Below are 113,527 nucleotides of genomic sequence, written 5' to 3' on the forward strand. Positions count from 1 at the left end.
TACAACACCGAACGCATCCAACAACGACTCAAGGGCCTGACCCCGATGCAATATCGAAATCAGACCCTTGCAGCCCTAACCGCCTAGAATTAAACCAGTCCAACTTTCGGGGGCCAGTTCAGTGGGATTCGGGGACTATTTGATCGAAATGCGAAAAGTGGGGCGCACCGCGACAGGCAGGGCGCACCGCGACAGGAAGGCGCCCGGTGCGGTTCGAATTAAAGGATCTCGCCCGGGGTATAGGCCGCGGCCTTGGGGTGCTCGCCTACCAATGCGTTGATGCGGTTGAGCACCTGGCTGACCTGGGACTCGGCGGCGCCGATGAAGGCATGCTTATCGGCTAGGGCGGCCTCGAGGTCGGACTCGTCCATGGGCAGGCGGTCATCGGCAGCAAGGCGCTGGACCAGGTCCTGCTCGCCGCCGTTTTCGCGCATATTGAGCGCGACGGCCACGGCGTTTTCCTTGATGACCTCGTGGGCGGTCTCGCGGCCCACGCCGGCGCGCACGGCCGCCATGAGGATGCGGGTGGTGGCCAGGAAGGGCAGGTAGCGCTCCAGCTCGCGGTCGATCATGGCCGGGAAGGCACCGAACTCGTCGAGGACGGTGAGGAAGGTTTCGAATTGGCCGTCGAGGGCAAAGAAGGCGTCGGGAAGCGCGACGCGGCGGACGACGGAGCAGAAAACATCGCCCTCGTTCCACTGCTGGCCAGCGAGGTCTGCGGCCATGGTGAGGTAGCCGCGGAGGATGACCTGCAGGCCGCCGACGCGCTCGCAGGAACGGGCGTTCATCTTGTGCGGCATGGCGGAGGAGCCGACCTGGCCTTCCTTGAAGCCCTCGGTGACCGTCTCGTTGCCGGCCATCAAGCGGATGGTGGTAGCCAGCGAGGACGGGGCGGCGCCGAGCTCCACCAGGGCGGAGATGGCGTCGAAGTCGAGGGAGCGCGGGTAGACCTGGCCCACAGAGTTGAAGATGCGGTGGAAGCCCAGGTAATCCGCGATGGCCGTCTCCAGGGAGGCGAGCTTGTCCTCGGAGCCACCCATGAGATCGAGCATGTCTTGGGAGGTGCCCATCGGGCCCTTGATGCCGCGCAGCGGGTAGCGTGCCAAAAGATCTTCGACGCGCTCAATGGCCAGCAGCATCTCGTCGCCGGCCGTTGCGAAGCGCTTGCCCAGGGTGGTGGCCTGCGCGGCCACGTTGTGGGAGCGGCCGGCCATGACCAGGGACTGGTACTCGGCGGCGTGGCGGCCGATGCGGGAGACCACGGCGATGGCCTTATCGCGGATGATCTCCAGCGAGGTATGGATCTGCAGCTGCTCCACGTTCTCGGTGAGATCGCGGCTGGTCATGCCCTTGTGAATGTGCTCGTAGCCGGCCAGAGCATTGAATTCTTCGATGCGGGCCTTCACATCGTGGCGGGTGACGCGCTCGCGCTCCGCGATGGACTCAAGGTTCACGTCCTCTACCACGGCCTCGTAGGCATCGATGGCCTTGGCGGGGATGTCTACGCCCAGATCCTTCTGGGCGCGCATGACCGCAATCCAGAGCTTGCGCTCCAAGATGATTTTATGCTCCGGGCTCCAGATATTGGACAGCTCCGCGGAGGCATAGCGGGAGGACAGGACGTTGGAAATCTTCTTCTTTTCAGCCACGTGGCTATTATTCCATGCCTGCCCCGCCGCGGGGTGAAGGGTTAGAGAGAAATCTCACCGTCTTCTGCTCGCTTGCCGATGTCCCGGCGCACAAAGCCACCCGCAAACTCGATGCCGTCGACGGTGGCGTAGGCGTCTGCGCGGGCGTCGGCAAGCGTGGCACCCTTGCCCAGCACGCTGAGCACGCGGCCGCCCGCGGTGCGGTAGGCGCCGTCGGTATGCACGGTGCCGGCGTGGAGGACGCGCTGCGGATCGTCCAGGGCGGCGCCGGTGATGGCATCGCCCTTGCGTGGGGAGGCCGGGTAGCCCTCGGCCGCCATGACGATGATGACGGCGAAGCCATCCTCCCACTCCAGTGGCGGGAGCTCGGAGAGGGTGCCGGTGGCCGTGGCGTGGAGGGCCTCAGCCAGCGGGGACTTGAGCAGGGAGAGCACTGCCTGGGTCTCCGGGTCGCCGAAGCGGCAGTTGAACTCGACGACGGCCGGGCCTTCTTCGCCCCAGGCCAGGCCGGCGTAGAGCAGACCGGAATAAGGGGTGCCGCGGCGCGCCATCTCCTTGGCCACAGGGGTGCAGACCTCGTCCACGATGCGCTGCACGCCGTCCTGCGGCAGCCACGGCAGCGGGGTGTAGGCGCCCATGCCACCGGTATTGGGGCCCTCGTCGTTGTCATAGGCGCGCTTGTGATCCTGAGCCGGCAGCAGCGGGACGACGGTCTCGCCATCGACTAAGCAGAAGAGAGAGACTTCGGGGCCATCGAGGAAGGATTCCAGCAGCACCGGGTTGCCGGCCGCGAGGACGGCATCGACGTGGGCGCGGGCGGCGGCGCGGTCTGGGGTGACCACGACACCCTTGCCGCCGGCCAGGCCATCGTCTTTGACCACGAACTGCGGGCCGAAGCGGTCGAGGGCGGCTTCAATGTCGTCCTCGGTGGCGCCCGGGCGCAGCTGCTCCGCGCGGGCGGTCTTGACGCCGGCGGATTCCATGACGTCCTTGGCAAAGGCCTTGGATCCCTCGATCTGGGCTGCCTCCTTGCTAGGTCCGAAGACAGCGATGCCGGCCGCGCGCAGGGCATCGGCCACGCCGGCGACGAGGGGAACCTCAGGGCCGATGACAACAAGGTCCGCGGCGATGCTCTGGGCGAGCTCTACCATGCGATCAGCGTCATCTACCTGGGAGTAATCCGGGTGGACGGTAGCGAGGGCGGACATGGCCGCGCTGCCTGGCGCGGCGTGGATTTCGGTGCTCTTAGGGTCGGCGGACAGGCCCTTGACTAGGGCGTGTTCACGGCCGCCCGAACCAATTACGAGAATGCGCATGCCCACCATCATAACTAGCGGGTAGCCTGGCACACATGGCTTCTGTATTTACAAAGATCATTAATGGTGAACTACCCGCTCGCTTTGTCTACCGCGATGAGACCTGCGTGGCTTTCCTCTCCATCGAGCCGCTGCGCTACGGCCACACCCTGGTCGTGCCCATCGAGGAAGTAGATAAGTGGACCGACCTGGATCCCCAGACCTGGGCCCACCTCAACGAGGTCGCCCTGGAAATCGGCGGCGCTATCAAGACCGCGTTTGATACCCCGCGCACCGGCTACATCATCGCCGGATTCGATGTCCCGCACACCCATATCCACCTCTTCCCCACCGAGAAGATGGAAGAGTATGACTTTGCCAAGGCCTTCGACGCTGAGAACACCGACGATGCCGCGATGGATGAGGCGGCCGCCCGCATCCGTCAGCACCTCGGCTGCAACGAGGAAGGCATTCGGGAGGACTAGGTCTCAGAGGGGGCGTCGGCAAGCGCGGGTAGGCGCACCGTAAAGGTGGTGCCGCGGCCGAGCTCGGAGTCGACGCTAATGCTGCCATCGTGCTGCTCCACCAGAGAGTGGACGATGGCCAGGCCCAGGCCGGAGCCACCCGTATCGCGGGTGCGCGAGGTATCCGCGCGGTAGAAGCGCTCGAAGATGTGCGCCGCATCTTCCTGGGACATGCCCTTGCCGTCATCGCTGACATCGACCAGCACATCATTGTCCTCGCGGCGCAGGCGCAGCGTCACCGTGGCCTCATCGCCGCCGTGGCGGATGCCGTTGGTCACCAGGTTGAGCAGCACCTGGTGCAGGCGGCTGGCATCGCCATTAACCACCGGGATGGACTTGGCGTCATTGGCCACCTTAATCTCGCGGCCGGGGAAGGCCGCACGCGCGGAAGAGCCCACGGACAGGGCCAGCTCCAGCAGGTCTACGGGGTGCAGGTCTAGGCGCGTGCCCTCGGCGCGGGTAAGGGCCAACAGGTCCTCTACCAGCAGGGACATGCGCTTGGACTCATCATCGATCTTGGAAAAGACCAGATCCACGTCCTTGGTGGCGCCGGAGCGATAGAGCTCGGTATAGCCACGCAGGCTGGTCAGCGGCGTGCGCAGCTCATGCGAGGCATCGCCGACGAAGCGACGCATCTGTTCCTCTTTCTCTTGCGCGCGCACGACGGAGCGCTGCAGCTGCCCCAGCATGATATTGAGTGCGGCGGCCAGCTGGCCCACCTCGGTGTGCAGCGGCCATTTGGGAACACGCTTGTCTAGGTCGCCTGCCGCGATTTCCGACGCCGTCTTTTCCACCACCCGCAGCGGCCGCAACGCCCTGCGGATAAACCAGAACCCCACGGCCGCAATGGCGGCCAGGGCGATGGCGGCAATGGTCACTTGGACCATGGCTAGGCCGTGCAGGATTTCCTTCTCGTGGGTCATGTCCTTAGCGATGACCGTGATGACACCATTGGAGTCCGCGAAGGCGAGCGCGCGCCACTTGGTGTTGTTCTCGATGGAACCCACGGTGGTGGGATACCCACCGAGCGGGATATTTTCCGCATTCGGGGTGGTCGAGGATGGCCCCGAGTAGCGGATGGTGCCATCGGGCAGGTAGTTCAGCACCACGTATTCGGTAGGCGGGCGCTTGGTGTGATCGCCGATGAAAAAGTCATTGCTGATATCGCGCGCCCATGTGGTCGACGCGGCGCGCAGCTCATCATCGACGTTGTTGAAGAGGACGTTGCGCATGATGGAATTCACCGCAAAGGACGAGCCCGTAATGCCGAGCCCGGAGACCACGACGAGGAGGATGACCAGCCACGTCCGCAGCGGCATGGCCTGCGGAATCTGGGAAAACATCCGCCGCTTGGAGGACTTTTTCTCCCCTTCGCCTTGCCCCAGGCCCTCATGCCACATGGACTGCGGGCGCGCCGCTGCCGGTGCAGGTGCCTGGTCCTGGGTCTCCTGTGAATCTTCCATCACTTAAGCACTTTAGGAGCGCGGGGTGCGCAGTACATAACCCACGCCGCGCACGGTGTGGATCAGCTGCGTCTCGCCGGTATCGATCTTGCGGCGCAGGTAAGAGATATAGGACTCGACCACGTTGCCATCGCCGCCGAAATCGTAGTGCCACACATTGTCCAAAATCTTGGACTTGGATAGCACCACTTCCTTGTTTTGCATGAGGTACCGCAGGAGGTTGAACTCGGTGGGCGAAAGCTCGATGAGCTCGCCGGCCTTGGTGACCTCATGGGTGTCATCATTGAGCGTCAGATCTGCATAGCTCATGGTGGCATCGTTGGTGGATTCTTCCGCTGCGCCGCCGCGGCGCATGATGACGCGCAGGCGGGTGATAACTTCTTCCAGGCTAAAGGGCTTCGTCACGTAATCATCCGCACCGATGGTCAAGCCGTGGATGCGCTGGTCCACACCGTCCTTAGCGGTGAGGTAGAGCACCGGGCCGTCCAGGCCTTCTTGGCGCAGCTTGCCCAGCAGCTCGAAGCCGTCCATGCCCGGCATCATGACGTCCAGGATGTAGGCATCTGGGTTTACCTCGCGGGCAATGCGCAGCGCCTCGTTGCCGGAATTGGCGCTAAATACCTCGAAGTTCTGGAACTTCAGTGATACGGTAAGCAGCTCCACAATATTGGGTTCGTCATCGACGACAAGAACCTTGGCGAGTTTAGTGTCTTCCATGTTCTCCTCAGACTCCCTTAAAGGTTGTGATTTTCTAACACGTCATCATGGCACGCTTGCTTTCCAGCCTACTGAAGAGTTTCTGTCTGAATCCTGTGAACGTGGATGCTCGGCCTGCTCGGCGCAAAAGAAAACCACGCCCCTCCCCAGGTGAGGAAGGGCGTGGCAGCTAGCGCAGTGCGCTATTTAGAAGTCCTGCGGGCGCGGGATATTGCGCAGGTTGGACTTTGCCATGGTGATCATCTGCCCAACGCCACCGTCCAAAACGGTGCGGGTGGCAGCCTTGGAGAAGCCCATGAGCTGCTCGATGGTCAGCGTCGGTGGCAGGGAGAGGGCGTTGGGGTCAGTAACGACGTCGATAAGAGCCGGGCCGTTATAAGCCAGCGCCTTCTTGATCTGCTCCGGTGCGTCCTTCGGATCCTCGATGCGGAAGTGCTTGATGCCGGAAGCCTCTGCAATCTTGGCAAAGTTGACGGAATCGTGGTCGGTCTCGTGCTCCGGCAGACCCTGCACCAGCATCTCCAGCTTGACCATGCCCAGGGAAGAGTTGTTGAACACGAACATCTTGATAGGCAGGTTGTGCAGCTTCACGGTGAGCAGCTCACCCATCAGCATGGACAGTCCGCCGTCACCGGAGAAGGTGATGACCTGGCGGCCCGGGTTAGCGGCCTGTGCACCCAGTGCCTGCGGCAGGGCGTTGGCCATGGTGCCGTGGCGGAAGGAGCCGATCTGCTCGCGCTTGCCGTTGGCGGTGATGTAGCGAGCGCCCCATACGTTGCACATGCCGGTATCGACGGTGAAGATGGCATCCTCATCGGCATTCTTGTCAATGAGGTCAGCAACGTACTCCGGGTGGATCGGGGTGTGCTTGTCCACGTTGGAGGTATAAGCCTCAACGACGTGCTCCAGCTTGCCGTAGTGCTTCTTGAGCATCTTGTCCAAGAAGGAGCGATCCTTCTTCTCATCCACGTGCGGCAAGATGTTCTCGATGGTGGCGGCTACGTCACCGGTGACCGGGTAGGAAATCTTGGTGCGGCGGCCGATGTGGGAGCCGTTGATGTCCACCTGTGCCACGTTGGCATCCGGCAGGAAGTCGTTGTACGGGAAGTCGGTACCCAGCAGGATGAGCAGGTCAGCCTCGTGGGTGGCCTCGTGTGCCGCACCGTAGCCCAGCAGGCCGTTCATGCCTACGTCGAACGGGTTCTCGTACTGGATGTACATCTTGCCACCCAGGGCGTGGCCGATGGGAGCCTTGATCTTCTCGGCCAGCTTGAGCACCTGCTCGCGGGCATCCTTGACGCCGGCGCCAACGAAGAGGGTGACGGACTTAGCCTCGTTGATGGCCTGGGTCAGGGCAGCAGCCTCGGCCGGATCCGGGAAGACGACCGGGCGGCCAGCAGAGATCTTGGACTCGACGAAGGAGTCATCCTCAGCGTCCTGCATGGAAACGTCACCCGGGATAACGAGGACGGATACGCCATTGCCGGCCATGCTGGACTGGATGGCGTGGTGCAGGACAACGCCGCCCTGCTCAGCGGAGTTGACCATCTCGCAGTAGCCAGAGCACTCCTGGAAGATTGCCTCTGGGTGGGTCTCCTGGAAGAACTTGGAGCCGATCTGGCGAGATGGGATGTGGGAAGCCAGTGCCAGCACCTTGGCGCCGTTGCGGTGGGCGTCGTACAGGCCCTGAATCAGGTGGGTATTGCCCGGGCCGCAGGATGCAGCACATACAGCCAGCTTGCCGGTGGTCAGGGAGTCTGCCTCGGCAGCGAAGGCTGCTGCTTCCTCGTTGCGGACGTGAATCCACTCGATGGAGGAGCGACGAACGGCATCCACGATCGGGTTCAGGGAGTCACCGACGAGGCCATAAATGCGCTCGACACCCTGCTTTTCCAGGGTGTCGACTAGCTGTTCTGCATAGTTACGTGCCATTAAAAATCATCCTTAACTCTTAATTGGTGTTAATACCACTGTGCTACTTAGACCGCAGGAAAGTCCACTCATCTCCTATACACTCACACACTGCACCTAGCTGTGAGGAAGGCAATACTAACCTATCTTCGGCTGCAAACTGTAACGACCGTTCGGTACTGTTTACTGCGCTATGAGTATCCACCCGCCCCGCGCACAAGACCACGCCGCTGCGGCCTCCACGGCCGCCCAGCGGTGGTCTTTCTGCGCCGTCATCTCTCTGGGGTTACTCATGGTTGGGCTGGATAATTCCATCCTCTACACCGCATTGCCGCAGCTATCGCAGCAATTGCACACCACCGATACCCAGCAACTCTGGATTATCAACGCCTACGCGTTGGTGCTCTCCGGCCTCCTTCTTGGCGCCGGCACGCTGGGCGATCGCACCGGCCACCGGCGGATGTTCCTCATCGGCTTGGCCGTCTTCGGCGGCGCTTCCCTGCTCGCCGCTTATTCCCCCAGCGCCTGGACGCTGGTTGTAGGCCGCGCCTTCCTGGGCTGCGGCGCCGCCATCATGATGCCGTCGAGCCTAGCGCTAATCCGCCTGACCTTTCCCGATGAGGTGGAGCGCAACACGGCCATTGGCATCTGGGGTTCTGTCGCCGTCATCGGCGCGGCGGCTGGCCCCACCGTGGGCGGCTTCTTTTTGGAGCATTTCTGGTGGGGCTCGGTCTTTTTGCTCAATGTCCCGGTTGTGGTCGTGGCCATTGTGCTGACCTGGCTCCTTGCCCCGCCAAACGCTCCGAACCCCCTAAAACACTGGGACTTCCCTTCGTCCCTGTATTCCCTTATCACTCTCGCCAGCCTAGTGCTGGCCATCAAATCCCTGGCACATAATTGGCCGGTGAGCGCCGCCGCAGGCATCGTCTTCATCTGCGGCGCGCTCGCCTTCGGCCGCCGCCAGGCTCGCTTGTCAGATCCCCTGCTGACCTTCGACATCTTTGGCTCCCGTATCTTCAGCGGCGGGGCCCTAACGGCCGGGGGTGCCATGTTCGGCCTCGCCGGCCTGGAGCTGCTGAGTACCCAAAAGCTGCAGCTTGTCGACGCCCTCTCACCCCTTCACGCCGGCCTCATCATCTCCGCCATGGCACTGTCTGCCATCCCTACCTCCATCCTGGGTGGTGCCACCTTGCATCGCGTGGGGTTCCTCCCACTCATTAGCGGCGGATTCTTGCTCATGGCCGCCGGCATGGCCCTGGTGGTGGTGAGCCGGGGCGAGACGCTTCCCCTACTCGTCTCCGCCCTAGTGCTCACCGGCCTCGGCGCGGGCCTTGCCATGTCCGTGTCCTCCACCGCCATCATCAATGCCGCTCCCCTTCATCGCACCGGCATGGCCTCGGGCGTAGAAGCGGTTTCCTATGAATTCGGCACCCTGATCTCCATTGCACTGACCGGCACCCTCGTCCCTCTCCTCATGGCCCGCGAATTGCCGCCCCACCTTGCGGAACTGGGTACCGACGCGCTGTATCACCCTGCTTCCCACGCGGCCGCCGCGAGCGCCTACAATGCCGGATATCTTTCCACCATCGGCGGCCTAGCTTGCTTCGCCTTGCTCCTAGCCGCGATAACCGCCTGGTGTTTCCGCGATAACCCGAAATCAGGAGATCCCTATGCCGCGACTCAACAAAAAGACCGCAGCCCTTGAAGCTGCGCTCGACATCATCGCTGCCGAGGACGTCTCTGGCTTGACCTACGAATCCCTGGCGCAGGCGACCGGCATGTCCAAGTCCGGACTCATTTATCACTTCCCTACCCGCCATGATCTGCTCGTAGACTGCCATGGATTTTGCGCCGCACGCTGGGAAGCAGAACTCGAGAAGCTGGCCGGCGGCCACCCGGCAAGCGAGCTCAGCTGGGCCGAGCGCTCCCGTGCGCTCGTATTGTCAATGGGCAAAAATGATCCGCTCATCAAGCTTTTGATGTGCGTTCATTCCCAGACCCACCCGGATTTTTCCGCCCAGTGGGCCGAGGTGGATGCGCGCTGGATGGTCGATCCTTCCGCCGCCGAGACGGACGAGGATAATCTGCTGATCATGCTTCTTAGTACCGGCCTGTGGGTGCACGATCACCTCAACCAGCGCAAGCTATCCCCCGCTAACCGCCAGCGCATGGTCGACCGGCTTTTTCGACTTATCGACGCCCCCTCAAAAACCACCGAAGGCTAGGCCCACACCGGGGCCCAGCCTCCTTTTGAGCTGGAGACGAGACTTGAACTCGCAACCTACGCTATACAAGTGGCAAGTTTGTGCTAATAATTCAGGGAATGTAGCAACCCGCATTTTATGGCGCTTTATTCCCTCTACCTGCATTTACCGTACTGCATGGAACAGTTTGGAAAAGGGAACACTTTTTCAAAATAGCCAATAGATAGCCACCTCTCCGGGCTTAAATCAGAGCGCGGGTACGTCCGATTCAACTAGCCAATGACGGCCCCATTTATTGACCACTTCCACGCCCCGGCCATGCAACCTTGTCAGCATCTCCGAAACGGTAAGGCCGTACATCTCCGAAAGGTATTCGACGTTCACTACCTCAGCCACGGGTACACAAAGTTCCTCAGCGGCCTTAGCACGTGATTTCGCCTCACGTTCTTGAACTAGAGGAGACTCATAGCCGAATGCCCCAAGATTGACGTGTAAGTTCGCCGTCCTGCAGTAGGGGGATCTGTCCATCCTCCAGAGCGCTCCGCGCCTAGTAGCTCTGCCTCGCGTCTTTTCCGGGGTGAAGCCGAGCCACTTTGCCGCGTCTTTCAAGGGAACGATGTAGTCAACGGGTACGCCCTTTTCAGCGGCCATCTCTTTGCGCTTGCGGTCGATGTATTGGCGACGCTTCAGACGGGCTTCCCGCCCGTGGTGGTGGCGTTTCCGGTCAATCTCTTTCATTAGGCCGCGCCTTGCCCGGCGCTCCTCTTCAGGCAAGGAATCCAGATACGCTTGTAGCGCCGTCCTGCAGTCCACACAGAATTGACGGCTGTAATGCATGACCATGCCGGGCGGAATATCCTCCGGGGTACGTGTCCAGCTGTGTAAGGTTCGCCCGCAATTCAGGCATGGTTTGCCGGTCACATTCCCCTGTCTTTGAGCGCGGCCCTCATAGACCGGGGCGGCTACACCGGCAATCATCTCTAACTCAGCAACCGTGCTTTTGCCGCGTGTGACCACCCCGGCCATGATTACCCCGTCCGCTGGTAGTTTCTCCTCCGTCAAGATGCTGCCAGCCTGCAGGGCAAGGCGTGCACATTCTTTGCGCATTGGGCAGTGCTCGCACATACGGATAGCGGCGTTAATCGACCGCTGGGGAACATTGTCCGGGTCGATGAAAGCGCGGTTTCGGGTGTTAATGCAAGGCGCGTTAGTCAGTGTTGGGGCTGTCACCCCAATGTTGTATTAAAAATGCCGTGGCGGTTAGTTAGTGCAGGTCAAGACGTTTAAGTCACTGTTACTTTTGGCATGAAAAAGCCCGCCATTTCGGAAAGCAACCAAGCGAAACGACGGGCCTTTAGGGTCACGTGAGCTAGATCCGGTCTAGTGGGCGACCATACCAACCGGGTGTGATGGAACCCTTTTGCATCACGTTGCCATTGTGCATGTAGAACGGGGCGCGGTCTGTCACAATGTTGCCGTCCTCATCGCATTCTGGTTCGTCTAGCTGCCTTACAAGGTCGCGTAAGTTGCGATATGCTTCCACCTCCACGGCGCGGGCCTCACGGTAGGCAGGCAGGCCCTTAATCGCCTCAGCATGAGCCTCAGCGGCCTTAGCGGTGGCCTCCTCTAGTACGGCGTATGCCTCCTCCACCGCTTCCATCACAGCGGCCTGTTGGTCGGCATGGCGCTTATCGGCCTCAGCCTTAGACTTATCTACCGCTGCCTTTTCCTTACGGCGTGCTTCCAGCTCGGCGGTGTACTTATCTAGCTCACGGCGGGCTAGTGCCTCTTTCCAATCAGGAACCTCAGCGCCGCTGTTCCTATCGTCCTGCAGCTCAGCAAGCTGCTCACGGAGGGCTTTAAGGATGGCTTCTAACTGTTCGATGGTGCGCATAGTCTCTTGTCTCCTATTCCGTTGGGGCAGGGGTATTGAAAGCAGGTGCCGGGCGTAGCTTTTCAAAGCTGATATGGCTGTCCGTCTCCATATCGTCGCTGAAGTAATTGACAAGATAGTTCTTAATCTGGTCTAGCTTCATAGTGTCGCCTGCAGTGCTCAAGCGCGGGTTCTGCAGGGAGGTTTCCAGATCATCCAGTTGCTCATTTACAAGGCGGGCGGTGGTTTCAGCGGCGTTAGCGGTGTGCTGTGCGCTCCTCAGCGCCGGATTCTCCTCAGCTTCACACCCTCGCATTAACTCCGCATTGGCAATCCCACGGGCCTGCATCTCCTCGAACAACATGGTTCGGGCTGGAGACGGCCCCATCTCCTTAAACACCGATTTAAGGGCCTCAAGGTTGTTGTTGTCGCCGTCCGTCTTAGTAAGGTCTTCACGCTGCAGGTAACGCTGTGTTGCCATCTCTGCAGCCAAGGCCTCAGTCGAATCTTTGGCCCGTGGGTATACCTTGGCGTACTCCCCGGCCTGTTCCTTGGCTACGGCTTCTGGGAGGGCGGCGGCAGCCTTTCGTAGCTTGCTGATTGCGGCGGTGTAGCCGTGCTGGTCAGCTACTCGCTTCAGATGGTTGCGCTTGCCCTCGTCTGAGTAGTCAGGGTTCTTGGCGAACCACGTGATTGCCTTGTCCATCTCAGCGCTCAGGAACGTGAGCTGAGGCGCTAAGTTGTTGAAATTGAATGTGCTCATTGGTTTGGGTCTCCTATAGGTAGGCGTTCAGCGGGTCGAGCGCGTCCAGGGCCTTGTCCAGGGCCTTGTCCTGTTCTCGTTGTTGTGGGGTGCGGTCTCTGTGTTCGCCGTGCTCAGCGACATGCGCGGCAATCTCTAAATCACGTTGAATTGCGATAGCAGCCGCTGTGACGTGTTGACGAACGTCCGCATCTTCCCCCTCAGTACTCAGTGCCTTATCCAGCTCACGATGCGCTAGTGCTCGGAGCTTTGCGGCAACCTCATTGCGCTCATTAGCAGCCCGGCAGGAACGTACTCGCACGGCCATAGCAGGCACGCTTCCCTCCCACGTGATTCCTAGCTCTTGGCAGGCTCGGTCTACTTGGTAGGTGGTTACGCCTAGTTCTTTGGCGATTGCGTTTCGGCCCCGGCCTTGGTCATACAATTCACGGACTGCTCGGTAGTCAATACTGCTCACGTTTATCTAGCTCCCTTTTTTGTGATCTGTCAGCAGATTTCTTAGTTGTATCGACTCTTTTAGCGCGGTCTGAAGCGCATCTAAGCCGATTTAGCTGACGCTTGGCAGGTTGGGCAGGGCTTCACGAATTGATGGCCCCATTCGTCCTTGTGACCGGGTATGTACCTAGTTCCGTTGCAGGTGGGGCACTGGTACTGCTCCGGGTGATATTCACTCTGCGGGGCGAAGCGAGGAGGCAGATCGTATTCATCTTCCCAACGTTCACCCTCCAGCCATGAGGTTGGCTGTGGTACCCAATATTCACTCGCTTCGTTGTAGAACCGTTCTTCGTTAAAATCCTTTACACCTTGAATGATGGTTTCCGCGTCTACTTCCTCTAGACAGGCCTCGAATAGCTGGCGAGACTCTTTCTTTTTCTGGTGACGTGGGTACTCATCCCAGAACTCTGTAAAGGCCTCTTCAACGCTTTCGTAGCTCCCCAAGGCAGCTGCAATCTTTGGGTCAACCTCTGGTTGACCAATAAATTCTCCATAGTTTTCTAACTTGGTGTTTTTACTTGGTTTTCTTAAGCGACCCACTTCACCGGTACCCGGTAAACTGGGTTCCGGTGTTGAGCTGGGGGAATAGGAGGTTTCCGCTGGTGACTCCGCAACCCAATTATTGTGTTCCGGTGTTGTACTGGCGTTTTGCCCTGTATCCGCTGGTCGCCCCGCAACCCAATTTTTGGGTTCCGGTTGCGCAAAGATGGTGTAGATGAATTGCCCTCGCTTTCCTTTTTCTCCGGGTAGCTGGTCACGCCTGATAAGGCCCTTGTCTTCTAGTTCTTTGAGTGCCTTAGCGACGGTGTTTACAGAAACGCCGGTATCGTCGGATATTTGTTTCTTGTCGATTCGCCATCTCTCCCTATGTGATTTCAGAACTAGATAGACCGTTTTCGCTGTTGGAGTAATGCCCGGATTGCGGGCTATATCATTGGCGACGGTCAAGAACTCAGCGTTCAGTTCCGGCCCGTGTCTTATCGTTGCCATGCTTGTGTGGTCTCTTTTTCGTAGTGGACTTATCCCTGATTGCGGTTATGCCGCTGTATCGTCCGCCAGTGGTGTGAAGATGCGGTCTAGTTCTTGGCGGCGGTAGAGAATGCGGCGTGTGTCTGCAATGGACTTGTAGCGGGTGAGCCGCCCATCTTTGACCAACCGGCGTAGGTGGCGGGTGGTGGTGTGATAGGCGGCTTCTGCCTCTTGTGGGCTTATGTACTCGTGGTTTCGCATGTGGGCACTATGCCCAACCTTTAGCGGCGGTCAACGGCGCTAGGCGGCGCTTGGTGGCAAATCGTCCACGGGGTAAAGGCGGATAGGCGCATTTTCCTCTGCGATGCGGCGAGCTTCCTCCAGCCTTTCTATGAACTGGTCAATCTCTTGAACAGAAAAGTCCACCGGCCCCGCCCAGTCAGCAAAGGTAGGCAGGAGACGAATCACTGGTTCCCCGTCCCTTAGGTCGCGTTCTACGTCGATATTGAACAGTCCAAAGGGGGCGTTCGCTTCCACTTGGATAGGGGTTTCGCTAGTATTGGGGTGAATTTGGTGCATGGTGATTGTTCCATTTCTTCCCCCTTGTAGTTGCAGCTACTTGGGGGCTTTTCGTGTTTCGGGTGGGTTTACGCGGCTGCGATTTCGTTTTCCAGCCATTCTTGAACGTCCGTCTTGAGGTAGCGAATGCGCCCGGCGATGCGGATGTATTTCGGCCCCTTTTTGCGGCTACGCCATGAATTCAAAGTAGAGGCAGCTACACCAATCTGCTTAGCCGTTGCGGCGGTATCCAGTGTGTCGTTCTCAATGTTGAGCATGGTTACCTTTCTGATACATGCTTGCAATCGTATGTCAGTCGAGGCAATAAGCTTGCCCCAACAGTTGACCACAATACAGAATGTGACATATGCTTGCAAACGTGTCTCACCGAGACATAGTTGACTAACTAAATAGCGCGGGTGAAACTGGCTAGGTGAAATGGAAGCTAGATACCGGTTTGGATGAACCCCAAGGCGACTACAAAATTCAAGTAGACGCGGGTCGGGGAACAACACACATTGAGGGTGAGGGGGTAGCCCAATTCACTCACAATGAACCGGCCGGGGCATGTGCCACTTTTTCCATAGATGCGTCTGGAATTAGAATCACAAATCTGGAGTTTGAAGCTAATGAAGTAACCGTCCAATTGCTAAGGGACTTCAGTATCAGTGAGGCTAAACAGGCCATAGCAGAGGCGTTGGACAAGCGCTTTCCAGTGGAAAAAGATTCAGCCCTACGAGGCTCCTCATTGGCACAGCTAAGGGAAGAATGGCCCAATGGAAGCAACCTTGAAAAGCTGTTGATGATGGTTCGGGTTTCGTATAATCGTGCTGTCCAGCGCAATCTTCCCCCCACTAAGCATGTCGCTTCAGCGTTCGATGTGTCTAGGTCTACGGCCTCCCGCATGATTGCCAAAGCTAGGGAGGAGGGAGAACCACTAGCCGCACCCGTGCCTTATCCAGGAAAAAGGAAAAAGGCCAATGCCAAGAAAGAAACTACCCGTAGGGCAAATAGGGACGATTAGGTTTGAGGAAGTAGGCTACCGCCGCTGGAGAGCATTAGCCTACGTCCGCACCTTTGCCGATAAGCGCATCCGCGTCACTGGCACCGGGCGCACAAAAAGCGACGCTGAAGCCACCCTAAAAGCCAACGCCAACGATCGCGTCTTTGAGAATGCAGGGGCCATTATCGACGGCAACACCACCCTGCAAGGACTCCTAGAACTAACCGTAAAAGCTATGCGCGCTGGCACTATCGGCAATAAGAAACTACGCATCCAATCGGTTAACACCTATGAGCGCCAACTATCCCTTTTCGAGGGGGCGCGGGGCGAACGGGCGATTGGTAATCTTCGCCTCTGCGAGTGCGACAAGTCCATAATCGCCAACTGGTTAGTGAAACTATCTGAGCGCACCCCCGCTAACGCTAAGCTCGCCAAGATTCTATTATCCCGCGCCTATGACCTAACCGTTGTCCACGGCGTGAATGTGTGGCCTATCAACCCAACGCACGGGGTAAAGCTCCGGGCCAATGACAGTGCAGAATCTGAGCCGGTTGCTTTGTCCCTCGCTGAGATTCAACAGATTTGGGAGAATGTTCAGTCTTGGCAGACACCCTATAAACACACTGATTTGGTAGGAATAGTGGGCGCGCTTATCGCCACGGGATTCCGCCCGTCTGAGGTGCTGGCACTCCAGTGGTCTGATTTCCAGCTAGACGCTAAGCCAAAAGCTAAGGCGACGCTCTCCGGTGCGATTGTTAGGCAGGACGGGAAGCTAGTCCGCCAAGGCTATACAAAGACCAATAGCGGCTTTCGTACGGTTACCCTCCCTGATTGGTTCAGGGACATGCTCATTGAACGTTTGGTGAATGCCGATAACGTTCTTGTCTTTCCGAATAACCGGGGCGGGTTCCTAGACATTGTGAATGTTCGTAGACAATTTCGGGAAGCGCGGGGTGAGGTATTTTCTCACGTGAAGTTTAAGTCTTTCCGCTCCTCGGTTGCTACGGCCATTGAGAATGTGGACGGTGTGGAGGAGGCCGCTAGGCAGTTGGGTCACGCTTCCCCGGCGATTACGGGTCGCTATTACGTGAAGCGGGCGGCTGATGCCGGTGACCATACGGCGGTGTTGGAAATGTTTGCGCCTGCGCAAAGTAGCCAATAAATAGCCACTCTTACTACTTGTAAACGTTTACCCCCAAACTGTTTGTGCAGCTAGGGGGTTATCTTTTGAGCTGGAGACGAGACTTGAACTCGCAACCTACGCATTACAAGTGCGTTGCGCTACCAATTGCGCCACTCCAGCACCGCGGGAGAAATCCCGCTCGTTGCATAGTACCCGAGCACCGCCGCCGAGGGGAAAGCCGGTCCCCCATCTATGCATTGACAGGGTGCAGGGGCTAAAGTTCAGGCAGAATCAATCCCACATTCCCAGCGCTTTTCGAGGGTTATTTCCGTGTCATTTTTGTCCGCTATGCGGGAGCGCCTGCGCGCTTCCTCGGGCCAGGTAGCCATCATCGACGCGGCTAAAGCCGCACCGCCGCCATCCCCACTCGCCCCGGTCAATCTCCATGACGCCGCCCAGGTCACCGGCGTCATGGAGATCGCCGCCCGCATTGGTGAAATCCTCATCGGCGCCGGCACCGCCAACTCGGATGCCCGCGCCCAGGTGCACCTGGCAGCGTCGTCGTATGGCTTGCACTACTGCCACGTGGATATCTTGATGAATACCATCACCATCCACACCACCATCGGCACCGGCGAGCAGCGCAAGAACCTGCACGTCTTCCGCGTGGTGCCGAGCATTGGCGTGGATTTTTCCAAGCTCGCGGCCGTCGATAAGCTCATTCGCTCCATCCACTCCGGCCAGATGCCGCCGGCCATGGCGGAGCAGCGCCTAGACGAGATCGACCGCATGCCAGCGCCCTATAAGCCGTCCACGGTGATGCTCGGCTGGGGCGCGATGGGTGGCCTGATTTCCATGATGCTTGGCGGCGACCTGCTCGTCGGCGTGGTGGCGTTTGTGGTCTCCGCGTTCATCATGGGCTTGAACGCCTGGTTGGCCAATTACCGCCTGCCGCCCTTTTATCAGAATGCGGTCGGCGGCTTTTTCGCCGTCTTCCCGGCCGCCATTTTGTACAACGTCGCAGCCTCCTTCGGCATTAATTTCTCGCCCACGCAGATCATTGCCTCCGGCATCATCGTGCTGGTGGCGGGGCTGACGTTGGTGCAATCGCTTGTCGACGGCATCACGCGCGCCCCCGTTACCTCCTCCGCCCGCTTCTTTGAGGCGCTGCTATCTACCGGCGCCATCATCGCCGGCGTCGGTGTGGGCATCCAGCTGGCCGATTCGCTGGGCTTTAACCTGCCGCCGCTGGCCACGCTGGCCCCACCGGTCTACCACGAAATTCCACTGCTAGTGCTGCTCGGCGGCACGGGTTCTGCTGCCTTTGCGCTGGCCTGCGGCGCAGCCTGGATTGAGATCACCATGTCTGGCCTTACGGCCGCAGCCGGCATGATTTTCTATTACTTCGTGGTGGTGCCCTTCGGCGTCGGCCCGGTGATTGCCTCTGGTCTTTCCGCGGTGGTCGTTGGCCTCGCCGGCGGTTTGATGTCGCGCCGCTGGGGAATTCCGCCGCTTATCACCATGATCGTGGGTTATACGCCGATGCTGCCCGGCCTCATGCTCTACCGCGGCATGTACGCCTCTCTCAATGAGCAGATGATTACCGGCTTTACCAATATGGCGATGGCGCTGGCCATCTCCGGCGCCCTGGCCGCCGGCGTAGTACTGGGCGAGCGTGTGGCTCGCCGCCTGCGCCGCCCGCAGTACTTCCGCCCGTACACCACCTTCAAGCGCATCGGCCGCTTCTCCTTCCATAAGGCCACGCACTTGGCCCGCAAGGCCCCGCGCATCCCGCGCGTGCCGATGTCCCCGTTTGCCCCGCGCGTCAATCGCCCGGAGTTACCACCCAAGCTCGGGCCGAAGCCGCCGCAGCAGCACCCGCGCCACGAGGCCCAAAACCATGCGCCGCATACCCGCTCGGCCGCGGACCTGTGGCCGGAAGATTCCCAGTGGCCGGCGCAGCCGCAGCAGCGCGAGAAGACCACCTATACCGTGCCCGGCACCGAAACCTTTCGTGCCCAGAAACCGGAGCAACCGGGCACCGAATCCGGACCCGAGCGGCCCTAAACGCCGCCGGTAGCGTACAATATTTGCTCTGATAGCTTTTCTTGCAAGCGCTTAAGTAGTTTCCACAACGTTCAGGAGGACACGTCGTGCCACCCAAGGTCCAAGACACCCACCCACAGGCTGACCAGAATCACGCCCTTGAGGAGGAGACCTCCCGCGCAGCCCGCCGCATCGTGGCCACCTATGCGCAGGACTTCCTCGACGGCGTGACCCTGATGTCCATGCTGGGCGTGGAGCCAAAGGGCCTGGTGCACAAGAAGGTGCTGGCGGAGCAAGCCGATGCCGCTCCCAAGAAGTCGACCAAGAAATCCAGCAAAAAGTCCACGAAGAAGTCGACTAAGAAGTCCACCAAGAAATCGACGAAGAAGTCGACCAAGAAGGCTACAAAGAAGGCCACCAAAAAGGCGACGAAGAAGGCCTCCAAGAAGGCAACGAAAAAGTCCACTAAGAAGTCTTAAGTTATTCTTGCACCATGAGTGAGCGTGGCAATGACTTCGTGGTGGTGGCCAACCGCCTGCCGGTAGATCTGGAGACCCGGCCTGATGGCAGCCATACCTGGACGCCCTCGCCGGGCGGTCTGGTCACCGCATTGTCTCCAGTCCTCGAGTCCTACCAGGGATGCTGGGTGGGCTGGCCCGGTGTGGCCGATGCCGCACCAGAGCCCTTCCGCACCGATGCCGGCGTGCTGCTGCACCCGGTCAAGCTCACCGAGTCCGATTTCGAGGGCTTTTATGAGGGTTTTTCTAATGCCACCCTGTGGCCGCTCTACCACGATCTCATCGTCACCCCTACCTATGACCGCGATTGGTGGCACGCCTATCGCGAGGTCAACCTGCGTTTCGCAGATGAAGTAGCCGAAGTCGCCGCCGAGGGCGCCACCGTGTGGGTACAGGACTACCAGCTGCAGCTTTTGCCCGGCATCCTGCGCCAGAAGCGCCCGGATCTCACCATCGGATTCTTCCTGCACATCCCCTTCCCTTCTGCCGATCTCTTCCGCCAGCTGCCCTGGCGCGAGGAGCTCGTGCGCGGGCTACTTGGCGCGGATCTCATTGGCTTCCACTTGGAGGCCAATGCCCGCAACTTCTTGGAGCTTGCCCGCCGCCAGGGGCTCAACGTGGAAGGCGAGGCCAGCACCCGCGAGGTCACCGCGCATATTCGCCTGCCGCAGGGGCGCACCATCGGCGTGGGCGCCTTCCCCATTTCCATCGCCGCGAAAGACTTTGCCGCGTTCACTGGGGAGGAGAAGGGGGACGTCGCCAAGCTGCGCGAAGAGTTAGGCTCGCCCCAGCGCATTATTTTGGGCGTGGATCGCCTCGATTACACCAAGGGCATCCTGCAGCGGCTGACCGCCTTCGAGGAACTGCTGGACACCGGCGCGCTCGACCCGGAGGAGGTGACGCTGGTGCAGCTCGCCACGCCGTCGCGCGAGCGCCTCGACCATTACAAGGCCACCCGCTCCAAGGTGGAAGAAGCAGTCGGCCGCATTAACGGCCGCTTTGCCCGCGTGGGTCACCCGGTGGTGCACTACCAGCACCGCGGCGTGGCCAAGAGCCTCCTGCGCTGCTACTACCGCATGGCCGATGTCATGCTGGTCACCCCCTTCAAGGACGGCATGAACCTGGTGGCCAAGGAATACGTGGCCTGCCACGACGATGGCTCGGGCGCGCTGGTGCTCTCCGAGTTCGCCGGCGCGGCCGATGAGCTCAGCCAGGCCTACCTGTGCAATCCCTTCGATATCGAGTCCGTCAAGGCCGCCTTGCTCAATGCACTCAAGGCGCTTGACGACGCCCCCTCCACCATGACCCAGCGCATGCTCACCATGCACCAGCAGGTCACCGAGCACGACGTGCAGCTATGGTCCCAGTCCTTCCTGGGCTGCCTGCGCCAAGCCGAAAAACAGGAAGCGGGCGCATGATGTCTCGCTTTCCCCGCCTGGCCGCAGCGCCCATTGCCGCGACCTGCGCCGCCGCACTTCTGGCCGGCTGTGGTTCCGGCGACGAGGAGCCCAAAGCCCCTGGCGATGAGCAGATCTTGGATAAGCAGTGGCAGGTAGTCTCCATCAACACCACCCCGGATGCCGCCTCCACCATCCCGGAATCCATCCCGCAGGCGCCCACGTTGAGCTTTGGCGAATCCACGATGGTGGGCACCACCGGGTGCGCCCAAATGGTGGGCAAGGTGACCTATTCCGCCGATGATGAGCGCCAAAACATCCGCGAAGGCAACCGTCTCCACTTTGATGAGGTGGAGTTTGACGAGACCGCCGAGGATTGCCACGGCGCGTCCGTGTGGGCCGATAACCTGCTGCGCAACCTGATTTCCGCGGACCACGATTTCCACTACACCGTCAATTCCAATAACCAGCTGGTCTTGGAACTGGTTACCGATGAGGTGGACTCGCCGTCTATCAAGTTGGTTTCTCTAGGCGGTTAATTGCGTAGGCTGGAGGCCATGACGCTTTCAACTGCCATCAAGGCCCTTGCCGCCGCCGAACACCTCGCGGTGGTCTCGGATTTCGACGGCACGCTCTCCCCCTTCGCCACGTCCATCTATGAGGTCGAAATGAACCAGGAATCACTGCGTGCCCTGGATAAACTGGCCCACCTGCCACACACCACGGCGGCCGTGCTCTCCGGCCGCCACCTCGAAGGTCTCAAGCGCGTATGCCCGCTGCGCGAGCCCGTTCTCTTCGGCGGTTCCCACGGCGCCGAGTCCTCGTGGGAGGAAACGAAACTGACCCCCGCGATGCGCGAGCACCTCGCCACCAAGGAAGCTGAGATCCGCGCGATCATGGAGCGCTTCCCCGGCGCGGACATCGAGGTCAAGCCCTTCCAGCGCGTTCTGCACCTGCGCGCGCTCGAAGATTCCGATCCAGAAGCTGCCGCACAAGCATATGAAGCCGCTCTCGCTCTCGATCCAGGCGGCTTCCCCCGCACGGCCGGCAAGTCCGTGGTGGAGTTCTCCGCTACCCAGGCCACCAAGGGCACGTGGATTGAGAACTTGCGCGAGCGCACCGGAGCCACCGCCGTGGTCTTCTTGGGCGATGACGTCACCGATGAGGACGGTTTCCGCGCCCTGCACCAGCCGCCAGACGTTGGCGTCAAGGTCGGCGAGGGCGAGACCGCGGCCGTAGTGCAGCTTGCCGACGTCGACGCCGTCGCCCACTTCCTCACCGAACTCGCCGCCGCCCGCGCGGACCATGTTGGCCGCCCCGACAACGGCGGCGTTGCCTAACACGCCGCTGCCTAGCGAAGCGGCAGCTAACGCGGCGGCGCCACCGTCCTTCCGGCAGCGAAGCTGGTCGGCAGCACGCGCCGTAGCGCCGCAGTTTCGCTCGCGTCCGAATCCTCTGCGCCCGCGATGAGCTTGGCGAGCATGTGGCCGGCGGCCGCGCCCTTGGCCTTATTGGGTTGGACGATCGTCGTCAAGCCAAGGCGCTGCGCCGCATCAATGCCGTCGAAGCCGGTAACGGACAGCTCGCCGGGGACGTCGATGCCCCGCTCGCGTGCATAGGTCATCACGCCCAGCGCCATGGAGTCGGTGGTGCACAGGACGGCAGTGAGGTCTGGGTGGGCGTCGAGAAGCAACTGCGCGGCCGCCCGCGTGGTCTGCGCATCGTTGATGTGCTGGGTAACCACGGGCACGGTCTCCGGCGCGATGCCCGCCTGCGCAAAGACGTCCATGGCCCCCATGACCCGGGCGCGCTGCACGTGCATATCGGCGTCCTGTAGCTCACCCCACGAAATGGGGCCATCGTGGCGCTCGCGCTTGAGGCGAATCGCCAGCACACCAATCTTGCGGTGTCCGGCCTCCACCAGCGCGCGGGCGGCCGGGGCAATCGCCGCGCGGTCATCGATGCCCACGAACGGCAGGCCCGAATCCGTCGGCTGATCGCAGACCACCACCGGCAGCCCGCGGCCGCGCGCCGCCTCTAGGTAGGCATCCCCGGCCGCCACGGAGTAGACCACAAAGCCATCCACCGCGGCCGAGCCCACCAGGCTGGCCGCCTCCGCCTCACCCTCTGGGCCGGCCGGGATGAGGGTGAGTGTGGTCTGCGCACCGGCCGAGGCTTCTGCCATGCCAGCCAGGAAATCCACCGAGGCCATGTCCTCGAAGGCATAGGACAGGTGCTCGGTCAGCAGCACGCCCACCGAGCCCGCGCGGCGAGTGCGCAGGCTGCGGGCCGTAGGGTCCGGCCCGGGATATCCCCGCGCCTTCGCCGCCGCCAGGATGCGCTCGCGCGTTGCGGCCGAAAGCTGATCCGGCCGGCTATAGGCATTAGAGACCGTCGTGCGCGAAACACCCAGCTCGGCGGCCAGCGAGGCCAGCGTTTTGCGGGTGGGGCTGCGTTTCACCATGACCGCAAGCATACCCCGCGGCCGTATTTTCAATACATATTCAATTGACAATGGTTCCCATCAAACGCACACTGGAAACTATGCATACCTCACTTCGCGCATCCGCAGCCCTCCTCGCGGCCGGTGGCCTCCTGCTGACTGCCACCGCCTGCTCCTCCGACACCGAGGACTCGGCCGCCGAGCCGGGCGCCCAGAAGAAGATCTCCATCGTCGCGTCCACCTCCATCTGGGCCGACGTCGCCCAGGCCGTGGCCGATACCGCCTCCGGCGTGGACATCGAGGTCAAGCCCATCGTCGAGGGCAACGGCGTTGACCCGCACCACTTCGAGCCTTCCGCGGCCGATATCGCCAAGGCCGAGGACGCGGACCTGCTCGTGGTTAACGGCGGTGGCTATGATTCTTGGATTTACCAGGCCGTCTCCGACCAGGACAATATCGTCTCCGCCCTGCCGCTGACCGATCACGGCAAGCTAGCCGATGATCCTAATGTCATGACCATCGACGCTGCTAAGGCCACCGCCAAGAAGGACCCGGAAAAGGTCACCAATATCGAGGGCAACGAGCACATTTGGTACGACCCGGCCGCGCTCGACGAGGTCGCAGGAAATATCGCTGACCAGATCAACGAGCTCAATACCGATGCCAACGCCAGCACCGAGCGCGTGGACTCCCACGTCGACCGCCTGCGCGACAAGCTCAAGGAACTGCCGGGCGACCTCTCCTACGCGCAGACCGAGCCGATTGCGGACTACATCATGAAGTACACCTCCGGCAAGGACGTCACCCCAGAGGGCTACCGCAAGGCCACCATTTCTGAGGGCGAGCCCACCGCGGCCGACCTCGCCGCCTTCACCAAGGCGATTAAAGAGGACAAGGTAGACCTGCTCATCTTTAACCCACAGACCGAAACCGATACCGCCGGCCGCATCAAGTCCGCCGCGGAGGATGCGGACGTCTCTATCGTCGAAATCGGCGAAACCCCGCCGGATGGCAAAGAATTCTGGACCTACTATGACGAGGTCACCGATTCCCTGGGGAAGCTCTAGTGCTCATCCACTTCCATGACGCAGCGGTTGCCCCGCTGTGGTCCAGCCTTAACCTCGCCGTTGACCGCGTCGAGTTTATCGCCGTTTTGGGCCCCAATGGCGTGGGCAAATCCACCCTGCTCGGCACCATCTTGGGCACCCGCAAGCTCACCGCCGGCAGCGTCGACGTTAACTGCCGCGTCGGCTTCATCCCGCAACAACGCATGTTCCCGGCCGACCTGCCCCTGCGCGCCCGCGACTTAGTCTCGCTCTCGCTCGCCCACGGCGCTTTCCGACGCCGCCGCCCGCCCCGCCACCGCGTCGACGAGCTCCTGGCCGAAGTCGGTGCTACCGGCCTGCGCGACCGCCGCGTCGGCCAGCTTTCCGGCGGCCAGCAGCAGCTCATCCGCCAAGCCCAAGCGCTGGCCAACGACCCCGAGCTCATCCTCGCCGATGAACCACTGCTCTCGCTCGACCCGGCGCGCCAGCAGGCCACCGTGGACAAGCTGGATGCGCTGCGCCGCGAGCGCGGCACCTCCATCATGTTTGTCACCCACGGAATCAACCCGGTGCTCGGGGTGACCGATAAGGTGCTCTACCTCGCCCCTGGCGGCCATACCTTCGGCACGGTGGATGAGGTAATGCGCTCCGATGTCCTTTCCGAGCTCTACGGTTCCAAGGTCAACGTCTTAAACGTCGATGGGAGGCTCATCGTTGTCTAGCTTTATGGAAGACACCCAATACCTGCTCAGCGTGGATTTTGTACAGTCTTCGCTCATCGCCTCCGCGCTGCTGGGCATCCTGTCCGGCGTGATGACCTCGCTCATCGTGCTGCGCCAGATGTCCTTTTCCGTCCACGCCACCTCCGAGCTTGCGCTCATGGGTGCCTCGGCTGCGCTGCTCTTCGGCCTCAACCTCGGCTTTGGCGCCGTGGCCGGCGCCATCGTGGCCGCCATCATCCTCGCCGTACTGGGCTTTAAGGGCCAGCAAGACAGCGCCATCGGCGTGGTCATGAGCTTTGGCTTGGGCCTCTCGGTGCTGTTTTTGCACCTCTACCCCGGCAACGCGAATACCGCGATGACGCTGCTGACCGGCCAGATCGTCGGCGTCTCTTCCGCCTCGGTATGGCTCTTGGCCGCAACCACCGTAGTAATCCTCGCCGCCGTCGCCATCCTATGGCGGCCCATGCTCTTCGCCTCGGCCGACCCGGTCATGGCCCAAGCGGCCGGCGTGCCCACCCGCTTCATATCGGTCGCCTTCGCCGTACTCGTAGGCTTGGCGGCCGCACAGTCGGTACAAATCGTCGGCTCGCTGCTCGTCATGGCGCTGCTCATTACCCCGGGTGCGGCGGCCGTGCAGATCACCTCCTCGCCCCTGCGCGCGGTCATGTGGGCCACCATTTTCGCCGAGGTCTCGGCCGTGGGCGGCTTTGTACTGTCGCTCGCGCCCGGCCTTCCGGTCTCGGTTTTTGTTACCACCATTTCTTTTGTCATTTATCTGGTGTGCCGCCTCATTGGCTGGCAGCGCAATAAAAAGGCGGTGCGCGACGAGGTCGCCGCTCACCGCTTCCACGCCGACTGCCACAGCACCGCCGAAGAGCACCACGCCGACTAGACTGGGCGGCTATGCACGTACACCGCCGCACCGCGGATGTGGATGGCCGCACCCGCCGCTTCCTCGTCATCGCGCCGGATAACCCCGGCCCGCGCCCGGACCTCTTGCTCTTCTTCCACGGCTCGCTGCAGTCCGGCAACGTGATGCGCCGCTTTACTAACGGCACCTTCGACGAGCTTGCCGATGCCACCAACACCATCCTCGTCTACCCCGACGGCGTCGACCGCCATTTCAACGATTGCCGCAGCATCCTGCCCGTCACCGCCCGCGCGGAGAACGTGGACGACGTTGCCTTCGCCGCCTTCCTCGTCGAGGAGATGCGGCGCGAATTCGGCACCGACCGCACCTTTGCCTGCGGCTACTCCAACGGCGGGCAGATGGTGCTCCGCCTGCTTTTCGACGCCCCCTTTAGCCTCACCAGCGCCTGCATCTTCGCCTCCACCCTGGGCGAGGGCGACAACCACGCGCCCAGCAACCCGGACGGTTACCGGCCCACGCCGCTGCTGTTTTTCCACGGCACCGCCGACCCGTATGCGCCGTATGAGGGCGGGGTCGCCGGGCTGGATGCCGAGCGCACCCGCGGCCGCGTGCTTTCCGCGCCGGCCACCGCCGAACACTTCGCGCTGGCCAATGGCTGCCAGCCACCCCGCGACTACCACCCCACCGCGGATGTCACCGCCACCGCATACGACGGCGATTTCCCCGTCGGGCTGTGGACCATGGAGGGCCTCGGCCACGTGATTCCCTCTAGCATGAAAACCGACCCACGCATAGGACCAAATACGGATTCCTTCCGCGCTGTGGATAAGGTCCGCGAGTTCTTCGGCCTCGACGACGCCGAGGCCTAGTTATCCACACCCGCACCCAGCGCACCGCGCGCCGGCGTGCACCCGCACTTAACGTGTGGAGCCGTGAACGCGCTACAGAAATTCTTGACAGGCCTGGCGGCCGGCATGGACATTATCGCCGACTGCCACGGCCTTACTAAGCGCGCGCTTATCGACGCCGGCTGCCCCGACACCACCGCCGCCCGCCTCCTTACCCTCGCCGATACCTACTTCGGCCCCACCGCCTTTAGCCGGCTCCAACGCGAATCCATCGCAGCGGCCCGCGCCAACGGGCACAGCCTCACCGCGTTGCTAGCCATCGAGCGCCACGCCTCCAAGCTGAAAAATAAGCGCCAGGCCTGGGCACTGCGGCGGGAGCTATGTGGGATGAAGGGGGATGCATCGGACGTCGATAAGCAGGGGCGCACACGCGTGCGCGAGATTAAGGGCCCGCCGCAACGCACACCCGGAGTCAAGCTCTACCGCCGCGCCGATGGACCGTGGACCATGACGATTACCGGCAAGTCTGCGGACATCGCGGATATGCACGCCGCGCTCGATAAGGACGCCCCACTCGATTCGGTGCGCAAGATTTTTCAAGGCACCGCCGCCGCTTCCCGCCCGGCCGTGACCACCAATGTGGTGCTGCGCCTGGACGAACTCGACCGCGTCGTCGACACCGCAGGCGATGACATCACCCTGCAACTGACCAATGGTGCCCGAATGACCGGCGCGGACCTAGTGCGCCGCGCCTTTACCGCGCACGGCTTTGTGACTCTGATCCACCCCGTGAAAGGCCCGGTGAACCTGTACCGCACCGAGCGGCTCGCCTCGCCGAAGCAGCGCACCATGGCCGCCGCGGAAAACCCCACCTGCCCGTGGCCGCAGTGCAACTACCCCGCCGATGAATGCCAAGTCCACCACCTCACCGCGTGGCGCCACGGCGGCGAGACCAACCCCGAAAATCTCACCATCGCCTGTCCGTATCACAACGGCGTCAACGACGATGACCCCAACGCCCCGCCGCTGCGCGGCCGCCTGGCCAGGGTGAATGGAACCATTAAGTGGCTGCCACCCTGGGCGGAAAGCGGCTAGAAACCTCGCTGGGGGTTACTGGGCCGCGCGGCGCTGACGTGCGAATTCGGAGAGCACGGAACCGGCCGCGACGGAAGCATTGAGGGACTCGACCCAGTCGGTCATCGGAATGGACATGATGACGTCGCAGTTCTCGCGTACGAGGCGGGAGATACCCTTGCCTTCGGAGCCGATGACGATGACCACGGGATCCGTCGCGCCGTTATAGGTGTCCAGCGTGTGCTCGCCGCCGGCGTCGAGGCCGACGACCTGGTAGCCGCTCTTTTGGAATTGCTGCACGGTGCGGGTGATATTCGTCGCGCGGGCGACCGGCAGGCGCGCCGCCGTGCCGGCCGAGGTACGCCACGCCACCGCGGTCACGGACGCGGAGCGGCGCTCGGGGATAATGACGCCGTCGCCGCCAAAGGCCGCCACGGAGCGGATGACCGCGCCGAGGTTGCGCGGATCGGTGATGTTATCCAGGATGACGAACATGCCTGGGCGTGCGTTCTCGGCCGCTCGGGCGATGAGCTCGTCGACGTCGGCGTACTTATACGGCGGGATCTGCAGCCCGATGCCCTGGTGCATGCCGTTACCGGTCATGCGGTCCATCTCGTGGCGCTGCACCTCGATGATGGGGATATTGCGGGTATTGCACATGGCCACGGCCTCGGACAAGCGCTTGTCATTGCGGGTACCGGCCACGATGTAGAGCGTGGTGGCCGGCACCTTGGCGTGCAGGCACTCGATGACCGGGTTGCGGCCCACAACCATCTCGGCGGTCTCCTTCTGGTGGCGGCCGGAGTTGCGGCGGTCGCGCTCCAGCTTGGCCTTGTGCTTGGCGTGGTAGATGCGGTCCTCTGCCTTGGGCGTCGGGCCTTTGCCGGCCAAGCCCTTGCGGCGCTGGCCGCCGGAGCCCTTGGTTGCGCCCTTCTTATTGGTCTTGCGGATTCCCGCGCCACCGCGGCCGTGGGTACGTGCCATAATTTATGTCCTTTCGGAGTGCTTAACGCTGCGCCAGCGACCAGGTCGGGCCGTCTGGGGTATCGGTGATGGTGATGCCGGCGGCCGCGAGGCGGTCTCGGACGGCGTCGGCAGTAGCGAAGTCCTTGTCCGCGCGCGCCTGGGTGCGCCGCTCCAGCTCAGCTTGTACCAGCGCATCCAGCGCGGCATCCGCCCCGCTAGCTTGCGCTCCATCTTCCCACTCCAGCGGGTCAAAGCCAAGTACGTGTGCCATCGCGCGGACCTGGCCAGCCAGCGTGCGCGCCTCGGCCTCATCGCCGGCCGCGAGCGCCTTATTGCCAGCGCGGACGGTGGTGTGGATTTCCGCCAGGGCCTTGGGCACCGCGATGTCATCATTCATCGCGTCTTCAAAGCTCTGAGTCCACTCGCCAAGCTCCAGATCGTCAAAGTGGCCGAGGAAGTCTTCGATGCGGCGGTAGCCAGCGGCGGCCTCGGTCAGCGCGGCCTCGGAGTACTCCAGCACGGAGCGATAGTGTGCCGAGCCCAGGTAGTAGCGCAGCTCCACCGGGCGCACCAGCTCCAGCATATTCGGGATGGACAGCACGTTGCCCAGGGACTTCGACATCTTCTCGCCCGACATCGTCACCCAGTGGTTGTGCATCCAGTAGTTGGCGAACTTATCGCCGGCCGCATGCGACTGCGCGATCTCGTTCTCGTGGTGCGGGAACTGCAGGTCCAGGCCGCCGCAGTGGATATCGAAATTAGAGCCCAGGTAATAGGTGGACATGGCCGAGCACTCCAGGTGCCAGCCAGGGCGGCCGTCGCCCCACGGGGTGGGCCAGCTGGGCTCGCCCGGCTTCGCGGCCTTCCACAAGGCAAAGTCCTGGGCGCCGCGCTTGGCGGAATCCTCGCCTTCGCCCTGCTCCATTTCCTCTACCTTGTTGCCAGACAGCGAACCGTAATCGGAGCCTTCGGCCTTGGTCCAGGCGGCGACGTCGAAGTAGACGGAGCCGTCGGCGGGGTAGGCAAAGCCGGCGTCGATAAGCCGCTGCATATAGTCGACCATCTGGGTGACAAAGCCGGTCGCACGCGGCTCGACAGAGGGTGGAAGCACACCAAGGGTGTTATAGGCCTTGGTGAACTCGCGCTCGTAGGTGGACACCCATTCCCACCAGGGGCGATTATTCTCGGCCGCCTTGGTGAGGATCTTGTCATCGATATCGGTGACGTTGCGCACCAGGGCTACGTCATAGCCTTGGGCGAGCAGCCAGCGGCGCAGGATGTCGAAGGCGACGCCTGAGCGCAAGTGCCCGATGTGCGGCTGGGCCTGCGGGGTGGCGCCGCACAGATAGATGGAAGCATGGCCGGGGCGAATAGGCTCGAAATCGCGTTGGCTGCGGGTGGCTGTGTCATAAATGCGCAAAGTACTCACGCCACCCAGTCTAATTGACGCGTGCGCGGGGTTAGTGTGGTGGGCTAGGCGCGCCAGACGACGGCCGTGGCAACCGCCGCGCGGCCCTCCTTACGGCCGGTAAAGCCCATATGGTCCGTCGTCGTGGCAGAGACGGACACGGGGGCACCAAGGATTTCGCTCAGTACCGCTTCGGCCTCTTCGCGGCGAGGGCCCATCTTGGGGGTCTGGCCGATGAGCTGGGCGGCGGCGTTGCCGATGATGAAGCCTTCGGATTCGAGCAGTTCGCGGCATTCGCGCAGCAGCTTCGCTCCGGATACGCCGTCGTATTCGGGCCGGCCGACGCCCACGAAGGAGCCGAGATCGCCGAGGTGGGAGGCGGATAAGAGGGCGTCGACAAGCGCGTGCGCTACGACGTCGCCATCGGAGTGGCCTTCGCAGCCAGCATCGCCCTCGAAGAGCAGGCCGGCGATCCAGCAGTCCTTGCCGGCCTCGATCTGGTGGGCGTCGGTGGCGATGCCAACGCGCGGGATAATCGGGTTAGTCATGGGTCTCCTCGGTCAGGGCGTGGGCCAGGGTGAGATCGATGGGCGTGGTGATTTTGAACGCCAGGGTATCGCCCGGCACGGTTGCCACGCGCTCGCCGTGCCATTCCATGAGGCTGGCGTCATCCGTGGCGGTGAATTCGGGCTGCTCGGCCCAATAATCGAGGTTGGCCTGGCGCAGCGCGGACAGGCGGAAAGCCTGCGGGGTTTGCACGGCGCGCAGGCGGGAGCGGTCGGGAGTGCTCACCACGGCGTCGGCCGCGACTTCCTTGATGGTATCGGCCACGGGAACCACGGGCACGGCCGCTGGGGCGCCTCCGAGCACGCGCTTGGCGACGTCCCGCACCATCGCCGCCGGAGTCAGCGCCCGGGCCGCATCGTGGATGAGCACCACGGCGTCGTCGTCGGGAATTGCTTGCAGGCCGGCCCACACGGAATCGGCGCGCTCGCTGCCACCGTGCACGAGGCGGATGGGTGCGGCGTTGGTGGCGTTTTTGCCGTCTGCGGTGTCGATGCGGCCGATGATGCGGGCTGCCTCGGGCTCCATGTCTGGGCTGACCAGCACGATGACCTCATCGACCACGCCGGAGGCCAGCAGCGCGCGCACGGAGCGCTCTAGGAGGGTGCGCCCGCGCAGCTCGACATAAGCCTTGGGCACCTCGGCACCGAGGCGGGTGCCCTGGCCGGCGGCCGCGATGAGCGCGATGACGCGCGGTTTAGTCTTCGTCGTCGAAGGAGAGGTCATCGAGATCGATGTCGTTGTCGATATCGGTGGTGATGGACTTATCGTCTACCAATCCGGCCGCGTGGTGGCGCTCGATGGTGGCATCGATCTCCTCCATCATGGTGTCGGCCTTCTTCTCGTCGACCGGCTTGGCCAGCGCGAGCTCGCCCACCAGGATGGTACGGGCCTTGCCCAGCATGCGCTTCTCGCCGGCCGAGAGGCCACGGTCCTGGTCGCGACGCCACAGGTCGCGAACGACCTCGGCGACCTTATTGATATCGCCGGAAGCGAGGCGCTCCTGGTTGGCCTTATAACGGCGGGACCAGTTGCCGGCCTCTTCGACGTCCTCGTCACGCAGCACGGAAAAGACCTTTTCCAGGCCCTCCTTGCCCACGACGTCGCGCACGCCGACGTTATCGGCGTTCTTGATGGGCACGCGGACGACTAGGTCGGACTGGTTGATGTGCAGCACCAGGTATTCCAGCTTCTCGCCGCCCATCTCGCGGGTCTCGATATCCTCGATGACGGCCGCACCGTGGTGCGGGTAGACGACGACCTCGCCGACCTTATACTCCATTGCCACTCCTTGTGTTCCCGTTTAATCCCGGTTGACTAAGGCCGCCATTTTATCACGAGCGGCCGCCCCGCCTGCGGATACCCCCGTATACCCCCATGGTCTACCCGCCCGGTTTGGGACTAACTGTGTACTTTATTGCCAAAGGGACTAGGCTAAAGCGTTGACAAGCCCTGTGATCGCAATTGATGGAGGATGCTCAACGTGCAGTCCCTGAAGTCCGCCGCCCGCCGCGGTGCCATTATTTCCGTAACCGCCGTCTCCGCTCTGGCGCTGGCTTCTTGCTCGGCGGGTCACGTCACCCAGACCGCTGACAAGGTGGCTGCGGTCGATGGCGCTTCTGCAAGCACGGAAGACAACAAGGTTGCGGTTCGCGATGTCACCATCTTGGTAGAACCGGACGGCACCGCTGCCTTGAAGTTCACCGCCGTAAACCAGGGCTACGATACCGATGTCATCTCCCTGGAGTCCGTAGAGGTCGACGGCCAGCGCGTCGAGATGGACAAGGCTCAGCCGCTGCACCGCGACCAGTCCATCATCGCGGATTCCCAGAAGAACCTGGACGCGACCACCCAGCAGGATTCTGAGACCGTCCAGTACATCGCCACCTCCCTGAAGAACGATGACTTTGGCTACGCCGGCGACCGCCCGGTTACCTTCGAGTTCTCCAATGGTTCCATCGACGTGGACGCCACCATTGCCGCCACCCAGATGCAGTCCGGCGAATTCGACCGCGACGTCGAGTCCTCCGAGGGCTACTCCTCCGAGGCTCCAAAGAACTAAGCCACGCCGCCCAAAATCACCGCCTCCAGCCCGTTTCGGGCCGGAGGCCTTTGCGTGTTTTAGGCTAGAGGCCATGGCCAAGAAATCTCGCCCCATCCATACCTGTTCCGAATGCGGCTACGTCTCGCCGAAGTGGCTCGGCCGCTGCCCCGACTGCGGGTCTTGGGGCACGTTGGAGGAAAGGGCCCCGGTGGTGGCGGGGCCTGGGACAGCGGGGGCGTCGGCAAGCAAGGGCGTAGCGCCGTCGAGCCCGGCGCAGCCGATTACCAAGATTGGGGCGCAGGCGACCAAGACGGTGCGCACCGGCATCGGCGAGCTCGACCGCGTGCTAGGTACCGGCATTGTGCCCGGCTCAGTGGTGCTCATGGCCGGCGAGCCGGGCGTGGGCAAATCCACGCTGCTGCTGGAAGTAGCCTCGCGGTGGGCCCAGCTCGGCCGCACCGTGCTCTATGCGACGGCCGAGGAATCGGCCGGCCAGGTCCGCTCCCGCGCCGAGCGCACCGGGGCGCTCCAAGAATCGCTGTACTTGGCGGCCGAGTCCAACTTGGATGCGGTCTTTGGCCACGTGGATAAGCTCAAGCCGAGCCTCATCATCGTCGATTCGGTGCAGACCATGCACGCCGTGGGCGTGGAGGGCGTATCGGGCGGCGTGGCGCAATCGCGCGCGGTAACGGCCGCGCTGACCTCCCTGGCGAAATCCACCGGCATTCCGGTGCTGCTGGTGGGCCACGTGACCAAGGATGGCAACGTCGCCGGCCCGCGCGTGCTGGAGCATCTTGTCGACGTCGTCTTGAACTTCGAGGGCGACCGCCAATCCAGCCTGCGTATGCTGCGCGGCATCAAGAATCGCTTTGGCGCCACCGACGAGGTGGGGTGCTTCGAGCAGACGGCCGGCGGCATTCGGGAAGTCGCGGACCCTTCCGGGCTGTTTCTCTCGCACCGCGGCACGACGCCGGATGGCTCGGCCGTAACAGTCGCGATGGACGGCGTGCGGCCGATACTGGCGGAAGTGCAGGCGCTGACGGTCGATCCGGTAGCGAAGAACCCGCGGCGCGTGGTGACCGGGCTGGACTCCAACCGCGTGCCGATGGTGCTGGCAGTTCTGCAGGCGCGCGCCGGCCAGCGCACCAACGACAAGGATGCTTATGTCGCCACGGTGGGTGGCATGCGGATTACGGAAACCGCGACGGATTTGGCGGTGGCGCTGGCCACGTGGTCCTCGCTGCACGAGCAGCCGCTGCCGGCCAAGACGGTAGTCATCGGCGAGGTGGGCCTGGCCGGCGAGTTGCGCCCAGTACCGAACGTGGAACGGCGCTTGATGGAGGCCGCGCGGCTGGGCTACAAGCACGCGCTCGTCCCGCGCGGGGATATCGAGCCGGTCGAAGGCATGCAGGTGCGCCAAGTGGCGACGCTGGGGCAAGCCATCGCCGCGGTGTCAGGGTAGCGCCTAGCGCAGGGTGAAGTCCTGCGGCGGGGAGGAGTTATCGCCGATGACGGTGTGAGCAAAGTAGGCACCGGGCTCGGCCGCGGGGCGGTCGGTGCACTCGCCCGGTTTGGAGGCCTGGCGGGACCATTCGGCCTCGAATTTCACGTCCTTGCCGGCCGGGAAGGTTTGCGAGCCGGTCTGCACGGAGGCATAGCAATCCGTATCGGACCACACGCGCTCGTTATCGGCCATCTTGTAGACCTCGAAGCGCAGCAGATTCTTATCTAGGTCGATTTTGCAGTCCGCGGCCGTGGGGTTGGTGACGGTCATGAAGAACTTCGGCAGCTCGCCTTCCGGCACGGAGTAGTTCAACATGGAGGTGCGGACATCGAGATCCGCGAGTTCGCAGGTCTTCTTGGCTGCCTCGGAGCTTGCAGGCGCAGCGCTCGACGGCTCGCTTTCGGCCGCCTTGCTTTCCGATGCCCCCTCGGCCGACGTCTTCGTCTCCGAGACGGTCCCGGAGGATTCGGGGGCGGCAGAGGAGGAGGTTTCCTCATCTGCGGACGTAGGGGCAGGTGCGGCGGTATCGGCCGGCTCCTCGCTGCTGCCCCCGAAGGCGGCCACGGCCGCCCAGATCAGCACCACGGCCAACACGAGCACGATGATGAGCGCAGCCACGCGGCGGCGCTTGTAGATCTCTTCTGGTAGGGGCTTTTTCTGCGTCACACTGTCAATTCTAAGCGGTGGGCGCGGGCCGGTGCGCTAAGCCCGCGCCGCGTGTCAGGCCGCTACTTCACGCCAAGGGTCTGCAGGGTCTCCACGCTGGAGTCCTCCAGCAGGTAGCGCGCGCCGACGACGCCCAAGGCGCCCTCGTCGAGCAGGCGGCGGATGTTGGGCACGTTGGCGACTAGTTGGGCGACGGTCTGGCGGGTGTGTTCCCTCTCGACGTCGTCAGTCGTGGCCTTAGGGCCTGCCACCAGCGCGGAGGCAGCGACTTTTTCAATAATGGGGCGCTGCAGGCCGGTGGGCAGCTCGCCGCCGGCCACGAAGCCGGTAGCCGCACCGACCGCGCCGCAAGATTGATGGCCGAGGACCACCAAAAGGTTTGGCTTGAGGGCGGCGAGGGCGTAGTCGAGGGAGGCTAGGACGGCGTCGTCAAGAATGTGGCCGGCGGTGCGGATGACAAAGGCATCGCCGAAGCCAATATTGAATACGTGCTCGATAGGGGCGCGGGAATCGGAACAGGAAATGACTACCACGCGGGGATCCTGGCCGTGGGTAAGACCCTCGCGGTTATAGATCTCGCGCACGTCGACGGTCTCGCCGTCGAGAACGCGCTGGTTTCCGGCCTGGAGGGCCTCCCATACGGCTTGTGGTTCGTGGGCAACATTACGTAAAGGCATAGGCCACATTCTAATGCCTTAGACTATCCCTCACGATGGATACGCAAGTTCTTCTTTCCTGGTTCGATGCCAATGAGCGCGACCTGCCGTGGCGCCGGCCTGGCACCAGCGCCTGGGGCGTGCTGCTCAGTGAGGTCATGAGCCAGCAAACCCCCGTCGCCCGCGTGGCCCCCGTGTGGGAGGAATGGATGCGGCGTTGGCCCACCCCTGCGGACTTCGCACAGGCTACCCGAGCGGAGGTGCTGCGCGCTTGGGGCAAACTGGGCTACCCGCGCCGTGCCCTGCGCCTGTGGGAGTGTGCGGGGGTAATTGGCAGCGGCGAAGTTCCCGCGGACGTCGATGAATTGCTACGCCTACCAGGCATTGGGGACTACACCGCGCGCGCTGTGGCGTGCTTTCACTATGGGGTAAATGTGCCGGTGGTCGATACCAATGTGCGGCGGGTTTATGCCCGGGCGGAAGAGGGCCGGTTCCTGGCGCCGCAGCCCGCGAAGCGAGAGTTGGCGGCCGTAGCCGAGCTTTTGCCGGCCGAGAATGGGCCGCGCTTTTCGGCCGCGCTCATGGAGTTGGGCGCGCTAGTGTGCACGGCGAAGAACCCCTCCTGCGAGCAGTGCCCGCTGCGCGCAAGCTGTGCGTGGCAGTTAGCTGGCCGGCCGGAGCCCAGCGCGCAAGAGCAGGCGCAGGCGAAAAAGCGCGTGCAGAAATTCGTGGGCACGGACCGGCAGGTGCGCGGCAAGATTTTGGATGTGCTGCGCGCGGCGGATGGGCCGGTGCCCCAGTCCGAGATTGATGTGGTCTGGCCCGATGCGGCACAGCGCTCCCGGGCGTTGGCTTCGCTGCTTGCCGACGGCCTCGCCGAACAAAACGACGCCGGCCTCTTCCACCTACCCATCTAGGGAGTTAATAACGGCCGGCTATATTCGCAGTTCGCGATCTTGCGGGTGTGATCTGTTTAACGCCACCGACCGCGGAAATTGAAGCCGCCGGGCAGATTTACCCACATTCCGCCGCGGGAATTAAACGTTACAGGTCCTACCTTGGTAGACATCGAGGCTCCGGAGCCAGAAACGTTAATCCAGCTATTCTTGCCGGTCTTTTTTCTTGAACGATACTGAAGTCCCATGAGCATATATTTTAACAATTCCGCTTCCGCCGTTCCTACTGACCGGTAGGTTTTGGATATGGAAAAGATTTGCATAAGGCTTTTAGCCGTTTGTTCACTGATTCTCGGTACCCTCTTAGTTCCACCAACAGCGCAGGCGGCGGTGACCTCGACCCGACCTTCGCCGCACGTGCTCGATGGCGTCGGCCGCGGGCAGGTATTCACGTATGACACCACTACGGATGATGGTCGGCCGATTCAGGCCTCGGCAACGTTGTACGAGCCCAAGGCGCCGTGGCGCGGGAAAGGCGAACGGCCCACAATCATCTTTGCGCCCGGCACTCGCGGCGCCGGGGACCAGTGTGCACCATCGCGGGCGGGCATGGGCTTAGGTTCGGTAGGGCTGAGCAAGGTCGGCTCCCCCACCATCAACGCGAACTACGAGTACGGCTTCTACATGGGTGCGCTCCACCATGGCGCCCGAGTGATAGTCGCGGATCTCATCGGCCTGGGCATGCCAGGCCACCACACCTATGTCAATCACATTGAGGAAGCGCACGCCATGCTCGATGCCGCCCGCTCCGGCTTGGAGCTGGCCCACGCTCCGAAGGACGCCCCTATCGGCTTTGCGGGCTACTCGCAGGGCGGCGGCGCTTCGCTTGCCGCAGCGGAATTCGCCGATTCTTATGCACCCGAGCTGAACGTGGCCGGTACCTACTCCGGTGCCCCTCCGGCCGACCTACCAAAGGTGATGAAGGCCATCGACGGCTCCTCCATCGTCCATGTGCTGGGATACGCCATCAATGGCTTTGCTGAGCGCGACACCAAATTCCGCGATGCGGTCCTTGAAGAGTTCAATCCCCGCGGCATCGACTTCCTGCGCTCCGCGGCCACCAGCTGCACGGGTGACTCCATCCTCATGTGGGGCTTTAGCAATACCCGCCAACTCACCCGCACCGGGGAATCACTGTCCGAGCTCGTCGAGCGCAAGCCCGTCATCAAGGAAACCTTGCTAAGCCAGAATCAGGGCAAGCACCCGCTCAAGGGCCCGGCGATGATCGCCAGCTCGCCGCACGATGACCTCATCCCGCACGAGCAGGTCCGCGCCGTCGCAAGAGCATACTGCCAGATGGGCGGAACCGTAGATTTCATGGCCGCCCCCGGCACTGCGACCATCCCGGGCGCTGGCGCCGACCACGCTTTACCGCTCTACATCAACATCCCGGTGGGCTTGAAGTACCTCTTTGACCGCTTCAACGGAAAACCGGCACCATCTAATTGTGCTGGCTAAATGGGGTCCGAGCCCGCGGAACTGCACACAAAAAGCCACCCAGCCTCGCAGAAAGCGAAGTACTGGGTGGCTTAAATCGTTGCCCAGAGTTACATCGGCTGGCCGGCGCCTGCTGGCGGCGGGTTGTGGCCGTCGTCATCGGAGTCGGAACCAGAGCCGGACTCTAGGTCGGTTCCGGCGGCGGTGGAGCCGCCATCGCCCGGAACGTCCGGGGTGATGGTGTCGGGCTCGCCGGCATCGGTGGAGTCGGCGTCGTTTTCGCGCACCTCGGCGTCGTCAAGCTGCGGCTCCTCGGTGTCCTCCGGCAGAGGCTTCGGGCGCGGGCTAAAGGTGAACTTCGCGCCCGTGTTGTCCTTGGACTCGCCGTCCCAGCCCTCGACGTCGACGGTGATGATTTCGCCGGCGCCGATTTCGCCGAAGAGGATCTTCTCAGAGAGCTGGTCCTCAATCTCGCGCTGAATGGTGCGGCGCAGCGGACGAGCACCCAATACTGGGTCGAAGCCGCGCTTAGCCAGCAGGTCCTTTGCCTTCTGCGTGAGCTCGATGCCCATATCGCGCTCATCCAGTTGCTTGGCCACGCGGCCGATGAGCAGCTCGACCATCTCCACAATCTGCTCTTGGGTGAGCTGGTGGAAGACGACGATGTCATCGATACGGTTCAAGAACTCTGGGCGGAAGTGCTTCTTCAGCTCGTCGTTGACCTTCTGCTTCATCCGGTCGTACTGGGCATCCGCATCGTTTTCGGAGGAACCAGTAAAGCCCAAGCCCACCGGCTTCGAGATGTCCTGGGTGCCCAGGTTCGAGGTGAAGATGAGAACGGTGTTCTTGAAGTCGACGACGCGACCTTGGCCGTCAGTAAGGCGGCCATCTTCCAGCACCTGCAGGAGGGTGTTGTAGATCTCCTTGTGGGCCTTCTCAATCTCATCGAAAAGCACAACGGAGAACGGCTTGCGGCGAACCTTCTCGGTCAGCTGGCCACCCTCTTCGTAGCCAACGTATCCCGGAGGAGCACCGAAGAGGCGGGAAGCGGTGAAGCGATCGTGGAACTCACCCATGTCGATCTGGATGAGGTCATCATCCGAACCGAAGAGGAAGTTAGCCAGGGACTTCGACAGCTCGGTCTTACCCACACCGGACGGGCCGGCGAAGATGAAGGAGCCGGACGGGCGGCGCGGATCCTTGAGGCCCGCACGGGTGCGGCGGATGGCGCGGGAGACGGACTTGACCGCCTCGTCCTGGCCAATGATGCGCTTGTGCAGCTCCTCTTCCATGTTGAGCAGACGGTTGGATTCCTTCTCCGTCAGCTTCAGCACCGGGATGCCGGTCCAGTGCGCCAAGACCTCAGCGATCTGGTCCTCGCCTACCTCGGCGATTTCCTCAAGGTCGCCAGAGCGCCACTGCTTTTCCTTCTCCGCGCGCTCCTCGCCCAGCTTGCGCTCCTTATCGCGCAGGCCGGCCGCCTTCTCAAAGTCCTGGGCATCGATGGCCGCTTCCTTTTCCTTGCGGACCTCAGCGATGCGGTCATCGACCTCGCGCAGGCCCTTCGGCGCGGTCATGCGCTTGATGCGCATGCGGGCGCCAGCCTCATCGAGGAGATCAACGGCCTTATCCGGCAAGAAACGGTCATTGATGTAGCGATCCGAGAGGGAAGCTGCAGCATGCAGCGCCTCATCGGTGTAGGACACGCGGTGGTGCGCTTCGTACTTATCGCGCAGGCCCTTCAGGATCAAGAAGGTGTCATCCAGGGAAGGCTCCTCCACCTTGACTGGCTGGAAGCGGCGCTCCAGGGCGGCATCCTTCTCGATGTGCTTGCGGTATTCCTCAAGGGTCGTAGCACCGATGGTCTGCAGCTCGCCACGAGCCAGCTTCGGCTTGAGCAGCGAGGCTGCATCGATGGCGCCTTCAGCAGCACCAGCACCAACCAGGGTGTGGATCTCATCGATGAACAAGATGATGTCGCCGCGCTGGTTAATCTCCTTGAGCACCTTCTTCAGGCGTTCCTCAAAGTCACCGCGGTAACGGGAGCCAGCTACTAGGGAGCCCAGGTCCAGCGAGTAAAGCTGCTTGTCCTTAAGGGTCTCTGGAACCTTACCGTTGACGATGTCGAGCGCCAAGCCCTCAACGACTGCGGTCTTACCAACGCCCGGCTCACCGATGAGAACCGGGTTATTCTTCGTACGGCGAGACAGCACCTGCATGATGCGCTCTACCTCGGACTCACGGCCGACGACCGGATCGAGCTTGCCGTCCTTAGCTGCCTGGGTGAGGTTGCGGCCGAACTGGTCGAGCACCAGGGAATTGGAACGCTCGCCGGAACCGCCGGAGCCGCCACGGCCGCCTGCGCCGGCACCTGCGCCAACCGGACCGGAGCCCTGGCCGTTGGAGGAACCACCCTCCTGCTGGCCGCCCTCATAACCGGACAGCAGCTGGATAACCTGCTGGCGCACGCGCGGCAGGTCGGCGCCGAGCTTGGTCAACACCTGGGCGGCGACGCCATCGCCCTCGCGAATGAGACCCAATAGCAAGAACTCAGTACCGATGTACTTGTGTCCCATCTGCAGACCTTCGCGCAGGGAAAGCTCCAGCACCTTCTTGGCGCGTGGGGTAAAGGGGATGTGGCCGGTGTGCGGCTGGCTGCCTTGGCCGATGATTTCCTCGACCTCGCGGCGGACATCCTCCAGGGAGATACCCATGGATTCCAGCGCCTTGGCGGCTACGCCTTCGCCCTCATGGATAAGGCCGAGCAGGATGTGCTCGGTGCCGATGTAATTGTGGTTAAGCATGCGTGCTTCTTCCTGCGCCAAAACGATGACGCGGCGAGCACGATCGGTAAACCTCTCGAACATGATTCCCCTATACTTTCGCTTCTAATGTGATACCCACTCTAACGCGGCAGTCCGCCGATAATTTCCCGTTTTGTTCCCAGATGCCCGCAATACCGCCAGAATCCACCATATTCGCAGCTCACACGGGTGTACGCCGGTAGCGAACAGAGGCATGGGCATGTAATCTAGAATCGTTTTGTTCCCTGCCCCTCCCCACTTTTTAAGGACATCGCGACCGTGCCCCAGCTTCCTGAGTTCTTTGCCACCCAACACAACCTGCACGAATTGGCCGTGTTGGATGAGGCGCCATCGTCTACCCTCTTTGCGGTCGAAGATGGAAACACGCACCAGCAGCTGAGCGTGGAAATCTTCGCGCCGGAAATTACCGGCGTGGTGGACAAGTCCACGGCACTGCATGGGTTGCACCATCCAGCCATCGCGCCGCTGGTGGGCACGGGCACTACCGCGGATGGGCAGGAATTCATCGTGCGCGAAGGGGTTTCCGGAACCCAACTTTCTGAGCTTCCTAATAATCTCAGCCGCGAGGAGGCCGCCGACGTCTTCGGCCCGTTGGCGGGTGCGGTGGACTTCCTAATTTCCCGCGGGCGGGCAGACTTTGCGGTGCATGGGCTAAGGGAGGCCCGAGTGGGCGTCGATAAGCAACGCCAGGTTTCGGTGCTGGCTGCGGCCGGCCCGGCCGGCGAAGAGCACGGCGATGCGGTGGCGGCGTTTGAGGAGCTCGTTGCCCGCAAATGCCCGGAGTATAAGCCCACTGGCACGGCCGAGAGCGCCAAGGATGTGGTGTCTCACCTGCGCCCGCAGCGCGATTTCGATACCGCGCAGATTCCCCGCGTGCAGGAGCCAGAACCGCGCCCTCAGCAGCAGTTCGCCCCGCCGCAACAGCCGCAACCGGTGGCCCAGCCCATGGCGCAGCCGCAGCAACCGCTGGCACCCGCGCCGAAGAAGAAGGGCAAGGGCGGGCTCATTGCGCTCATCACGGTGCTGGTGGTGGCCGCGATTGCTGCTGCGGCCGCGCTGTGGTTCTTCCTGTCCTACCCCAGCTGGAATGACAAGGAGCAAAACCTCGCGGATGCGTATCCGGACTTGGTGGGCTCCCGCAGCGGCCAGGATGGCTTCGATGGGGCTAAGTGCTCCTCGCGCGAGCCGGAGTCTGGCCAGGAGGCCAAGATTTCCTGCGTGGGCGATGGATTCAACTACATCGTGACCTACTACCCCAGCGTGGAGGAGCGCGATGCCATGCTTCCCGACGCCGAACCGGTCGAGCTTTCCAATGACCAGTGCACCATCCAAAGCTTTGAGACCACCGCTGATGTTCCGACCTACGTGATGGCCGTGGAAGGCACCCAGTCCGCATTCCTGGTCTGGGGCGATAAGGCAGAAGAGGAGCGGCTGAACCTGCCGCTGTGCGCCTCTTAATTTGTCCTTGTTCCTATTCCGCGGAGGGTACGCGCTTGAGGAACGGGGCCAGTACGACGACCACCAGCGAAAGCACGCCGGCAAAAAGGAAGGCCCAGTGCGCGCCGTGAGCCGTGGCGGCTGCCTCGTTCATGCCTTGGGCCGCACCGGACTTGGTGCCACGGGTCAGGAAGGTCATCAGGAAGGCAGTGCCGGCCGCACCCGCCAGCTGCTGCAGGGTATTGAGGATGGCGGAGCCGTGCGAGTAAAGCTCGTCTGGCAGGGAGGCTAGGGACGTCGTCATCAGCGGCGTCATCATAAGCGCGATGCCCAGCGCAAAAAGGATGTGCATGCCAATGACCATCCATACCGCACTGTCCTCGTTGAGCAGGGTCATCAGCCACGTGCCCGCGGCTAGGAGCAGGGCGCCGGGGATCATGAGCGGGCGGGGCCCGTGGATGTCATAGAGGCGGCCGACCATCGGCGAGATGCCGCCTTGGAGCAAGCCGCCAGGCATGACGACGAGCCCGGTGACCAGCGAGCTTACCGCCAGGGAGGTCTGCAGGTAGATGGGCAGGATATTGACCACGCCGAGCAATAGCCCAAACATGAGCAGCATGCCCAGTACCGCCACGGTGAAGTTGGGAACCGTAAACGGGCGCATGTCCAAAAGGGCGCGATTGTCCTTGGCCAGGCGCAGCTGACGGCGGGTGAAAAGCGCCAAAGCCACGAGGCCAACGATGAGGACGACGATGTCTACGAGGCCATCGCCCTCCAGCATGTTTTCCAGGGACGATACGGCGTAGACCAATCCGCCAAAGGCGAAGACGGACAGGACGACGGATGGGAAATCCAGCGGGGTATCGCGCTTATCTCCCACGTTGACCAGGCGGAAATAGCCGGCGGCGCAGATGAGGCCAAGCAGCGGCACCATGGTCCAGAAGATGACGTGCCAGCTAGACATGCCCAACACGAAGCCGCCCACCGTGGGTCCGAGTGCTGGGGCCACGGAAATGACCACGGAGATAATGCCCATGACGCTGCCGCGGCGCTGCGGTGGGACGAGGGTCATCGCCACCGTCATCAGGGTGGGGATCATCAAGGCGGTGCCGGCCGCTTGGAATACGCGCCCCACCAGCAGCACGCCGAAAGCCGGGGCGAGCGCCGCCAACACCGTACCGGCAAGAAAAACGCCCGACGCGGCCAAGAAGATCTGCCGGGTGGTGAACTTATCCATGAGAAAGCCGGTGGTCGGGATAACCACGCCCATGGTGAGGAGGAAACCGGTAAGCAGCCACTGGGCGGAGGTCGCGGGGATGCCAAAGTCCGCCATGATGGTGGGCAGCGCCACCGACAAGGCGGTCTCGTTCAGGATCATCACCATCGCGCCAAGGACGAGGATGGTGAGGTTGATTTTTACCTCTGCGGAAATGTGGGGATCTGGTTTCTGAGACACCCAGACAGGATACTGAGGCCGCGGGTGCGGGGAAAGTCGAGGAGTATAGTTTTAGTGTCTTCATCCGCGCGGTGAGACCGCGCCACCCGAGCCTAAAGCGAGGTACACCCCCAGTGCGTTTTCTCAACGATTCCCACCCGCAGTACGAATTGACCTACTCCGACGTATTTATGGTCCCGAGCCACTCCGAGGTGGGCTCGCGCCAGTCGGTAGACCTCACCACTGAGGACGGTACTGGAAATACCATCCCGCTCATCGTGGCCAATATGACCGCCGTGGCCGGGCGCCGCATGGCCGAGACCACCGCCCGGCGCGGCGGCCTGACCATCCTGCCACAGGACCTCTCCTTAGAAGCGGCCGCAGAAACCATCGCCTCTGTGAAGGCGGCGGACTTGGTCTATGACACCCCAATTACCGTCAAGCCGCACCACACCGTGGGCTATACCAGCAACCTTTTGCACAAGCGCGCTCATGGTGCCGCCATCGTGGTCGACGGGGACATGCCCATCGGCATCATCACCCCGAAGGACCTACGGGGGCAGGATAACTTCACCGCCGTTGGCCAGCTGATGACTACTGACTTGGTCACGCTGCCGGTGGGCATTGACCCACAGGAGGCCTTCACCAAGCTGCGCAAGACCTCCCGCAAGCTAGCCCCGGTGGTCAACCCGGATGGCACCTTGGCTGGAATCCTCACGAGGAAGGGTGCGGTAAGGGCGAAGATGTATAGGCCGGGCGTCGACAAGCACGGCCGCTTGCACATCGGTGCTGCGGTGGGCATCAACGGTGACGTGGAAGGCCGCGCCCGCGCCTTGGCGGAGGCCGGTGCTGATGTCCTCGTCATCGATACTGCACACGGACATCAGGAAAGCATGCTTACCGCGCTGCGCAAGGTTAAGGCGCTGGATCTGGGGCTTCCCATTGCCGCCGGCAATATCGTCACGGCCGAGGGTGTGCGCGAGCTGGCAGCGGCCGGCGCGGACATTATCAAGGTCGGTGTGGGCCCGGGCGCGATGTGCACCACCCGCATGCAGACTGGCGTGGGCCGCCCGCAGTTCTCGGCCGTCTTAGAGTGTGCTGCGACCGCCCGGGAGGTAGGCGCCCATGTATGGGCCGACGGCGGCGTGCGCGACCCGCGCGATGTCGCCCTCGCACTGGCCGCGGGTGCCTCCAATGTCATGATTGGCTCCTGGTTCGCCGGCACCTTTGAGTCCCCAGGTGACCTGCACAAGGATGCCGACGGTGCCTTCTATAAGGAGTCCTTCGGTATGGCCTCGCGCCGGGCGGTGCGCGGCCGCAACTCCGATACCGAGGCCTTTGAGCGCGCCCGCCGCGAGATGTTCGAAGAGGGCATTTCTACCTCCCGCATCTACCTCGACCCCGAGCACGGCGGCGTGGAGCACCTGGTGGACCGGATTATCTCTGGCGTGCGTTCCTCGTGCACCTACGCCGGCGCCGATTCCCTGGCCGCCTTCCGCGAGCGCGCCACCGTGGGCGTGCAGTCTGCAGCCGGCTTTGCCGAGGGGCAGCCACGCGCCACGAACCGCTGACAGGCTGCATGCTACGTTGACAGATATGTTGACTCGCTATGACCAAGCGGCCTCCCGCGCGGCCGCGCAGGTTATGGGGCAGTACTCCACCAGTTTCTCTCTGGCCACGCGGCTTTTGCGCGGGCGGGTGCGCGCCGATATCCGCCACCTATACGCGGTGGTGCGCATTGCAGACGAGCTTGTCGACGGCGCCGCAGCCCAAGCCCACACCGACCCCGCGACCGCACTGGATGCCTACGAGCGCACCATCCTGGCCGCGCCGCAGCAGCGACTGCACACCGACCCTATTGTGCACGCTTATGCCATCACCGCTCGCCGCTGCGGCTTCCACCGCGAGCACCTTGTTGCCTTCTTTAGCTCCATGCGCGCGGACCTCACCCAACACGAATATTCCCCGTCGGAGCTACAGGACTATATCTACGGCTCAGCGGAAGCCATCGGGCTATTGTGCCTGCAAATTTTCTTGGCCGAGGAGAATGTCTCCCCTGCCGACCACGCCGCCATGGAGCGCGGCGCACGCGCGCTAGGGTCAGCCTTTCAGAAGATTAATTTCCTACGTGACCTGCGCGAGGATAGCTCCACTTTGGGACGCACCTATTTTCAGCAGGCCCCATCTGGACGGATTGATGAGACCTCCAAGTCCGCGCTCATCGCAGAGATCCGCCGAGAGCTCGCCACCGCCGCGCTCACCATCGACTTGCTCCCGGCGTCCGCGCGGGTCGGTGTGAGCGCGGCGGCGGATATCTTTGCCGAGCTCACCAATCGCCTCGCCGCCACCCCGGCTACGGCGCTTGCCACTACGCGGGTATCCGTTCCGAACCACACCAAGGCTTGGCTCGCGGCCCGTGCGGTGCGCCGTCGCGGCCACAGCAGCCGGACCTCAGCCACGGCCGAAAACTAAGGAGAACGTCATGCACGCCGTCGTCATTGGAGCCGGCATCGCCGGCCTCGCCACCGCCGCTTTGCTCGGCCGCGAGGGCTACGAGGTCACCGTCGTGGACTCGCTGGATGAGGTAGGAGGGCGCGCCGGCAGCTTTGCGGAGGCCGGCTTCCGCTGGGATACCGGACCGTCCTGGTACCTCATGCCCGAGGCTTTCGATCACTTCTTTGCGCTGTGTGGCACCTCTACCGAGGCGGAGCTGGACTTGGTGGACCTCTCCCCCGCCTACCGCGTCTTTCATGGCGATGCGCCGGTGGATGTGCACTCCGGCCCCGAGGAAGTCGCCGCACTCTTCGAGTCGCTGGAGCCCGGCGCGGGCGAGAAAGTCCGGGAATACTTAGCGCAGGCCAGCGATACCTATGAGATGGCGCTCAAGCACTTCCTTTACACCACCTTCTCCGCGCCGCTGAACCTGGTGCACCGCGATATCCGCACCCGGTTGTCCCGCCTGGTGGCTCTGCTTTCGGTGAACCTAAAGCAGTACGTGGGCCGAACGTTTTCTGATGCTCGCCTGCGCCAAATCTTGAGCTACCCGGCGGTCTTTTTGTCCTCCGAGCCGGCGGCCGCCCCGGCACTGTATTCCTTGATGAGCCACACCGACCTAGTGGAGGGCGTGCGCTACCCGCAGGGTGGCTTCGCGGCCGTGGTCCAGGCCATCTACCGGCAGGCTCAGAAGTTTGGCGCCACCTTCCGCTTGGGCGAGGAGGTGACCTCCATCAAGGTCGCCAACCGGCAGGTCACGGGCGTGCGCACGAATAAGGGCGCCATCCACGCCGATATCGTGGTCTCGGCGGCGGACGTGCACCACACCGAGACCCAGCTTTTACCACCCCAGCTGCGCACCTATCCGGAGCGCTACTGGGGCCGGCGCAATCCGGGCTTAGGCACCGTGCTCGTTTTGGCCGGGGTGAAAGGCGAGCTGCCAGAACTAGCGCACCATACGCTGCTTTTTAGCCAGGATTGGGATCTGGATTTCCGCGCCGTCTATTCCGGGCCGGAGCCCTCCCGGCCGTTGGGCGCCTCGGAGTCCATCTACGTGTCCAAGACCTCGGCCACCGACCCGAACGTAGCGCCCGCGGGCCACGAAAACCTCTTCATTCTGGTGCCGGTGCCGGCCGCGGAGGCACCCGGGTTCGGCAACGCCTACCACGCAGAGGCATCCGAGCGCGTTGCCGCGATTGCCGACGCCGCCCTCAACCACATCGCAGCCACGGCCGGGGTGCCGGATTTGGTAGACAGGGTCGTCGTCAAGCGCACGCTCGGCCCGGCCGACTTTGCCGAGCGCTACCATGCTTGGTCGGCCGGTTCTATTGGGCCCGCGCACACGCTGCGGCAATCGGCGTTCTTGCGCGGGCGCAACGCCTCGCGCAAGGTCGGCGGGCTCTACTACGCGGGTGCCACCACCGTGCCAGGCGTGGGCGTGCCGATGTGCCTGATTTCGGCCGAGAACATAATCAAGCGCCTGCGTGGCGATAAATCCGCCGGGCCACTTTCGCACTAGCCCAGGCACGGCAAAAGCCGCCAGCCACGCGGGCTGACGGCTAGCGATTGGCCGCTGGGCGGCTACTTCTGCTCTGGCTTAACCAGTGGGAAGAGCACGGTTTCGCGGATGCCCAGGCCGGTCAGGGCCATCAACAGACGGTCCATGCCCATGCCGGTGCCGGCCGTAGGCGGCATGCCCTGTTCCATAGCGGCAAGGAAGTCCTCGTCCAGCACCATGGCCTCGTCATCGCCGCCGGCGGCCAGGCGAGCCTGATCCTCAAAGCGCTCACGCTGGATAACCGGGTCCACCAGCTCGGAGTAGCCGGTTGCCAACTCGAAGCCGCGGACGTAGAGATCCCACTTCTCGGTCACGCCCGGCTTGGAACGGTGCTGACGGGTCAGCGGGGAGGTCTCAACCGGGAAGTTCTTGACAAAGATGGGGCCTTCCAGCTGGTCCTCGCACAGGACCTCCCAGATTTCCTCCACCAGCTTGCCGTGGCCCCAGCCGCCGTCCTTGGGGACGTCAAGGCCAATGACGTCTGCAATGCCCTTGAGCGTCTCGACGTCGGTATCGATGGTGACCTCCGGCTGGCCCGGGAACTTGCGCTGCAGGGCCTCATTGAGGGAGGGGTACATCTCGATTTCGGGCCACTCTTCGCCGCCGAAGTCGAACTCGGTGCCATCCGCCAGGGTGACGGTGGTGGAACCAAAGACGTCGCGCGCTACGGCCTGGATGGACTCGCGCGTCATGCGGGCGCAATCGTCGTAGTCGCCCCATGCAGCATAGGTCTCCAGCATGGCGAACTCCGGCGAGTGGGAGCGATCAACGCCCTCATTGCGGAAGTTGCGGTTGATTTCGAAGACGCGGTCAATGCCGCCGACGACGGCACGCTTCAAGTACAGCTCCGGCGCAATGCGCAGGTAGAGGTCAATATCCAACGCATTGGAGTGGGTGATAAACGGGCGAGCGGCCGCGCCACCGTGCAGGGTCTGCAACATCGGGGTCTCGATTTCAACGAAATCCTGGCTTTCCAGGTAGTTACGCAGCGCGCGCATGACCTTCACGCGGATCATGGCGTTCTTGCGGGCCTCTTCACGGATAATGAGGTCGTTATAGCGCTGGCGCACACGGGTATCTTCTGCCATATCGGCGAAAGACACCGGCAGCGGGCGCAGAGACTTAGCGGCCATGGTCCACTCGGAAACCATGATGGACAGCTCGCCGCGGCGGGAGGAAATCACACGGCCGCGCACGGAGATGAAATCGCCCAAGTCAACATCGGACTTCCACGCGTCGAGGCGCTCCTTGCCTACCTCGGCCAAAGAAAGCATGGCCTGCACCTGGGTGCCGTCACCATCTTGCAGGGTGGCAAAGCATAGCTTGCCGGTATTGCGCATAAAGATAAGGCGGCCGGCAATGGCGTGGGTTACCTCGGTTTCCTCGCCTGGGGCCAGGTAGGTCACGCCTTCTTCCGTGCCCGGCTCTTCGCCCTCGGCCACTACGCGGAAATCGTGGCGCAAATCCTTCAAAGAGATGGTGCGCTCAACGGTGACCGGGTAGGCCTCTACGCCGGATTCCAGCAGGCGATCGCGCTTCTCGCGGCGGATGCGCAGCTGCTCAGGGACATCGTTTACTTCATTATTCTTCTGCTCGCTCACGTTAGCCTAGGGTAGTCGATCCCCACCGCAGCACGCGATTTAGCCCATGCCACCCTCACCCCGGAAAAGATTTACGCATAATTCACTTCACCGTCACCTCCGCGCCAACGCACAGTTACTGAGATCCCCTTATATATATGGCTGTCCCCGTGTCTAAACAATATTTTCAACCCATTTGGAGCAGTAACTATGGCACTTAAAGGCCGCAACCTTCTCTCTAGTCTCTTTGCCTCCTCTCGTTCCAGCCTGACCTGCACCTACAAGTGCGGTAATGCTTGCTTTGGCGAGTGCGAGAACAAGTCCAATAACCCGTACTTTGCTGACCAGTTCTCCCGCCGTACCGCGCTGCGTGCGGGCAGCCTATCGGTCGTAACCGTTGGCGGCGGCGCTGCTTTGGCGGCCTGCTCCAACCCGGATGATGCGTCTAATGAGGCTTCTTCCTCCGAGGGCAAGGGCGGCAAAACCTCTGAGGCGAACATTGAGCTCACCTCCGCAGAAGGCATGAAGTTCGACCCAGTACAGCCAAACGAGAAGGACGAAGTGGTCATCCCGGATGGCTACGAGCAGTCCGTCCTCATTGCCTGGGGCGACCCGCTATTTGAGGACGCGCCGGAATTCGATGACAAGAACCAGACCGCCGAGGCAGCCGAGAAGCAATTCGGCTTCAACAATGACTTCGCCGGCCTCATCGAGCACCCGGACGACGACAACCGCCTTATCTACGTCTGCTCCCACGAGTACACCACCGAACCGCAGATGTTCCCTAACTACGATGCGGATAACCCCACCGAAGAGCAGGCCAAGATTGGCTGGGCTGGCCACGGCCACTCCATCGTGGAGGTGTCCAAGGTAGGCGATACCGGTGAACTCAAGCGCGAGTTTGGTCCACTCAACCGCCGCATTACCGCTACTACCGAATTCACCTTGGTAGGTCCGGCTGCCGGTTCCGAGTTTGTAAAGACTTCCGCCGATAAGACAGGCAAGAAGGTCAAGGGCACCCTGGCTAACTGCTCCGGCGGTATCACCCCGTGGAACACCATGCTCTCTGGCGAAGAGAACTTTGACCAGTACTTTGCACACGCCAAGCTGGATGACAAGAAGGCACAGGAGTCCCTGGAGCGCTTCGGCTTGGAAGATGGCGAGACCCAGCGCAAATGGGAGCGCTTTGATAAGCGTTTCGACGTCTCCAAGGAGCCGAACGAGCCTAACCGCTTCGGCTGGTTGGTTGAGATTAACCCGCTAGATCCTAAGTCCACCCCGGTCAAGCACACCGCTCTGGGCCGATTCAAGCACGAGGCCGGCAACGTCCACATCGCCTCCGATGGCACCGTGGTGTGCTACTCCGGCGATGACTCCCGGTTTGAGTACATCTACAAGTTCGTCTCCACCAAGAAGTACGAAGAGGGCAATATCGAGCACAACCTCAGCATCTTGGATCACGGCACCCTGTACGTGGCCAAGCTGGAGGGCAACTCCCCCGAGGATGAAATCGATGGCTCTGGCGTTTTGCCAGAGGACGGCTCCTTCGACGGCAAGGGCGAGTGGGTCAAGCTGCTGACCTCTGATACCGAGAACAATAAGTTCGAGTCCCACGTTGATGGCATGTCTGCCGAAGAGGTTGCCGTCTACACCCGTGAGGCCGCCGATAAGGTGGGCGCCACCAAGATGGACCGTCCTGAGGATATGCAGGTTCACCCAGACTCCGAGAAGGTCTACGTCGCCCTGACCAACAATAAATACCGCGGCGCTACCGGAGAGAACGCCAAGAAGAACAAGGAAGAGCCGATGGAGTGGGCTCCTATCAAGGAGAACAAGAACGGCCTGGTCATGGAGATTGAAGATGACCACGCTGGCGAGAAGTTCACCTGGAACCTCTTCCTGGTCTGTGGTGATCCGAAGGAGGCCAATACCTACTTCGGCGGCTTTGATAAGGAGAAGGTATCCCCGATTTCCTGCCCGGATAACCTGGCCTTTGATAGCCACGGTAACCTATGGATCTCCACCGACGGCAACGCCCTTGAGTCCAACGATGGCCTCTACGCCGTGACCACTGAAGGCGATACCCGCGGCGAGCTCAAGTGCTTCCTGACGGTCCCGGCAGGTGCTGAGACCTGCGGCCCCATCGTCACCGATGAGCGCGTGATGGTTAACGTTCAGCACCCAGGTGAAACCGATGACGCTACCTTTGAAAAGCAAACCTCCCACTGGCCTGACGGTGGCAAGTCCACCCCTCGCCCAGCAGTGGTTGTGGTGTGGAAGAAGGACGGCAACATCGGCGTCGATAAGAAGTAAGCACCACCTGGTTTAAGCACCCACCGCGCGGCCCTCGTTCCTCCGCTGGAACTGGGGCCGCGCTGTTGTTTTCCCTGCCGGCAGCATGAGGTACTGCGCCGCCTGCGCGTTCTAAATATAAATCCACCCGCCGGTCTCCCCCACGGGCTAATACCTATGTGAGTTGTGGCATACTATCCGCACATGTGAGACACGCCACCCAACTGCCCATGAGGAGACGCACACCATGAACTCTCTAGTCCTCGCCATCATCGGCATTGCGATGATGGGCGCCGGCTATCTGCTCTATTCCAAGTTCCTAGGAAAGGGCATTTTCCGGCTATCCCCGAACTACTCCACCCCGGCCCACACCATGGAAGACGGCGTGGACTTTGTGCCCACCAATAAATACGTCCTGTGGGGCCACCACTTCACTTCCGTGGCGGGCGCCGCGCCCATCATTGGTCCGGCCGTAGCCGTCATCTGGGGCTGGGTTCCGGCGTTTCTCTGGGTCACCCTCGGCACCGTCTTCTTTGCCGGCATGCACGATTTGGGTGCACTGTGGGCGTCGCAGCGCCACAAGGGCCAGTCCATCGGCACTTTGTCTGGGCGCTACATTGGCAAGCGCGGGCGCAACCTCTTCCTCATCGTCATCTTCCTGCTGCTGTTGATGGTGAATGCGGCCTTCGCCGTGGTCATTTCGAACCTGCTGGTCTCAACTCCTACGGCCGTAATCCCCACATGGGGCGCCATCGTCGTCGCACTGCTTATCGGCCAGGCCATCTACCGCCTGAACTGGAACCTGCCGCTGGTCTCCATCGTGGGCGTTGTCGCGCTCTACACGTTGATGATCATCGGTGACCGCGTGCCTGTGGTCCTACCAGATACGGTCCTGGGCATCCCCGCCAACGGCGTGTGGATCATCTTGTTATTCATCTACGCCTTCATCGCTTCGATGCTGCCGGTATGGGTGCTGCTGCAGCCGCGCGACTACATCAACGGCCTCCAGCTCTTTGTGGGCCTAGCCATCTTGTACGGATCCTTCCTCATTACCCGCCCTTCGCTGGCCGCACCGGCACTGCGCGACAACGTACCGGACGGCACCCCGGGCATTTTCCCGCTGCTCTTTGTCACCATCGCCTGCGGCGCTATTTCCGGCTTCCACGGCGTGGTGGCCTCCGGCACCTCGTCCAAGCAGGTGGATAAGGAAACTGACGTGCGCTTTGTGGGGTACTTCGGCGCCGTGGGCGAGGGCCTGCTCGCGCTGGGCACCATCATCGCCACCACCGCGGGCTTTAAGTCCCTGCAGCAGTGGGAAGAGATCTACTCCGAATGGAATGCCGGCGGCGTGGAGGCCTTCGTACAAGGCGGCGGCGCGCTCATGAATGAGGGCATGGGGATTCCCACCTCCCTCTCCGGCACCATCTTGGCCACCATGGCCGTCCTCTTCGCCGCCACCACCATGGACTCGGGCGTGCGCCTGCAGCGCCTCGTGGTGCAAGAAATTGGCGAGATCATGGGTGTGCGCATCAAGGCCTTGGCCGCCACCGTCATCGCGGTGGGCCTGGCCTTCGGCCTGACCTTCTCCGCCGGTGCGGATGGATCCGGCGGCATGACCATCTGGCCGCTATTCGGCACCACCAACCAGCTCATGGCGGGCCTTTCCTTGGCCATCGTGGTGGTCATCCTGACCCACCTGCGCCGCCCAACGTGGCCGGTGGTCATCCCGCTCATCTTCGTTACCGCCATGTCACTGTGGGCCGCGCTGCTCCAGCTGAAGTCCCTCTTTACCAGCCAGAACTGGCTGCTATTCTGCATGGACGTCATCATCGTAGTTGCCGCCATCTGGGTCATTGTGGAGGCCGTCGGCGCCATTTCCCGCGCCCGCAAGGAGACCCCGCTGGAGTGGTCCGATGATGACCTTGACGCCCCGCTGCCCGAGCATGCTCGACAAGCTTAAGGCACTTGCGGCCGGGCTCAATGAGTACTACCAGGCCCCGTATCGCGCCAGCTTTGCCAAAGCCCAGCAGCAAGAAGACGATCTCTTCTTGATGCTGGTTGCCTCGGAAGCGCTCGGCATCCCCAACCCAGCCAGCTACTACACCCTGGAGCTTTTGCCGTTGGTCTATGAGGATTTCCACGCCTGGCATACCCGCATGGGAATGGATAGATCCCCGCTGGAGAATATTCAATGTTGCTAGAGACCGCACCCATCATGTTCTTTGGCGGCAAGGGCGGGGTGGGAAAAACCACCCTGGCCACCGCTACCGCGCTGCGCCTGTCCCGTGAGCATCGCGTCTGCCTGGTGTCCACGGACCCGGCGCATAACCTGGGGCATATTTTTGGTGCCTCGCTTGGTGACGCCGCCGTAGACCTCACCCCTACCCTGTCCGCCATCGAGATCAACCCTGCGCGCGCGACCGAGCAGCACCTGGCGCAGGTAGGGAATTCGATGCGCCGCTTTATGCCCGAACACCTCCATGGCGAGGTGAAGAAGCACCTCGATCTAGCCCGGCAATCGCCCGGCACACAGGAGGCGGCGCTATTGGAGCGCATCGCGGCGCTGGTCGTGGAGGAGTCGGACTTCGACTACCTCATCTTCGATACCGCCCCCTCTGGGCACACTTCGCGGCTGATGGCCCTGCCGGAAATCATGGCCGCCTATACCGACGGATTGCTCTCCCGGCGCGAGAAATCCGATAAATTCGGCTCACTGGTGCGCGGAATGTCGCAAGGAAGCGGCGCGGATAATGACCCGGTGGACCGGCGCAATCAGGAAATTCGCGCCACGCTTTTCCAGCGCCGCGAGCGCTTTGCACAGCTGCGCACCGCGCTTACCTCCCCGCGCACCGTGTTCCACATTGCGCTCACTGCCGAGCGCCTGCCCGTGCTGGAATCTGCCGAGTTTCACGCGGACCTCACGAGCAACGGTGTGCGGGTGGGTTCCATGCTGGTTAACCGGCGCACCCCGGAGAACCACGGCGAGTTCCTTGCCGCCCGGCGCGCCGCCGAGGATGAGGCACTCGCACTCCTGCGCGCCCAGCTGCCGGATACCCCGGTGCGCGAGGTTCCGTGGCTGCCGGAGGAAGTGGGGACTCCGGGGGCCGTCGGCAAGCTGGCGGCCTACCTCTAGCTCCACCCGCCCGCGCAGCTGTGGGCTTGGGTCTGCTAAAACCGAAACTATGACTTTGCTCACCAACGAATACCTATCCCACTTGCGCGAGGAGGCTGCGGCCGATTCCCGGCTGCGCATCGCGCGCAACGCCATCACCAACGTCGGGGCGGCCAAGGCGGCCCTAGACCGCGACCGCATTACGGCGCTCTACCCCACCACCGAGGTCAAGCTGGATAGCTTGGGCGTATCGGACCAACAGCGCTCAGGCCGCTGCTGGATGTTCGCGGCGCTGAACGTCTTCCGCCACCGCGCGGCCAAGGAGCTCAATGTAGATAACTTCGAGTTTTCCTTCACCTACCTGCAGTACTTTGACAAGCTGGAGCGCGCCAATCTGGTGCTCAACCAGCTGCTGGACAAGAGGGACTCCGGCTGGGATGAGCGCACCGTGGCCGCAGTACTGGACCACGCGGGGGCCGATGGTGGCTGGTGGTGCTTCTTTAGCAACCTCGTAGCCAAGTACGGCGCCGTGCCTGCTGAGGTCATGCCGGAGGTGCGCTCGTCTGGAAATACCGCGGAGATGAACCGCGACCTCGCCACGGTGGTGCGCCGCGCTGCCGCACAGGACGGCCCGCGCGAAGACATCCTCGCCCAGGCGCGCAAGGATATCCACCGTATCCTGGCCATCCACCTGGGCACCCCGCCGGAGGAATTTACCTGGGCGTATCGCACCAAGGACGAGCAATTCGTGCGCCTGCACTCCACCCCGCGCGAGTTTGCGGATAAGTACCTGCCGCGCCTGGACGAGTACGTGGTGCTGGCCGATGACCCCCGCTCCACCAACCCCAGGCATCGCGTCTTTAGCAGCGCCGCGGAGACCAATGTGCTGGGCGGCGCACCGCAGGAGTACCTCAACGTCAGCGCGGCCGAGCTGAAGGACACTGCCAAGCGCAGCCTGGCGGCCGGCGAGCCGGTGTGGTTTAGCTGCGATGTCAACCGCCAGTTCTCCTTCCTCAACGGCGTATGGGACGAGGGATTGGTAGATACCGATGGCCTTTACGGCATCGATTCCTCCATGAGCAAGGAGGAGCGTTTTACCTCTGGCGAGACCGCGCCCACCCACGCGATGGTGCTCACCGGCGTCGATGGTGACCGCGCCTGGCGCGTGGAAAATTCCTGGGGTTCTAAGCCGCCGCGCAAGGACGATGGTGAGGATGTGCCCGGCAAGGGCTTTGCCACGATGGCCGATGCCTGGTTTGACCAGAACGTCTTCCACATCGCCGTGCGCAAGGAGCACCTGAGCGACACGCTTGCCCAGGCCCTTGCCACCGAACCGATTGAGCTTCCCCTCTGGGACCGGATGAACTAAGGAGAATCGAGAAATGACAGAGATTAAACCGAACGAGGTTCATGCCGCCACTGCCGAGCTCACCGGCGATGCCGCGCTGCGCCTGGTGCGCAATGGGGTGGCTCAGGAGGGCGTCGACAAGCTCAGCCTCGACCATGAACAACTGCGCAGCCTTACCCCGGTAACCAGCTATAAGCTAGATTCCTGGGGCGTAGCCGACCAGAAGGCATCGGGCCGCTGCTGGATTTTTGCCGGCCTCAATTCCCTGCGCGGCGGGCTAATGGACAAAGCCAAGCTCAAGGATTTTGAGCTCTCCCAGACCTATATTTACTTCTTTGACAAGCTGGAGAAGGCCAATTGGTTCCTTACCGCCATGGCTGAGCTCAAAGACCGCGAGATTACGGACCGCACGGTGACCAAGCTCATGGATGATCCCATCGATGACGGCGGCCAATGGTCCATGTTCGTCGCCCTGGTGGAAAAGTACGGCGTGGTGCCGCAATACGCCATGCCGGAGACCGCGTCTTCCGAGGCCACGGCGATGCTTAACCGCAACCTGCAGACCGTGCTGCGCCGCGCCGCCCACCGCATCCGCAGCGGCGAAGAGAGCGCGCATGAGCAGGCGCTTGCCGACGTCTACCGGATCCTCACCGCCAACCTTGGCCTGCCGCCCGAGGACTTTGTGTGGCAGTACCGCGATAAGGACGATGAGTTCCACCGCGCGGGCACCTATACCCCGCAGGAGTTTGCCCGGGAATACCTGCCGGCGGACCTAGGCGAGTACGTGTGCGTGGTCAACGACCCGCGCAACGCCTATGGCGAGCTCTACACCGTGGAGTATTTGGGCAACGTGGCCGGAAAGCGCGTGACCTATTTGAACGCGCCGGTAGAGGTGCTGCGCGATGCCGCGCGGGCCTCCATCGAGGACGGTCAGCCCGTCTGGTTCGGCTGCGATACCGACCAGCAATCCGATGATGAGCACGGCGTGTGGGCCAAGCACCTGCACGATTATGAGGCCTTCTACGGCGTGGAGATGGATCTGGACAAGGCGCAGCGTTTGCGCCTGCACGAGTCCCTCATGACCCATGCGATGGTCTTTACCGGCGCCGATATCGCAGACGATGGCACCGTCAATCGCTGGCGCGTGGAAAATTCCTGGGGCCCGAAGAAGGCCGATAAAGGCTTTTGGACCATGGCCGATGATTGGTTCGACGAGTTCGTCTTCGAAATCGCCGTGCACCCCTCCCGCCTGCCGGAGCAGTACCAGGCGGCGTTGCAATCCGAGTCCGTCACTACCCTGCCGGCCTGGGATCCGATGGGAGCGTTGGCGCGCTAAGCCTGCGGCACGCTAGGCCTGCGGCGTGCCAAGGCGGCGCACATAGAGCATGCACTCCAAGTCGCGGTCCTCGTTGACCGCGATGGTGCGCTCGCCCACCTGGGTGAAACCGCGGCTGTCATAGAACTGATACGTGCAGCCGTCATCGGTAAACAAGTAGACATTCTTTCCCGCGTGGCGGGCTTCGAAGGCCTCGAGCAGCGCCGTGCCCACGCCGCTCACGCCGGAATTGGGGTCCGCGACGAGGAAGCCGATTTCTCCATCAATGGGGTGCTTACCCAAGTACTTGAGCAGCATGTCCTGATTGGCGGCATCGTAGTCATCGCGGTGCCCGCCCGGGCGCAGGTTATTGAAGATTTCCACCGCATGAACAAACGCCTTGCGCCACCACGGATATGGCAGCGCGGGCTTGCCTTTCATGGAGGCTAATAGCACGCCGAGGAAGCGGTCGCCATCGTAAGCCGCCAAGATATCGGTGGCCTTGGCGCGCTCTAAATCCCAAAAATAGCGACCGTAGGCGCGCTCGAAGCGGGGATTTTTCACAAACCAGTGCAGATGCATGCCTTCAATGGCAAAGGAAATGGCCTGGGGTTCATCGCGCGGGTCTAAGTCGCGGATCTGGATATCGGTCATTAGTCCTCCGATGGCTGCTGGGAAGCGGTACCCTGCGCGCGCTGTTGCTCGCGCTCGAGCTCGGCCTTAGCTTCGTACTCTTCAATGTTATTAAAGCCGATGCCCAGCGGCAGGCCCACATTATCGATGAGGCGGACGCCGCCGATGGTCGCGGCGACAAGCAAGCGTGCGTCACCTTCCTCGGGAGGGGTGCCGAGGTCGCGGCCGCGCACCTCGAGGTAGTCCGGCTCAACGCCCGCTGCGCGTAGGACTTCCGCGGCAACCTCGCGAACCTTCTCCGCACCGGCTTCGGCGGCATGTGCGCCGGCGGTCAGCGCGGCGGATAGGGCCGCGGCTTGGTCACGGGATTCGGCCGGGACGTTGGTATTGCGCAGGCTCATCACCACGCCATCGGGCATGCGTACGGCGGGCACGCCCTGCACGCGGACACCCAGGTGGAAGTCTTGAACCGCGTGGTGGATGGCGAGGAGGAGCTCGTAGTCCTTTTCACCAAGGAGGACGTCGGTAGGCGAAAGCGTCAGGATGAGCGCAAGGTAGAGCGAGAGATCTTCGCTGAGGTCCGGCTCGAGGGCGGTTGCGGCGTCGGCCGGAGCCACGGCGATGCGGCGGCCGTGCGGCCACAAGGTTTCTGGCGAGTAATCCCACACGATGTCGACGCCCTCGGCGCGCAGGAGTTCAAGGTCCTCCTCGTGCGGGGACTGCAGGGCCACGACGGTAACCGCGCCGCGAATGTGCTTGGCCGCACGCACCAACGCGATATGGCCGGCGTGCACGCCGGTAGTCAGGGGCACGAAGGCCACCGGGCGGCCAGTCTTATGAAAGGCGCTGCCGACCATACGGATGCGCTCAATCTCGCTGATGACGGTGGCGTTTCCCAGCTCTAGGCTCATCGGCTCTCCTCTTGTAGGGCCCACATTTCCAGCTCCTCGCGGCCGTCTACCTCGCCTAGGCGGCGGGCAACCTCCACGTAGCTGCGGCGCAGGCCGGGGTCGGTGGCGCCGCGGTAGGCGGCGATGATTTCTTCGGTGTCCATGTCCTCACCCACCATGGGCTTTTCCTCTGCAGAGGGGAAGAAACGAGCATCGACCGCCGCAGAGATGTGCAAGCGCCGCAGCATCTCGGCGTAGTAGGCACGGGCGGCAAAGGAAGGACGTTCGGCATCGGAAAGCGCGACGGCTTCGCCGCGGAACTCGGTGATATTGAGCTCCACCACAGTCTCGCCCAGCTCGTCCAGGGTGGTCACGGCCCAGCGCATGAGTGCAAATGGGGCGAGTGCCGCAACGACACAGCCGCGCGTTTCTAGCGGATCTAGCACTTGGACACCGCGCGAGAGGCAAGTGTGGAACACGATAAGCCCGTGGTGGACGTGGGGTTCAAGAAGTTCCACGGTGGCTTCTAAGCGGGCATCGCCCACGGCGATGATGAGGGCCTCAAAAGAGGCAAGTTCGGCCGGGTCCGAGAGCATCTGCACCTCATGGCCGGCGCGTTCCATGGCATTGGCCAAGGTAAATCCGGCCAGGCTCCGGCCAAAAAGGGCTACCCGCATGCGTGGCGGGCGCATTTATTTATCCTTCTTCTTCGCCTGGGCCAGCAGCTCGGCCACGGAGACCGCGCCTTCGCGCTTATCGTCGCTGCGGCGGCGGCCACGGGAATCGGGTTCTTCGGCGGCTGCGCGGTGATGGGAGCGGGCTGCCTTCTGGCGCACCGGCTCGGACTTTTCTGGAGCCACGTGCTGACCGGAGCCCGGGTACTCCGCGCGTTCATCGCGCTGGGGCGTCGGCTGCTGCGGAATGTCCTGGGTCTCATCGTTGGCCTTGGTGGCAGCCTCTGGCTTGCGGTGGCTGCCGTGGTGCTCGCTGGCCGCGGACGTGCGGGTGTTCTTCAGGGAATCATCGCCGCCGGTATCCCAGCGCACGGCTTGGAAGCCACCAGTATTGAAGGTGGAGGCACCAGAAGTCTTGCCGGAGGTGCGCTGCGCACGAGTCTTTTCGCTGATGATGTCATTGAGCGGGTTGGACTCGGCGTGCGCCGCGGACGGCTGATTGCCCAATCGGCCGGCGATGGCATCGGCGGACGGGGCGCCGGAGGAGGACTGGGTGAAGTCCACATTGCCTTCCTCAGAGCCAGGGCGAGTAGCGGCCGCGGTCTGGGCCTCGAGCTGCATGATGCGGCGCGCCTCGGCGTGCAGGGCGGCCGGTTCATAGGTGAAGTCCTGGCCGGAAAGATCCTCAATCTGCTTGCGGATGGAAGCCAACTCGGTGCGGATCTCATCGAGCAATTCCTGATCCGGCAGGGGCTGGCCGTCGGCGGTGCGGGCCTGCTTAAGCTCGGCGCGGTGAGCGCGCTCCTGCAGCTCCAGCTTGGTCACGGATTCCTCGGCCTGGCGGCGGTAGCGCATCACCAGGAAGAAGCCAAGCACGGCGGCCCACAAAGCGGCGATGAGCGCAATCTTAAGGGCTGCGGCAGAGCCGGAAATCAGCATGACGATGCTGGCTACAACGGCCAGCACCACGAGGACGATGAGCCCGATCTGGCCCAGATCCGGCTTGGTCGTCTTGGCGGGAGTTTTGCTAGAAGAAGAGCGCGGCTCAGTCATGCTCACTAATGTACCGCTTGTACCCCATCTGGTGGGGGCGGGGTCTCGCAGTGTCGTTCTAGCCGCAGGCCAGCGGCGGCCATCGCGAGGCCACCAAGCGCGGAGGCAATGACGCCCACGAGGTCATCAGAGGCCGCGGTGAGCGTACCGGCGTTGGGAATGACGTAGACAGCAATGCCGGCATAAATGCCACCCACGATGGCACCCGTCCATGCCGAGGCCTTTCCTACCAGCATGAACTGCGTGATGGTCATGGGGTTGAGCTGCGAATTATCCAGGCCGATGCCATGCTCGTCCTCGGTGGCTTGATCCACCTTCCAGGTCAGCGCCACACAGATGACGGCCATGAGCCACAGCGTGGCGGAGACCGTTACCGGGATTTGCAGCATGGAGCCATAAAAGCGCGTGGTGAGGATGGCCGCCGCGGCGGCAAAGAAGACCCCGGTGCCGATGAGGGCACCCAGCGAGGTCCGTGTCATAGCTCCTCCATCATGCCCAGCCGGCGAATATCGGCGCGCTCCTGCGGGTCGAGTGCTGCTACCCGCTTGGCGACGCCCTCCCCACTCAACCTAGCACCAGCATCGGCCGCCAACCACGGAATCAGCACGAAGGCGCGCTCGTGGGCATAAGGATGCGGGACGATAAGCTCCGGGTCGTCGGAGGTATAGCCCTCGATGTCGACGATGTCCACATCCAGCGTGCGCGGTCCCCAGTGGCGCACGCGCACCCGCTCGGCGGCCTCTTCAAGCTTCTGCCCGCGGCGCAGCAGTTCCTTCGGGGTCTCCTCGACATCCACGATGAGCACCGCGTTGAGGAATTCGTCCTGGTCCGTCACGCCCCACGGCGGGGTGGCATAGACGGGCGAGGCGGCAACGATCTCGCCGGCAAACTCGTCGAATACCGTGCGCAAAAGCTCCACGCGGTCATCCATATTGGAGCCGATGGACAGCACCGCGCGCATTAGAGGGTCCTCGCGTGCTTGCGGGAGCGGCGGGCGACCACGGCGACGTCGGCAAAAGTGCGCGGAATCGGCGCCTGCGGCTTGTGCAGGGTGACCTCCACGGCATGCAGACCCTCGAAGGTGTCCATGATGGTATCGGCCACCTCGGTGGCGACGGTCTCGATGAGGTCGCGGGCGGGGCCTTCGATGATTTTCGCGGCGACGTCGGCAAGCTCGGTGTAATTGATGGTCTTGGTCAGATCATCTGTGGCGGCGGCCTCGGCGAACTCGGACCAGCAGGTGATATCCACGATGAAAGGCTGGCCCGTACGCTTTTCTTCCTCGAAGACGCCGTGGTAGCCAAAGCATTCTAGGCCGGTGAGCTCGATGCGGTCTGCCATGTTTTACTCCTCAGGGTTGCGCGGTAGGGCGGTGGATTTCATGGTGCCATTGCCATCGGCGCCGTTGCTATAGCTGCCGCTGGCATTGGCCCCACCCTTGTAGCCATCGCCGGCGTTCCAAGCCGCGGCCACATCGACGGCGTCGCGGGAGACGGCGACCTCGTGCACGCGCACGCCCCACGCGCCCATCTGGGCGGAGATGGCGGTCACGGCCGCAGTCGCGGGATCGGCCAGCAGCGGGCTGGACTCCACGCCACGGTCCTCCCGGATGGCGGCGAGGAAGCGCTTACGCGAGGCTCCTACCAGCATGGGGAATTCGGCGTCGAGGAACTCCGGCAGGGCCTTGAGCAGCGCCCAGTTATCCTGCGGGGTTTTGGCGAAGCCTAAGCCCGGATCGAGCACGATATTATCGCGGCGCACGCCGGCCGCCAGCGCGTTATTCGCCAGGCGCTCGAGGGTCTCATGCACATCGCGCACCACATCGCCGCCGTGGTCGGCGCTACCGGCCGCGGAACCAAAGGCGCCTTCCTGCAGCGTGCGCCAGTGCATCAGGCACACGGGTACGCCGGCCTCTGCCATCGCGCGATACATCTCCGGATCAGCCAGGCCACCGGAGACGTCATTAATCATGTCCACGCCGGCCGCTGCGGCCGCACGGGCCACCGAGGCGCGCATCGTATCCACGGAGGTGCGGATGCCCAGCTCACTCAGCGCCTTAATGACGGGAACCACGCGGCGCTTTTCGACGTCCGCCTCCACCCGCACCGCACCCGGCCGGGTGGACTCACCACCGACGTCAATCATGTCCGCACCCTGCGCCACGAGTTCGCGGGCGTGGTTGATGGCGGCATCAATGTCCAACCACTTACCGCCATCGGAGAAGGAATCCTCCGTGACGTTGACGATGCCCATCACCAGCGTGCGGTTGGCGATGCTCAGATCTGAGACCGAGGTTGCCTGCTGCATGGCGTGCTCCTTCTCGCTTTCGTGGTAACCGGGGGACTTAGCTGCGAATCAGGCTGAGCACCTCGGCGCGGGAGGCGGCATTGTTCTTGAAGCCGCCGCGCACCGCGGAGGTGGTCGTCGTCGCCCCCGGCTTGCGGATGCCGCGCATGGCCATGCACAGGTGCTCGCACTCAATGACCACGATGACGGACTGCGCACCGAGGACCTCCACCAAGGCGTCCGCTACCTGCTGAGTGAGGCGCTCTTGGACCTGGGGGCGCTTAGCGTACATATCCGCCAGGCGGGCGAGCTTGCTCAAACCGGTGACGTGGCCGTCTTTGCCCGGGATGTAGCCGATATGCGCCACGCCGTAGAACGGCACTAGGTGGTGCTCGCAGGTGGAATAAATGGGGATATCGCGCACCAGAACCAATTCTTGGTGGTCCTCAGCGAAGGTCTTGTGCAGGACCTCGGTCGGGTCCTCGTGCAGGCCGGCGAAGACCTCGCGGTAGGCGCGGGCCACGCGGGCCGGGGTTTCGCGCAAGCCCTCGCGGTCAGGGTCCTCCCCTACCGCGAGGAGCAGCTCACGCACCGCTGCCTCCGCTCGGTCTTGGTCAAAGGCGGCGCGAGCGGGAATGTGATTATCAGGCATTAGTTATCTTCTTGCTTGTCGTCCTCGCGCGCATAGGGGTTCTTGCGGCGATCCTTTTCGTCCCAGCCAGGGGTAAACCACTGGCTGGTCTCAGCATCGGCATTCGCGCCAGCATCCGGCTTGTGGTGCTTTCCGCCGCCGGCAGCGGGGCGTGCGGCCGGACGAGCGGTGGGCTCGGACGCCGGAGCAGACTGGGCGTCGCGGGACTGCTGGGTCGGCTGGGCCGACTGGGTCGGCGTGGAGTCCGCGGATTCCTTAGCGGGGCCGCTGACCAACTCGCGGGCGGTGTCCGGGTCGACGTAATCGCCGGCGTGCTGACCAAAGTTGAAGCCCACCTCACCCTTCGGCTCTTCGCCGGCGAGGCGGCGCTCGCGGGCGGCACGGGAGGCGTCGAGAAGCGTCATGCGCTTTGGCAGCTCCTCGCCGCGCTCCTTCGCCAGCTCAACCGGGGTCTTCACTGGGGCGTAGCCAATCTGGCGCGGGAAGCGGTCGTCTTCACCTGGGAAGACGTCGAAGGCCTCGCGCGGCTCGATACCGTCGAAGATGCGCTCCAGGTCGGGGCGACGCAGGGTTTCCTTCTCCAGCAGGGCCTCGGCCAGCTTATCCAGGTAGTGACGGTTATTGCGCAAGATGTCATAGGCCTGCTCGTGCGCGCGCTCGAGCAGGTAGCGCATCTGCTCATCAATCTTGGAGGCAACTTCATCGGAGTAATCGATGGAGCCACCGCCACCCATCTGGCTGAAGGGATCGCCCTGCTCCTTGCCGTACTTCACGGTGCCCAGATCCGGGGAGAATCCGTACTCGGTGAGCATGGAACGAGCGATCTTGGTGGCGTTTTCAATATCGGAAGACGCACCAGTGGTCGGCGCACCGAAGACCAGCTCCTCGGCCGCGCGGCCACCCATGGCAAAGACCAAACGGGAGAAGAGCTCGTCGCGGGTGTACATGCCCTTGTCGTCTTCCTGGGAGGTCATGGCGTGGCCGCCGGTGCGGCCGCGGGCCAGGATGGTGACCTTGTACACGCGCTCAATATCCTTGAGTGCCCACGCGGAAAGCGTGTGTCCGCCCTCGTGGTAAGCGGTGACTTTCTTCTCGTGCTCGGAGATGATCTTGCCCTGGCGGCGCGGGCCGCCCACGACGCGGTCGGTGGCCTCTTCCAAGGCGTCATAGGTGATGACGTTGCCGCCGATGCGGGCGGTAAGCAGGGCGGCCTCGTTCAGCACATTGGCCAGGTCCGCGCCGGACATGCCGGCGGTGCGCTTAGCCAGCTGCGCTACGTCAACCTCTTCTGCCAGCGGCTTATTCTTCGCATGCACGCGCAGGATCTCCTCGCGGCCGGCAAGATCCGGGTTAGTGACCGGAATCTGGCGGTCGAAGCGGCCCGGGCGCAGCAGCGCCGGATCGAGGATGTCCGGGCGGTTGGTGGCGGCGATGAGGATTACGCCTTCGCGGTCACCAAAGCCGTCCATTTCTACCAGGAGCTGGTTGAGGGTCTGTTCGCGCTCATCGTGGCCGCCGCCGGTACCGGAACCGCGCTGGCGGCCCACGGCGTCGATCTCGTCCACGAAGATAATGCAGGGGCTATTTTCCTTTGCCTGCTTGAATAGGTCGCGCACGCGGGAAGCACCCACGCCGACGAACATCTCCACAAAATCAGAACCGGAGATGGAATAGAACGGCACGCCGGCCTCGCCAGCCACGGCGCGGGCAAGCAAGGTCTTACCGGTACCCGGAGGGCCGTAGAGCAGCACGCCGCGCGGGATCTTGGCGCCTAGGTCGTGGTAGCGGGTGGGGTCTTCCAGGAAGTCCTTGATCTCCTGCAGCTCGTCCACGGCCTCGTCCGCGCCGGCCACGTCCTCGAAGGTATTGGTCGGCATATCCTTGGTCAGTTCCTTGGCCTTGGAACCGCCGATGCCAAACATGCCACCAGCGCCCTGCTGCATGCGGGACATGAGCCAGAAGAGCACGCCGAAGAGGATGATCATCGGCAGCAGCATGCTGAGCATAGAGCCCAAGAAGGATTCCTGCGTGACATTGGTCTGGTACTTTTCGGCACCGGAATCCTTGACGGCGTTAAAGACCTGCTCGGAGGCGCGGGCCGGGTACTTGGCCACGATCTCCTGCACGCCGTCGCGCTCGTCTACCGTGATTTCGTCCTTGAGCTTGATGCGCAGGCGCTGCTCGCGGTCATCGATTTCCACCTCATCGACGTTTTTGTCTTTGAGCTGGGTCAGCGCAACGGAGGTATCCGCTTGCACGTAGCCGCGGGCGTCGTTGCTAAAGAAGGTAAAAGCGTACAGCGCGATAAGGATGAGGGCCGCAATCCCGCCGTAGCGAAGAATCTTGTTGTTTTTCATTACTGCGCGATTTTAGTTGGTGGTATAGACATCAGGGTGGAGGGTGCCCACGTAAGGCAGATCGCGGTAGCGTTCCGCAAAGTCCAGCCCGTAGCCGATGACGAATTCATTCGGGATATCAAAGCCCACATCCAGCAGGTCAATATCGGCCTTGACTACCTCCGGCTTGCGCAGCAGGGTGACCACATTCAGCGAGGCAGGGTTGCGGCCTTCCAGGTTGCGGATAAGCCACGACAGGGTGAGGCCCGAATCGATGATGTCTTCCACGATGAGCACGTTGCGCCCTGCGATATCGCGGTCCAAGTCCTTCAAAATGCGCACCACGCCGGAAGAAGAAGTGGAGGCACCGTAGGAGGATACGGCCATAAACTCCAGCTCGGAGGGGATGGATAGCTTGCGCGCAAAGTCCGTGAGGAAGAATGCGGCGCCTTTGAGCACACAGACCAACAGGAGGTCTTGCTCAGAGTCGGCATACTTTTCCGAGACCATATCCGCGAGTTCTTGGACGCGGCTTTGCAGTTCCTCTTCTCCAATGAGGATTGCTTCTACATCGTCACCGTAGCGGTTTGCGGGAACGGCGAAGTCTTTCTTGTCGTGCACGTGTGCGCTCCTTTAATGACCAGACAATAGTGCCAGTTTGCCACCTATACGGGCTACTTCCAACCTCTGCCCCACCTGCCGCGCCGATCGCACGGCCACCGGGCCTTGCCCGTGCCAGTGGGTGCACAGCTTGCCGACGTCCCCCACTCCCTTCCTTGTTACCTCTACCCCCTCGCTGACCAGCCACGCCGCGATCGCCCGCCGGCGCCGGGGCTCCGCCATCGCCGCCAGCTCGGCGCAGTCGGTGGTGGGTGGGGTGCGCAGGGCGGCGTCGTCAAGCGCGGCGTCGCCTGCTGCTTGCGCCAGCGCTGGCACCGCGTCCCCTCCGATGATGCGGCTCAACTGCGGAATGACCTCACGGCGCAGCGCTACGCGGCGGAAATTCGTGTCCGCGTTCTGCGGATCCTGCCACGCGGAAAGGCCCAGCTCTGTGCAGGCGCCCTCGGTATCGGCCCGGCGCACGCCCAACAACGGCCGCACCACACGGGCGCCTTCCACCTCGCTGCGCTCGCTCATGCCGGTCACCCGCCCACGCAGCGCGCCGAGCAGCAGCGTTTCCGCCTGGTCATCGGCCGTATGCGCCACGGCCACCTCGAAACCTTCGCCCGCGCACGCGGCGGCCAGTGCTCGATACCGCGCCGCCCGCGCGGCCGCCTCCATCGACTCCGCCCCCGCCGCAGCGCCCGCCTCAACGCTGAGCACCTGCGCCCGCGCGCCTAGGTTTCGCGCCTGTTCGGCCGCGCGCTGGGCCTGCGCCCGCGATCCAACCTGCAACCCGTGGTCCACGCACAGCGCGAGCACGTCGTGCCCCTCCGCCACGAGCGCCGCCATGAGAGCCAGCGAATCCGCGCCCCCGGACAGCCCCACCGCCACTGCGTGGTCAAGGCCTGCGGCGCGCACGCCGCGCCGACACGCTAGAAAGTGCGGCGAAACCCGCGGCCAGAAGGGCTTATTAGAACTCATGCAGTGCGGAAGCCAATGCGTCTTGAGCCTTGCGGGCGGCCAAGATATCGCCGTCATTTACAAGGAAGGCAAAGGCATATACGCGCCCGGAATTGCCCTGCGCGGTGCCGGCTAGGGCCGAGACCCCGGTCAGCGTGCCCGTCTTGGCGCGCACGTAGCCCTTGGCCGCGGAATCGCCGTAGCGCTCGTACAGCGTGCCATCGCCGCCGGCCACCGGCAGGTAGGACACCAGCGGGCGCAGGCGCGGATCCTTGACCGCACCATTAATGAGCTGCGTCAACAGCCCGGCGGTGAGCCGATTGTCCACCGAGAGCCCGGAATTGTCCTTAATGTCGACGCCCTCGACGTCGAATCCCTGCTCTCGTAGCACCTCGAGCGTGGCCTGCGTATCGCCCTCAAAGCTGGCTTCCTTGCCACGGGACTTCGCCAGCTCACGCGCAATGGCCTCGGCCATGACGTTATCGGAATGGCGCACCATTTCTCGGGCGCGGTCCGACAGCTGCGGCGAATCCACGCTCGCCACCTCCTGCGCGTTTTCCGCCACAGAGCCCATGCCTACCTTGTCCGCGCCGAGGCGATCGCCTAGCTGCTTAGCGACGTCCAAAGCAGGCTCATGACTCCTCGGCACATCCCCCGTCGTCGCGCCCAGGCGACCGCCGTAGAGCATGGCCGGTTCTATCGGCGCGACGAAGCCGCCGTCCACGTTTTCCGGATCCCACCCCGGGGCCTGCGCCTCGCCGGACCACACGGAGGTATCGATGTAGACGCCATCGACCTGCTCGACGTTCTTCGAAATCTGCTCGGCCAAATCATCGAGCTGTTCGTGCGTCATCCACACATCGCCCGCGGCCTTGATGACCACGTTCCTTTCATTCGACCCACGGTAGACCTTGGTGGTGATTTTCTCATTCTCATCCAGCGCCAACGTCGCCGCCGCAGTGGTGAGGACCTTCGTGGACGAGGCCGGGGTGAGCCGCTTATCCGCGTCGCGCTGCCACACCACGTCACCGGTTTCGGTATCGATCACCTCGCCGCCAAAAGTGGCAAGGTCTTTATTCTTAGCGAGCTCATCCAGCTTCGCGCTCAGCGCATCCAGGTCTGCCTCGCCCGGCTGTGCTGCGCTCAACGGCTCCTCAGGAGCCTCGACCGCCTGTGCCTCCCCGTGCGAGAGATCGCCGTATTCGCGCTGGAGGGTAACGCCCAGCGCAGCCGTACCTCCGACCGCTGCCGCTACCACGAGCGCGGTCGCTGACCACCAAACATGCTTTGCTTTCATTGCCTTTAACCCTAGCGCGAATCCGCAACGCGCTAGACTATGGGCAGTAATTGATACCCAATCCCCCATGGAGGACATCGCTGTGAGCGTTGAAGTAACCATTGAAATCCCGAAGGGCTCCCGCAACAAGTACGAGGTTGACCACGAGTCCGGCAAGGTCTACCTCGACCGTTACCTGTTCACCCCGATGGCTTACCCGGCTGACTATGGCTTCATCGACCACACCCTGGGCGAGGACGGCGACCCGCTTGACGCCCTGGTCATCCTGCCGGAACCGGTCTTCCCGGGCGTAGTTGTTGAGGCCCGCATCGTCGGCGTCTTCAAAATGACTGACGAGGCCGGCGGCGACGATAAGCTGCTCGCCGTCATCGATGACCCACGCTGGGAGCGCTACCAGGACATCAACGATGTGGAGCAGCATATCAAGGACGAAATCGAGCACTTCTTCGTCCACTACAAGGACCTGGAGCCGAACAAGGAAGTCACCGGCTCCGGCTGGGGCGACAAGGCCGAGGCAGAGAAGATCCTCGACGAGGCAAAGGCTCGCTTCAAGTAAGCCTTCCTGCTCCGGGCTGCCCTTAGGGCGTTTCGATCAAATAGCACCGCGAAAGCGGCGGTTTTCAAGGCCGTATTTGATCGAAACGCCCCTTTTTTGTCCCATTTCGCCCCTTTTTTGCCCTTCTTCGCACCCGCAAGGCCCTCCCCGCGACACCATCCCGACCCCGCAGTACAATTCGATCACATAGCAGGCCGAAACCGCCGGCCTCGGGGGACCTAATTGATCGAAATGAACGCCTAGGGGTGGGCGCATGAGAATCTTCACCACGCGCAGGGCCGCGAACCGCGCTATCAACAACCAAGCCGTGAAAATCTGCCACGGCCTCTACACGGATAGGAAGCCCTCGCCGCGCGAACTCGCGGAAATCGTCTCCCACCGCTGGCCCGATTCGGCGCTCGACGGCTACTCGTGCGCCCACCACTACCTCGGCCGCGCTTTAGGTTTCCCACTTCATTTCCTGCGCGCGGGAACGATGGCCACCAGCCCGTACTTCCGCAGCCGCCGCGCCCAGCCGAAGGCGCTGGGCCAGCTCAATGGCATTAACGTGTGCAATCCGCTGCAGGCCACAGAAATCATGGCGGAGGAAGACGCCGTCGCCTTCCTCGAGGCATGCTTTGCCGGCCAGTACGGCGCCTCCCAAATGGAGGGCCACATGCTTGATTTTCAGCGCTTCCCGCAGCACACCCGGCGCGTGATGGAAAACACCATCCTCGGCGCTGATAGCGTCCCCGAACGCAGCCTCACCCGCGCGCTTCGGCCCCATGTCACCGTGCACAACAACAGATACATTGGCCCTTACCGCTGGGATTTACTCTTGGAGGAGCACAATCTGGCCATCGAGGTCGACGGCTACGCCTACCACCAGGGCGAGAACCGGCAGCGGTTCGAAATTGACCGCCAAAAGCTTAACGACGCCGTCCACAGAGGCTACAAACCCCTCCACTTCACCGCCGCCACAATCGAGCACCACCTCGACACAGCTGTTAGCCAAGTCCTCGCGATAATCCATGGAAAAGGCGACATTGTGCAGCCACCGTGGCAGTGGCACCACTACTGGCGGTTCCAGCGCTAGCACTGGGGCACGCGGAGCAGCACAAGGCCCTATGCGTGACTAGGGTATGAGGCATGAAAAACGTTCAACCAACTGAAGTACCAGAAGGCGCTCAGCTCATTGATGTCCGCGAGAATGATGAGTGGGCGGTAGAGCGCGCAAAGGGCGCGACCCATATCCCGATGAGTGAGATTACGGGTCGCATCCAGGAAATCGACCCGGACAAGGATATTTACGTCATCTGCCACGCGGGCGGCCGCAGCATGCAGGTCTGCCAGTATCTGGAGCATGCGCTGGGCTGGGACACCATCAATGTGGAGGGCGGCACGGATAATTGGAAGGCTTCCGGGCTTCCCATCGAAACGGATTAATTGGCCTTAACCAATCTTTTGGGATTATGATGATGGTATGTCTTCCACGAATAATTCTGTAATCCCAACGACCCTGCTCGAATCCCCGTCGTTCCAGTTGGAGCGCCTCCGCCGCCGCACCCGCGATGGTGTCGAGGCCGCCCTGCAGACTAAGCAGACGACGCTGCGCGAGTACTGGGTCCTGACCTGCCTAGTGGACGCGGATGCTGCGTCGCAGTCCTATCTGTCCGAGACCCTGGCCATTGATGCCTCTGACATGGTGCGTCTTATCGACGCCCTCGAGGACCGCGGCTGGGCCAAGCGCGAGCGAGACCCGAAGGATCGCCGCCGCCAGATCGTCGCGTCCACCAAGAAGGGCGCAAAGGTCCACAAGGACTTGGCGGAGCTTGTCGCCACCGCCGAGGACGAGGCCTTGGATGAGTCCACCAATAAGCAGCTCAAGCACCTGCGTAAGTTGGCCAAGTCCATCATTGCCGCGGACGAAGAAGAGGCGTAAATGGCAGGGCCCGAATCACGTGTCCCGCAGCAGTACCTTTTAGGTAGCGCGGCACCGCGGCCGCGCACGCTGTGGGACATCATCACAGCCACCGCAGAAATGTACCCAGACGCCGCCGCGCTTGACGACGGCGAGATCATTACCTACTCCGAGCTCATTCACGAGGTCGAGCTGTGGGCCACCGAGCTGCATGCCAATGGCGTGCGCTGTGGCGATCGCATCGGCATTCGGATGACCTCCGGCAAGCGCGAGCTCTACCTCGCCATCCTGGCAACCTTGGCGTCGGGCGCGGCTTACGTGCCTGTCGACGCCGATGATCCAGACGAGCGCGCCGAGATGGTCTTCGGCGAGGCCGATATCGATGGCGTCTTTACGGACGAGGGCTTCCGCTTCCTGCGCGATTCCGCGCGCCCCGACGCCCCAGCCGAAGAGCCGGCCGAGAAACCCAATGCCCCGCGTCCGGAAGACACCGCGTGGATCATCTTCACTTCCGGTTCCACCGGCAAGCCGAAGGGCGTGGCCGTGAGCCACCGCTCCGCGGCCGCCTTCGTAGACGCCGAGGCAAGCCTCTTTTTAGTAAACCACCCGCACGGGCCGCTCGGCCCGGAGGATCGTGTGCTCGCCGGGCTGTCCGTCGCCTTCGATGCCTCCTGCGAGGAAATGTGGCTGGCCTGGGGCCACGGTGGCTGCTTGGTCCCGGCGCCGCGATCTCTGGTGCGCTCCGGCATGGACTTGGGCCCGTGGCTCATCCGCCGCGATATCACCGTCGTGTCTACCGTGCCTACCTTGGCGGGCCTGTGGCCGGCTGAGGCGCTGGATAATATCCGCCTGCTCATCGTCGGCGGAGAAGCCTGCTCGCAGGAGTTGGTGGACCGCCTGGCCACCGAGGACCGCGAGATGTGGAATACCTACGGTCCTACCGAGGCCACGGTCGTCGCCTGCGCTCAGCAGATGCTGCCGGGCCGGCCGGTGTCCATTGGCTTGCCGTTGAATGGGTGGGACCTGGTGGTCGTCGATAAGCAGGGCATACCTGTGGAAATAGGCGGCGTCGGCGAGCTGGTGATCGGCGGCGTGGGACTGGCGTCCTACCTGGATCCGGCCAAGGATGCGGAGAAGTACGCCCCGCTGGAGTCGATGGACTGGCAGCGTGCGTATCGCACCGGTGACCATGTGCGCCTGGAGGAGGACGGGCTGTACTTTGTCGGCCGCGTGGATGACCAGGTGAAAATTGGCGGGCGCCGCATTGAGCTCGGCGAAGTCGAAGCCAACGTTGCGGCCCTGGATAACGTCTATAACTCGGCCGTGGCCGTGCAAAAGACCCCGGGCGGCGAATCCGTCCTGGTGGGCTACGTTTCCCTCGAGGATGAGGCCAAGGGCTTCGATCACGAGGCCGCGCACGCCCGCTTGGCCGAAACCATGCCGGCCGCACTCGTCCCGCGCATCTGCGTCATGGAAGAACTGCCGGTGCGTACCTCCGGCAAGGTAGATAAGAAGGCCCTTCCGTGGCCGCTGCCGGGAGTGGGCGTGGAATCGACCACGCTGACCGAGACCGAGAAGTGGCTCGCGGAGCTGTGGGTCGAAACGCTCGGCGTGTCCGTGGAAGACGAGAACGCCGACTTTTTCTCGCTCGGCGGCACCTCGTTGGCGGCCGCGACCCTCGTGGGCCATATCAGGGAGCGCTACCCCACCGTGGCCGTGCGCGACCTCTACGACCACCCGCGCTTGGGCTCGCTGGCCGAGCTCATTGCAGGAGCCGAACCGCGCCCCGCGGCTGCCGATGCCCCCATGCGCGAGGTCGCCAAGGTCGGCTTCGGCACCCGCCTCGCCCAGACCCTGATTCAGATTCCCGTCATGACACTGGCCGCCTCCAGCTGGCTGGCCTGGCTCATGCTGGGTTCCACCGTGGCGGCATCGCTGGGCTTTGAGTGGGCCGCGGCCTATCCGTGGTGGCTGGTCATCGCTATGCTCATCGTCTTTGTCACCCCCGTCGGCCGCATCCCCATTGGCGGCTACGGTGCGCGTCTTATTACGGCCGGAATTAAGCCGGGCGATTACCCGCGCGGCGGTTCGACGCACCTGCGCATCTGGGCGGCCGAGCGCTGGGCTAATGCCTCCGGCGCGAGCTCCCTGGCCGGTGCCACGCGCGTGAATAACTACGCCCGCGCGCTCGGCGTCAAGGTCAAGCGCGGCGTGGACCTGCACTCCCTGCCGCCGGTGACCGGTCTGCTCACCTTGGGCAAACACGCCGCCATCGAGCCTGAGGTGGACCTCTCCGGCTACTGGCTGGACGGCGATATCCTGCATGTGGGTGCCATCGACGTCAAGGAAGGCGCTCGCGTGGGCGCGCGCTCCACGCTGCTGCCTGGCACCGTGGTGGGCAAGTATGCCCACGTGGAGGCCGGTTCCACCGTGACCGGCCGCAAGAAGATCAAGGACAGCCAGCGTTGGTCCGGCTCGCCTGCCCAAAAGGTGGGTCGCTCCAAGCACCGCTTCCCATCCCATACGCCCAAGCGCCGGCCGTGGTGGGTGGCCATTTATGACGCCACCTCCGTCCTGCTGGCCATCCAACCGGTTGTAGCGCTGGCGGTAGGCGCGGCCATCGTCTTGGCCCTCGTGCATTCCACGGGCGGCGATAGCTTTGTCGGTGCGATCTTCTTCGCGCCCGTTGGCGCGCTGGCGGCCTTTGCCACCTATATGCTGCAGACCTGGCTGGGCGTGCGCATTCTCTCGCTGGGCATTAGCCCGGGCGTAGCACCCGTGCGCTCGGCCAAGGGCTGGCGCCTGTGGGCCATCGAGCGCCTCATGGACGAGGCCCGCACCAAGCTCTTCCCGCTCTATGCCTCCCAGCTGACCCCAGCGTGGCTGCGCTCGCTCGGCGCGGAGATTGGCGCCAACGTGGAAATCTCCACCGCGGTCATGATCCCCAAGCTTACCGAGGTCAAAGAGGGCGCCTTCCTGGCCGATGACACCATGATCGGCGGCTACGAGCTCGGCGGCGGCTGGATGCGCACCGGCGAGACCAAGGTGGGCAAGCGCTCCTTCGTGGGCAACTCCGGCATCACCGCACCCGGCCGCAAGCTATCCAAGAACTCGCTGGTTGCCGTGCTTTCTTCTACCCCGAAGAAGACAAAGGCCGGCGCCAACTGGTGGGGTGCACCGCCAGAGCGCATGCGCCGCGTGACCGTAGAGGTGGACTCCCCCGCCAACTCGGGCGAGGCGCTGACCTATAACCCGGGCTTTGCCGTCAAGGCCGCCCGCGGTGTGGTGGAAACCATGCGCCTTTTGGCACCGATGTATTCTGCCATGCTGCTCGCGGCAACCCTTAGCGTCTACGACTCGCTTCTCGACGCCCTCGGCTTCCCCCTCACCTGGCTCCTTTCCGGCCTCGTGCTCATGGGCATGGGTGCGGTGGCCATGGCCGTCACCGTCGCGGTGAAGTGGATCTGCGTGGGCAAGCACCGCGCGGCCGACCACCCGTTGTGGTCCGCTTTTGTCTGGCTCAACGAGCTGCAGGATACCTTCGTGGAGGTCGTCGCCGCGCCGTGGTTCTTCCAGCACACCTACGGCTCCGGCGAAATCAACCTGGGGCTGCGCGCCCTCGGCGTGGAGATCGGCCGCGGCGCGTGGATCGATTCCTACTGGTTCCCGGAAACGGATCTCATCCGCATCGGTGAGGCCGCCACCGTGGGCCCTGGCACCGTGGTGCAAACCCACCTCTTCCAAGACCGCGTGATGAGCCTAGATACCGTCACCATCCAGGACGGCTCCACGCTGGCCGCCCACTCGGTGGCGCTGCCGGCCTCGCTCATCGGCACGGCGTCCACCGTGGGCCCCGGCTCGCTGGTCATGCGCGGCGACCGCGTGCCCACCAACGCCGTATGGCAGGGCAACCCCATCGAGCCGTGGGAGCGATAGGTCGCCGGCCACAATCTGCGCGCTACCGCGCGAAGTCCTGATACTTAATCATCTCGCCGGACTTAAAGTCCCAGGCCTCCACCCGGACGCGGTCAGCAAAGACCTTGACCCGCAGTCCGGTGGAGGCCTCTTCCTTTTCTTTGACGATTGTCTCGTCATTATCGCCATCCGGCAGGTACTCGTTGAGGATGGCGCCGGTGTTGACCACCGGGAAACCGACGCGGCCGGCCTCACCGGTGCCGTCATAGCGGCGGGTTCCCCACCAGTTATTCTGACGCAGCGAGGAGTGGCTGTGGCTGCTAAACCACACGATGTTGTTGTACTTATTGACCACGTTGGATAGCGCCTCAAGGTCCTCAAAGTCATTCTGGTACCACGCCGAATGGGACATCGATACCGTCTGCGGCAGCAACGGATGGCTAAAGACCAACGCCGGAGTGCCCTTCGCATCCCAATAAGCCAGGCGCTCATCTAGCCAATCGAGCTGTTCCTTGCTAAGGCGCTGGAACGGCTCCTTGCCGTGGCGCAGAATATCGGAATAAAACTCGGTATTTACCGAAATGAGCGGCACCCCATCCACCACTTCTTCCTTCCACGGCTTGTCCTGGCCGGAGTACTTCAGGAAGCGATCCAGGTAAGTCTTAGAGCCTTCCTTGCCATACATTTCATGGTTGCCGATGGTCCACAATTCCTTGCCCGAATCGTGCGGCACCTCGCTGTGCGCGGCCAAGAAATCATCCCACTGCTGCTGCGAGCCATCGTCCACGAGGTCGCCGTTGAGCACCAGCGCCCCGGCCTTATCCTCCATACCGTTCAACTGGCGGATCGCGTCTTTGTAGTCTTGGGGGTCGCCTTGGACGTCGGAAAGCACGTCCACGGTAGCCAGCGGCGAGCCCTTAAGCTCACCGAGCGGCTTGACGACGCCCACGTTGTCCACCGCCCACCACCAGTCATCATTGCCGTTGTTATAGCTGAAGCTAACCTGCATATTCTTCGCGCCGGCCGGCACGTCCACGCCGATGGACTCGTGCTTGGAGAAGACGTCCTTATCAAAGACGGCGATTTCCTGAGCTTCCCCACCATCGAAGGAGACCTTCACCGTCGCGTTCTGTCCTTCCTTGCCCTGGCGGTAATGGTGGTCGAATTCCACATTCACGCGGCCCTGCCCCGCCACCGGGATGGCCGGGCTCTTCAGTCCGGCGGTCATAGAATCGCCCTCGGCCAGACGCTGCTGCTTGTTGTCGATGATGGCGAAAGTGTCATGCGCCTGGGTGAAGTAGTGGCGCATGTCGGTACCGGCCGCCCAGGTCCAGTGGCGCATATCGCTAAAGGTCCAACCCTTCCAGCGGGCCTCGCCCGAGTCCACGCCCCGCACGTCGGTATTCCACCCCTCCGGCGCGCGGTGAGTAAACCATGCCGGGGTATCTACCTCATCGAAGCTTTCTTGCCACAGCACTCGCGATTCAGTGCCTTCCCTCGGCTGCGCATCGTCCCCCGCGGAGGAACCCTCGGAGGACCCCTCGGAGGACCCCTGGGAAGACCCCCAGGAAGAGCCCAACGATGATCCCAAAGAAGAACCAAAGGAGGAACCCGGAAGCGAAGACTGGGCCGCTGCAACGGGCGCGCCCACCATTCCGGTGAGCGCCAGGACAGAGGAGAAAGCACAGAGTTTATTTTTCATAATTCAATTTCTATCCGGCCTGGGCAACGGGGCGGTTACATATACGTAAACTCTTGGCAAGCACTGTATGCCTGCCAAGAGTCCTCTCCTTGTGTCCCGCGTGGATTTAGGCGCGACGGTCGAGCCAGTCCACGACGGTATCGAGAGCCTGATCGGCAGCCGGCTCATTGAAGACCTCATGCTTCTGGCCTTCCCAAGTCACATACTCCACATCTTCGGAGGAGATGGAGTTGTACCAATCCTGGGAGAAATACGGCGGCACGATACCGTCCTTGGTGCCGTGCATGATGAGCGTCGGTGCAGTGAAGAGATCCGCATTGACGGCGTCATAATTCGCGATTGCTGCCAACTGCAGGGCGGTACCGGCGCTGGTCTTCTGCGCGATGAGCTGGCTGGAAGCATACTCGTCCTTCACCGCCTGGCTAGTGGAGATACCATCCGTAAATGGATTAGACAGCTGAATCTCCTTGCTCCACTCCGGAGATTGTGCGCCGATTTCGGTGCGATGCGGAATCAAGTTCTGGGCATAGTGCGCATTAAAGCTGGTGAGTTGGGCCAACGGCAAGCGCTCAAAGATGGTGGGATCCAGCTTCTTCTGGGTCTCCGAAATATCATCCGGGGTGATATTCTTTCCGGCCACATTCTTGCCAGAAAGGTTCAGCGGCGCGCCGCCACCGTTGGTGATGATGCCATCGACCTTGCCCGGCTCACGGATGCCATAGGCCTCCACGGTCAGCGAGCCCATCGAGTGGCCCAGCAAGAAGGTCTTTACTCCCTGGTTTTCCTCCTTGGCCATGTCCACCACATGGTCGAAGTCATCCAGGATGTACTGGAAATTATCAATGTGCCCCAGTGGCACGCTGCCGCCAGCGGACTTGCCGTGCCCGCGGTGGTCTACACGGTAGACGTTGTAGCCCGCATCCAGCAGGCGCTTGGCGACGTAATCATATCGCCCCGAGTGTTCAGAGACACCGTGCGCAAGAACCACCGCACCGCGTGGGTTGGCCACTTTCTGCTTGCGGTAGTAGATCTTGACGCCCTCGCCGTGAGCGCTGTCGAAGTAACCTTCTTCATCGGATACCTGCTTTTCCGAGACAGTTGGGCGCCTCAATACATCTGGTTTCTGGTCTGCCGCGGGCGCAGGTGCCGAGGCTTCCTGTGCGATTGCTTCTGCCGTGAGCGCGCCAGGTACCGCAACTGGTGCTGCCAGTACTGCTGCCGCCGTCAGGCAAGCGGTTACGTGCTTCTTCATCATCACTGTCTCCTCGTGGTGCTGGAGGTCATATCCTTGCGCTAGATGAGATTGAAATAACAGTGATGCTAAATATACTGAGACGTAGTTCACAAATAGTTTTCGACAATATTACCTACGGTTCCGTAACATAACCGCACGGAAATACCCCTTTAAAATCCCCTAATTTCCACGAAACTATTCCTCCCCAATTACCCCCTTTTGGCACCTCTAAAACAAAAAGCGGGAAACCCGGACTTACCGAGTTTCCCGCCTACTGTGCGGCTACTTTAGCTCAACCTAGTCACCAATCTGATCGCGACCACGCTTCACGATGTTCTCATCGACCTCGCCCACCAGCTCGTGGTCTTTGTTCGTATACTCGAACTTGGACAGCACATAGCGCATGGCGTTAATACGGGCACGCTTTTTGTCGTTGGACTTAATGGTGATCCACGGCGATTCTTCCGTATCCGTGTAACGGAACTGCTCTTCCTTCGCACGGGTGTAGTCATCCCACTTATCCAACGAAGCCAGGTCCATCGGGGATAGCTTCCACTGGCGCACCGGGTCGATCTGGCGGATAGCGAAGCGGGTGCGCTGTTCCTTACGGGTAACCGAGAACCACAGCTTGGTTAGGGAGATACCCGAGCCAAGAATCATGTTCTCCAGCATTGGCACCTCACGGAGGAATTCCGCATGCTGACTTTCGGTACAAAAGCCCATAACGCGCTCCACACCAGAGCGGTTGTACCAAGAGCGGTCAAAGAAGACAATCTCGCCACCGGCCGGGAAATGCTCAATATAACGCTGGAAATACCACGAGGTGGACTCACGCGGCGATGGCTTCTCCAGAGCCACAGTGCGAGCACCACGCGGGTTCAGGTGCTCGTTAAAACGCTTAATGGTGCCACCCTTGCCGGCCGCATCGCGACCCTCAAAGATAATGATGTGGCGCTGGCCAGTTTCCTTGGTCCAGTTCTGCCACTTCAGCAACTCAATCTGCAGAGCGCGCTTCACAGACTCGTACTCGTCGCGAGTCATACGCTCATCATAGGGGTAATTTTCACGCCAAGTCTGAACCGGGGAACCATCCGGCATGATCAGCGAAGGATCATCCTCGTCGGTTCCATCGACGACGTAGCCGTCAGTTTTTGCCAGGTCAATCTCGGGAAGGTCGTCGTCTTTAATATCAGCCATGCATTAAGTGTAACCCGAATGTAGGCATCAAGCGCGCTAAATTTTCGCAGTTACCCCTGCCCCCAATTGAGCAATAAAACAAAAGGAAGGCCTACCGATTCGGTAGGCCTTCCTTCTTCAGCGAGCGTTAAAGCTCAGAACTGAAGGATGTTCTTATGCGAACATGCCGAGCAGGTCGGAAGCGCCCTTAGCAATCTGAACGAGCGGATCGATCAGGGTTGCGTAGATGTTCAGGTCGTTTGCGAACTCGGAAGAACCGATTGCGAAGTTAATGAAGCCGTCCATTTTATCTCCTTAGGACTAGTATTTGATGATTGAAGATCAGAACCTAAAAGGCCCCGATGAGAAGTAAATGAATTACTTGTTCTCAGTAATCAGGGAAGAGGTGCCTGGGAAGAAATCAGCTGCCTCAGGCTCGGAGGACAGGAAGTCGAAGGCCAAGATGGTGTTCTGGAAGAAGGAACCAACGTTGCCCAGGATCTTGCCCCAGCCTTCCCAGGTGGTGACGAAGTTGTCCAGGTGGGTGATTACGTTAGAGAGATCCATATTTGAACTCCTAAAATAGATCCGAAGCTTTTGCCGCGGAGGGGTTTGCAGTTTGCAGACACCCTCAGTGGGCGTCACATGATTTATTTTGGCACAAGTTTGGACGAAATCAAGTCAAATTCGCATGAACGTTCCGGCACATTGGCAACTTGATAAGGATGGGGTTATAAATTATAGCAGTCATTAAAAACTTTTTACCCCAACTCAAAGTCCACTGAACTGGGCTTTTTTGCCACGCCCCAAATAGGTAGGTGAATTAAAACTTAACACTGTAACGCTTTTCCGTGTAACGAACGATAGATAGGCCTGAAACTCCACCTCTGAGAGCGAAAAACTTTTATAAATTTCTGCCCTTCAGTTACCCCTATACGGGGTCACTGAGACGCATGGTTAAGGTGTTAAAAGCTGTGACGGTAATTGTTAAGCCTTCAACCGCGATAAGGTTCCGGGTTGTTCATTACCCCGCAGCCCAAATCGAAATCAGCTATGACGAGCATCTTCGGAGGGCTTTCCCGTAAAGACGAGGCGCCGCTGTATCACACCAATTAAGCAGAATGATGCAGACACGCCGAAGCGCCCCGCTTCATGCGCTCAAAAGCACAGAAACGGGGCGCTCAGAAGGGGCTAGAGGGCTCTAAAAATTGCCCTAATACCTCGTCTTCGGGACCTAGAAGCCCATGCCGCCCATGGCATCAGCATCCGGCATGCCGTTGTTGGCGCCAGCCGGCTCAGGCTTGTCAGCAACAACAGCCTCGGTGGTCAGGAACAGCGCTGCAATAGACGCAGCGTTCTGCAGAGCGGAGCGGGTGACCTTAACCGGGTCATTGATGCCAGCCTCCATGAGGTTGACGTACTCACCGGTAGCAGCGTTCAGACCCTCGCCCGCCGGCAGGGAGGAAACCTTGTCAGCAACAACGCCCGGTTCTAGGCCAGCGTTGTGTGCAATCTGCTTCAGCGGTGCAGACAGAGCCTCGCGAACGATCTTGACGCCGGTAGCTTCGTCGCCCTTGAGGTCATCCAGGGAGTCCAGAACGGAAGCGGCCTGCAGCAGGGCCACGCCACCGCCGGCAACGATGCCCTCTTCCACGGCAGCCTTAGCATTGCGGACTGCATCCTCGATGCGGTGCTTGCGCTCCTTGAGCTCAACCTCGGTAGCGGCACCGACCTTAAGGACGGCAACGCCGCCGGAGAGCTTAGCCAGGCGCTCCTGCAGCTTCTCGCGGTCATAGTCGGAATCGGAGCTTTCAATCTCGGCACGGATCTGCTTGATGCGGCCGTCGATCTGCTCCTGGGAGCCAGCACCCTGAACGATGGTGGTCTCATCCTTAGTGACAACAACCTTGCGTGCCTGGCCAAGGTACTCTAGCTCGGCGGTCTCGAGGGAGAGTCCGACCTCCTCAGAGATAACCTGGCCGCCGGTAAGGATGGCCATGTCCTGCAGAGTGGCCTTGCGGCGGTCACCGAAGCCCGGTGCCTTCACAGCAACGGACTTGAAGGTGCCGCGGATCTTATTCACCACGAGGGTGGACAGGGCCTCGCCCTCAACGTCTTCGGCGATGATGAGGAGCGGCTTGCCGGACTGCATGACCTTCTCCAGCAGCGGAACCAGGTCCTTGATATTGGAGATCTTGGAGGAGACCAGCAGGATGTACGGATCCTCGAGGACCGCCTCCTGGCGCTCCATATCGGTAGCGAAGTAGCCGGAGATGTAGCCCTTATCAAAGCGCATACCCTCAGTTACCTCGAGGTCAACACCGAAGGTATTGGACTCTTCCACGGTGATAACGGAGTCCTTGTTTACGGAGCCGTTGCCCACGGTGTACATAGCCTCGGCGATCTTCTCGCCGATGGCCGGGTCAGCAGCGGAGATGCCAGCGGTGGTAGCGATCTGCTCCTGGGTTTCTACTTCCTTGGCGGAAGACAGCAGGGAGTCCACAACCTTCTTGGTTGCGGTCTCGATTCCGCGCTTGATGCCCATTGGGTTGGAACCTGCGGCTACGTTGCGCAGACCCTCGCGTACCAGAGCCTGCGCCAGCACGGTTGCGGTGGTGGTGCCGTCGCCTGCGACGTCGTCGGTCTTCTTGGCAACTTCCTTGACCAGCTCGGCGCCGATCTTCTCGTAAGCATCCTCGAGCTCGATTTCGCGAGCGATGGAAACACCGTCATTGGTAATGGTCGGGGCGCCCCAGGACTTTTCCAGGACGACGTTGCGGCCCTTGGGGCCGAGGGTGACCTTGACGGCGTCGGCAAGCGTGTTTAGGCCGCGCTCAAGGCCGCGGCGGGCCTCTTCATCAAAAGCGATAATCTTTGCCATTGTGTTTGTGCTCCTTGGTTTATTGAGGACGACACTCACGTCTTTCTCGCTGCGGACGCCCGCGACGGCATGGCTGGTGAGTGTGAACCAACCTCAACCACAACGAAGTAGATTTATCTAGCACTCATACTGTGCGAGTGCTAACGACCATTCTGGCACTCTCCTACCGCGACTGCAAGAAAAAATGGCGCCCCCGCGAAGGGACGCCATTATATTATAAGGAATGGATCAGAAACTAGGAGCTCTTGACCGTGCGCTTAGTCCAGCGGTAGATGAACGTCAGCGCGACAATAAAGAGAATCACGCCGACGATGGTGGCAGACGTGCCGCCCTCGAAGATCTCTAGCGGGCTCTCGCCGCCAGCGGCGGCGATGATGCCGGCGTTGACCACGCCAAAGAGGGACTCACCCACGATGAGACCGGTAGCCAGGAGGGTACCCATTCGCTTGGCAAACTCCGGGTGGGATTGCTTCGCGGCCCACTTGTCATAGAAGGTGCCCAGGATGGCTCCGATAGGGATGACGATGGTCAGGGCGGCCGGTAGGTACATGCCCATGCCGGCGGCCAGCGGGGACAGCGAGTACTTATCGGTGAACTTGCGCAGGAGCTCGTCAATAATAATAAGGACAGCGCCAATGGCCATACCGATGAAGATAAGGTTCCAATCCAACGAGCTATCGAAGATGCCGGAGGCAACGGAGGACATCAGGGCCGCCTGTGGGGCGGCCAAGGCGTCTTCGCCGGCGCCTTCCATGCCTTGGAAGCCGAAGCCATTGAGCATGACCTGCAGAATCGGCGGGATAACCAGGGATCCGAAGACCACGCCGATAATGAGCGCTACCTGCTGCTTCCACGGAGTAGCGCCGACGAGCTGACCGGTCTTGAGGTCCTGCAGGTTGTCATTGGAAATGGTGGCAATGCCAAAGACGATGGCCGCGGTGAAGAGCGTGTAGGCCACCAAAGACAAAGGATCCGCAGTGGTACCGCGGGTGACGGCCGCGATGAGCAGCGAGGCGGCGAGCACGGCGATGATGCCGATGGAGGAAATTGGCGAGTTAGACGCACCAATCAGGCCGGCCATGTAGCCACACACGGAGGCGATAATCAGGCCTACCAGCAGGGTAAAGAGGACGGAGACGGTAATGAGCACGGCCATGTGGTCGTGGATATCGGTACCGCGCACAAAGTCCCACAACAGCAATGCGATAGGCACCATGAACGCCACGATGGTGGTGGCGACATAGGGGAAGGGAATATCGCGCTCGGTGACGTCCACGGCGGAGCCGGACTTGCGGGCGCGCGAGGAGGCTAGGGACTGGCGGATGCCCACAGCAATGGGAGCGGCGATCTTCAGCAGGGTCCAGATGGCGGCAATGGCCATGGTGCCCACGCCGATGAAGCGGATGTCATCGGAGAAGGTGGTATCGACGACGTCGGCAAGCGCGGTGGCGCCCGTAATATCGCCGGTGGTGAAAATAGGCAGCAAGATGAAGTAGGAAATCACCACGCCTACCAGCATGGCAATGCCTACCGGCAGGCCCACCAGGTGGCCCACGCCGATAAGCGCGGTGGACAGGCTGGTGCCCAGGGTGGTCGCGCCAGCGCCGAGCTTGAAATAGGCGGTGACCTCGGAGGCGGCGGCTTTCATTGCGGTCAGCAGCGCCATGACGGCCGAGGTAATGCCACCCGCGACGATGACACGCAGGCCCTTGGCATTTTCTTCCTGGCTGGTGCCAGACGCATTCTCATCGCCCACCTTGAGGACCTCGGCCGCGGCCACGCCCTCCGGGTAGGGCAGATCGGAGCCGGTGACCAAAGCACGGCGCAGCGGGATGGAATACATCACGCCCAGCACGCCGCCGATGATGCACACGCCGGCCGTCTGTACAAAGCCAAAGCCCTGCCAGTACCCCACCATCACCAGGCCCGGGAGGACAAAGATGATGGCGGACAAGGTGCCCGCGGCAGAGGCAATGGTCTGCACAATGTTGTTTTCTTTAACATTGTGGCCCTTGAACCGGCGCAGCACCGCCATGGAAATCACGGCGGCCGGGATGGAGGTAGCAAAGGTCAAGCCCACCTTCAGGCCTAAGTACACATTGGCGGCGGTGAAGATGAGGGTAATCAGGCCACCGATGATGATGCCGCGCAGAGTCAGCTCGGGCAGGGAGGCCTTGGAACCTGCGGCGGATGGTGCGTTCGCCATGCCAGGTCCTTTCTATTCTCGGCTATGAAAGTTTCTTATTTCACCCACGCAGCGGGCTACAGCGGGCCGCAGCCAGCTACGTCCGTTTCCATCTGTTTGGTACCGGTTTCTTTCCTCGGTTTGAGTCCGAACGGACAGAATCCGCACAGGGTGGAATGAATAAATTTTAGTTCACCACCCCAGCGTTTTCCTATTCCGGTTGCTCTATAGCTTGGGGCGGGCGGGTACCGTAGAGACCATGACTGCACTTAATGAAAGCATTCACAACGATCGCGAGACCATTTTCCGCCAGCTCAGCGAGCTCGTGGCCTTTAATTCCGTCCACGACGAGGAAGGTTTGGAGGACCAGACCAAGGGCGCAAGCCAGTGGGTTAAGTCCGCACTGGAGGAGGCGGGAGTGAGCGTAGAAACCATCACCACGGCCGATGGCTCCACCGCCATCTTGGGTGAGCGCAAGGGCGATGAGGGCGCCAAGACGGTGCTGCTCTACTCCCACTATGACGTGGTGCCGGCCGGCAACCGCGAGGCTTGGGAATCCGATCCGTTCACCCTGACCGAGCGTGAGGCCGCCGATGGCACCACCCGCTGGTACGGCCGCGGCGCCGCCGATTGCAAGGGCAACGTGGCCATGCACCTAGCTGCCCTGCGCGCGGTGGACAATAACGGCGGCACCAAGGTGAACCTGAAGTACCTCATTGAGGGCTCTGAGGAGCGCGGCGGCGAGGGCCTGTCCCAGCTCATCAAGGATCGCCCGGAGCTTTTTGCTGCCGACGCCATCCTCATCGCCGATGCGGGCAACGCCGCTGTGGGCCAGCCGACCTTGACCACGTCCCTGCGCGGCGGCGCGCAGATTGGCGTACAGGTCGATACTTTGGCCTCCGCCGTGCACTCCGGCCAATTCGGCGGCGCGGCCCCGGATGCCGCCAAGGCGCTGATGCGCGCCATCGACTCCCTCTCCGATGAGTACGGCCGCACGGTTATCGACGGCGTAGATACCAGCGCCGAGTGGTCCGGCCAGGAGTACCCGGCCGAAGCCTTCCGCGCCGATGCGCAGCTGCTGGAGGGCACCAAGATCATGGGCGAAGACGACCCGGCCGGTGCCACCCCGGTGGCCAACATGGTCTGGTCCCGCCCGGCCATTACCGTGACCGGCTTTACCTCCACCCCGGTGTCAGAGGCCGTCAACGCCGTACCTGCCACCGCTTCCGCGCAGCTCAACCTGCGCGTTCCGGCCGGCGCCGATGCCGCTGCGATTGCCGACGCCGTCTGTGATCACCTCCGCGCCCACACCCCATGGGGCGCCCACGTTAAGGCCGAGGTGCTCGAGGCCAATGCCGGTTTTGCCACAGATCCGGAAAAGCCCGCCGCTGCCCTACTGGGCGAGTGCCTCACCGAGGCCTACGGCACGGATACTGCCGCACAGGGCATGGGCGGCTCCATTCCGCTGACCACCGAGCTGCAGGAGGCTCACCCGAACGCGGAAATCGCCCTCTACGGTGTGGAGGAGCCAAAGTGCACCATCCACTCGGCCAATGAGTCCGTCGATCCCACCGAGATCGAGAATATCGCTGCCGCAGAAGCGCTCTTCTTGCAGCGCTACGCCTAAGGGGCTCACCCCTCTCGGCCGCCGCGGCTGCCGCCGCTTCGGCTTAGCGGCTTGCCGCCAACTCCCCGCGTCCCAAACCAATGGGATGCGGGGTTTCTTTCTGCCCTAAATCGGCCCGAAATAGCAGCATATAATACAGCGTCAAAAATAATTCTTTCAAAGCCGTAGAAAAGCCGGTAAAATGGCAAAAGTTGGCCCCGCGCTCGGCCATGTTGCTTGCACTATGCCACCGCGGCGTACTCAGCGGCGTGCGGCTCGTGAATGTTCTCGTCTCTCATTAGTTGTGATGCTCGTGGTATTCGCGGCAGCGGGGCAAGAGAACGTGACACAACCAAAAGGAGCGCAGTAACCAACGTGCTAATACTCCTGGGTACTCTCATCGCTGCCACCGTGGTAGCACCGCTGCTCATCATGCGAATGGGTCGCCCGGCTTTTGGAATTTTGGCACTGGTCCCCGGCGCTGGCTTCGTGTGGACCCTCGTGCATTTCCTGCGCGGCACCTTCACAGACGGCGGCGCGGTCGAACGCACCGTGGAATGGATGCCGTCCGCGAACCTCAGTTTTGACCTCCGCTTGGACGGGCTAGGCGCACTATTTAGCCTCATCATCCTGGGCATGGGCGCGCTTGTCCTGGTGTATTGCTGGGGCTATTTTGACGGCACGCGCCGCCGCTTAGCCCTGTTCGCCGCGCAAATGGTGGGCTTTGCCACCGCCATGTTTGGTCTAGTGGCCGCGGACAATTTCCTGCTCATGTACGTGTTCTGGGAGATTACCTCCATGCTGTCCTACCTTTTGGTCAGCTACTACGCGGAGCGTGCGTCTTCCCGCCGCGCCGCGCAGCAGGCACTCATGGTCACCGCACTGGGCGGGCTGTCCATGCTCATGGGCATCATCCTGCTCGGACGCCAGACCGGAGCGTGGACCTTTAGCGATATCACCGCCTATCAGCACTTTGCCCAGACGCCATTTGTCACGGTCGCCATCGTGCTCATCTTGGCGGGCGCGCTAACGAAGTCCGCCATCGCGCCGGCCCACTTCTGGTTGCCGGGTGCGATGGCGGCGCCGACGCCGGTTTCCGCTTATCTCCACTCCGCCGCGATGGTGAAGGCAGGCATCTACCTAATCGGGCGCCTGGCGCCCTCAATGTATGAGGTGGCCACCTGGCACGTGGTGGTTATCTCCCTAGGCGTATTTACCATGCTGCTCGGCGGCTGGATGGCGCTCAAGCAGCGCGACCTGAAGCTGATTTTGGCTTATGGCACCGTCTCCCAGCTAGGGTTTATCACCTCCATCATGGCCGTAGGCTCGCGGGAAGCCATGCAGGCTGGTCTCGCGCTGACCTTTGCACACTCGCTATTTAAGGCGGCGCTTTTTATGGTCGTCGGCGCTATCGATCACTGCTCAGGCACAAGGGATATCACCAAGCTATCCGGAATGGGGCGCAAAGAACCATTCCTCTTCGGCATTGCGATCATTTCCGGGTTCTCCATGGCCGGCGTCCCACCTCTATTTGGCTTCGTGGCCAAAGAGGCTGTGCTGGAAGCCACCATGCACGAGGAGCTCTTGGCCGGCATGCCACGCAATATGATGCTTGTGGCTTATGTCCTCGGTTCTATCCTCACGATGGCCTATACGCTGCGCTTTTTGTGGGGTGCCTTTGCCACCAAGAAGGAGGTCAATGGAACGGAGCCGGCAAAGGCCGTCGCCAAGATGCATCCCGTAACTATGGGATTATGGCTCTCTCCTGCCCTGCTCACTGCCCTAACCGTGGCACTTGGTGTGTTCCCCAAGCCCCTATCGGCGGCCTTTGACCAGCATCTCGACTCCACCTTCGCCCCGAAGGAGCATAGCGAACTAGCCCTGTGGCATGGACTTTCCGTGGCACTCGGCCTTTCCGCGCTCATTATCGTGGGCGGTATTATTATGCACTGGCAACGCCAGGTCCTGGTCAAGTGGCAATTCGCCTATCCTGCGCTGGGCAATGCGGATGATGCCTATGACTCGGTCATCGCTCTTTTGCGCCAGCTCTCACTGCGCACGACGGCAACCACGCAGCGCGGCTCCCTGCAGCTGAACTTGACGGTTATCTTTGCCACATTGATGCTGCTGCCACTGGCTATGATCATCAAGGGCGATCTCACCGATATCCGCATGATTGTGGCGGAAAATCCTTGGCAGATCGTCGCCGCCTTCATCATCATGGTGGCCGCCGTAGCCGCCACGGTCACCGATAACCGTCTGTCCGCCGTCATCATCGTGGGCGTGACCGGTTATACGCTCGCCTTTATCTTTGCGCTCCACGGTGCACCAGATCTTGCGCTGACCCAGCTGCTGACAGAGACCATCGTGATGGTTCTCTTCATGCTGGTCCTGCGCCGCATGCCTGCCTCCACCGAGTGGAAGCAAGACCCCAAGATGGGTCGCCTGCGCGCGTGGCTATCGGTGGGCACGGGCCTGACGGTCACCGTGGTTGCAATGTTTGCCATCAACGCTCGCCAGTCCAAGCCCATCTCCGAGTTCATGCCGGATCTGGCCAAGGAGATTGGACACGGCGCCAATGCTGTCAACGTCTTGCTGGTGGACCTGCGCGCATGGGATACCTTTGGCGAAATCACGGTGATCATCATCGCCGCCCTAGGCGTGGTCTCTCTGATTTATCGCACCCAATCCTTCGGCCGCGAAAGTCGCCGTCCCACCCTGCGGGTTACCGGCCGGCGGTGGCTGGCCGCCGGGGTGGAATCAGAGCAAGCACTCAACCGCTCACTGATGATCGATGTCTCTACCCGCGTGCTCTTCCCGTCCATGGTCGCGCTGTCCTTCTACTTCTTCTTCGCCGGCCACAACGCCCCGGGTGGCGGCTTTGCCGGCGGCCTCGTCGCCGCGCTGGCGCTCATCTTGCGCTACCTGGCCGGCGGGCGTGCGGAATTGGAAGAGACCCTGCCTATCGACGCCGGACGCACCATGGGCACCGGCCTCTTCTTGTCCGCCCTGGCCGCAGTGGCTCCCATGTTCTTTGGCCACCCGCCGCTTACCAGCGGGTACACCTCGCCGGAGATTCCGCTCATTGGCAAGGTTTCACTGCCTTCAGCGTTGGTCTTTGACGCAGGTGTCTACCTCATCGTCGTGGGGCTCACGCTCTATATCTTGAATTCGTTGGGTGCCAAGCTGGACGAGGAAGAGGATATGCGTAAGCAACGTGCCCGTGATCGCGCCCGCTCGCTGGCCCGGCAGCAACGCCAACGCACCGCCAAGCAAAAGGCACAACGGGCCCAGCGCAAGGAAAAGAAACAAGCCGCTACAGCAAGCACAACCGCCACCACAGGGAAGGAGAAATAAATGGAAACCAACCTCTTCCTCCTCTTGGCCGCCGGTGTGCTCGTAGCCGCGGGCGTCTACCTACTCCTGGACCGCGCCATGACCAAAATGCTGCTTGGCCTGTTGCTTTTGGGCAATGGCGCTAACCTCTTCTTGCTGCAGTCCGGCGGTTCGGCCGGTTCCCCGCCTATCGATGGCCGCGACTCGGAACCTTTCGGCGCCGAGATTGCGGATCCACTGGCGCAGGCGATGATTCTTACCGCCATCGTTATCTCCATGGCACTTACGGCCTTCATCCTTACGTTAGCCTACCGTCAGTACCGCTACCGCACGGACGATGTCATTGAAGATGACGCGGAGGATACCGCGATTGCGGCTAAGGCTGCGCGCCCGGGCAATGCGGCCGCCAGCCCGGACCACGATGCGTCCAATGACCCGACCACGGGCCGCGCCACCAAGCAAGGCGATAACTTCGGCCCTGCATCCTTCGAGGAGCCGGTAAAGGGGGCCCGCGATGAGTGAGACCGTACAGCCGCTTGTCGATGTCCTCTTTCCCTACATCGGCTACCTCATTCCGCTGCCGATTATCATCCCCGCAGTGGCCGCAGCCCTCGCATTGATTTTTGGCCGCATTCCCAATGCGCAGCGCCAGATCGTATTTTTCTCACTGCTTATTACCGCCGTGGTCAATGCCTTACTCATCCTCATCGCGGATTTTGAAGGCATCCAAACCCTGCAGATAGGAGGTTGGGACGCCCCAGTGGGCATCACGCTCGTGGCCGATCGCCTCTCTGCGGTGATGCTCTTTACGTCCTCCGTAGTGCTGTTTTCTGTCATTTGGTACGCCATTTCCCAGGGCGTACGCGATGGCACCAAGGACGAGCCAGTGGCCGTCTTCTTGCCCACCTACATGCTGCTGACCATGGGCGTTAATATCTCCTTCTTGGCCGGCGACCTCTTCAACCTCTACGTGGGCTTCGAGGTCTTCCTCGTGGCGTCGTATGTGCTGTTGACCCTGGGTGCCTCCGCCGGTCGCGTGCGCGCCGGTGTGGGCTATGTGATGGTGTCGATGGCCTCGTCGATGATCTTCTTGCTCGCGTTGGGGTATGTGTATTCCTCCGTGGGCACGATGAACATGGCTCAGATTGGCCAACGCATGCAGGACATCCCAGAGGGAACTCGCACCGCCATCTTTGCCACGCTGCTCGTCGCCTTCGGTATTAAGGCTGCCGTGGTTCCGTTGGACGCCTGGCTGCCGGACTCGTATCCCACGGCGCCGTCGCTAGTCACGGCCGTATTCGCCGGCCTGCTGACCAAGGTCGGTGTCTACGCCATCATCCGCGCCCGCACCTCGGTCTTCACCGCCGGTGGGCTCGATACCGTGCTCATGTGGGTCGCCCTCGCCACGATGCTGGTGGGCATCCTAGGCGCGATTGCGCAGTCCGATATTAAGCGCCTTTTATCCTTTACCCTGGTTAGCCACATTGGCTACATGATTTTCGGAGTCTCCCTCGGCACCGCACAGGGTCTGTCTGGCGCCATCTTCTACGCCGTGCACCACATTCTGGTCCAAACCGCGCTATTCCTCGTGGTCGGACTGGTCGAGCGCCAGGCCGGCACCTCGTCGCTGCGCCGCTTGGGCTCGCTAATGTATTCTGCTCCGCTCATCGGAATCTTGTATTTCATCCCTGCCATTAACCTGGGCGGCATCCCGCCGTTCTCCGGTTTCTTGGGCAAGGTCATCCTGCTGCAAGCCGGTGCGAATGAAGGCTCCTGGATGGCGTGGGTACTCATCGTCGGTGCCGTAGTCACCTCGCTGCTGACCCTCTACGTCATGATGCTGGTGTGGGCCAAGGGCTTTCAACGCGACCGCGCCGATGCCCCAGAAGGCAACGTAGCGCTCGCCCGCCCGGCCCCGCTTTCCGATATCACCGATGAGGTGGAATTTTCTTCTCGCCAGGATGTAGGCAGGGTGCCCTTTGGCATGATTGCTTCTACTACCCTGCTGGTGGCAGCGTCTACGTCCATTACTTTCTTGGTTGGACCGATTTCCGGTATCACCTCACGCGCGGCCGAATCCGCGCAGGATACGTCCATTTACCAGTACGCAGTGTTGGGCGACCGCGCAGATGATCCCACCCGCCACCTCAACCAGAAGGAGCGCTACACCGGCGGCGCGGACTCCTATGAAAATCGCCGCAGCCCCTCCCCTGAGGCGGAGCCTCCGGCCTCACCGGACTTAGATGCCCGCACCGACCCAGAAGCCGGTGGCCGCGATTCGCATTCCACGGATGTAAAGTCCCCGGACGCCGCCAAGAGGAAGGATATTAGCGATGACTAACACGCGCTTTTCCGGTCTGCGCCACCGCTTCCGCCCGTGGTTCATCGTCTGGCTGGTAGTCATGTGGTGCATGCTCATGGGCGAGGTCACCGTGGGCAACCTGGTGGCAGGGCTTATCATCGGCGTCGTCATTGTCTTTGCCCTGCCGCTGCCAGCCATGCCTATCACCGGCATCGACGTCTCTTGGGGCAAGCTCATTGTGTTCATGCTCCGCTGGTTCTGGGAGTTGTTCTACGCCTCGCTCAAGGTGGGCTGGCTGGCCGTGCGCCCGCAGCCGGTGCCCAAGACCGCCATCTTGGAGCTGCCCATGCGCTTGGATAATGAGTTCGTACTCTCCCTGGCCGTAACGCTGTATAACCTGCAGCCAGGCGGCACGGTGACCGATATCGACATTGCCAACCGCATGATTACCGTCCATATCTTAGACGCCCGCGATGAGGCCCAGATTCAGCGCGAAATCGGTGCCGTGGCCCACCTTGAGGCCTCATTCCTTGACATCTTTGAAAGGAGCCACCCCTAATGGATCCGCAGATCTATAACGCGATTTTGCTGGTGGCCGCCGCGCTGCTGATGGTCTCCTTCCTCATCACCGTCTGGCGTATTGTCACCGGCCCCAATTCGCTGGACCGCTTGGTCGGCATGGATGGCTTTACCGCGATGTTCCAGTGCGCGCTGGCTACCTATATGTGCTGGTCACTTAACACGACCGTGGTCTCAGCCATGCTGGTCATTGCGCTGCTGGGATTCATCTCCACCGTATCCGTCACCAGGTTTAGGAAGAGGGATAGCCAATGAGCTGGTCCTTTATTGCAGATGTACTCTCGCTCATCCTCATTATTGGCGGCAGCGTCCTCACCTTGGCCGCAGCCATCGGCATCGCTCGGTTCAAGGACACGATGTCTCGTGTACACGCGGTAAGCAAGCCACAAACCACAGGGCTTATCCTCACCATCCTCGGCGCCATCATACGCATCACTGGCGCGGAATCCTTCAGCGTAGCCGAGCGCGGGGATTTAGGAATACTCGTTTTGCTGGTACTGTTTGCCATGTTCACTAGCCCGGTAACCGCGCAGCGCACCTCACGTATTGCACGCCGTGAGGGTCTGTACGGCACCGAGGAATCCATGTCCCGCAACGACCGACCCGCCGCGAAGTCGCTGCGCCGCAAGTAGGAGACGCTTTTCACCGTGAAAAAGCTTTATGGGCTTCCCACTATGGTGGCTTTGCTCGCCGCTCTTATCGGCGTCATCGTCTACCGCTTCAGCATCTTCGACGGCAATAGCGCTTTTGTGTGGCGCGTTCCCCTGGATCTGAAGATTTATTGGCTCGCCGGCGGCGAGGTGGCCCAAGGCGCGGACCTCTACGATAACGCCTATATTGGCGACCTGCCTTTTACCTATCCACCCTTTTCCGGCACTCTTTTCACGTGGCTTTCCACGCTTGCCGACGACCCCTTGATCCTCCTCTGGCAAGGCGGCACCGCCCTCGCCTTGTTCACGGTTATTATGCTGGTCCTGCGTGAGCGCGGCCTCAAGCTCTCCCCGGCAATTTGGCTGCTGGGCCTTTTGCTGCTGTGCTGCACCCCGGCGAATGAGCCGGTGCACGGCACCTTATTCTTTGGCCAGATCAACATCTTTTTGATGCTGCTGGTGGCCTTGGACATCCTCCCGCGCAAGCGCGCTTTGCCGGGCATCGGAATTGGTTTGGCCGCGGGTATGAAGCTCACCCCGGCCTATATGGGTCTGGTCTTGCTCTTCCAGAAGCGCTGGTGGCAAGCGATCATCGCTATCCTTACCTTCGCGGTGACCGTTGCCATTGGTTTCGTGACGATTCCGGATGCCGCCGATTTCTGGACCGACGCTATCTTTAAGTCCTCCCGCGTGGGCGAGCACACCAACCCAGGTGCGCAGTCCATTCGCTCGGTGATGGTCCGCGCATGGGGCATCGATGGCGGCTGGATCTGGCTTGCCGCCGTAATCGTGGTCTTAATTTTGACCTGCCTGGCGCTGCGCACCGCGATGAAGCACCGCAATAATTCCGCCGCACTTGCGCTTGCCGGCATCAGCTCCTGCTTGGTCTCCCCCTTCTCTTGGTATCACCACTGGGTGTGGACGGTGCCGCTGGCCGTCGTCGTGCTGGTTGCCGTCAACCAGGGTCTGGGCAAGCGCCTGCCCGGCATCCTCGGCGCGCAGGTCGCTGGCCTCGTGTCGGTGCTCGCTATGTGTGCGGTGACCATGCCGTTTATCTCCGCACCCGTGTGGCTATCTGCGGCTAGCCGCTCGCTCAACCACTGGGATCTGCAGCCGTGGGGAACGTTGGCCTTCACCGGCGCCGGCGTCCTCTTTATCGCCTTCTACGCGGTGTGGGGTTTTATTCCTGGCAACCAGCCGGAAGAGGAAGCGCCCGCCCCGGGCCGCCACCACTTACCTGCGCAGCCCACTGGCGCAAAGCCCGCTGGTGCGCAACCTGCTTCCGCGGAGGCCGGGGCACTCCCGGCGCGCTCGTTTAATACGGCAGCTACGAGCCGGAGGGGCCAGGGTCATCCACGGGCAGCGCAACCCGTCAGCGATGAAACGGCAGAAATGCCCGCGGTAGGGCCGGAAACGCGCGCGTTCCCGGCGGCTCAGGACATCACCGATATCCCCGATACCCCGGCCTACGGTCGCCATTCACGCTCCGAGGACTAGCCCCGGGCCCGCCTGCCCGCCGCTTTAGAGCGGGCGGAAGGTGTGCAACTCGCGGCAGGTCTCTTCGACCACCTCGCGCCAGCTGCCCGTCTCTTTAAAGAGACGGCGCTGCCGCTCATAGCCGGCTCCGCCATCGATAATTTCGTGGATGAGCTTTAACTCGTTGACGCATCCCAGCTCGCGCGCAATGGGGCTAAACTCATCCACCATCTCCGCTAACTCGTCCTTAACCCAGGCCTCATCGGTCTCGCGGGAGGTAATCACCAGCGCGTCCATGCCATAGCGGGCACCGCGCCACTTATTTTCTGCCACGTGCCAGGGCTGCAGGGTGGGAAGGGGCTCCGCGGCGTCGATAAGCCGGTCGTAGTACACCACCAAGCAGTGAGTGAGCGCCACGATGGCGGAGAGCTCGCGCAGGTTGGACGTCGCATCAGAGACGCGCACCTCCACCGTGCCCCACTTGGACGCCGGCCGAATATCAAAGTGCATGGAACCGGTGTGATTAATAACGCCGGAAATGGCCTGGTCGCGCATATAGGACTGCCACTCGGCCCAATCGCGGAATTGATACGGCATGCCTGCGGTGGGCAGCTGTTGGTACAGCATGGTGCGGTTGGAGGCATAGCCGGTATCGAGGCCCTCCCACCCGGGCGAGCACGCAGAAATGGCCAGCAGGTGGGGGTACTTGGTCATCAGCGCATTGATGATGCGCCATACGCGGTCCTCGTGGCTAACGCCCACGTGCACGTGCGTGCCCCAAAGCAGCATCTGCTTGCCCCAGTACTGGGTGCGCGCGATGATTTCTTGATAGCTGGGCTTATCCGAAAGCGGGTTCTCCCGGAAGTCCGTAAACGGGTGGCCACCAGAGGCCCAGACGTCTACGCCCAGTTTATCGGCTGCTTCTTCCACTGCCTTCAGGGAAGTGTTCAGGTCAGCGATGGCTTCCGGCACGGTATGGCAGATGCCCGTGACCAGCTCTACCGTGTTCTGGAGGAATTCCTTTTCCAGGTGGATCTCGGGGTGGGTTGCAGTGGCGAGGTCAATGAGTTCTGCGCCGCGCGGGACAAGGTCGCGCGTGCCACGGTCCACGAGCGCCACCTCCCATTCCACGCCGAGCGTTGGTTCGGGAGAGCGGGCGAATTGTTCTGCCGGGATCTTCACCCATTCAGCTTAACGGGTGACAGGTATTAAGGCGTGAATTTTATTTAACCTGTTCGCACCGGTGGACGGGCGGTCGCGGACAAGTTCAGATCACAAAAGTCCAAGGCATTCGGCCGAAGAACTATGGTGCTTGCTCTTCGGCCGGATGGCCTTGGACTTTAAGTCAGGTGCGCGGCTTGCTTAGGCCTGCGGTACCGCCAGGGCGACGACGACGGCGCCGTCATCGGTTGCTTCTTTAGGCAGGTCGCGGTTCATCGGGGCGATATCGGCCTGGTAGCGAGCGGCGACTTCCTTGGCCAGAGCCTCAGCGGAGGCATCGCCTTCTGGGAAGAAGACGGTGGTCTTCGGAACGGTGAGGACATCGCCCGGCAGGTTGCCCACGTAGCCAACCTTGAAGCCGCCACCCTTGAGGGAATCGGCTTCCTTCTTGGCCTTGTCTACCTCGCCGGAGTTATTGAGGACGCTGACCTTAATATCGTTGCGGTCGCGCGCGGCGGAGTGGGCGTTTTCCTCGCCTGCGGCGGCATCTCCCTCAGCCGCGGCTCCCTCATCGGCAGCGCCGGACGCGGCCGAGTCGCCTGCAGCATCGCTTTCGCCCTCACCTGGTGCCGGTGCGGGGGCAGGGGCGCTCGCACCCTCGGAAGCACCTGGCGCGCCAGGGGCACGGGAGCCTGCGGCGTCGGGGCCGGCAGATCCTTCGGGCGCGGCACCGATGGTGGAACCGGCAGAGTTTTCCTGCGTGCTCTCGGAGGCCACGGTGGAGTCATCGTCGCCTGAGGTCATGGAGTACAAAGCCCAGAGTCCGAGCATGACGGCCACGGCGATGAGGACCATCGCCAGGCCGCGCAGCGGGAGGCCGCCCTTTTTAGCGTGCGCGCCACCACCAGCGGGGCGCTTAGCTGCACGGGAAGCGGACGCACCGGCAGCAGAGCCGGCGCGGGTTTCGTCGGATACCTTGTCGGTCGAATTTTCCGGATTCACATTAGTCACATACGCAACACTAGTACCCAGAATTAACTATCTGGGGTATTTCCCCGCGCGGCGCGCCGCGTGTCTTCTCGCTCCTCGCGCAGGCGCCGCAGCCGTGCGACCAGAAGCGGGTGGGATTGGGCGGCCGCGGGGGCGTCGAGAAGCAGGTTAAGGCGCTGGTGGTAGCGCACCGGGGAGATGTCCAGCTGCGCGCGGATAGCCTCTTCCTTGCGGCCGATGCTGCGCGGCGCGGTTTCCTCGAAGTCCAAAATGGCGGCGTCTAGGTCAGACAAGGGGTTCATGCCTAAACTGTAAGGCATGACTATTCGCCCCATCGTTATCCACGGCGAGACCGTGCTTCACGAACCCACCCAACCGGTGGAAGAATCCGAGATTTCCACCCCGGAAATGCAGCAGCTCATCGCGGACATGTATGAAACCATGGACGCCGCCAATGGCGTAGGCCTGGCCGCTAACCAGGTAGGAATTGGCAAGCGCCTCTTTGTCTACCACTGCCCCGATACGGATGGCCCCAATGGCACCGAGCTGCCGTCCGAAGAGGCGGGCATGCGCAAGGGCTGCGTCATTAACCCCGTGCTGGAGACCTCCGAGATTCCAGAAACCATGCCGGCCGACGACGGCTCCGATGACGAGGGTTGCCTCTCCGTGCCGGGCGAGGGCTTTCCCACCGGCCGCGCCGACTGGGCGCGCGTGACCGGCAAGGACGAAAACGGCAATGACATTTCCGTCGAGGGTTATGGCTTTTTCGCCCGCTGCCTGCAGCACGAGACCGGCCACCTCGATGGTTTCCTCTACACCGATACCCTCATTGGCCGCTATAAGCGCCAGGCCAAGAAGGCCATTAAGCGCCACGGCTGGACCGAGCCAGGTTATTCCTGGGTACCGGGCGAGGACGCCGATCCCTTCGGCCACGACGACTAATGTCACGCATTTTCCGCTCCGATGCCGTCCAAGTGGGCGAGCGCGTGGTGGCCCGGCGCGACTTCGGCGATGTGCATAGCGATGTCATTGGGCACGTACTGAGCCTCAATCCGCTGGTCATTCGCCCACAAGAGGTCGGCGGCTACCCCTCCGACCTGGAGGCGGTGGAGATCCCGCCGGAGCAGCTGAAGATCATTAAACGCCTCTCCCCGCGCATGGTCCGCAATTCCGATATCCGCGCAGTGGAGGTTGCCGCGGCCTCGGCCTTCCCCGGCACAGACCACGCCTGGACCAGCGATGGTTCCTGGCTACTGCGCGCGAGCGACGGGGTTTCCGGCCACTCCAACTCGGCCGTGCCCCTTGGCCCTTCCGCGGGCTTTACTCCAGTGCCGTTGGAAGAGATTAAGGCCTTCTACGCCCGCCACAACCTTCCGGTGCGCCTGCTAGTCCCGGAGCGCATTGGCAAGCCGGCCGAGCGCCTGCTCGCCGACCCCGCCTGGGAGACCGAGCCAGAGATCCTCGCTATGGTCCTGCGGGATCTGCCCACGCTTGCCGACGCCCCCTCTCCCTCCCCCACCTTCCACCTCACCGCCCAGCCCGATGACGAGTGGCTGGCGATGTATCAATCCCGCACCGATACCCTTTCTGCCGAGGCGTTGCAGAGCCTTGGCTCTCACGTCGAGGGAACGCTCGGCTTTGGCCGCCTGGCCATCGATGGCGAGACCGTCGCCATTGCCCGCGGCGCCCTGAGCGAATCCGGCGATGGCACCACGTGGCTGGGTCTTTCTGACATCGAGGTAGCCAAGGACTTCCGGCGCCGCGGATACGGCACGCTCGCGCTCCAGCACCTGCTGCACTGGGGCCACGACAACGGCGCTGAGCACGCGTACCTCACCGTCCCGGCCTCGAATATCGCCGGCGTGCGGCTGGCGGAGAAGCTCGGTTTCATCGAGCAACACCGGCGCATCTACGCCCGCCTGCGCGACTAGCTCTCCGCGCTGCGGACTTCCGGTCTGGGCGGTGAGCCTTATGGGACTGCCCGCTGATTCGTTGTGGGCTGGGTAGTGAGCCTTATGGGACTGCCCGCTGATTCCTTGTGGGCTGGGTAGTGAGCTTGACTCACTACCCAGGTAACCTATGTGGCATGCGCATCGCCACGTGGAATATTAACTCCGTTCGTACCCGCACACAGCGGGCGCTGGACCTTATCTCCAAGCACGACATCGATGTTTTGTGCCTGCAAGAAACTAAGGTAAAAGACGATAAGTTTCCACGCGAGGCCTTCGAGGACGCGGGCCTACATGTCACCTGCCACGGGCTCAACCAGTGGAACGGCGTGGCCATTGTGTCCAAGGAAGAGCCCGAGGACGTCTTTATCGGCTTTCCGGGCCAGCCAGGCTTTGCCAAAGATCCAGAAAAGCCGCAAGACCGTGAGGCCCGAGCACTAGGGGCGCGCATCCGTGGCGTAGAAATCTGGTCTCTCTACGTGCCCAACGGCCGCGAGATTACGGACCGCCACTACGACTACAAGCTGGACTTTCTCTATCACTTGGCGCGCTATGCAGAAGATCATGCGCAATCCAAGCTGCTTATGACCGGTGATTTCAATATTGCCCCGCGCGATGAAGACGTGTGGGATATTGAGGCATTCCGCGGCAAGACTCATGTCACCGAGCCAGAGCGCGCCGCGTTCCAGATGCTGGAAGAAGCCGGCCTCGAGGAAGTTACCCGCCGGTTCACGGAGGACCAGCGCTATACCTACTTCGATTACAAAGGCATGCGCTTCCAAAAGAACGAGGGCATGCGCATCGACTTCCAGTTGGCTTCAGCCCCGCTTGCCAAGCATGTGACCGGCGCGCAGGTAGACATGGTGGAGCGCGCCGGCGATAAAACCTCTGATCATTGCCCGCTTATCGCAGATTACGATCTGCCCGATTTCGATTCCGTTCGTTAAATGTCTTGGTCTCTTGATCTCAGCTTCTGGCAGCTCGTATTCCTGATCCTTGATTACGGCATCAAGATTATTGCCGTTGGTTTTGTGCCGGAAGGCCGTCGGCCTTCCAGTTCCACCGCGTGGCTATTGGCTATTCTGGTGCTGCCATTTATCGGCCTGCCGCTGTTTTTGCTCATGGGATCGCCGTATATCAACCGGCGTCGCCACCGCATCCAGCAAGAAGCCAATGAGAAGATTGAAAACGTCACAGCCCGCACCCCGGATCATCCGCAGGGCCTCCTTTCGGCGGAAGTAGAGTCGGTTATTCGGCTCAACCGCGAGCTGACCGGGTTCCCAGCATTGGTGGGCCATAACCTTGGCCTGCACGCGGATTATGACGAGTCCATTCGCGCCATTGCCGCCGCTATTGACCGCGCCGAGAAGTACGTATCCATCGAGATCTACATCCAGTCCTGGGATGAGACCACAGACGTCTTCTTTGAGTCGCTGCGCAGGGCTACCGCCCGAGGTGTAAAGGTGCGCTTGCTCTTGGATCAGATCGGCAGCTTCAAGTACAAGGGCTACTTCACGCTGGGCAAGCGGCTAACGGAGATAGGCGTCGACTGGCATCTCATGCTGCCCATCCAGCTCCACAAGGGCCGCTTCCGCCGCCCTGACCTGCGCAATCACCGCAAGCTGGTGATTATCGATGGCAAGGTGGGCTTTATTGGCTCGCTGAATATGATTAAGCGCCAGTACAAGACCAAGGACCGCTACTGGATTGACTACATGGTGGAGCTTTCCGGCCCGATTGTGACCTCCATGTCCGCAATCTTCGCCGTGGATTGGTACCTCGAGGCAGAAGAGAACCTGCCACTGGATGAGCTGCCCTATGACGACGCCCAGACTGCCGACGCCAACCACCTCCAGATAATCCCCTCCGGGCCGGGTTACACCACTGAGCCAAACCTGCGCATGTTCAACTCCCTGGTACACCACGCCAAGGACCGGCTGGTGCTGTGCTCGCCCTACTTCGTCCCGGATGAATCCCTGCTGGAGGCCGTGACCACCGCCTGCTACCGCGGCGTGGACGTGGAACTTTATGTATCGGCAAAGGCAGACCAGTTTATGGTCAACCACGCCCAATCCTCTTACTACCAGGCGCTGCTGGAGGCGGGCGTGCACATCTACCAATTCCCCTACCCCTTTGTGCTGCACTCCAAGTTCATCATCACCGACCCGGATGACCCCGGCCGCGATCCGCTGTGCATGTTTGGCTCCTCCAATATGGACCCGCGCTCGTTCGGCCTGAACTATGAATCCACCATGTTGGTGGCCAAGGGTGACCTCATTGACCAGTTCAACCAGCTCGTATCCAATTACCGGGCCGTATGCCATGAGCTGACCCTTGAGGAATGGAATGAGCGCGGATTTATCCGCCGCTACGTGGACAATGTCATGCGCCTAACTTCTGCGCTGCAGTAAAGCGCGCAGTGTCTGCGGCGGCTGCAGCGAATTCTGCGCGTATTTACCCATCCGAAGGCACTTCAACCTGCGGGTTTATCGATTTTCCCAGGTGGCATATAACTATATCGCTGTAGATCTATACCCCGAGCCGATCAACCAGCAAAACCGTCATCTTGTGGGTTATGGTTTATACTCCCGGGGCCAGGCACCCTTGCTGAAAGCCAGGTTGTCATTCGTCGCATTAATAGCGTTCATTGCCACCAGTTTCTTATCCGACGGGATTGTTCAAAAAGACTCAATGCGAACAGTGAAATACTCACCCTCGGGAACGAAGATGGCAACACCTTGCGGAAATTGGGCACCCCAGTCACCGTTGTCCTCTCCCGCAGAAATCTCCAACGTATCCAGAGACTTGACGAGCATGGAGGTAGAGAAGGTCGTGATGTCTTTATATGAACTCATATTGTTTCTACTTAGTTAAGTATTGATGAGACGTATGGGGTCAGCCCAGTCCACGACACAGAACTTTGAACGACAAACCGCAGCAATGAAGAAAGAGAAGTGCCTTCGCATCTTCACCGATACTGTTGGCCGTTCATCTACCGAACGTCCGGGGCTTGATGGGGCGTTGAATTATGTGCGCCCTGGTGGCCAACTTGTGGTGACTAGCATGGATCGGCTGGCTCATTCGTTAATTGATTTGCACCGATTGGTCGATGCCCTGACCAATCGGGATATTTCGGTGAAGTTTCTGTAAGAGGGGCAAACCTATTCTTTGATTTCCATGCCAATTTCCTCGGCAGCGTGATGGAGTTTAAGCGCTCGACTATTCGCGAGCGCCAGGCGGAAAGGATTGCTCAGAAAAGCTCGCGGGGTTTATAAAGGCCGGGCAAAATCACTCGCAGATGAGAAGCTTGTCCAAGCGCGGAGTGGGTGGATGCCGGCGTTTCGATGTCTGAGGTGGCGCGCAGGTTCAGCGTTGGTAAGGCCACACTATATAACCATCTCTAATACCAAAACTCAGGGATGACCCTTTGCAAGACAAATGCAGGGGGCCATCCCTGAGTTTAAATTCTACGGTTACTAGCACTGTGTTGAGACGAACACGCCTGCCCCCAAATGCCCCACAGTAAGAGCAGCACGGGTTGCTGGATGAAGCTTAGCCACATTTATCGCCACCTTCAGTGCTTTTACCCAAGTGGCTTCATGTCCGCTTACAACAGCCGCAGTCGCAGCATTACACAGGTAGACTCTCCAGTCGGTAACGATTCCACGTGCTCGGGCTGCCGTAACCGGCCCGTATTCACCCTGTTCTTCAAAACCGAGCACCTCATTACGATTCAAAACAGTCACTCCATTTGGGCTATTAATGGTGATCGTGTTCGCCACAGCATCTTCTACCAATGTCGTAACACCATCAGGGCCACTGATTGTTGTCACGCTCCCTCTGTAGTGATAGTGGTTTCTTCGACATTCGCACCGACTTTTTCGGTAGTTCCCGTTGTCGATTCGGCAGCCCCAGCCGAATGAGCCCCTCCGAGCGCAATGCTCAGAGCGAGCACAAATCCCGTTACCTTCTTTTTCATTGGATTGACCTCGCCTTTCGAATAGAGTTAAGGAGACGTTTACTATCAAACAATGTTTTGGAGTGCTTTTTGATGAGCCGTTTGATTGGCTTTGCTGGGATTGCCGTGCTGGTGATTTCGGGAGTCTTTGCTTTACTCGGTTACACAAACATCTCGTATATTTTTCTAGCCTTTGGCGCTGTTGATCTCATAATTGCCGTGATCTATCAGCCTGACGAATCCAATGACAGAAGAGCTAAACAGTTGAAGGTAGTTAGCTGCTCAGCCATACTCCTCGGCACACTTTTCATCTATGTAACAGGTTCTTGGATAGGCATCATCGCAATATTCTCAGGGATAATAGATCTCATGTCCGGAAAATTTTCAATACTCAAAAAACAGCCTCAGAAACGATAGAGTTGTCGACTCTAATGCAAAATTCTGGCACCTAATGATTGACCTCAAACAGGTGGGTACTTTCGTTCCTTTCCTGTCCTTCTAGATCGTTCGTTCGAAAGTGCTTCTACCGTTGTCTGATTCTTGGGTTAGGCTATGCGTCACAAAGCGGGGGACCTGGCCCCTGTTTGGTAGATTACCATCCCCCAGCCCGACTGGGATGGATATCAGGTGTCCACCAAAGAGAGGTAAGGCCCCTTTCCGCATAACTAAGGCCTAAACCCCACTATGCAGGTGTAAAACAATGGCCGAATCTATCTTATTTACACGTAACTTACCGGCATAAACTCACATAACAATAGGGTGTACCCCAGGTGCCCCTACCAGCGCCCGCAGTTGAAGGCTTCACCTACCAAATGGTAAAGTTAGCTATATGCGAACCAGTCAGCGCTCCGAGATCCTGGAAGCTGCCCTCCGCGTCATGAACGCAGCGGAGGGTGGCGACATTACCCTTGACGCAGTGACCCACGAGGCCGGGCTCACCAAACCGGGATTGCTATATCACTTCCGCAACCGCGACGTACTGCTCGCCGCGATCGTCGACCACGCTGCGGCCAACGTCGAGAACGACATGACTGCCACCCTTGGCAAGCCCCTCGAGAACGCCAACGCCACCGAGCGGCTCCTGAGCTACGTTCACGTCGCCGCCCACGGGGCCGCCAAGCGCGCCGAGTTCATCATCTGGGGCCAAGCGACGTATCGGCCCGAACTCACCGAACCGTGGACTACGCGGATGGGCCGCTGGCTCGAACTCCCGGACGATCTCGACGCCGCCACCCGAGCCAGGCTGACCACCGCCCGACTCGCCGCCGACGGACTCTGGGGCGCCCAGGCCACAGGTGTGTCCACCCTCCACGGCGCGGATCTCGAAGCCGTCGTCTCCAGCATTCGCTCCCTGATCGAAGGAACAACCCCATGAAGCAGTGGTTCCTGCTCGCTGGCGCCATCACTACCGAAGTGGCGGCGACGCTGTCTCTCAAGGCGGCGCTCAATCACCCATCCTGGTACATCGTGGTTGCTGCCGGATACATCGGCACTTTCGTCTTCCTCACCTTCTGCCTGCGCGAAGGAATGCAGATCGGCGTCGCCTATGGCATCTGGGGAGCCAGCGGGGTCGTGCTCGCCGCCGTGCTATCCGCCGCGATTTTCGGTGAACCTCTGACCGCTGTGATGGGTCTTGGAATGGTTGCGATCATCAGCGGTGTCCTCACCGTCGAACTCGGCTCCCAGAAAGCTCAGCAAACCGCAGCCCAGGAAGCAGGAGTCAACTCATGAGATGGATCTTCCTCGCAGGCGCCATCTTGTCCGAAGTCGTCGCGACCATGTCGCTACGAGCCTCCGACGGTGGCCGGGTGAAGAAATGGTTCATCGGCGTCATCGCGGGGTATCTCGTGGCGTTCGTCGCCTTAAGTCTCGCCTTGGCCGACGGCATGGCCCTTGGCGTCGCCTACGGCATCTGGGCAGCATCCGGCGTAGCTCTCACCGCGATCCTCGCCCGGGTCATCTTCCACGAACCCCTCACCCGAACCATGGCCCTCGGCATCCTCCTCATCGCCGTCGGAGTTCTCACCGTTGAACTCGGCGCCAACTTGGCGAACTGACGCATTTCCGCAGGTAAACCAGGCAGATTGGTGTGCTGCACCACGAGGCGCACAGACAAAGGCTCCCCAATGAGCGCCTGTGGGCCTAGCGTTGTGGATGTGATCACCTGTGTCGTCCACTACACCATCGACCCCGACCAGATCGCAGCCTTTGAACAGTTCGCCCGCGCTTGGATGCGGCATGTCGACGAACACGGCGGCACCCACCACGGGTACTACCTACCCGCGGAAGGTGTGAGTGACCGTGCGGAATCCCTGTTCAGCTTCCCCAGCCTGGCTGCCTACGAGCAGTACCGCACCTTGTTCGGCACCCACTCGGACTTCATCGCCGCTGACCGGATTCGAGACGAGTCCGAGTGCGTCCTGCGGTACGAGCGCACCTTCATGCGGCCGCTCCTACCCCAGGGACACTGAAAGGGACTCCGGCAGCACGCTCGGCACAACCCACAACGCCGCAGGTCAGCGCGTACAGATGGGTGTACTTTACGAAACGGAAGCTTACGGTGGCTTTCGTCGCGGAGGGTTGGAATTGACTTTTCTAGAAAAAGTCGTATTCTTAGGGTTATCAAGCCGAAAGGCAATTAAGCTCTGGCCCCATTTTATGGGGCCATCTTCATTTTAACGGCGATTGCTCAAGTGCTTCAGGAATCCATCGCTCGTTACGAATCCATTCGCCCAGTTCAGGATTCATAGCTCTAGAAAGTTCAACGCAACTCTGATGCACTTTTTCGATCGCACTAATATCTTTAACCAAGGGGCGTCGGTGCGTAGCGCGGTTTCGCATATCTTTCACAAACATTGCGCGCTTCTGAAAAATTACGCGGTTCAGCCCCCGAACCCTCGGTTCTAATGCTTCGTTCCAAAGAATGACACGGGAATTATTTCCCTGAGCGTGTGGCTTGGGCAAAAGGTGGACCCAATTGCCGAAAGTTAGGCCAGCAACATAATCATCGTGCACCGGAACTCCCTGTACGGTGTCGAGGTGGGCATATTCAGTTAACGGCTTATTTCCAACTGGGGCTACGATTTCCGAAAGCACTCCTTCTGGAAAGAGTAATCACTCGCGAGAGCCCTTTTGCTGCGGAGCGCAATTCCATTCGGAAAATCCTGCATCAATGCAGTTTCTGAGTAAAACTTCAACCTCGCCAGTTACTCTATCCACAACGGAAGCAAGATAGCCATTCCAAATATATAATCGAGCGGCTGCAATGGTTAGGTCTGAGGAAGAGTTCTTCTGGGCAATCCCCAGGTAGGTATTTCTCCTACCGTCGGGAAGTGCCGCCATAATCGCTGACGCCTCATTGCTCGTGATCTCGTTCGAATAAACCTTCATGTCAATTCTCCTTTAGGTATCGATTTCTAATACCTAAAGGGTAAGGTATAAAATTCCCCCCGACAAGAATGTTTCGACTGGCGGAAACCCTTATGAAATATCTTCAATTCCTTGGTGGTATGATTTTTTTGAAAAAATCATACCACCAAGGAATTGAATAAACAATGCATTTTATCAATATGTGATCAACATCATATGTAAGCACCCCTGGTTTGCCCTTCTGTTTGTCCCATCGGAATAAGCCATCGCAAGGCTAGTGGTCAAGAAAATAATGTCGAATGTATCCAAGATTAATGTTTGTAAAATGCAACCAGATAAACTCTTACTAGGAAGCAAAGCATCGAGGAAAATGATGTCAGAGGGAAAGTGGATCTAGTAAACCCAAATATTCGAGGCGCTGTTCTGAGTCTCTCGCCGTATGTGTCCCCAGTCGATATGTATATGAGCTGGGCCCGTCATGGATTCTTTCACCCTGAGTACAGGAATCCATCTGATATTAAAAGCAATCCAGGACTTTACGATTCAATGGGCATATTCTCTAGCCTGTCTCAGCGGGTTGACTGGAGCGATCAGGAACAAGCGTCTAGGGGGCTGCGCTCCCTATCTCAGATAATTCGAATGGCTAGCACTAATGAATTTTCCGATGAGTATGAATTCAATCTGAAAATTTCTGATATTCGCACTGCCTGCCAAGAAGACGGGTTTGAATTCAAAGAAAACCCATACACAATAACCCACGGCGATGCCATTCCTCTGGATGAGCTGAAGCTTGATGGGCTATCAACAACGGAAGGAATCTATCGTAAGATAAAGCAACTCAACAGGGCGCTGGTCCGGGACAGAGATAACCTCGAGGTAATCGGATTCTCTAAAGACTTGATGGAGGCAACTGCCGATGCCGTGCTGCAGGAACTAGGACACCCGGAAGAATTAGTGCGGAAGATGCAAGCTGCCGAACGATGCAGTAATGCAATGTCCGAGGTAGGAATCGTTGTTGACAACGGTGCGGGAAAAATTTCCCAAGGACTCACAGGAATCCGCAAAGCCATGAACAAAATCGTTGAGGGCACTTCAGAAATGCGACGAGAGGACACAGATGAAGGACACGGCATGGCCGGGCTGCGTGCTGCCAGCGACAGTCAGGCTAATTTAGCACTATCGTCTGCACTTCTTTGGTGCCACTACCTGCTTGATCGGTTCAACGAGAAAAGAGCTGCCCCATTCTAGTGGTAAGAATGTAAACGTTACTTGAAAGCTCCTGGTTGTAGCCGGGGGCTTTTCTTTGCATTTCTACCCTCATACGAGAGTGGGCGGTTGCGAGATTCGGCGCTGGTATGCTGACCAGGTATGAAGAGGCCTGCCCGTCTTACAAACGTGTCAGCGTCAAATGGTGACACTTCTCTCGCCGCTTTATTGTTGGAAGCCTTGCCGCTAAACCGCCCCGTGTATGCAGCTTGTCTCGCGGCAGTCGGTCCGCAAGGTGCTCGCATCGCTACCATTGGATGTGATCTGAACGATACGTTCCACATAGGTTCAATCAGCAAAGCTCTCAACGGCCTGATTTACACCGAGATGGTCCATGCCGGGCTCATATCACCGCATAACCGGCTTGCTGACTACCTCCCACTGGCAGGAACAGCCGCCGGTGAAGCAACTTTGGAGTCCTGTCTGACTCATACCTCGGGTCTGCCGGCCACAGGTGGGGCAACTCGTGCAGCAGCCAGGGCTTTAGTCGCTGTACTGATAGGTGGTGACCCGCAACCGGAGAGCGTCGAGGCATTGATAAATCAGCTTCGAAAATCGCGTGTTAGTAATCCTGGCCGTTTCAGCTATTCCAACCTCGCAGCCTCGGCGTTAGGGCATGCTTTGGCAGCCGCCAACGGCACAGACTATTTCAACCTTGTGCGCAACAGGCTGGCGATACCGCTGGGATGTCCACGCCTACGAGCTCAGCAACCGGGACAGCGTAACCTTCCGTATGACGTTAAAGCTTTTACAGTGTGGGGCACCGAACAGCGGCCTTGGACTGGACAAGGCTACGGACCTGCTGGAGCGATCCGGGGAAGTGCCCGGGACTTTGCCACGATCTTGTCAGCCCTTCTCTCCAATGAGGATCCTTACTCTGATGCATTCCGTGTTCGCTTCACCGATGACACTGAATCTATCGCGGCAGGATGGTTTGTTGAAGACGAGCGTGATCGGCATCTGGTGTGGCATAACGGTTACGCCTCAGGCTTCGGCGCGCATATGGTGCTGGACCGAGAAAACCGCCAAGGGGCGTTTATCTCGGTGGTGAGCCCCTGGCCAGACCCGGAAATCGAGCCGATTGCGATGAGAGCATTGAACGCAGCAATGTAAGATGCCCCTGCAGGAATCGACGCAGCCACCCCTTCTTAAGCATCGGTTTTCACAAGACAATCTCGCCGGAATGCGGGCATCGTCAGATCAGTGATAACGCAGGCAGGGGCAGCATCATGGAAGGTCGACACGGGATCAGCCCTCTGAGAGCAGGTCTGGTGGATTGAAGTGTCCCGGGTTTTGTTCCTAGGCATTTGCCTTGATTTCCATTATTTCTTGGGCCGGGTTGGTTTCCCAAAACTCTGACTCAACCTCAGCTGGCGTGCGATAGCCGAGACTTTGGTGAAGCCGTACCTCGTTCCACCAATTAACCCATTCAAACGTCGCGATCTCCACGTCAACCACGCTGTCCCACGACCGCCGATGAATCAGCTCATTTTTGTAGGAACCGTTGACGTTTTCGGCCAAAGCATTGTCATAGGAATCTCCTACTGCCCCGGTAGAGGCAGCAATTCCATACTCAGCCAGCCGTTCGTTGTAGACAATGCTGACGTACTGTGAGCCATGATCTGAATGATGAATCAGCCCCGTTGTTTCCTTCGCGCTGACAATCGCCTGATTAAGCGCCTGCAGCGGCAGCGCCTCGGTACGCATTGAATCAGATAGTGCCCACCCGACGATCCTTCGGGAGAACACGTCGGTAACAAAAGCGGTGTACACGAATCCTTTTCTAGTGCGCACATAAGTAATATCGGCCACCCACAATCGGGCCGGTGCCGGGGCGTTGAACTTGCGATTAACTAAATCAGGACGCAGATCTGGTCCCTTCGGCTTGCGGGTAGTAATAGGAGACTTACCTTTACCTTTGCCTCTGACTCCAGCAAGACGCATCAGGCGTGCGGTCTGCTCACGGCCAATGTCGATTCCTTCACGGCGCAGAGTATGCCACATCTTACGGATGCCGTAGACGCCAAAATTTTCTTCATGGACCTCGGCGATGTGCCCGACTAGAGCAGCGTCACGAAGACTGCGGGCACTCATACCACGGGCTTTTGATTGGCGGTATCCACGGGACGTGATGAAACCGCCAACACGGTGGGTGTTTAACGTCTCGCAAATGAACTCGATGGAGAAACGATCCCAATACTCATCGATGAACCGGATCATTTCCGACGTTTTGAGTCGAGTTCCGACGCGAAAAAGCCGAGGCAGCCTTCAGTAGCTCATTGGTGTCGCGTAGATCTTGATTTTCACGGCGTAGCCTCGCGTTTTCCGCGGCCAAGTCTTCAGGCACAGGTTCTGGGATGCTTCCCGCACGACGGGCCTGCTGGGTCCACTGACGAGCCGTGTGCCATGAAACCCCCAACTTTGGAGCTACTGCCTGGCACGCGGCTTGCATCGACATATTTTCCGCCAAGATACGGTCCTCTACAAGACGGACCACACGGTCCTTCGCATCCTGGTCAAATTTTCTTGGCATATTCCAGATTTTCCCATCTACTCAGACGGAACAAAACCTGGGACACTTCAAAGGAATGGGTTATATGGCTTTGTCTCCTAATAGCGCTAGTGGGGTTTGTTATTTTTTCTTGGCTACGACGATGAGCCCAGCTGGGGGCGTTATAACGGGCGTATGTCTACTAGGCCTAACCGTTTCCGGAATCGTTTCGAGCCTCCAAGGGGCAGCGACTGGATGGATTATTTTCTTCCAGATTTCTACCTTATTGCTTGCGTGGTGGGCCTCGGAAAGCCTCAAAGGGCCAAATCAAAGGTGGATTGAATAAGAAGGGTTGGAATGACTGACATTGTTCATGAAGCCCAGGACACGCACCTGCGCGCTGTTTATCAAAGCCCACGGGGGCGGTGGAGACTACGAGTACGCGCTAGACGCCGCCACGCTCGCCCGCCTCGTGCGCCTCGTGCTCGCAGCACAGAGGGCACTTTCTTGACAGCGTCCCGCAGATAACCCAGACGAACTTCTAGGCTTAGCCACCAGCCTCAAAAGAAAGCCGTTGTGGAGACAAGTAACCGCCCCGGCAGGCAGCGAATGAACTGCCAGCCGGGGCGGTAAAGAGCTTAAGCGGTGAGATGCTTAAGCGTCGCGCTTTTGCAGCAAGATGACACCGAGGACCCACAGGATAACGGCCCAGGCAATAAATACCAGGCAGTATCCCCAGGATTCCTTCCACGGAGCATCCACCGGATCTATCTCCCAAAGCCAAGACTGGAAAGACTTGAACGGCATGAAGTTAACCAGCTTGCTACCAACCTTGGGGATGCTGGCCACAAGATTATCCACGCCGAGGAAGAGGATGAGGCCGATAGCCACAGCACCAGCCGTCGAACGCAGCAGCAGGCCTAGGCCTTGTGCGAAGAGGACAAGGAGCGCGGCGGCTAGGGGGTACTTCCACAGCTGCTTTTGTCCCATCTCATCGTCCCAAGGGTGGAATTGCGCGGCTACCTCATCGTGGGCAAAAAGCTCGGTAAGCAGGTAGGCGCCCGCCACGGCGATGAAGGTCAGCGCGGCCGCGATAACCGCGTACATGAGCAGCTTGACCAAGGCCACCGACCAGCGGCGCGGGGTAGCCATAAACGTGATGGTCTGCGTGCCGTAGCGGTACTCGGTGGTCACGATCATGATGGCTTGGATCATGAGCACGGGCAGGCCGAGGCCGAAAAGAACAGACACCGCGCCATCCGGGGTGATAACATCCATGCCCAACGCTGCATCCTCGGGGGTTTCTGCCGGTTGGGTAAGGCGAGCATTCAAGATAGCCCAGCCCCACACAAAGAAGAGGAATATGAAGGTGGTCCACCAGAAGGAGCGGGTGGTGTGCAGCTTGGTCCATTCGGACTTCAAGGTATTCAGCATGGCGAATTAAACCTCCTGCTGGGTGGGTCGAGCGAACGGAGTGGCGGCGCCAGCGGTGCCAGCGATGCCCGGGTTGGGGGCGCCGGTGGAGCCGTGGTACTGGACGGCGTCGCCAGTAAGCTCCATGAAGGCATCCTCCAAGGAGGCGCGCTTGAGGCTGAGCTCATTAAGCGGCACCCCGGTGGAGTAAGCCAGCTGGCCCACAAAATCGGTGGTCTGGTTGGAAATCACCAGGCGGGGGCGGCCTTCCTCGTCGGTGGACTCGGTAAAGGCGATGCCCTCGGCACGCAGCGCGGAGCTAAAGGCATCGAGATGGTCGGAGCGCACCAGCACGGAGGACTGCGAGTGGTCCTTCACAAAGTCATAGGTGGGCTGGTCCGCCACCAAGCGGCCCTTACCAATGACCACGAGGTGATCGGCGGTCTGGGACATCTCCGAGAGCAGGTGGGAGGAGATCAAAATGGTGCGGCCTTCATCGGCTAGGGCACGCACGAGCTGGCGGACCCAGCGGATGCCCTCCGGATCGAGACCATTGACCGGCTCGTCGAGGATGAGGATGCCCGGGTCACCGAGCAGCGCACCGGCGAGGCCCAGGCGCTGGCCCATGCCGAGGGAGAAGCCGCCGACCTTCTTACCGGCGACGTCGGAAAGCCCTACCAGCCCCAAGACCTCATCAACGCGGGAAGTAGAAATGCCGTTGGACTGCGCAATCCATTTCAGGTGGTTGGCGGCGCTGCGGTTGCGGTGCACCGCTTTGGCATCGAGCAAGGCGCCTACCTCACGCAGGGGCTCCCTCAGCTCGTGGTAGTGCTTGCCGTTGATGCGCGTCCTGCCGGCCGTCGGCGTGTCCAAGCCCAGGATCATGCGCATGGTGGTGGATTTGCCCGCGCCATTGGGACCCAGGAACCCGGTGACCATGCCGGGTTTTACCTGAAAGGTGAGATCATCAACGGCGCGGACAGACTTATATTGTTTAGTCAGTCCTTCTACTTCGATCATGGCACTAGCGTGCCATAAATCCGGCAACTTTACCTGTTCAATGCCTCCACGCTCTCCCGCAGGGCGGGAAAGGCGTGGCGGAAGGCGGCCAGAAGGGGGAGACTTTCTACCTCCTCAAAAGGCACCCAGCGCAGCTCATAGGACTCTTCATTAGCGGTAGTAGGAAGCGGTGCGCCAGTGCGCGTGCGTGCTAGGACGGTGGTATAGGTCCACTCCCCCGGCAGATCCCCCGCCGCGGGATAGGGCCCGGCCGTTACTCGCGCATCGAGCACCTCCACATCTTGGGGCGCAATCGCGCATTCTTCATGGGTTTCACGCAGCGCGGCCTGGGTAGGCGTCTCCGCAAAATCGCGGGCGCCACCCGGAATCCCCCAGGTATCGCCGTGATTGGTCCACGCGGCGCGGTGCTGGAGGAGCACCTTGCGCCCGGCAACGAGGAACAGGCCGGCGGCACCAAATTTTCCCCAGACGCGAATGCCGCCGGGGCCTGCCGCCCAGCCGTCTCCACTGTGAGGGTTATGCATGCTGCCTATCCTAGCCACACACGCGGGTATATGGTGGCGCCCAGCACACTGCGGGCGCTATTCTAAGTGAATGACCGAGCAGGCAGTCCGGGCAGAAAGCGTGCACGACGAGCACGCTCACCCGAGCGATCACTGGCTCGATGAGGTTACCGCGCCCACCGGCCCGGCCTTCAGCGGGCTCAGTAGCCGCGCCATGGAATGGTTCGCGGGCCCGGCGCGCCTGCTGCGCCGCTTTTACTACTTCGCCTCCACTACCCCAGGCAAGCTTTTTACGGTCACGCTCATTCTCACCGTAGCCCTAGGCGCTGCCGGCTTATCGATGTCCCAATCTTCCGCCGCCCGCCATTCCGATTTGGACGAGCTGCTAAGCACCACCGAGCCGATGTCGAATGCGGCGCACCACCTTTATAGTTCGCTTTCGGTAGCCGATACCGTGGCAACCACCGGCTTCGTGCAGGCCGGTGTGGAATCAGAGCAAAACCGCGATAGCTATAACGAAGCCATTGATGCCGCTTCGGTGGCAGCCACCGAATCCGTGCTGGGCACCACCAAAGAGGATGGTCGGGTGCGCGAGCTGGTGACCTTTATCCAACGCGAGTTGCCCGTCTATACCGCAATGGTGGAAAAGGCCCGCGCCAATCACCGGGCGGGCAATGCGGTGGCCAATTCCTATATGTCCAATGCCTCGGCGCTCATGCGCGAGCGTATCCTGCCGGCTGCCTCCGAGCTGTTTCAGCTGACCACCGCCAAGGTGAACCAGCAGCAGCAAGAGCTCACCTCGCCGCAGTGGGTGCCGCTCTCCGGCCTCTTGGCGGCGCTCTTCTTCCTCGCCGTGGCCCAATGGTGGCTGTGGCGCCAGACCCGCCGGCGTTTTAACCGCGGCTTCTTAACGGCCAGCGTGCTGCTTTTCTTGGCTATCTCCTGGGTAGCGCTATCCAACCTCGCCACCTGGTCCACCGGCCACCAGGGCTTTGAGACGGCCTCCCGCCCGTGGGATTCGCTCACGGCCTCGCGGATTGAGGCGCAGCAGGCGCGCACCTCTGAGACCCTGGCACTGGTGCTGCGCTCCTCCGAGGAGGATTCGATGGTGCGCTTTTCCAGCTCCATCAACTCCATCGAAGGGGCCCTCGAGGATTATGAAGAAGCGCTCAATGATGAGGACGTGGAGGTCACCGACCCAGAACTCATCCACAGCGCCCGGGCGGCCGCCGAGCAGTGGCGCGGTACCCACGACAAGCTCATGGGTGCGCTCAAAGACGGCGACTATGACGAGGCCATCTACCAGGCCACGGCGACCGAGCCCAAGAACGGAGAGATGACCGCGGCGCGTTCTTATGATGAGCTCGACGCGGAGCTCTCGGATCTCATTGGCCAGGCGCGCATCGCCATGCGCAGC

General features: G+C 61.3%; 113 protein-coding genes and 1 tRNA gene (1 of these 114 cut by a window edge). 56 read left to right on the plus strand and 58 right to left on the minus strand.

Features of this window, described 5'->3' with window-relative positions; all coding sequences use genetic code 11:
- A partial coding sequence (locus MHY08_RS06635) for an IS3 family transposase (RefSeq protein WP_239236105.1) occupies positions 1-87 on the plus strand: 87 nt, incomplete at its 5' end.
- Between the two features lie 131 nt (positions 88-218).
- Here the strand turns inward: MHY08_RS06635 and purB are convergent.
- Together purB and purD are read right to left on the minus strand one after the other, a co-directional pair.
- Positions 219-1,649, minus strand: coding sequence for an adenylosuccinate lyase (purB, locus tag MHY08_RS06640; RefSeq protein ID WP_005325782.1), 1,431 nt, complete (start codon positions 1,647-1,649; stop codon positions 219-221).
- Between the two features lie 41 nt (positions 1,650-1,690).
- Positions 1,691-2,965, minus strand: coding sequence for a phosphoribosylamine--glycine ligase (gene purD / locus MHY08_RS06645; RefSeq protein WP_204611001.1), 1,275 nt, complete (start codon positions 2,963-2,965; stop codon positions 1,691-1,693).
- Positions 2,966-3,000: 35 nt separating this feature from the next.
- On the opposite strand from purD, the gene MHY08_RS06650 reads away from it, so the two are divergent.
- A complete protein-coding gene (locus MHY08_RS06650; RefSeq protein WP_005325778.1) occupies positions 3,001-3,429 on the plus strand; it encodes an HIT family protein in 429 nt (142 codons plus the stop codon).
- On the opposite strand, the gene MHY08_RS06655 is transcribed toward MHY08_RS06650, so the two are convergent.
- The 3 genes from MHY08_RS06655 to MHY08_RS06665 form a co-directional block, all read right to left on the minus strand.
- Positions 3,426-4,931, minus strand: coding sequence for a cell wall metabolism sensor histidine kinase WalK (locus MHY08_RS06655; protein WP_239236106.1), 1,506 nt, complete (start codon positions 4,929-4,931; stop codon positions 3,426-3,428). The genes MHY08_RS06650 and MHY08_RS06655 overlap by 4 nt on opposite strands.
- Before the next feature lie 12 nt (positions 4,932-4,943).
- Entirely contained in the window at positions 4,944-5,648 is a 705-nt protein-coding gene (locus MHY08_RS06660; protein ID WP_150850895.1) for a response regulator transcription factor, read from the minus strand.
- 186 nt (positions 5,649-5,834) lie between these two features.
- Complete coding sequence (locus tag MHY08_RS06665; RefSeq protein ID WP_239235996.1) at positions 5,835-7,580, minus strand: pyruvate dehydrogenase; 1,746 nt, start codon at positions 7,578-7,580, stop codon at positions 5,835-5,837.
- A 172-nt stretch (positions 7,581-7,752) separates the two neighbouring features.
- Between MHY08_RS06665 and MHY08_RS06670 the strand changes: the two genes are divergently transcribed.
- Both MHY08_RS06670 and MHY08_RS06675 read left to right on the plus strand, forming a co-directional pair.
- On the plus strand, positions 7,753-9,264 hold the full coding sequence (locus MHY08_RS06670; RefSeq protein ID WP_239235997.1) for an MFS transporter: 1,512 nt from the start codon (positions 7,753-7,755) through the stop codon (positions 9,262-9,264).
- Complete coding sequence (locus tag MHY08_RS06675; RefSeq protein ID WP_005325753.1) at positions 9,230-9,784, plus strand: TetR/AcrR family transcriptional regulator; 555 nt, start codon at positions 9,230-9,232, stop codon at positions 9,782-9,784. The genes MHY08_RS06670 and MHY08_RS06675 overlap by 35 nt, the downstream gene beginning before the upstream one ends.
- Before the next feature lie 225 nt (positions 9,785-10,009).
- On the opposite strand, the gene MHY08_RS06680 is transcribed toward MHY08_RS06675, so the two are convergent.
- The 8 genes from MHY08_RS06680 to MHY08_RS06715 form a co-directional block, all read right to left on the minus strand.
- Complete coding sequence (locus MHY08_RS06680) at positions 10,010-10,993, minus strand: WhiB family transcriptional regulator (protein WP_301438108.1); 984 nt, start codon at positions 10,991-10,993, stop codon at positions 10,010-10,012.
- 139 nt (positions 10,994-11,132) lie between these two features.
- A complete protein-coding gene (locus tag MHY08_RS06685) occupies positions 11,133-11,657 on the minus strand; it encodes a hypothetical protein (RefSeq protein WP_239236001.1) in 525 nt (174 codons plus the stop codon).
- A gap of 13 nt (positions 11,658-11,670) precedes the next feature.
- On the minus strand, positions 11,671-12,399 hold the full coding sequence (locus MHY08_RS06690; RefSeq protein ID WP_239236003.1) for a hypothetical protein: 729 nt from the start codon (positions 12,397-12,399) through the stop codon (positions 11,671-11,673).
- Between the two features lie 13 nt (positions 12,400-12,412).
- Positions 12,413-12,856: a hypothetical protein gene (locus tag MHY08_RS06695; protein WP_239236005.1), complete on the minus strand. Its 444-nt coding sequence runs from the start codon at positions 12,854-12,856 to the stop codon at positions 12,413-12,415.
- An 80-nt stretch (positions 12,857-12,936) separates the two neighbouring features.
- Positions 12,937-13,884 carry a helix-turn-helix domain-containing protein gene (locus MHY08_RS06700; protein WP_239236007.1) on the minus strand — a complete coding sequence of 316 codons (948 nt, stop codon included), beginning with the start codon at positions 13,882-13,884 and terminating at the stop codon, positions 12,937-12,939.
- 45 nt (positions 13,885-13,929) lie between these two features.
- Positions 13,930-14,124 carry a hypothetical protein gene (locus tag MHY08_RS06705; RefSeq protein WP_239236009.1) on the minus strand — a complete coding sequence of 65 codons (195 nt, stop codon included), beginning with the start codon at positions 14,122-14,124 and terminating at the stop codon, positions 13,930-13,932.
- A 39-nt stretch (positions 14,125-14,163) separates the two neighbouring features.
- Complete coding sequence (locus tag MHY08_RS06710) at positions 14,164-14,442, minus strand: hypothetical protein (protein WP_239236011.1); 279 nt, start codon at positions 14,440-14,442, stop codon at positions 14,164-14,166.
- Between the two features lie 68 nt (positions 14,443-14,510).
- A complete protein-coding gene (locus MHY08_RS06715) occupies positions 14,511-14,699 on the minus strand; it encodes an AlpA family transcriptional regulator (RefSeq protein WP_239236013.1) in 189 nt (62 codons plus the stop codon).
- 155 nt (positions 14,700-14,854) lie between these two features.
- Between MHY08_RS06715 and MHY08_RS06720 the strand changes: the two genes are divergently transcribed.
- Positions 14,855-15,445, plus strand: coding sequence for a hypothetical protein (locus MHY08_RS06720; RefSeq protein ID WP_239236015.1), 591 nt, complete (start codon positions 14,855-14,857; stop codon positions 15,443-15,445).
- Positions 15,402-16,586, plus strand: a complete 1,185-nt coding sequence (locus MHY08_RS06725) for a tyrosine-type recombinase/integrase (protein WP_239236017.1) — start codon at positions 15,402-15,404, stop codon at positions 16,584-16,586. The genes MHY08_RS06720 and MHY08_RS06725 overlap by 44 nt, the downstream gene beginning before the upstream one ends.
- A 68-nt stretch (positions 16,587-16,654) precedes the next feature.
- Here the strand turns inward: MHY08_RS06725 and MHY08_RS06730 are convergent.
- Positions 16,655-16,727, minus strand: a tRNA-Thr gene (locus MHY08_RS06730).
- 150 nt (positions 16,728-16,877) lie between these two features.
- Between MHY08_RS06730 and MHY08_RS06735 the strand changes: the two genes are divergently transcribed.
- The 5 genes from MHY08_RS06735 (at position 16,878) to otsB (ending at position 21,848) form a co-directional block, all read left to right on the plus strand.
- Complete coding sequence (locus MHY08_RS06735) at positions 16,878-18,614, plus strand: threonine/serine exporter ThrE family protein (RefSeq protein ID WP_239236019.1); 1,737 nt, start codon at positions 16,878-16,880, stop codon at positions 18,612-18,614.
- 86 nt (positions 18,615-18,700) lie between these two features.
- On the plus strand, positions 18,701-19,072 hold the full coding sequence (locus MHY08_RS06740; protein ID WP_005325749.1) for a hypothetical protein: 372 nt from the start codon (positions 18,701-18,703) through the stop codon (positions 19,070-19,072).
- Between the two features lie 14 nt (positions 19,073-19,086).
- A complete protein-coding gene (locus MHY08_RS06745; protein WP_239236021.1) occupies positions 19,087-20,529 on the plus strand; it encodes a trehalose-6-phosphate synthase in 1,443 nt (480 codons plus the stop codon).
- Positions 20,526-21,047, plus strand: a complete 522-nt coding sequence (locus MHY08_RS06750; protein WP_239236023.1) for an META domain-containing protein — start codon at positions 20,526-20,528, stop codon at positions 21,045-21,047. Before MHY08_RS06745 ends, MHY08_RS06750 begins: the two co-directional genes overlap by 4 nt.
- 18 nt (positions 21,048-21,065) lie before the next feature.
- On the plus strand, positions 21,066-21,848 hold the full coding sequence (otsB, locus tag MHY08_RS06755; RefSeq protein WP_239236024.1) for a trehalose-phosphatase: 783 nt from the start codon (positions 21,066-21,068) through the stop codon (positions 21,846-21,848).
- A 26-nt stretch (positions 21,849-21,874) separates the two neighbouring features.
- On the opposite strand, the gene MHY08_RS06760 is transcribed toward otsB, so the two are convergent.
- On the minus strand, positions 21,875-22,972 hold the full coding sequence (locus tag MHY08_RS06760) for a LacI family DNA-binding transcriptional regulator (protein WP_239236025.1): 1,098 nt from the start codon (positions 22,970-22,972) through the stop codon (positions 21,875-21,877).
- 50 nt (positions 22,973-23,022) lie between these two features.
- On the opposite strand from MHY08_RS06760, the gene MHY08_RS06765 reads away from it, so the two are divergent.
- From MHY08_RS06765 to MHY08_RS06785, 5 genes are all read left to right on the plus strand, one after another.
- Complete coding sequence (locus MHY08_RS06765) at positions 23,023-24,018, plus strand: metal ABC transporter solute-binding protein, Zn/Mn family (protein WP_005325735.1); 996 nt, start codon at positions 23,023-23,025, stop codon at positions 24,016-24,018.
- Complete coding sequence (locus MHY08_RS06770) at positions 24,018-24,719, plus strand: metal ABC transporter ATP-binding protein (protein WP_239236027.1); 702 nt, start codon at positions 24,018-24,020, stop codon at positions 24,717-24,719. Before MHY08_RS06765 ends, MHY08_RS06770 begins: the two co-directional genes overlap by 1 nt.
- Positions 24,697-25,611 (plus strand): metal ABC transporter permease, encoded by a 915-nt coding sequence (locus MHY08_RS06775; protein ID WP_204610989.1) that lies wholly within the window; start codon positions 24,697-24,699, stop codon positions 25,609-25,611. The genes MHY08_RS06770 and MHY08_RS06775 overlap by 23 nt, the downstream gene beginning before the upstream one ends.
- 11 nt (positions 25,612-25,622) lie before the next feature.
- On the plus strand, positions 25,623-26,459 hold the full coding sequence (locus MHY08_RS06780; protein WP_239236028.1) for a PHB depolymerase family esterase: 837 nt from the start codon (positions 25,623-25,625) through the stop codon (positions 26,457-26,459).
- A gap of 63 nt (positions 26,460-26,522) precedes the next feature.
- Positions 26,523-27,533 (plus strand): HNH endonuclease signature motif containing protein, encoded by a 1,011-nt coding sequence (locus MHY08_RS06785; RefSeq protein ID WP_239236029.1) that lies wholly within the window; start codon positions 26,523-26,525, stop codon positions 27,531-27,533.
- 15 nt (positions 27,534-27,548) lie between these two features.
- Here the strand turns inward: MHY08_RS06785 and rlmB are convergent, their stop codons facing one another.
- From rlmB to MHY08_RS06810, 5 genes are read right to left on the minus strand one after another with little or no spacing between them, the layout of a single operon-like run.
- Positions 27,549-28,496 carry a 23S rRNA (guanosine(2251)-2'-O)-methyltransferase RlmB gene (gene rlmB / locus MHY08_RS06790; RefSeq protein WP_005325725.1) on the minus strand — a complete coding sequence of 316 codons (948 nt, stop codon included), beginning with the start codon at positions 28,494-28,496 and terminating at the stop codon, positions 27,549-27,551.
- A 22-nt stretch (positions 28,497-28,518) separates the two neighbouring features.
- Positions 28,519-29,907 (minus strand): cysteine--tRNA ligase, encoded by a 1,389-nt coding sequence (gene cysS, locus MHY08_RS06795; protein WP_239236030.1) that lies wholly within the window; start codon positions 29,905-29,907, stop codon positions 28,519-28,521.
- A 44-nt stretch (positions 29,908-29,951) separates the two neighbouring features.
- On the minus strand, positions 29,952-30,434 hold the full coding sequence (ispF, locus tag MHY08_RS06800; RefSeq protein WP_005329967.1) for a 2-C-methyl-D-erythritol 2,4-cyclodiphosphate synthase: 483 nt from the start codon (positions 30,432-30,434) through the stop codon (positions 29,952-29,954).
- Complete coding sequence (ispD, locus tag MHY08_RS06805; protein WP_239236031.1) at positions 30,427-31,176, minus strand: 2-C-methyl-D-erythritol 4-phosphate cytidylyltransferase; 750 nt, start codon at positions 31,174-31,176, stop codon at positions 30,427-30,429. Before ispD ends, ispF begins: the two co-directional genes overlap by 8 nt.
- Complete coding sequence (locus tag MHY08_RS06810; RefSeq protein WP_239236033.1) at positions 31,148-31,732, minus strand: CarD family transcriptional regulator; 585 nt, start codon at positions 31,730-31,732, stop codon at positions 31,148-31,150. The genes ispD and MHY08_RS06810 overlap by 29 nt, the downstream gene beginning before the upstream one ends.
- 192 nt (positions 31,733-31,924) lie before the next feature.
- Here MHY08_RS06810 and MHY08_RS06815 point away from each other — a divergent pair, with 192 nt between their 5' ends.
- Both MHY08_RS06815 and radA read left to right on the plus strand, forming a co-directional pair.
- A complete protein-coding gene (locus tag MHY08_RS06815; protein WP_239193288.1) occupies positions 31,925-32,512 on the plus strand; it encodes a hypothetical protein in 588 nt (195 codons plus the stop codon).
- 73 nt (positions 32,513-32,585) lie between these two features.
- Entirely contained in the window at positions 32,586-33,956 is a 1,371-nt protein-coding gene (gene radA / locus MHY08_RS06820; protein ID WP_239236034.1) for a DNA repair protein RadA, read from the plus strand.
- A gap of 3 nt (positions 33,957-33,959) precedes the next feature.
- Here radA and MHY08_RS06825 read toward each other — a convergent pair whose 3' ends face one another.
- Positions 33,960-34,664, minus strand: a complete 705-nt coding sequence (locus tag MHY08_RS06825; protein WP_204610976.1) for a hypothetical protein — start codon at positions 34,662-34,664, stop codon at positions 33,960-33,962.
- A gap of 62 nt (positions 34,665-34,726) precedes the next feature.
- Positions 34,727-35,341, minus strand: a complete 615-nt coding sequence (locus tag MHY08_RS06830; RefSeq protein WP_239236037.1) for a carbonic anhydrase — start codon at positions 35,339-35,341, stop codon at positions 34,727-34,729.
- Between the two features lie 35 nt (positions 35,342-35,376).
- On the opposite strand from MHY08_RS06830, the gene MHY08_RS06835 reads away from it, so the two are divergent.
- Positions 35,377-36,237 carry an A/G-specific adenine glycosylase gene (locus tag MHY08_RS06835; protein WP_204610974.1) on the plus strand — a complete coding sequence of 287 codons (861 nt, stop codon included), beginning with the start codon at positions 35,377-35,379 and terminating at the stop codon, positions 36,235-36,237.
- Between the two features lie 56 nt (positions 36,238-36,293).
- On the opposite strand, the gene MHY08_RS06840 is transcribed toward MHY08_RS06835, so the two are convergent.
- Positions 36,294-36,464 carry a DUF4236 domain-containing protein gene (locus tag MHY08_RS06840; RefSeq protein ID WP_080970400.1) on the minus strand — a complete coding sequence of 57 codons (171 nt, stop codon included), beginning with the start codon at positions 36,462-36,464 and terminating at the stop codon, positions 36,294-36,296.
- A gap of 142 nt (positions 36,465-36,606) precedes the next feature.
- On the opposite strand from MHY08_RS06840, the gene MHY08_RS06845 reads away from it, so the two are divergent.
- Positions 36,607-37,734 carry a lipase family protein gene (locus tag MHY08_RS06845; protein ID WP_239236039.1) on the plus strand — a complete coding sequence of 376 codons (1,128 nt, stop codon included), beginning with the start codon at positions 36,607-36,609 and terminating at the stop codon, positions 37,732-37,734.
- An 89-nt stretch (positions 37,735-37,823) separates the two neighbouring features.
- Here MHY08_RS06845 and MHY08_RS06850 read toward each other — a convergent pair whose 3' ends face one another.
- Positions 37,824-40,580, minus strand: coding sequence for an ATP-dependent Clp protease ATP-binding subunit (locus MHY08_RS06850; protein WP_239236042.1), 2,757 nt, complete (start codon positions 40,578-40,580; stop codon positions 37,824-37,826).
- A gap of 216 nt (positions 40,581-40,796) precedes the next feature.
- Here MHY08_RS06850 and MHY08_RS06855 point away from each other — a divergent pair, with 216 nt between their 5' ends.
- Positions 40,797-41,996 (plus strand): serine/threonine protein kinase, encoded by a 1,200-nt coding sequence (locus MHY08_RS06855; protein WP_239236044.1) that lies wholly within the window; start codon positions 40,797-40,799, stop codon positions 41,994-41,996.
- Between the two features lie 13 nt (positions 41,997-42,009).
- Here the strand turns inward: MHY08_RS06855 and MHY08_RS06860 are convergent, their stop codons facing one another.
- Positions 42,010-43,431 carry an MDR family MFS transporter gene (locus tag MHY08_RS06860; protein WP_239236046.1) on the minus strand — a complete coding sequence of 474 codons (1,422 nt, stop codon included), beginning with the start codon at positions 43,429-43,431 and terminating at the stop codon, positions 42,010-42,012.
- A gap of 113 nt (positions 43,432-43,544) precedes the next feature.
- On the opposite strand from MHY08_RS06860, the gene MHY08_RS06865 reads away from it, so the two are divergent.
- Genes MHY08_RS06865 through crtI form a run of 3 tightly spaced genes read left to right on the plus strand, consistent with a single transcriptional unit; the run spans position 43,545 to position 47,422 of the window.
- Positions 43,545-44,981, plus strand: coding sequence for a GuaB1 family IMP dehydrogenase-related protein (locus tag MHY08_RS06865; protein ID WP_204610966.1), 1,437 nt, complete (start codon positions 43,545-43,547; stop codon positions 44,979-44,981).
- Positions 44,982-45,006: 25 nt separating this feature from the next.
- Positions 45,007-45,882, plus strand: a complete 876-nt coding sequence (locus MHY08_RS06870) for a squalene/phytoene synthase family protein (protein ID WP_239236048.1) — start codon at positions 45,007-45,009, stop codon at positions 45,880-45,882.
- 10 nt (positions 45,883-45,892) lie between these two features.
- The gene (gene crtI / locus MHY08_RS06875) at positions 45,893-47,422 is read left to right on the plus strand and encodes a phytoene desaturase family protein (protein WP_239236049.1); all 1,530 of its coding nucleotides are present in this window, start codon (positions 45,893-45,895) and stop codon (positions 47,420-47,422) included.
- A 62-nt stretch (positions 47,423-47,484) separates the two neighbouring features.
- Here the strand turns inward: crtI and lysS are convergent, their stop codons facing one another.
- Positions 47,485-49,062, minus strand: a complete 1,578-nt coding sequence (lysS, locus tag MHY08_RS06880; RefSeq protein WP_005325682.1) for a lysine--tRNA ligase — start codon at positions 49,060-49,062, stop codon at positions 47,485-47,487.
- A gap of 189 nt (positions 49,063-49,251) precedes the next feature.
- Here lysS and MHY08_RS06885 point away from each other — a divergent pair, with 189 nt between their 5' ends.
- The 6 genes from MHY08_RS06885 to MHY08_RS06910 all read left to right on the plus strand — a co-directional run bounded on the left by MHY08_RS06885 (position 49,252) and on the right by MHY08_RS06910 (position 57,129).
- Entirely contained in the window at positions 49,252-51,354 is a 2,103-nt protein-coding gene (locus tag MHY08_RS06885; protein WP_239236050.1) for a PhoX family phosphatase, read from the plus strand.
- 226 nt (positions 51,355-51,580) lie between these two features.
- A complete protein-coding gene (locus tag MHY08_RS06890; RefSeq protein WP_239236051.1) occupies positions 51,581-53,293 on the plus strand; it encodes a carbon starvation protein A in 1,713 nt (570 codons plus the stop codon).
- Positions 53,277-53,534 (plus strand): cory-CC-star protein, encoded by a 258-nt coding sequence (locus MHY08_RS06895; protein WP_005329921.1) that lies wholly within the window; start codon positions 53,277-53,279, stop codon positions 53,532-53,534. The genes MHY08_RS06890 and MHY08_RS06895 overlap by 17 nt, the downstream gene beginning before the upstream one ends.
- Positions 53,525-54,466, plus strand: coding sequence for an ArsA family ATPase (locus tag MHY08_RS06900; protein ID WP_239236052.1), 942 nt, complete (start codon positions 53,525-53,527; stop codon positions 54,464-54,466). The genes MHY08_RS06895 and MHY08_RS06900 overlap by 10 nt, the downstream gene beginning before the upstream one ends.
- 49 nt (positions 54,467-54,515) lie before the next feature.
- Positions 54,516-55,814, plus strand: a complete 1,299-nt coding sequence (locus tag MHY08_RS06905) for an aminopeptidase C (RefSeq protein ID WP_239236054.1) — start codon at positions 54,516-54,518, stop codon at positions 55,812-55,814.
- Positions 55,815-55,827: 13 nt separating this feature from the next.
- Positions 55,828-57,129 (plus strand): aminopeptidase C, encoded by a 1,302-nt coding sequence (locus MHY08_RS06910; RefSeq protein ID WP_239236057.1) that lies wholly within the window; start codon positions 55,828-55,830, stop codon positions 57,127-57,129.
- 12 nt (positions 57,130-57,141) lie between these two features.
- Here the strand turns inward: MHY08_RS06910 and MHY08_RS06915 are convergent, their stop codons facing one another.
- The 13 genes from MHY08_RS06915 to dacB are packed head-to-tail and all read right to left on the minus strand — an operon-like array spanning position 57,142 to position 68,492.
- Positions 57,142-57,762 (minus strand): GNAT family N-acetyltransferase, encoded by a 621-nt coding sequence (locus MHY08_RS06915; protein WP_239236059.1) that lies wholly within the window; start codon positions 57,760-57,762, stop codon positions 57,142-57,144.
- A complete protein-coding gene (locus MHY08_RS06920; RefSeq protein WP_239228664.1) occupies positions 57,762-58,652 on the minus strand; it encodes a pantoate--beta-alanine ligase in 891 nt (296 codons plus the stop codon). Before MHY08_RS06920 ends, MHY08_RS06915 begins: the two co-directional genes overlap by 1 nt.
- On the minus strand, positions 58,649-59,323 hold the full coding sequence (locus MHY08_RS06925) for a hypothetical protein (RefSeq protein WP_239236061.1): 675 nt from the start codon (positions 59,321-59,323) through the stop codon (positions 58,649-58,651). The genes MHY08_RS06920 and MHY08_RS06925 overlap by 4 nt, the downstream gene beginning before the upstream one ends.
- Positions 59,324-60,358 (minus strand): cytochrome P450, encoded by a 1,035-nt coding sequence (locus MHY08_RS06930; RefSeq protein ID WP_239236063.1) that lies wholly within the window; start codon positions 60,356-60,358, stop codon positions 59,324-59,326.
- A gap of 5 nt (positions 60,359-60,363) precedes the next feature.
- Positions 60,364-60,837 carry a DUF3180 domain-containing protein gene (locus tag MHY08_RS06935; RefSeq protein WP_005325664.1) on the minus strand — a complete coding sequence of 158 codons (474 nt, stop codon included), beginning with the start codon at positions 60,835-60,837 and terminating at the stop codon, positions 60,364-60,366.
- Positions 60,834-61,319 (minus strand): 2-amino-4-hydroxy-6-hydroxymethyldihydropteridine diphosphokinase, encoded by a 486-nt coding sequence (folK, locus tag MHY08_RS06940; protein ID WP_005325662.1) that lies wholly within the window; start codon positions 61,317-61,319, stop codon positions 60,834-60,836. The genes MHY08_RS06935 and folK overlap by 4 nt, the downstream gene beginning before the upstream one ends.
- Positions 61,319-61,699 (minus strand): dihydroneopterin aldolase, encoded by a 381-nt coding sequence (folB, locus tag MHY08_RS06945; RefSeq protein ID WP_239236065.1) that lies wholly within the window; start codon positions 61,697-61,699, stop codon positions 61,319-61,321. The genes folK and folB overlap by 1 nt, the downstream gene beginning before the upstream one ends.
- Before the next feature lie 3 nt (positions 61,700-61,702).
- Positions 61,703-62,665: a dihydropteroate synthase gene (gene folP, locus MHY08_RS06950; protein WP_239236066.1), complete on the minus strand. Its 963-nt coding sequence runs from the start codon at positions 62,663-62,665 to the stop codon at positions 61,703-61,705.
- Positions 62,666-62,702: 37 nt separating this feature from the next.
- Positions 62,703-63,296 carry a GTP cyclohydrolase I FolE gene (folE, locus tag MHY08_RS06955; protein ID WP_005325658.1) on the minus strand — a complete coding sequence of 198 codons (594 nt, stop codon included), beginning with the start codon at positions 63,294-63,296 and terminating at the stop codon, positions 62,703-62,705.
- The gene (ftsH, locus tag MHY08_RS06960; protein WP_239236067.1) at positions 63,296-65,653 is read right to left on the minus strand and encodes an ATP-dependent zinc metalloprotease FtsH; all 2,358 of its coding nucleotides are present in this window, start codon (positions 65,651-65,653) and stop codon (positions 63,296-63,298) included. Before ftsH ends, folE begins: the two co-directional genes overlap by 1 nt.
- 12 nt (positions 65,654-65,665) lie before the next feature.
- Positions 65,666-66,253, minus strand: coding sequence for a hypoxanthine phosphoribosyltransferase (hpt, locus tag MHY08_RS06965; RefSeq protein ID WP_204610938.1), 588 nt, complete (start codon positions 66,251-66,253; stop codon positions 65,666-65,668).
- Positions 66,254-66,265: 12 nt separating this feature from the next.
- Positions 66,266-67,216, minus strand: a complete 951-nt coding sequence (tilS, locus tag MHY08_RS06970) for a tRNA lysidine(34) synthetase TilS (RefSeq protein WP_239236068.1) — start codon at positions 67,214-67,216, stop codon at positions 66,266-66,268.
- Positions 67,206-68,492, minus strand: coding sequence for a D-alanyl-D-alanine carboxypeptidase/D-alanyl-D-alanine-endopeptidase (gene dacB, locus MHY08_RS06975; protein ID WP_239236069.1), 1,287 nt, complete (start codon positions 68,490-68,492; stop codon positions 67,206-67,208). Before dacB ends, tilS begins: the two co-directional genes overlap by 11 nt.
- Positions 68,493-68,574: 82 nt before the next feature.
- Here dacB and MHY08_RS06980 point away from each other — a divergent pair, with 82 nt between their 5' ends.
- The 5 genes from MHY08_RS06980 to MHY08_RS07000 all read left to right on the plus strand — a co-directional run bounded on the left by MHY08_RS06980 (position 68,575) and on the right by MHY08_RS07000 (position 74,884).
- Positions 68,575-69,048, plus strand: coding sequence for an inorganic diphosphatase (locus tag MHY08_RS06980; RefSeq protein WP_005329894.1), 474 nt, complete (start codon positions 68,575-68,577; stop codon positions 69,046-69,048).
- Positions 69,049-69,301: 253 nt separating this feature from the next.
- Positions 69,302-70,123 (plus strand): endonuclease domain-containing protein, encoded by an 822-nt coding sequence (locus MHY08_RS06985; RefSeq protein ID WP_239193246.1) that lies wholly within the window; start codon positions 69,302-69,304, stop codon positions 70,121-70,123.
- A 53-nt stretch (positions 70,124-70,176) separates the two neighbouring features.
- Positions 70,177-70,473 (plus strand): rhodanese-like domain-containing protein, encoded by a 297-nt coding sequence (locus MHY08_RS06990; RefSeq protein WP_239236070.1) that lies wholly within the window; start codon positions 70,177-70,179, stop codon positions 70,471-70,473.
- Between the two features lie 37 nt (positions 70,474-70,510).
- Positions 70,511-70,969, plus strand: a complete 459-nt coding sequence (locus MHY08_RS06995; protein ID WP_239228653.1) for a MarR family winged helix-turn-helix transcriptional regulator — start codon at positions 70,511-70,513, stop codon at positions 70,967-70,969.
- Positions 70,970-74,884, plus strand: coding sequence for a Pls/PosA family non-ribosomal peptide synthetase (locus tag MHY08_RS07000; RefSeq protein ID WP_239236072.1), 3,915 nt, complete (start codon positions 70,970-70,972; stop codon positions 74,882-74,884).
- A 22-nt stretch (positions 74,885-74,906) separates the two neighbouring features.
- On the opposite strand, the gene MHY08_RS07005 is transcribed toward MHY08_RS07000, so the two are convergent.
- The 7 genes from MHY08_RS07005 to MHY08_RS07030 all read right to left on the minus strand — a co-directional run bounded on the left by MHY08_RS07005 (position 74,907) and on the right by MHY08_RS07030 (position 84,062).
- Entirely contained in the window at positions 74,907-76,565 is a 1,659-nt protein-coding gene (locus MHY08_RS07005; RefSeq protein WP_239236074.1) for a metallophosphoesterase, read from the minus strand.
- A 106-nt stretch (positions 76,566-76,671) separates the two neighbouring features.
- A complete protein-coding gene (locus tag MHY08_RS07010; RefSeq protein WP_239236076.1) occupies positions 76,672-77,820 on the minus strand; it encodes an alpha/beta hydrolase in 1,149 nt (382 codons plus the stop codon).
- Positions 77,821-78,096: 276 nt separating this feature from the next.
- Positions 78,097-78,996, minus strand: coding sequence for a polyphosphate kinase 2 (ppk2, locus tag MHY08_RS07015; protein ID WP_023019951.1), 900 nt, complete (start codon positions 78,994-78,996; stop codon positions 78,097-78,099).
- Between the two features lie 153 nt (positions 78,997-79,149).
- Positions 79,150-79,281 carry a hypothetical protein gene (locus tag MHY08_RS11650; protein ID WP_255710388.1) on the minus strand — a complete coding sequence of 44 codons (132 nt, stop codon included), beginning with the start codon at positions 79,279-79,281 and terminating at the stop codon, positions 79,150-79,152.
- Between the two features lie 72 nt (positions 79,282-79,353).
- Positions 79,354-79,542, minus strand: a complete 189-nt coding sequence (locus tag MHY08_RS07020; RefSeq protein ID WP_239228649.1) for a hypothetical protein — start codon at positions 79,540-79,542, stop codon at positions 79,354-79,356.
- A gap of 667 nt (positions 79,543-80,209) precedes the next feature.
- Positions 80,210-81,856 (minus strand): chaperonin GroEL, encoded by a 1,647-nt coding sequence (gene groL, locus MHY08_RS07025; RefSeq protein WP_023019954.1) that lies wholly within the window; start codon positions 81,854-81,856, stop codon positions 80,210-80,212.
- A 235-nt stretch (positions 81,857-82,091) separates the two neighbouring features.
- The gene (locus MHY08_RS07030) at positions 82,092-84,062 is read right to left on the minus strand and encodes an OPT family oligopeptide transporter (protein ID WP_239236079.1); all 1,971 of its coding nucleotides are present in this window, start codon (positions 84,060-84,062) and stop codon (positions 82,092-82,094) included.
- A gap of 238 nt (positions 84,063-84,300) precedes the next feature.
- On the opposite strand from MHY08_RS07030, the gene MHY08_RS07035 reads away from it, so the two are divergent.
- Positions 84,301-85,668: a dipeptidase gene (locus MHY08_RS07035; RefSeq protein WP_239236081.1), complete on the plus strand. Its 1,368-nt coding sequence runs from the start codon at positions 84,301-84,303 to the stop codon at positions 85,666-85,668.
- A gap of 43 nt (positions 85,669-85,711) precedes the next feature.
- Here the strand turns inward: MHY08_RS07035 and MHY08_RS07040 are convergent, their stop codons facing one another.
- Positions 85,712-85,879 carry a hypothetical protein gene (locus MHY08_RS07040; RefSeq protein ID WP_239236083.1) on the minus strand — a complete coding sequence of 56 codons (168 nt, stop codon included), beginning with the start codon at positions 85,877-85,879 and terminating at the stop codon, positions 85,712-85,714.
- 143 nt (positions 85,880-86,022) lie between these two features.
- On the opposite strand from MHY08_RS07040, the gene MHY08_RS07045 reads away from it, so the two are divergent.
- The 7 genes from MHY08_RS07045 to MHY08_RS07075 are packed head-to-tail and all read left to right on the plus strand — an operon-like array spanning position 86,023 to position 94,011.
- Positions 86,023-89,004 carry a Na+/H+ antiporter subunit A gene (locus MHY08_RS07045; protein WP_239236084.1) on the plus strand — a complete coding sequence of 994 codons (2,982 nt, stop codon included), beginning with the start codon at positions 86,023-86,025 and terminating at the stop codon, positions 89,002-89,004.
- The gene (locus MHY08_RS07050) at positions 89,005-89,505 is read left to right on the plus strand and encodes a Na(+)/H(+) antiporter subunit C (RefSeq protein WP_239236085.1); all 501 of its coding nucleotides are present in this window, start codon (positions 89,005-89,007) and stop codon (positions 89,503-89,505) included. It begins immediately after the preceding gene.
- Positions 89,498-91,324 carry a Na+/H+ antiporter subunit D gene (locus MHY08_RS07055; protein WP_239236086.1) on the plus strand — a complete coding sequence of 609 codons (1,827 nt, stop codon included), beginning with the start codon at positions 89,498-89,500 and terminating at the stop codon, positions 91,322-91,324. The genes MHY08_RS07050 and MHY08_RS07055 overlap by 8 nt, the downstream gene beginning before the upstream one ends.
- A complete protein-coding gene (locus tag MHY08_RS07060) occupies positions 91,317-91,844 on the plus strand; it encodes a Na+/H+ antiporter subunit E (RefSeq protein WP_239236087.1) in 528 nt (175 codons plus the stop codon). Before MHY08_RS07055 ends, MHY08_RS07060 begins: the two co-directional genes overlap by 8 nt.
- Positions 91,844-92,119: a monovalent cation/H+ antiporter complex subunit F gene (locus tag MHY08_RS07065; protein ID WP_239236088.1), complete on the plus strand. Its 276-nt coding sequence runs from the start codon at positions 91,844-91,846 to the stop codon at positions 92,117-92,119. Before MHY08_RS07060 ends, MHY08_RS07065 begins: the two co-directional genes overlap by 1 nt.
- The gene (locus tag MHY08_RS07070; RefSeq protein WP_179387013.1) at positions 92,116-92,496 is read left to right on the plus strand and encodes a monovalent cation/H(+) antiporter subunit G; all 381 of its coding nucleotides are present in this window, start codon (positions 92,116-92,118) and stop codon (positions 92,494-92,496) included. Before MHY08_RS07065 ends, MHY08_RS07070 begins: the two co-directional genes overlap by 4 nt.
- 15 nt (positions 92,497-92,511) lie before the next feature.
- Entirely contained in the window at positions 92,512-94,011 is a 1,500-nt protein-coding gene (locus MHY08_RS07075) for a glycosyltransferase 87 family protein (protein WP_239236089.1), read from the plus strand.
- Between the two features lie 24 nt (positions 94,012-94,035).
- On the opposite strand, the gene MHY08_RS07080 is transcribed toward MHY08_RS07075, so the two are convergent.
- The 3 genes from MHY08_RS07080 to MHY08_RS07090 all read right to left on the minus strand — a co-directional run bounded on the left by MHY08_RS07080 (position 94,036) and on the right by MHY08_RS07090 (position 96,461).
- A complete protein-coding gene (locus MHY08_RS07080; RefSeq protein WP_239236090.1) occupies positions 94,036-95,172 on the minus strand; it encodes a glutamate--cysteine ligase in 1,137 nt (378 codons plus the stop codon).
- A 180-nt stretch (positions 95,173-95,352) separates the two neighbouring features.
- A complete protein-coding gene (locus MHY08_RS07085) occupies positions 95,353-96,162 on the minus strand; it encodes a LytR C-terminal domain-containing protein (protein ID WP_239228642.1) in 810 nt (269 codons plus the stop codon).
- 23 nt (positions 96,163-96,185) lie between these two features.
- Positions 96,186-96,461 carry a DUF3263 domain-containing protein gene (locus tag MHY08_RS07090; protein WP_005325609.1) on the minus strand — a complete coding sequence of 92 codons (276 nt, stop codon included), beginning with the start codon at positions 96,459-96,461 and terminating at the stop codon, positions 96,186-96,188.
- Between MHY08_RS07090 and MHY08_RS07095 the strand changes: the two genes are divergently transcribed.
- The 4 genes from MHY08_RS07095 to cls all read left to right on the plus strand — a co-directional run bounded on the left by MHY08_RS07095 (position 96,460) and on the right by cls (position 100,501).
- Complete coding sequence (locus tag MHY08_RS07095) at positions 96,460-97,083, plus strand: peptide deformylase (RefSeq protein ID WP_005325608.1); 624 nt, start codon at positions 96,460-96,462, stop codon at positions 97,081-97,083. The genes MHY08_RS07090 and MHY08_RS07095 overlap by 2 nt on opposite strands.
- On the plus strand, positions 97,083-98,072 hold the full coding sequence (locus MHY08_RS07100; RefSeq protein ID WP_204610919.1) for a GNAT family N-acetyltransferase: 990 nt from the start codon (positions 97,083-97,085) through the stop codon (positions 98,070-98,072). The genes MHY08_RS07095 and MHY08_RS07100 overlap by 1 nt, the downstream gene beginning before the upstream one ends.
- A gap of 155 nt (positions 98,073-98,227) precedes the next feature.
- On the plus strand, positions 98,228-99,037 hold the full coding sequence (locus MHY08_RS07105) for an exodeoxyribonuclease III (protein WP_204610918.1): 810 nt from the start codon (positions 98,228-98,230) through the stop codon (positions 99,035-99,037).
- Positions 99,038-100,501 carry a cardiolipin synthase gene (gene cls / locus MHY08_RS07110; protein WP_239228641.1) on the plus strand — a complete coding sequence of 488 codons (1,464 nt, stop codon included), beginning with the start codon at positions 99,038-99,040 and terminating at the stop codon, positions 100,499-100,501. It begins immediately after the preceding gene.
- Positions 100,502-100,768: 267 nt separating this feature from the next.
- Here cls and MHY08_RS07115 read toward each other — a convergent pair whose 3' ends face one another.
- Positions 100,769-100,945, minus strand: coding sequence for a hypothetical protein (locus tag MHY08_RS07115; RefSeq protein WP_239228640.1), 177 nt, complete (start codon positions 100,943-100,945; stop codon positions 100,769-100,771).
- Between the two features lie 85 nt (positions 100,946-101,030).
- Between MHY08_RS07115 and MHY08_RS07120 the strand changes: the two genes are divergently transcribed.
- Positions 101,031-101,240, plus strand: a complete 210-nt coding sequence (locus MHY08_RS07120; RefSeq protein ID WP_239228639.1) for a recombinase family protein — start codon at positions 101,031-101,033, stop codon at positions 101,238-101,240.
- Positions 101,241-101,566: 326 nt separating this feature from the next.
- Here the strand turns inward: MHY08_RS07120 and MHY08_RS07125 are convergent, their stop codons facing one another.
- The gene (locus tag MHY08_RS07125) at positions 101,567-101,923 is read right to left on the minus strand and encodes a hypothetical protein (protein WP_239230705.1); all 357 of its coding nucleotides are present in this window, start codon (positions 101,921-101,923) and stop codon (positions 101,567-101,569) included.
- Between the two features lie 218 nt (positions 101,924-102,141).
- Here MHY08_RS07125 and MHY08_RS07130 point away from each other — a divergent pair, with 218 nt between their 5' ends.
- The 5 genes from MHY08_RS07130 (at position 102,142) to MHY08_RS07150 (ending at position 104,519) form a co-directional block, all read left to right on the plus strand.
- Complete coding sequence (locus MHY08_RS07130; RefSeq protein WP_239230708.1) at positions 102,142-102,465, plus strand: hypothetical protein; 324 nt, start codon at positions 102,142-102,144, stop codon at positions 102,463-102,465.
- Between the two features lie 412 nt (positions 102,466-102,877).
- The gene (locus MHY08_RS07135; protein WP_034997557.1) at positions 102,878-103,423 is read left to right on the plus strand and encodes a TetR/AcrR family transcriptional regulator; all 546 of its coding nucleotides are present in this window, start codon (positions 102,878-102,880) and stop codon (positions 103,421-103,423) included.
- On the plus strand, positions 103,420-103,779 hold the full coding sequence (locus MHY08_RS07140) for a multidrug efflux SMR transporter (RefSeq protein ID WP_048733039.1): 360 nt from the start codon (positions 103,420-103,422) through the stop codon (positions 103,777-103,779). The genes MHY08_RS07135 and MHY08_RS07140 overlap by 4 nt, the downstream gene beginning before the upstream one ends.
- The gene (locus MHY08_RS07145) at positions 103,776-104,105 is read left to right on the plus strand and encodes a multidrug efflux SMR transporter (RefSeq protein ID WP_003849969.1); all 330 of its coding nucleotides are present in this window, start codon (positions 103,776-103,778) and stop codon (positions 104,103-104,105) included. Before MHY08_RS07140 ends, MHY08_RS07145 begins: the two co-directional genes overlap by 4 nt.
- A gap of 99 nt (positions 104,106-104,204) precedes the next feature.
- Entirely contained in the window at positions 104,205-104,519 is a 315-nt protein-coding gene (locus tag MHY08_RS07150; RefSeq protein ID WP_174232238.1) for an NIPSNAP family protein, read from the plus strand.
- A 199-nt stretch (positions 104,520-104,718) separates the two neighbouring features.
- Here the strand turns inward: MHY08_RS07150 and MHY08_RS07155 are convergent, their stop codons facing one another.
- Positions 104,719-105,063, minus strand: coding sequence for a hypothetical protein (locus tag MHY08_RS07155; RefSeq protein WP_239230710.1), 345 nt, complete (start codon positions 105,061-105,063; stop codon positions 104,719-104,721).
- A 99-nt stretch (positions 105,064-105,162) separates the two neighbouring features.
- On the minus strand, positions 105,163-105,438 hold the full coding sequence (locus MHY08_RS07160; RefSeq protein WP_239230712.1) for a hypothetical protein: 276 nt from the start codon (positions 105,436-105,438) through the stop codon (positions 105,163-105,165).
- A 618-nt stretch (positions 105,439-106,056) separates the two neighbouring features.
- Between MHY08_RS07160 and MHY08_RS07165 the strand changes: the two genes are divergently transcribed.
- Both MHY08_RS07165 and MHY08_RS07170 read left to right on the plus strand, forming a co-directional pair.
- Positions 106,057-106,665 carry an abortive infection family protein gene (locus MHY08_RS07165; protein WP_239230714.1) on the plus strand — a complete coding sequence of 203 codons (609 nt, stop codon included), beginning with the start codon at positions 106,057-106,059 and terminating at the stop codon, positions 106,663-106,665.
- A gap of 120 nt (positions 106,666-106,785) precedes the next feature.
- Entirely contained in the window at positions 106,786-107,796 is a 1,011-nt protein-coding gene (locus MHY08_RS07170) for a serine hydrolase (protein WP_239230716.1), read from the plus strand.
- Between the two features lie 186 nt (positions 107,797-107,982).
- Here the strand turns inward: MHY08_RS07170 and MHY08_RS07175 are convergent.
- The 4 genes from MHY08_RS07175 to MHY08_RS07190 all read right to left on the minus strand — a co-directional run bounded on the left by MHY08_RS07175 (position 107,983) and on the right by MHY08_RS07190 (position 112,131).
- Positions 107,983-109,216, minus strand: a protein-coding gene (locus MHY08_RS07175) for an IS3 family transposase (RefSeq protein ID WP_239230719.1) whose coding sequence is annotated in 2 segments (ribosomal slippage) — positions 107,983-108,928 and positions 108,927-109,216 — 1,236 coding nt in all. Because the reading frame shifts where the segments join, the coding sequence is not laid out codon by codon here.
- A gap of 612 nt (positions 109,217-109,828) precedes the next feature.
- Positions 109,829-110,608, minus strand: coding sequence for an ABC transporter permease subunit (locus tag MHY08_RS07180; RefSeq protein WP_239230723.1), 780 nt, complete (start codon positions 110,606-110,608; stop codon positions 109,829-109,831).
- 6 nt (positions 110,609-110,614) lie between these two features.
- The gene (locus MHY08_RS07185) at positions 110,615-111,607 is read right to left on the minus strand and encodes an ABC transporter ATP-binding protein (protein WP_239230725.1); all 993 of its coding nucleotides are present in this window, start codon (positions 111,605-111,607) and stop codon (positions 110,615-110,617) included.
- A gap of 29 nt (positions 111,608-111,636) precedes the next feature.
- The gene (locus tag MHY08_RS07190; RefSeq protein WP_204610904.1) at positions 111,637-112,131 is read right to left on the minus strand and encodes an NUDIX domain-containing protein; all 495 of its coding nucleotides are present in this window, start codon (positions 112,129-112,131) and stop codon (positions 111,637-111,639) included.
- Between the two features lie 70 nt (positions 112,132-112,201).
- Between MHY08_RS07190 and MHY08_RS07195 the strand changes: the two genes are divergently transcribed.
- Positions 112,202-113,527 carry the 5' portion of a hypothetical protein gene (locus MHY08_RS07195; RefSeq protein WP_239230729.1) on the plus strand. The gene runs 120 nt beyond the window's last position, so only the first 1,326 of its 1,446 coding nucleotides appear in the window; its start codon is at positions 112,202-112,204; its stop codon lies beyond the right edge, outside the window.

It is taken from the genome of Corynebacterium sp. ACRPJ (genome assembly GCF_022347345.1).
GTDB classification, from domain to species: domain Bacteria; phylum Actinomycetota; class Actinomycetes; order Mycobacteriales; family Mycobacteriaceae; genus Corynebacterium; species Corynebacterium tuberculostearicum_D.

Bases quoted from the DNA above. Each gene is read 5' to 3' on its own strand.
- MHY08_RS06670 (WP_239235997.1), top strand. From the start codon at position 7,753: ATGAGTATCCACCCGCCCCGCGCACAAGACCACGCCGCTGCGGCCTCC.
- MHY08_RS07120 (WP_239228639.1), top strand. From the start codon at position 101,031: ATGAAGAAAGAGAAGTGCCTTCGCATCTTCACCGATACTGTTGGCCGT.
- MHY08_RS06745 (WP_239236021.1), top strand. From the start codon at position 19,087: ATGAGTGAGCGTGGCAATGACTTCGTGGTGGTGGCCAACCGCCTGCCG.
- ispD (WP_239236031.1), bottom strand. From the start codon at position 31,176: ATGACCTCTCCTTCGACGACGAAGACTAAACCGCGCGTCATCGCGCTC.
- MHY08_RS07145 (WP_003849969.1), top strand. From the start codon at position 103,776: ATGAGATGGATCTTCCTCGCAGGCGCCATCTTGTCCGAAGTCGTCGCG.
- MHY08_RS06905 (WP_239236054.1), top strand. From the start codon at position 54,516: ATGACTTTGCTCACCAACGAATACCTATCCCACTTGCGCGAGGAGGCT.
- rlmB (WP_005325725.1), bottom strand. From the start codon at position 28,496: ATGGCACGTACCCACGGCCGCGGTGGCGCGGGAATCCGCAAGACCAAT.
- MHY08_RS07180 (WP_239230723.1), bottom strand. From the start codon at position 110,608: ATGCTGAATACCTTGAAGTCCGAATGGACCAAGCTGCACACCACCCGC.
- MHY08_RS07095 (WP_005325608.1), top strand. From the start codon at position 96,460: ATGACTATTCGCCCCATCGTTATCCACGGCGAGACCGTGCTTCACGAA.
- MHY08_RS06715 (WP_239236013.1), bottom strand. From the start codon at position 14,699: ATGCTCAACATTGAGAACGACACACTGGATACCGCCGCAACGGCTAAG.
- MHY08_RS06910 (WP_239236057.1), top strand. From the start codon at position 55,828: ATGACAGAGATTAAACCGAACGAGGTTCATGCCGCCACTGCCGAGCTC.
- MHY08_RS07170 (WP_239230716.1), top strand. From the start codon at position 106,786: ATGAAGAGGCCTGCCCGTCTTACAAACGTGTCAGCGTCAAATGGTGAC.
- ppk2 (WP_023019951.1), bottom strand. From the start codon at position 78,996: ATGGCTGATATTAAAGACGACGACCTTCCCGAGATTGACCTGGCAAAA.
- MHY08_RS06705 (WP_239236009.1), bottom strand. From the start codon at position 14,124: ATGCGAAACCACGAGTACATAAGCCCACAAGAGGCAGAAGCCGCCTAT.
- groL (WP_023019954.1), bottom strand. From the start codon at position 81,856: ATGGCAAAGATTATCGCTTTTGATGAAGAGGCCCGCCGCGGCCTTGAG.
- MHY08_RS06920 (WP_239228664.1), bottom strand. From the start codon at position 58,652: ATGAGCCTAGAGCTGGGAAACGCCACCGTCATCAGCGAGATTGAGCGC.
- MHY08_RS07165 (WP_239230714.1), top strand. From the start codon at position 106,057: ATGGCTAGCACTAATGAATTTTCCGATGAGTATGAATTCAATCTGAAA.
- MHY08_RS06810 (WP_239236033.1), bottom strand. From the start codon at position 31,732: ATGGAGTATAAGGTCGGCGAGGTCGTCGTCTACCCGCACCACGGTGCG.
- radA (WP_239236034.1), top strand. From the start codon at position 32,586: ATGGCCAAGAAATCTCGCCCCATCCATACCTGTTCCGAATGCGGCTAC.
- MHY08_RS06675 (WP_005325753.1), top strand. From the start codon at position 9,230: ATGCCGCGACTCAACAAAAAGACCGCAGCCCTTGAAGCTGCGCTCGAC.
- MHY08_RS06690 (WP_239236003.1), bottom strand. From the start codon at position 12,399: ATGAGCACATTCAATTTCAACAACTTAGCGCCTCAGCTCACGTTCCTG.
- MHY08_RS07130 (WP_239230708.1), top strand. From the start codon at position 102,142: ATGAGCCGTTTGATTGGCTTTGCTGGGATTGCCGTGCTGGTGATTTCG.
- ftsH (WP_239236067.1), bottom strand. From the start codon at position 65,653: ATGAAAAACAACAAGATTCTTCGCTACGGCGGGATTGCGGCCCTCATC.
- MHY08_RS06685 (WP_239236001.1), bottom strand. From the start codon at position 11,657: ATGCGCACCATCGAACAGTTAGAAGCCATCCTTAAAGCCCTCCGTGAG.
- MHY08_RS06830 (WP_239236037.1), bottom strand. From the start codon at position 35,341: ATGCCTTTACGTAATGTTGCCCACGAACCACAAGCCGTATGGGAGGCC.
- MHY08_RS07100 (WP_204610919.1), top strand. From the start codon at position 97,083: ATGTCACGCATTTTCCGCTCCGATGCCGTCCAAGTGGGCGAGCGCGTG.
- MHY08_RS06725 (WP_239236017.1), top strand. From the start codon at position 15,402: ATGCCAAGAAAGAAACTACCCGTAGGGCAAATAGGGACGATTAGGTTT.
- MHY08_RS06870 (WP_239236048.1), top strand. From the start codon at position 45,007: ATGTTGACTCGCTATGACCAAGCGGCCTCCCGCGCGGCCGCGCAGGTT.
- MHY08_RS07030 (WP_239236079.1), bottom strand. From the start codon at position 84,062: ATGGCGAACGCACCATCCGCCGCAGGTTCCAAGGCCTCCCTGCCCGAG.
- MHY08_RS07190 (WP_204610904.1), bottom strand. From the start codon at position 112,131: ATGCATAACCCTCACAGTGGAGACGGCTGGGCGGCAGGCCCCGGCGGC.
- MHY08_RS07060 (WP_239236087.1), top strand. From the start codon at position 91,317: ATGACTAACACGCGCTTTTCCGGTCTGCGCCACCGCTTCCGCCCGTGG.
- MHY08_RS07035 (WP_239236081.1), top strand. From the start codon at position 84,301: ATGACTGCACTTAATGAAAGCATTCACAACGATCGCGAGACCATTTTC.
- purD (WP_204611001.1), bottom strand. From the start codon at position 2,965: ATGCGCATTCTCGTAATTGGTTCGGGCGGCCGTGAACACGCCCTAGTC.
- MHY08_RS06900 (WP_239236052.1), top strand. From the start codon at position 53,525: ATGTTGCTAGAGACCGCACCCATCATGTTCTTTGGCGGCAAGGGCGGG.
- MHY08_RS07020 (WP_239228649.1), bottom strand. From the start codon at position 79,542: ATGGATCTCTCTAACGTAATCACCCACCTGGACAACTTCGTCACCACC.
- MHY08_RS06895 (WP_005329921.1), top strand. From the start codon at position 53,277: ATGCTCGACAAGCTTAAGGCACTTGCGGCCGGGCTCAATGAGTACTAC.
- MHY08_RS07070 (WP_179387013.1), top strand. From the start codon at position 92,116: ATGAGCTGGTCCTTTATTGCAGATGTACTCTCGCTCATCCTCATTATT.
- MHY08_RS06850 (WP_239236042.1), bottom strand. From the start codon at position 40,580: ATGTTCGAGAGGTTTACCGATCGTGCTCGCCGCGTCATCGTTTTGGCG.
- MHY08_RS06655 (WP_239236106.1), bottom strand. From the start codon at position 4,931: ATGGAAGATTCACAGGAGACCCAGGACCAGGCACCTGCACCGGCAGCG.
- folB (WP_239236065.1), bottom strand. From the start codon at position 61,699: ATGGCAGACCGCATCGAGCTCACCGGCCTAGAATGCTTTGGCTACCAC.
- MHY08_RS06915 (WP_239236059.1), bottom strand. From the start codon at position 57,762: ATGACCGATATCCAGATCCGCGACTTAGACCCGCGCGATGAACCCCAG.
- tilS (WP_239236068.1), bottom strand. From the start codon at position 67,216: ATGAGTTCTAATAAGCCCTTCTGGCCGCGGGTTTCGCCGCACTTTCTA.
- MHY08_RS07065 (WP_239236088.1), top strand. From the start codon at position 91,844: ATGGATCCGCAGATCTATAACGCGATTTTGCTGGTGGCCGCCGCGCTG.
- MHY08_RS07040 (WP_239236083.1), bottom strand. From the start codon at position 85,879: ATGGCCGAGCGCGGGGCCAACTTTTGCCATTTTACCGGCTTTTCTACG.
- MHY08_RS07140 (WP_048733039.1), top strand. From the start codon at position 103,420: ATGAAGCAGTGGTTCCTGCTCGCTGGCGCCATCACTACCGAAGTGGCG.
- MHY08_RS07160 (WP_239230712.1), bottom strand. From the start codon at position 105,438: ATGAAGGTTTATTCGAACGAGATCACGAGCAATGAGGCGTCAGCGATT.
- folP (WP_239236066.1), bottom strand. From the start codon at position 62,665: ATGCAGCAGGCAACCTCGGTCTCAGATCTGAGCATCGCCAACCGCACG.
- MHY08_RS06990 (WP_239236070.1), top strand. From the start codon at position 70,177: ATGAAAAACGTTCAACCAACTGAAGTACCAGAAGGCGCTCAGCTCATT.
- MHY08_RS06995 (WP_239228653.1), top strand. From the start codon at position 70,511: ATGTCTTCCACGAATAATTCTGTAATCCCAACGACCCTGCTCGAATCC.
- MHY08_RS06835 (WP_204610974.1), top strand. From the start codon at position 35,377: ATGGATACGCAAGTTCTTCTTTCCTGGTTCGATGCCAATGAGCGCGAC.
- MHY08_RS06885 (WP_239236050.1), top strand. From the start codon at position 49,252: ATGGCACTTAAAGGCCGCAACCTTCTCTCTAGTCTCTTTGCCTCCTCT.
- MHY08_RS06665 (WP_239235996.1), bottom strand. From the start codon at position 7,580: ATGGCACGTAACTATGCAGAACAGCTAGTCGACACCCTGGAAAAGCAG.
- MHY08_RS07185 (WP_239230725.1), bottom strand. From the start codon at position 111,607: ATGATCGAAGTAGAAGGACTGACTAAACAATATAAGTCTGTCCGCGCC.
- MHY08_RS06660 (WP_150850895.1), bottom strand. From the start codon at position 5,648: ATGGAAGACACTAAACTCGCCAAGGTTCTTGTCGTCGATGACGAACCC.
- MHY08_RS07050 (WP_239236085.1), top strand. From the start codon at position 89,005: ATGGAAACCAACCTCTTCCTCCTCTTGGCCGCCGGTGTGCTCGTAGCC.
- folE (WP_005325658.1), bottom strand. From the start codon at position 63,296: ATGCCTGATAATCACATTCCCGCTCGCGCCGCCTTTGACCAAGACCGA.
- MHY08_RS06700 (WP_239236007.1), bottom strand. From the start codon at position 13,884: ATGGCAACGATAAGACACGGGCCGGAACTGAACGCTGAGTTCTTGACC.
- cls (WP_239228641.1), top strand. From the start codon at position 99,038: ATGTCTTGGTCTCTTGATCTCAGCTTCTGGCAGCTCGTATTCCTGATC.
- MHY08_RS07090 (WP_005325609.1), bottom strand. From the start codon at position 96,461: ATGCCTTACAGTTTAGGCATGAACCCCTTGTCTGACCTAGACGCCGCC.
- MHY08_RS07000 (WP_239236072.1), top strand. From the start codon at position 70,970: ATGGCAGGGCCCGAATCACGTGTCCCGCAGCAGTACCTTTTAGGTAGC.
- MHY08_RS06775 (WP_204610989.1), top strand. From the start codon at position 24,697: ATGGGAGGCTCATCGTTGTCTAGCTTTATGGAAGACACCCAATACCTG.
- folK (WP_005325662.1), bottom strand. From the start codon at position 61,319: ATGCGCGCGGTGCTGTCCATCGGCTCCAATATGGATGACCGCGTGGAG.
- MHY08_RS06890 (WP_239236051.1), top strand. From the start codon at position 51,581: ATGAACTCTCTAGTCCTCGCCATCATCGGCATTGCGATGATGGGCGCC.
- MHY08_RS06935 (WP_005325664.1), bottom strand. From the start codon at position 60,837: ATGACACGGACCTCGCTGGGTGCCCTCATCGGCACCGGGGTCTTCTTT.
- MHY08_RS07135 (WP_034997557.1), top strand. From the start codon at position 102,878: ATGCGAACCAGTCAGCGCTCCGAGATCCTGGAAGCTGCCCTCCGCGTC.
- MHY08_RS06925 (WP_239236061.1), bottom strand. From the start codon at position 59,323: ATGCGCCCGCCACGCATGCGGGTAGCCCTTTTTGGCCGGAGCCTGGCC.
- MHY08_RS06710 (WP_239236011.1), bottom strand. From the start codon at position 14,442: ATGCACCAAATTCACCCCAATACTAGCGAAACCCCTATCCAAGTGGAA.
- crtI (WP_239236049.1), top strand. From the start codon at position 45,893: ATGCACGCCGTCGTCATTGGAGCCGGCATCGCCGGCCTCGCCACCGCC.
- MHY08_RS06650 (WP_005325778.1), top strand. From the start codon at position 3,001: ATGGCTTCTGTATTTACAAAGATCATTAATGGTGAACTACCCGCTCGC.
- MHY08_RS06765 (WP_005325735.1), top strand. From the start codon at position 23,023: ATGGTTCCCATCAAACGCACACTGGAAACTATGCATACCTCACTTCGC.
- MHY08_RS07010 (WP_239236076.1), bottom strand. From the start codon at position 77,820: ATGATGAAGAAGCACGTAACCGCTTGCCTGACGGCGGCAGCAGTACTG.
- dacB (WP_239236069.1), bottom strand. From the start codon at position 68,492: ATGAAAGCAAAGCATGTTTGGTGGTCAGCGACCGCGCTCGTGGTAGCG.
- otsB (WP_239236024.1), top strand. From the start codon at position 21,066: ATGACGCTTTCAACTGCCATCAAGGCCCTTGCCGCCGCCGAACACCTC.
- MHY08_RS07055 (WP_239236086.1), top strand. From the start codon at position 89,498: ATGAGTGAGACCGTACAGCCGCTTGTCGATGTCCTCTTTCCCTACATC.
- MHY08_RS11650 (WP_255710388.1), bottom strand. From the start codon at position 79,281: ATGGACGGCTTCATTAACTTCGCAATCGGTTCTTCCGAGTTCGCAAAC.
- MHY08_RS06815 (WP_239193288.1), top strand. From the start codon at position 31,925: ATGCTCAACGTGCAGTCCCTGAAGTCCGCCGCCCGCCGCGGTGCCATT.
- MHY08_RS06930 (WP_239236063.1), bottom strand. From the start codon at position 60,358: ATGACTGAGCCGCGCTCTTCTTCTAGCAAAACTCCCGCCAAGACGACC.
- ispF (WP_005329967.1), bottom strand. From the start codon at position 30,434: ATGACTAACCCGATTATCCCGCGCGTTGGCATCGCCACCGACGCCCAC.
- MHY08_RS06840 (WP_080970400.1), bottom strand. From the start codon at position 36,464: ATGGGACTTCAGTATCGTTCAAGAAAAAAGACCGGCAAGAATAGCTGG.
- MHY08_RS06985 (WP_239193246.1), top strand. From the start codon at position 69,302: ATGAGAATCTTCACCACGCGCAGGGCCGCGAACCGCGCTATCAACAAC.
- MHY08_RS07105 (WP_204610918.1), top strand. From the start codon at position 98,228: ATGCGCATCGCCACGTGGAATATTAACTCCGTTCGTACCCGCACACAG.
- MHY08_RS06780 (WP_239236028.1), top strand. From the start codon at position 25,623: ATGCACGTACACCGCCGCACCGCGGATGTGGATGGCCGCACCCGCCGC.
- MHY08_RS07115 (WP_239228640.1), bottom strand. From the start codon at position 100,945: ATGAGTTCATATAAAGACATCACGACCTTCTCTACCTCCATGCTCGTC.
- MHY08_RS06760 (WP_239236025.1), bottom strand. From the start codon at position 22,972: ATGGTGAAACGCAGCCCCACCCGCAAAACGCTGGCCTCGCTGGCCGCC.
- MHY08_RS07005 (WP_239236074.1), bottom strand. From the start codon at position 76,565: ATGAAAAATAAACTCTGTGCTTTCTCCTCTGTCCTGGCGCTCACCGGA.
- MHY08_RS06750 (WP_239236023.1), top strand. From the start codon at position 20,526: ATGATGTCTCGCTTTCCCCGCCTGGCCGCAGCGCCCATTGCCGCGACC.